The organism is Streptomyces sp. NBC_00286 (genome assembly GCF_036173125.1).
Taxonomy (GTDB): Bacteria; Actinomycetota; Actinomycetes; order Streptomycetales; family Streptomycetaceae; genus Streptomyces.
This window is the reverse complement of the sequence record NZ_CP108054.1, coordinates 5,253,490-5,365,261: the sequence shown is the minus strand read 5'-3', so window position 1 is coordinate 5,365,261 and position 111,772 is coordinate 5,253,490. Positions and strand designations below refer to the sequence as shown.

Annotated in this window: 105 protein-coding genes, 8 tRNA genes, 1 other RNA gene and 8 pseudogenes (2 of these 122 running past the window's edge); 54 read left to right on the top strand and 68 right to left on the bottom strand. The window is 69.1% G+C overall.

What is annotated here, in order from left to right:
• Both OHT21_RS24645 and OHT21_RS24640 read right to left on the bottom strand, forming a co-directional pair.
• Positions 1–917: the 5' portion of a glycoside hydrolase family 19 protein gene (locus tag OHT21_RS24645; RefSeq protein WP_328770507.1), read on the bottom strand. Its footprint begins 271 nt before the window's first position; only the first 917 of its 1,188 coding nucleotides appear in the window; the start codon lies at positions 915–917; its stop codon lies beyond the left edge, outside the window.
• 452 nt (positions 918–1,369) lie between these two features.
• Complete coding sequence (locus OHT21_RS24640) at positions 1,370–2,566, bottom strand: DUF418 domain-containing protein (RefSeq protein ID WP_328770506.1); 1,197 nt, start codon at positions 2,564–2,566, stop codon at positions 1,370–1,372.
• Between the two features lie 1,124 nt (positions 2,567–3,690).
• Here OHT21_RS24640 and OHT21_RS24635 point away from each other — a divergent pair.
• The gene (locus tag OHT21_RS24635; protein WP_328770505.1) at positions 3,691–4,167 is read left to right on the top strand and encodes a hypothetical protein; all 477 of its coding nucleotides are present in this window, start codon (positions 3,691–3,693) and stop codon (positions 4,165–4,167) included.
• 253 nt (positions 4,168–4,420) lie between these two features.
• Here the strand turns inward: OHT21_RS24635 and OHT21_RS24630 are convergent, their stop codons facing one another.
• The 5 genes from OHT21_RS24630 to OHT21_RS24610 form a co-directional block, all read right to left on the bottom strand.
• Complete coding sequence (locus OHT21_RS24630) at positions 4,421–5,962, bottom strand: sulfatase-like hydrolase/transferase (protein ID WP_328770504.1); 1,542 nt, start codon at positions 5,960–5,962, stop codon at positions 4,421–4,423.
• Positions 5,963–6,013: 51 nt separating this feature from the next.
• On the bottom strand, positions 6,014–6,997 hold the full coding sequence (locus OHT21_RS24625; RefSeq protein ID WP_328770503.1) for an aliphatic sulfonate ABC transporter substrate-binding protein: 984 nt from the start codon (positions 6,995–6,997) through the stop codon (positions 6,014–6,016).
• A 70-nt stretch (positions 6,998–7,067) separates the two neighbouring features.
• Positions 7,068–7,847, bottom strand: a complete 780-nt coding sequence (locus OHT21_RS24620) for an ABC transporter ATP-binding protein (RefSeq protein WP_328770502.1) — start codon at positions 7,845–7,847, stop codon at positions 7,068–7,070.
• Positions 7,844–8,662: an ABC transporter permease gene (locus OHT21_RS24615; RefSeq protein ID WP_328770501.1), complete on the bottom strand. Its 819-nt coding sequence runs from the start codon at positions 8,660–8,662 to the stop codon at positions 7,844–7,846. Before OHT21_RS24615 ends, OHT21_RS24620 begins: the two co-directional genes overlap by 4 nt.
• A gap of 19 nt (positions 8,663–8,681) precedes the next feature.
• Positions 8,682–9,953, bottom strand: a complete 1,272-nt coding sequence (locus OHT21_RS24610; protein WP_443050423.1) for an ROK family protein — start codon at positions 9,951–9,953, stop codon at positions 8,682–8,684.
• 141 nt (positions 9,954–10,094) lie between these two features.
• Here OHT21_RS24610 and OHT21_RS24605 point away from each other — a divergent pair, with 141 nt between their 5' ends.
• Both OHT21_RS24605 and OHT21_RS24600 read left to right on the top strand, forming a co-directional pair.
• Positions 10,095–11,438, top strand: a complete 1,344-nt coding sequence (locus OHT21_RS24605) for a family 43 glycosylhydrolase (RefSeq protein WP_328770499.1) — start codon at positions 10,095–10,097, stop codon at positions 11,436–11,438.
• Between the two features lie 2 nt (positions 11,439–11,440).
• Positions 11,441–13,081 carry an alpha-L-arabinofuranosidase C-terminal domain-containing protein gene (locus OHT21_RS24600; RefSeq protein WP_328770498.1) on the top strand — a complete coding sequence of 547 codons (1,641 nt, stop codon included), beginning with the start codon at positions 11,441–11,443 and terminating at the stop codon, positions 13,079–13,081.
• A gap of 85 nt (positions 13,082–13,166) precedes the next feature.
• Here OHT21_RS24600 and OHT21_RS24595 read toward each other — a convergent pair whose 3' ends face one another.
• Entirely contained in the window at positions 13,167–14,543 is a 1,377-nt protein-coding gene (locus OHT21_RS24595) for a sulfatase-like hydrolase/transferase (protein ID WP_328770497.1), read from the bottom strand.
• A 182-nt stretch (positions 14,544–14,725) separates the two neighbouring features.
• Positions 14,726–16,123, bottom strand: coding sequence for an MFS transporter (locus OHT21_RS24590; RefSeq protein WP_328770496.1), 1,398 nt, complete (start codon positions 16,121–16,123; stop codon positions 14,726–14,728).
• Positions 16,124–16,381: 258 nt separating this feature from the next.
• On the opposite strand from OHT21_RS24590, the gene OHT21_RS24585 reads away from it, so the two are divergent.
• From OHT21_RS24585 to OHT21_RS24575, 3 genes are all read left to right on the top strand, one after another.
• Positions 16,382–17,344 carry an ABC transporter ATP-binding protein gene (locus OHT21_RS24585; RefSeq protein ID WP_328770495.1) on the top strand — a complete coding sequence of 321 codons (963 nt, stop codon included), beginning with the start codon at positions 16,382–16,384 and terminating at the stop codon, positions 17,342–17,344.
• Positions 17,341–18,171: an ABC transporter permease gene (locus OHT21_RS24580; protein ID WP_443050422.1), complete on the top strand. Its 831-nt coding sequence runs from the start codon at positions 17,341–17,343 to the stop codon at positions 18,169–18,171. The genes OHT21_RS24585 and OHT21_RS24580 overlap by 4 nt, the downstream gene beginning before the upstream one ends.
• 359 nt (positions 18,172–18,530) lie before the next feature.
• Positions 18,531–19,322, top strand: a complete 792-nt coding sequence (locus OHT21_RS24575) for an SAM-dependent methyltransferase (RefSeq protein WP_328774206.1) — start codon at positions 18,531–18,533, stop codon at positions 19,320–19,322.
• A 22-nt stretch (positions 19,323–19,344) separates the two neighbouring features.
• On the opposite strand, the gene OHT21_RS24570 is transcribed toward OHT21_RS24575, so the two are convergent.
• The 7 genes from OHT21_RS24570 to OHT21_RS24540 all read right to left on the bottom strand — a co-directional run bounded on the left by OHT21_RS24570 (position 19,345) and on the right by OHT21_RS24540 (position 23,618).
• Positions 19,345–19,860 (bottom strand): hypothetical protein, encoded by a 516-nt coding sequence (locus OHT21_RS24570; protein WP_328770494.1) that lies wholly within the window; start codon positions 19,858–19,860, stop codon positions 19,345–19,347.
• Positions 19,844–20,335, bottom strand: a complete 492-nt coding sequence (locus tag OHT21_RS24565; RefSeq protein ID WP_328770493.1) for an RNA polymerase sigma factor — start codon at positions 20,333–20,335, stop codon at positions 19,844–19,846. The genes OHT21_RS24570 and OHT21_RS24565 overlap by 17 nt, the downstream gene beginning before the upstream one ends.
• Before the next feature lie 326 nt (positions 20,336–20,661).
• Positions 20,662–21,285, bottom strand: a complete 624-nt coding sequence (locus OHT21_RS24560) for a class F sortase (protein ID WP_328770492.1) — start codon at positions 21,283–21,285, stop codon at positions 20,662–20,664.
• Complete coding sequence (locus OHT21_RS24555; protein ID WP_328770491.1) at positions 21,282–21,707, bottom strand: sortase-dependent protein; 426 nt, start codon at positions 21,705–21,707, stop codon at positions 21,282–21,284. The genes OHT21_RS24560 and OHT21_RS24555 overlap by 4 nt, the downstream gene beginning before the upstream one ends.
• Positions 21,708–21,846: 139 nt before the next feature.
• Complete coding sequence (locus OHT21_RS24550) at positions 21,847–22,239, bottom strand: hypothetical protein (RefSeq protein ID WP_328770490.1); 393 nt, start codon at positions 22,237–22,239, stop codon at positions 21,847–21,849.
• Positions 22,240–22,369: 130 nt separating this feature from the next.
• Entirely contained in the window at positions 22,370–23,086 is a 717-nt protein-coding gene (locus OHT21_RS24545; RefSeq protein WP_328770489.1) for a response regulator transcription factor, read from the bottom strand.
• 46 nt (positions 23,087–23,132) lie between these two features.
• Positions 23,133–23,618: a MarR family winged helix-turn-helix transcriptional regulator gene (locus OHT21_RS24540; RefSeq protein WP_328770488.1), complete on the bottom strand. Its 486-nt coding sequence runs from the start codon at positions 23,616–23,618 to the stop codon at positions 23,133–23,135.
• A gap of 100 nt (positions 23,619–23,718) precedes the next feature.
• On the opposite strand from OHT21_RS24540, the gene OHT21_RS24535 reads away from it, so the two are divergent.
• The 4 genes from OHT21_RS24535 to OHT21_RS24520 all read left to right on the top strand — a co-directional run bounded on the left by OHT21_RS24535 (position 23,719) and on the right by OHT21_RS24520 (position 25,165).
• Positions 23,719–24,489 carry an SDR family NAD(P)-dependent oxidoreductase gene (locus tag OHT21_RS24535; RefSeq protein ID WP_328770487.1) on the top strand — a complete coding sequence of 257 codons (771 nt, stop codon included), beginning with the start codon at positions 23,719–23,721 and terminating at the stop codon, positions 24,487–24,489.
• 90 nt (positions 24,490–24,579) lie between these two features.
• Positions 24,580–24,888 (top strand): alcohol dehydrogenase catalytic domain-containing protein, encoded by a 309-nt coding sequence (locus OHT21_RS24530; protein WP_328770486.1) that lies wholly within the window; start codon positions 24,580–24,582, stop codon positions 24,886–24,888.
• A 97-nt stretch (positions 24,889–24,985) separates the two neighbouring features.
• Positions 24,986–25,060: transfer RNA gene (locus tag OHT21_RS24525), tRNA-Asp, on the top strand.
• A gap of 28 nt (positions 25,061–25,088) precedes the next feature.
• A tRNA-Phe gene (locus OHT21_RS24520) sits at positions 25,089–25,165 on the top strand.
• Positions 25,166–25,309: 144 nt separating this feature from the next.
• Here the strand turns inward: OHT21_RS24520 and OHT21_RS24515 are convergent.
• Positions 25,310–25,645: pseudogene (locus OHT21_RS24515) on the bottom strand (zinc ribbon domain-containing protein); the annotation flags it as partial.
• A 320-nt stretch (positions 25,646–25,965) separates the two neighbouring features.
• On the opposite strand from OHT21_RS24515, the gene hrpA reads away from it, so the two are divergent.
• The 3 genes from hrpA to OHT21_RS24500 all read left to right on the top strand — a co-directional run bounded on the left by hrpA (position 25,966) and on the right by OHT21_RS24500 (position 30,702).
• The gene (gene hrpA, locus OHT21_RS24510; RefSeq protein WP_328770485.1) at positions 25,966–29,910 is read left to right on the top strand and encodes an ATP-dependent RNA helicase HrpA; all 3,945 of its coding nucleotides are present in this window, start codon (positions 25,966–25,968) and stop codon (positions 29,908–29,910) included.
• Between the two features lie 94 nt (positions 29,911–30,004).
• Positions 30,005–30,079 (top strand) — tRNA-Asp (locus tag OHT21_RS24505).
• A 407-nt stretch (positions 30,080–30,486) separates the two neighbouring features.
• On the top strand, positions 30,487–30,702 hold the full coding sequence (locus tag OHT21_RS24500; protein WP_328770484.1) for a DUF6274 family protein: 216 nt from the start codon (positions 30,487–30,489) through the stop codon (positions 30,700–30,702).
• 437 nt (positions 30,703–31,139) lie between these two features.
• On the opposite strand, the gene bldC is transcribed toward OHT21_RS24500, so the two are convergent.
• Together bldC and OHT21_RS24490 are read right to left on the bottom strand one after the other, a co-directional pair.
• A complete protein-coding gene (gene bldC, locus OHT21_RS24495) occupies positions 31,140–31,346 on the bottom strand; it encodes a developmental transcriptional regulator BldC (protein ID WP_003949541.1) in 207 nt (68 codons plus the stop codon).
• Positions 31,347–31,791: 445 nt separating this feature from the next.
• Complete coding sequence (locus OHT21_RS24490; protein ID WP_328770483.1) at positions 31,792–32,634, bottom strand: hypothetical protein; 843 nt, start codon at positions 32,632–32,634, stop codon at positions 31,792–31,794.
• 233 nt (positions 32,635–32,867) lie between these two features.
• Between OHT21_RS24490 and OHT21_RS24485 the strand changes: the two genes are divergently transcribed.
• Entirely contained in the window at positions 32,868–33,950 is a 1,083-nt protein-coding gene (locus OHT21_RS24485; RefSeq protein ID WP_328770482.1) for a Leu/Phe/Val dehydrogenase, read from the top strand.
• Positions 33,951–34,249: 299 nt separating this feature from the next.
• The gene (locus OHT21_RS24480) at positions 34,250–34,507 is read left to right on the top strand and encodes a DUF3073 domain-containing protein (RefSeq protein ID WP_165342952.1); all 258 of its coding nucleotides are present in this window, start codon (positions 34,250–34,252) and stop codon (positions 34,505–34,507) included.
• Positions 34,508–34,769: 262 nt separating this feature from the next.
• On the opposite strand, the gene purM is transcribed toward OHT21_RS24480, so the two are convergent.
• From purM to purS, 9 genes are all read right to left on the bottom strand, one after another.
• Positions 34,770–35,840, bottom strand: coding sequence for a phosphoribosylformylglycinamidine cyclo-ligase (purM, locus tag OHT21_RS24475; RefSeq protein WP_328770481.1), 1,071 nt, complete (start codon positions 35,838–35,840; stop codon positions 34,770–34,772).
• 46 nt (positions 35,841–35,886) lie between these two features.
• Positions 35,887–37,413 (bottom strand): amidophosphoribosyltransferase, encoded by a 1,527-nt coding sequence (purF, locus tag OHT21_RS24470; protein ID WP_328770480.1) that lies wholly within the window; start codon positions 37,411–37,413, stop codon positions 35,887–35,889.
• Positions 37,414–37,474: 61 nt separating this feature from the next.
• Positions 37,475–38,290 carry an META domain-containing protein gene (locus OHT21_RS24465; protein WP_328770479.1) on the bottom strand — a complete coding sequence of 272 codons (816 nt, stop codon included), beginning with the start codon at positions 38,288–38,290 and terminating at the stop codon, positions 37,475–37,477.
• A 74-nt stretch (positions 38,291–38,364) separates the two neighbouring features.
• On the bottom strand, positions 38,365–39,171 hold the full coding sequence (locus OHT21_RS24460; RefSeq protein ID WP_328770478.1) for a maleylpyruvate isomerase family mycothiol-dependent enzyme: 807 nt from the start codon (positions 39,169–39,171) through the stop codon (positions 38,365–38,367).
• Positions 39,172–39,181: 10 nt separating this feature from the next.
• A complete protein-coding gene (locus tag OHT21_RS24455) occupies positions 39,182–40,021 on the bottom strand; it encodes a M23 family metallopeptidase (RefSeq protein WP_328770477.1) in 840 nt (279 codons plus the stop codon).
• 22 nt (positions 40,022–40,043) lie between these two features.
• Complete coding sequence (locus OHT21_RS24450) at positions 40,044–40,544, bottom strand: ArsR/SmtB family transcription factor (protein ID WP_328770476.1); 501 nt, start codon at positions 40,542–40,544, stop codon at positions 40,044–40,046.
• Between the two features lie 119 nt (positions 40,545–40,663).
• A complete protein-coding gene (purL, locus tag OHT21_RS24445; RefSeq protein ID WP_328770475.1) occupies positions 40,664–42,922 on the bottom strand; it encodes a phosphoribosylformylglycinamidine synthase subunit PurL in 2,259 nt (752 codons plus the stop codon).
• Positions 42,919–43,599 carry a phosphoribosylformylglycinamidine synthase subunit PurQ gene (gene purQ / locus OHT21_RS24440; protein WP_328770474.1) on the bottom strand — a complete coding sequence of 227 codons (681 nt, stop codon included), beginning with the start codon at positions 43,597–43,599 and terminating at the stop codon, positions 42,919–42,921. Before purQ ends, purL begins: the two co-directional genes overlap by 4 nt.
• Positions 43,596–43,862, bottom strand: coding sequence for a phosphoribosylformylglycinamidine synthase subunit PurS (purS, locus tag OHT21_RS24435; RefSeq protein WP_165342945.1), 267 nt, complete (start codon positions 43,860–43,862; stop codon positions 43,596–43,598). The genes purQ and purS overlap by 4 nt, the downstream gene beginning before the upstream one ends.
• Positions 43,863–44,294: 432 nt before the next feature.
• Here purS and OHT21_RS24430 point away from each other — a divergent pair, with 432 nt between their 5' ends.
• The 6 genes from OHT21_RS24430 to OHT21_RS24405 all read left to right on the top strand — a co-directional run bounded on the left by OHT21_RS24430 (position 44,295) and on the right by OHT21_RS24405 (position 47,319).
• On the top strand, positions 44,295–44,612 hold the full coding sequence (locus OHT21_RS24430; protein WP_328770473.1) for a histone-like nucleoid-structuring protein Lsr2: 318 nt from the start codon (positions 44,295–44,297) through the stop codon (positions 44,610–44,612).
• Between the two features lie 133 nt (positions 44,613–44,745).
• Positions 44,746–44,817 (top strand) — tRNA-Gly (locus OHT21_RS24425).
• 79 nt (positions 44,818–44,896) lie between these two features.
• Positions 44,897–44,972, top strand: a tRNA-Gly gene (locus OHT21_RS24420).
• A gap of 219 nt (positions 44,973–45,191) precedes the next feature.
• Positions 45,192–46,607 carry a sensor histidine kinase gene (locus OHT21_RS24415; protein ID WP_328770472.1) on the top strand — a complete coding sequence of 472 codons (1,416 nt, stop codon included), beginning with the start codon at positions 45,192–45,194 and terminating at the stop codon, positions 46,605–46,607.
• Positions 46,604–47,224, top strand: a complete 621-nt coding sequence (locus OHT21_RS24410; RefSeq protein WP_328770471.1) for a response regulator transcription factor — start codon at positions 46,604–46,606, stop codon at positions 47,222–47,224. The genes OHT21_RS24415 and OHT21_RS24410 overlap by 4 nt, the downstream gene beginning before the upstream one ends.
• Positions 47,225–47,246: 22 nt before the next feature.
• Positions 47,247–47,319, top strand: a tRNA-Gly gene (locus tag OHT21_RS24405).
• Between the two features lie 59 nt (positions 47,320–47,378).
• Here OHT21_RS24405 and OHT21_RS24400 read toward each other — a convergent pair.
• The 8 genes from OHT21_RS24400 to OHT21_RS24365 all read right to left on the bottom strand — a co-directional run bounded on the left by OHT21_RS24400 (position 47,379) and on the right by OHT21_RS24365 (position 58,985).
• The gene (locus tag OHT21_RS24400) at positions 47,379–48,278 is read right to left on the bottom strand and encodes a phosphoribosylaminoimidazolesuccinocarboxamide synthase (protein WP_328770470.1); all 900 of its coding nucleotides are present in this window, start codon (positions 48,276–48,278) and stop codon (positions 47,379–47,381) included.
• 109 nt (positions 48,279–48,387) lie between these two features.
• The gene (locus OHT21_RS24395; RefSeq protein WP_328770469.1) at positions 48,388–49,911 is read right to left on the bottom strand and encodes a N,N-dimethylformamidase beta subunit family domain-containing protein; all 1,524 of its coding nucleotides are present in this window, start codon (positions 49,909–49,911) and stop codon (positions 48,388–48,390) included.
• A 900-nt stretch (positions 49,912–50,811) separates the two neighbouring features.
• Positions 50,812–52,770, bottom strand: a complete 1,959-nt coding sequence (locus OHT21_RS24390; RefSeq protein ID WP_328770468.1) for a hypothetical protein — start codon at positions 52,768–52,770, stop codon at positions 50,812–50,814.
• 281 nt (positions 52,771–53,051) lie between these two features.
• Positions 53,052–54,305, bottom strand: coding sequence for a phosphoribosylamine--glycine ligase (purD, locus tag OHT21_RS24385; protein WP_328770467.1), 1,254 nt, complete (start codon positions 54,303–54,305; stop codon positions 53,052–53,054).
• A gap of 119 nt (positions 54,306–54,424) precedes the next feature.
• Positions 54,425–56,881, bottom strand: a complete 2,457-nt coding sequence (locus OHT21_RS24380; RefSeq protein ID WP_328770466.1) for a SpoIIE family protein phosphatase — start codon at positions 56,879–56,881, stop codon at positions 54,425–54,427.
• Positions 56,882–57,100: 219 nt separating this feature from the next.
• On the bottom strand, positions 57,101–57,610 hold the full coding sequence (locus OHT21_RS24375) for a DUF4396 domain-containing protein (RefSeq protein WP_328770465.1): 510 nt from the start codon (positions 57,608–57,610) through the stop codon (positions 57,101–57,103).
• Positions 57,611–57,772: 162 nt separating this feature from the next.
• Positions 57,773–58,432, bottom strand: coding sequence for a DUF305 domain-containing protein (locus tag OHT21_RS24370; protein WP_328774205.1), 660 nt, complete (start codon positions 58,430–58,432; stop codon positions 57,773–57,775).
• Between the two features lie 130 nt (positions 58,433–58,562).
• A complete protein-coding gene (locus OHT21_RS24365; RefSeq protein ID WP_328770464.1) occupies positions 58,563–58,985 on the bottom strand; it encodes a DUF6153 family protein in 423 nt (140 codons plus the stop codon).
• A 449-nt stretch (positions 58,986–59,434) separates the two neighbouring features.
• On the opposite strand from OHT21_RS24365, the gene OHT21_RS24360 reads away from it, so the two are divergent.
• Positions 59,435–59,758, top strand: a complete 324-nt coding sequence (locus OHT21_RS24360; RefSeq protein WP_328770463.1) for a hypothetical protein — start codon at positions 59,435–59,437, stop codon at positions 59,756–59,758.
• Between the two features lie 33 nt (positions 59,759–59,791).
• Positions 59,792–60,421 (top strand): annotated as a pseudogene (locus tag OHT21_RS24355) (lysophospholipid acyltransferase family protein); the annotation flags it as partial.
• A gap of 145 nt (positions 60,422–60,566) precedes the next feature.
• Here the strand turns inward: OHT21_RS24355 and OHT21_RS24350 are convergent.
• From OHT21_RS24350 to OHT21_RS24340, 3 genes and pseudogenes are all read right to left on the bottom strand, one after another.
• A pseudogene (locus OHT21_RS24350) lies at positions 60,567–61,653 on the bottom strand (serine/threonine-protein kinase); the annotation flags it as partial.
• 15 nt (positions 61,654–61,668) lie between these two features.
• Positions 61,669–62,478 (bottom strand): hypothetical protein, encoded by an 810-nt coding sequence (locus OHT21_RS24345; protein WP_328770462.1) that lies wholly within the window; start codon positions 62,476–62,478, stop codon positions 61,669–61,671.
• A gap of 27 nt (positions 62,479–62,505) precedes the next feature.
• Complete coding sequence (locus OHT21_RS24340; RefSeq protein ID WP_328770461.1) at positions 62,506–63,405, bottom strand: phosphorothioated DNA-binding restriction endonuclease; 900 nt, start codon at positions 63,403–63,405, stop codon at positions 62,506–62,508.
• Between the two features lie 116 nt (positions 63,406–63,521).
• On the opposite strand from OHT21_RS24340, the gene OHT21_RS24335 reads away from it, so the two are divergent.
• Positions 63,522–63,803: a type II toxin-antitoxin system Phd/YefM family antitoxin gene (locus OHT21_RS24335; protein ID WP_328770460.1), complete on the top strand. Its 282-nt coding sequence runs from the start codon at positions 63,522–63,524 to the stop codon at positions 63,801–63,803.
• A gap of 4 nt (positions 63,804–63,807) precedes the next feature.
• A complete protein-coding gene (locus OHT21_RS24330; RefSeq protein WP_328770459.1) occupies positions 63,808–64,089 on the top strand; it encodes a type II toxin-antitoxin system RelE family toxin in 282 nt (93 codons plus the stop codon).
• Between the two features lie 207 nt (positions 64,090–64,296).
• Here the strand turns inward: OHT21_RS24330 and OHT21_RS24325 are convergent.
• Positions 64,297–64,485 (bottom strand): annotated as a pseudogene (locus tag OHT21_RS24325) (IS701 family transposase); the annotation flags it as partial.
• Positions 64,486–64,653: 168 nt separating this feature from the next.
• Here OHT21_RS24325 and OHT21_RS24320 point away from each other — a divergent pair.
• Positions 64,654–65,058 (top strand): type II toxin-antitoxin system PemK/MazF family toxin, encoded by a 405-nt coding sequence (locus OHT21_RS24320; protein ID WP_328770458.1) that lies wholly within the window; start codon positions 64,654–64,656, stop codon positions 65,056–65,058.
• Between the two features lie 35 nt (positions 65,059–65,093).
• Positions 65,094–65,460, top strand: a pseudogene (locus OHT21_RS24315) (IS481 family transposase); the annotation flags it as partial.
• A 40-nt stretch (positions 65,461–65,500) separates the two neighbouring features.
• On the opposite strand, the pseudogene OHT21_RS24310 reads toward OHT21_RS24315, so the two are convergent.
• The 4 genes and pseudogenes from OHT21_RS24310 to OHT21_RS24295 form a co-directional block, all read right to left on the bottom strand.
• Positions 65,501–65,927, bottom strand: a pseudogene (locus OHT21_RS24310) (DUF1152 domain-containing protein); the annotation flags it as partial.
• Between the two features lie 29 nt (positions 65,928–65,956).
• Positions 65,957–66,382: a PIN domain-containing protein gene (locus OHT21_RS24305; RefSeq protein WP_328770457.1), complete on the bottom strand. Its 426-nt coding sequence runs from the start codon at positions 66,380–66,382 to the stop codon at positions 65,957–65,959.
• Positions 66,379–66,660, bottom strand: coding sequence for a CopG family transcriptional regulator (locus OHT21_RS24300; RefSeq protein ID WP_328770456.1), 282 nt, complete (start codon positions 66,658–66,660; stop codon positions 66,379–66,381). Before OHT21_RS24300 ends, OHT21_RS24305 begins: the two co-directional genes overlap by 4 nt.
• 342 nt (positions 66,661–67,002) lie before the next feature.
• Positions 67,003–67,254, bottom strand: coding sequence for a hypothetical protein (locus OHT21_RS24295; protein ID WP_328770455.1), 252 nt, complete (start codon positions 67,252–67,254; stop codon positions 67,003–67,005).
• Positions 67,255–67,347: 93 nt separating this feature from the next.
• Here OHT21_RS24295 and OHT21_RS24290 point away from each other — a divergent pair, with 93 nt between their 5' ends.
• Positions 67,348–67,914 (top strand): Uma2 family endonuclease, encoded by a 567-nt coding sequence (locus OHT21_RS24290; RefSeq protein WP_328770454.1) that lies wholly within the window; start codon positions 67,348–67,350, stop codon positions 67,912–67,914.
• Positions 67,915–68,074: 160 nt separating this feature from the next.
• On the opposite strand, the gene OHT21_RS24285 is transcribed toward OHT21_RS24290, so the two are convergent.
• Positions 68,075–68,284: an IS3 family transposase gene (locus OHT21_RS24285; RefSeq protein ID WP_328770453.1), complete on the bottom strand. Its 210-nt coding sequence runs from the start codon at positions 68,282–68,284 to the stop codon at positions 68,075–68,077.
• Here OHT21_RS24285 and OHT21_RS24280 point away from each other — a divergent pair.
• Positions 68,272–68,568 (top strand): hypothetical protein, encoded by a 297-nt coding sequence (locus OHT21_RS24280; RefSeq protein ID WP_328770452.1) that lies wholly within the window; start codon positions 68,272–68,274, stop codon positions 68,566–68,568. The two genes, OHT21_RS24285 and OHT21_RS24280, sit on opposite strands and share 13 nt — an antisense overlap.
• Before the next feature lie 92 nt (positions 68,569–68,660).
• On the opposite strand, the gene OHT21_RS24275 is transcribed toward OHT21_RS24280, so the two are convergent.
• On the bottom strand, positions 68,661–69,233 hold the full coding sequence (locus tag OHT21_RS24275; protein WP_328770451.1) for a hypothetical protein: 573 nt from the start codon (positions 69,231–69,233) through the stop codon (positions 68,661–68,663).
• A gap of 103 nt (positions 69,234–69,336) precedes the next feature.
• A tRNA-Ser gene (locus OHT21_RS24270) sits at positions 69,337–69,424 on the bottom strand.
• Between the two features lie 71 nt (positions 69,425–69,495).
• On the opposite strand from OHT21_RS24270, the gene ffs reads away from it, so the two are divergent.
• From ffs to OHT21_RS24255, 3 genes are all read left to right on the top strand, one after another.
• An RNA gene (ffs, locus tag OHT21_RS24265) (signal recognition particle sRNA small type) lies at positions 69,496–69,594 on the top strand.
• Positions 69,595–69,687: 93 nt separating this feature from the next.
• A complete protein-coding gene (locus OHT21_RS24260) occupies positions 69,688–72,066 on the top strand; it encodes a DNA polymerase III subunit gamma and tau (protein WP_328770450.1) in 2,379 nt (792 codons plus the stop codon).
• 56 nt (positions 72,067–72,122) lie between these two features.
• Positions 72,123–72,641, top strand: coding sequence for a hypothetical protein (locus tag OHT21_RS24255; protein WP_328770449.1), 519 nt, complete (start codon positions 72,123–72,125; stop codon positions 72,639–72,641).
• Here OHT21_RS24255 and grpE read toward each other — a convergent pair.
• The 5 genes and pseudogenes from grpE to OHT21_RS24225 all read right to left on the bottom strand — a co-directional run bounded on the left by grpE (position 72,557) and on the right by OHT21_RS24225 (position 78,532).
• On the bottom strand, positions 72,557–73,030 hold the full coding sequence (grpE, locus tag OHT21_RS24250; protein WP_328770448.1) for a nucleotide exchange factor GrpE: 474 nt from the start codon (positions 73,028–73,030) through the stop codon (positions 72,557–72,559). The genes OHT21_RS24255 and grpE overlap by 85 nt on opposite strands.
• Before the next feature lie 2 nt (positions 73,031–73,032).
• A complete protein-coding gene (gene dnaK, locus OHT21_RS24245) occupies positions 73,033–74,949 on the bottom strand; it encodes a molecular chaperone DnaK (protein ID WP_328770447.1) in 1,917 nt (638 codons plus the stop codon).
• A 246-nt stretch (positions 74,950–75,195) separates the two neighbouring features.
• Positions 75,196–77,118: a copper resistance CopC/CopD family protein gene (locus tag OHT21_RS24240; protein ID WP_443050657.1), complete on the bottom strand. Its 1,923-nt coding sequence runs from the start codon at positions 77,116–77,118 to the stop codon at positions 75,196–75,198.
• Positions 77,119–77,272: 154 nt separating this feature from the next.
• Positions 77,273–78,044 (bottom strand): annotated as a pseudogene (locus OHT21_RS44740) (SDR family oxidoreductase).
• Positions 78,041–78,532 carry a cupin domain-containing protein gene (locus OHT21_RS24225; protein WP_328770445.1) on the bottom strand — a complete coding sequence of 164 codons (492 nt, stop codon included), beginning with the start codon at positions 78,530–78,532 and terminating at the stop codon, positions 78,041–78,043. Before OHT21_RS24225 ends, OHT21_RS44740 begins: the two are co-directional and overlap by 4 nt.
• 196 nt (positions 78,533–78,728) lie before the next feature.
• On the opposite strand from OHT21_RS24225, the gene OHT21_RS24220 reads away from it, so the two are divergent.
• From OHT21_RS24220 to OHT21_RS24205, 4 genes are all read left to right on the top strand, one after another.
• The gene (locus OHT21_RS24220; protein WP_328770444.1) at positions 78,729–79,352 is read left to right on the top strand and encodes an HhH-GPD-type base excision DNA repair protein; all 624 of its coding nucleotides are present in this window, start codon (positions 78,729–78,731) and stop codon (positions 79,350–79,352) included.
• Positions 79,353–79,387: 35 nt separating this feature from the next.
• Complete coding sequence (locus OHT21_RS24215) at positions 79,388–80,221, top strand: maleylpyruvate isomerase family mycothiol-dependent enzyme (RefSeq protein ID WP_328770443.1); 834 nt, start codon at positions 79,388–79,390, stop codon at positions 80,219–80,221.
• 263 nt (positions 80,222–80,484) lie between these two features.
• Positions 80,485–80,781, top strand: a complete 297-nt coding sequence (locus OHT21_RS24210) for a type II toxin-antitoxin system VapB family antitoxin (RefSeq protein WP_003999914.1) — start codon at positions 80,485–80,487, stop codon at positions 80,779–80,781.
• Between the two features lie 102 nt (positions 80,782–80,883).
• Entirely contained in the window at positions 80,884–81,531 is a 648-nt protein-coding gene (locus tag OHT21_RS24205; RefSeq protein WP_328770442.1) for a LytR C-terminal domain-containing protein, read from the top strand.
• Positions 81,532–81,573: 42 nt separating this feature from the next.
• Here OHT21_RS24205 and upp read toward each other — a convergent pair whose 3' ends face one another.
• Positions 81,574–82,209, bottom strand: coding sequence for a uracil phosphoribosyltransferase (gene upp, locus OHT21_RS24200; protein ID WP_165339337.1), 636 nt, complete (start codon positions 82,207–82,209; stop codon positions 81,574–81,576).
• Between the two features lie 540 nt (positions 82,210–82,749).
• Between upp and OHT21_RS24195 the strand changes: the two genes are divergently transcribed.
• The 7 genes from OHT21_RS24195 (at position 82,750) to OHT21_RS24165 (ending at position 87,073) form a co-directional block, all read left to right on the top strand.
• Complete coding sequence (locus OHT21_RS24195) at positions 82,750–82,902, top strand: hypothetical protein (RefSeq protein WP_328770441.1); 153 nt, start codon at positions 82,750–82,752, stop codon at positions 82,900–82,902.
• 330 nt (positions 82,903–83,232) lie between these two features.
• Positions 83,233–83,781 (top strand): tRNA adenosine deaminase-associated protein, encoded by a 549-nt coding sequence (locus OHT21_RS24190; RefSeq protein WP_328774204.1) that lies wholly within the window; start codon positions 83,233–83,235, stop codon positions 83,779–83,781.
• Positions 83,782–83,840: 59 nt separating this feature from the next.
• The gene (tadA, locus tag OHT21_RS24185) at positions 83,841–84,272 is read left to right on the top strand and encodes a tRNA adenosine(34) deaminase TadA (RefSeq protein ID WP_328770440.1); all 432 of its coding nucleotides are present in this window, start codon (positions 83,841–83,843) and stop codon (positions 84,270–84,272) included.
• Between the two features lie 84 nt (positions 84,273–84,356).
• A tRNA-Ser gene (locus tag OHT21_RS24180) sits at positions 84,357–84,441 on the top strand.
• Between the two features lie 185 nt (positions 84,442–84,626).
• Entirely contained in the window at positions 84,627–84,806 is a 180-nt protein-coding gene (locus tag OHT21_RS24175) for a hypothetical protein (RefSeq protein ID WP_328770439.1), read from the top strand.
• A gap of 232 nt (positions 84,807–85,038) precedes the next feature.
• On the top strand, positions 85,039–85,911 hold the full coding sequence (locus tag OHT21_RS24170) for an RNA polymerase sigma factor SigF (protein WP_328770438.1): 873 nt from the start codon (positions 85,039–85,041) through the stop codon (positions 85,909–85,911).
• Between the two features lie 244 nt (positions 85,912–86,155).
• Positions 86,156–87,073 (top strand): RNA polymerase sigma factor SigF, encoded by a 918-nt coding sequence (locus OHT21_RS24165; protein WP_328770437.1) that lies wholly within the window; start codon positions 86,156–86,158, stop codon positions 87,071–87,073.
• 176 nt (positions 87,074–87,249) lie between these two features.
• Here the strand turns inward: OHT21_RS24165 and OHT21_RS24160 are convergent, their stop codons facing one another.
• Positions 87,250–88,152: a S1 family peptidase gene (locus tag OHT21_RS24160; RefSeq protein WP_328770436.1), complete on the bottom strand. Its 903-nt coding sequence runs from the start codon at positions 88,150–88,152 to the stop codon at positions 87,250–87,252.
• A gap of 214 nt (positions 88,153–88,366) precedes the next feature.
• Here OHT21_RS24160 and OHT21_RS24155 point away from each other — a divergent pair, with 214 nt between their 5' ends.
• The gene (locus OHT21_RS24155) at positions 88,367–89,134 is read left to right on the top strand and encodes a hypothetical protein (protein ID WP_328770435.1); all 768 of its coding nucleotides are present in this window, start codon (positions 88,367–88,369) and stop codon (positions 89,132–89,134) included.
• Between the two features lie 60 nt (positions 89,135–89,194).
• Here OHT21_RS24155 and OHT21_RS24150 read toward each other — a convergent pair whose 3' ends face one another.
• Entirely contained in the window at positions 89,195–89,389 is a 195-nt protein-coding gene (locus OHT21_RS24150; protein ID WP_328770434.1) for a hypothetical protein, read from the bottom strand.
• Positions 89,390–89,715: 326 nt separating this feature from the next.
• Here OHT21_RS24150 and OHT21_RS24145 point away from each other — a divergent pair, with 326 nt between their 5' ends.
• Positions 89,716–90,183, top strand: coding sequence for a MarR family winged helix-turn-helix transcriptional regulator (locus OHT21_RS24145; RefSeq protein WP_328770433.1), 468 nt, complete (start codon positions 89,716–89,718; stop codon positions 90,181–90,183).
• 26 nt (positions 90,184–90,209) lie between these two features.
• Positions 90,210–92,708, top strand: a complete 2,499-nt coding sequence (locus OHT21_RS24140) for an MFS transporter (protein WP_328770432.1) — start codon at positions 90,210–90,212, stop codon at positions 92,706–92,708.
• 18 nt (positions 92,709–92,726) lie between these two features.
• On the opposite strand, the gene OHT21_RS24135 is transcribed toward OHT21_RS24140, so the two are convergent.
• On the bottom strand, positions 92,727–93,116 hold the full coding sequence (locus OHT21_RS24135) for a hypothetical protein (protein WP_328770431.1): 390 nt from the start codon (positions 93,114–93,116) through the stop codon (positions 92,727–92,729).
• 69 nt (positions 93,117–93,185) lie between these two features.
• Here OHT21_RS24135 and OHT21_RS24130 point away from each other — a divergent pair, with 69 nt between their 5' ends.
• A complete protein-coding gene (locus tag OHT21_RS24130) occupies positions 93,186–93,656 on the top strand; it encodes a PPOX class F420-dependent oxidoreductase (protein ID WP_328770430.1) in 471 nt (156 codons plus the stop codon).
• A gap of 715 nt (positions 93,657–94,371) precedes the next feature.
• Here OHT21_RS24130 and OHT21_RS24125 read toward each other — a convergent pair.
• Positions 94,372–95,157: a TetR/AcrR family transcriptional regulator gene (locus OHT21_RS24125; protein ID WP_328770429.1), complete on the bottom strand. Its 786-nt coding sequence runs from the start codon at positions 95,155–95,157 to the stop codon at positions 94,372–94,374.
• A gap of 67 nt (positions 95,158–95,224) precedes the next feature.
• Positions 95,225–96,805, bottom strand: coding sequence for an MFS transporter (locus OHT21_RS24120; RefSeq protein WP_328770428.1), 1,581 nt, complete (start codon positions 96,803–96,805; stop codon positions 95,225–95,227).
• On the opposite strand from OHT21_RS24120, the gene OHT21_RS24115 reads away from it, so the two are divergent.
• On the top strand, positions 96,804–96,980 hold the full coding sequence (locus OHT21_RS24115) for a hypothetical protein (protein ID WP_328770427.1): 177 nt from the start codon (positions 96,804–96,806) through the stop codon (positions 96,978–96,980). The genes OHT21_RS24120 and OHT21_RS24115 overlap by 2 nt on opposite strands.
• On the opposite strand, the gene OHT21_RS24110 is transcribed toward OHT21_RS24115, so the two are convergent.
• The 6 genes from OHT21_RS24110 to OHT21_RS24085 form a co-directional block, all read right to left on the bottom strand.
• Complete coding sequence (locus OHT21_RS24110) at positions 96,953–99,157, bottom strand: ArnT family glycosyltransferase (RefSeq protein WP_328770426.1); 2,205 nt, start codon at positions 99,155–99,157, stop codon at positions 96,953–96,955. The genes OHT21_RS24115 and OHT21_RS24110 overlap by 28 nt on opposite strands.
• Positions 99,154–100,656 (bottom strand): glycosyltransferase, encoded by a 1,503-nt coding sequence (locus OHT21_RS24105; protein WP_328770425.1) that lies wholly within the window; start codon positions 100,654–100,656, stop codon positions 99,154–99,156. Before OHT21_RS24105 ends, OHT21_RS24110 begins: the two co-directional genes overlap by 4 nt.
• Positions 100,657–100,682: 26 nt before the next feature.
• Entirely contained in the window at positions 100,683–102,296 is a 1,614-nt protein-coding gene (locus OHT21_RS24100) for a sensor histidine kinase (RefSeq protein WP_328770424.1), read from the bottom strand.
• Positions 102,293–103,033 (bottom strand): response regulator transcription factor, encoded by a 741-nt coding sequence (locus tag OHT21_RS24095; protein ID WP_328770423.1) that lies wholly within the window; start codon positions 103,031–103,033, stop codon positions 102,293–102,295. The genes OHT21_RS24100 and OHT21_RS24095 overlap by 4 nt, the downstream gene beginning before the upstream one ends.
• A 407-nt stretch (positions 103,034–103,440) precedes the next feature.
• Complete coding sequence (locus OHT21_RS24090; protein ID WP_328770422.1) at positions 103,441–104,334, bottom strand: DUF2797 domain-containing protein; 894 nt, start codon at positions 104,332–104,334, stop codon at positions 103,441–103,443.
• Between the two features lie 99 nt (positions 104,335–104,433).
• Complete coding sequence (locus OHT21_RS24085) at positions 104,434–104,766, bottom strand: GYD domain-containing protein (RefSeq protein ID WP_328770421.1); 333 nt, start codon at positions 104,764–104,766, stop codon at positions 104,434–104,436.
• Between the two features lie 162 nt (positions 104,767–104,928).
• Here OHT21_RS24085 and OHT21_RS24080 point away from each other — a divergent pair, with 162 nt between their 5' ends.
• The 4 genes and pseudogenes from OHT21_RS24080 (at position 104,929) to OHT21_RS24070 (ending at position 107,739) form a co-directional block, all read left to right on the top strand.
• Complete coding sequence (locus OHT21_RS24080; protein ID WP_328770420.1) at positions 104,929–105,351, top strand: hypothetical protein; 423 nt, start codon at positions 104,929–104,931, stop codon at positions 105,349–105,351.
• A 171-nt stretch (positions 105,352–105,522) separates the two neighbouring features.
• Positions 105,523–105,789: pseudogene (locus OHT21_RS44735) on the top strand (helix-turn-helix domain-containing protein); the annotation flags it as partial.
• A 411-nt stretch (positions 105,790–106,200) separates the two neighbouring features.
• Positions 106,201–106,935 (top strand): DUF4352 domain-containing protein, encoded by a 735-nt coding sequence (locus tag OHT21_RS24075; protein ID WP_328770419.1) that lies wholly within the window; start codon positions 106,201–106,203, stop codon positions 106,933–106,935.
• Between the two features lie 543 nt (positions 106,936–107,478).
• Positions 107,479–107,739 carry a hypothetical protein gene (locus OHT21_RS24070; protein ID WP_328770418.1) on the top strand — a complete coding sequence of 87 codons (261 nt, stop codon included), beginning with the start codon at positions 107,479–107,481 and terminating at the stop codon, positions 107,737–107,739.
• 64 nt (positions 107,740–107,803) lie between these two features.
• Here the strand turns inward: OHT21_RS24070 and OHT21_RS24065 are convergent, their stop codons facing one another.
• Both OHT21_RS24065 and OHT21_RS24060 read right to left on the bottom strand, forming a co-directional pair.
• Positions 107,804–108,031, bottom strand: a complete 228-nt coding sequence (locus OHT21_RS24065; RefSeq protein ID WP_245685417.1) for a hypothetical protein — start codon at positions 108,029–108,031, stop codon at positions 107,804–107,806.
• A gap of 159 nt (positions 108,032–108,190) precedes the next feature.
• A complete protein-coding gene (locus OHT21_RS24060) occupies positions 108,191–108,508 on the bottom strand; it encodes a DeoR family transcriptional regulator (protein ID WP_328770417.1) in 318 nt (105 codons plus the stop codon).
• Positions 108,509–108,567: 59 nt separating this feature from the next.
• Between OHT21_RS24060 and OHT21_RS24055 the strand changes: the two genes are divergently transcribed.
• Positions 108,568–108,990, top strand: coding sequence for a site-specific integrase (locus OHT21_RS24055; RefSeq protein ID WP_328774203.1), 423 nt, complete (start codon positions 108,568–108,570; stop codon positions 108,988–108,990).
• Positions 108,991–109,055: 65 nt separating this feature from the next.
• Here OHT21_RS24055 and OHT21_RS24050 read toward each other — a convergent pair whose 3' ends face one another.
• Together OHT21_RS24050 and OHT21_RS24045 are read right to left on the bottom strand one after the other, a co-directional pair.
• Positions 109,056–109,871: a hypothetical protein gene (locus OHT21_RS24050; protein WP_328770416.1), complete on the bottom strand. Its 816-nt coding sequence runs from the start codon at positions 109,869–109,871 to the stop codon at positions 109,056–109,058.
• A 455-nt stretch (positions 109,872–110,326) separates the two neighbouring features.
• Positions 110,327–111,148 (bottom strand): class I SAM-dependent methyltransferase, encoded by an 822-nt coding sequence (locus OHT21_RS24045; protein WP_328770415.1) that lies wholly within the window; start codon positions 111,146–111,148, stop codon positions 110,327–110,329.
• A 56-nt stretch (positions 111,149–111,204) separates the two neighbouring features.
• Here OHT21_RS24045 and OHT21_RS24040 point away from each other — a divergent pair, with 56 nt between their 5' ends.
• Positions 111,205–111,772: the 5' portion of a GntR family transcriptional regulator gene (locus OHT21_RS24040; RefSeq protein WP_328770414.1), read on the top strand. The gene runs 149 nt beyond the window's last position; the window shows 568 of its 717 coding nt (coding positions 1–568); it begins with the start codon at positions 111,205–111,207; its stop codon lies beyond the right edge, outside the window.

The window sequence follows — 111,772 nt, the reverse complement described above, 5'->3', positions numbered from 1 at the left end:
TCGATCCCCAACGCGTCGCCCGCCGCCTTGTAGTTGTAATTCCAACTGAGCTGGATCGGGCCACGGCCGTAATAGGCGTCCTGCCCGGCAGGGCAGCCGTAGGACTGGTTGGGGTCGCAATAGTGCGGGTAGTTGGCGGTGTTCTGCTCGACAATGTGCTGCAAGCCGCCGGTCTCGTGGCCTGCATTGGCGAGGAAGGCGGCGGCCTCCTGCTTCCTGACGGTGTCGCTGCCGGTGGCGGCGAAGCCGGGGTGAGCGCTCAACGCCGTGACCAGCCCGCTGTAGGTGTAGAAAGAATTCCGATTCGGGAACATCTGGCTGAACTGTGCCTCACTCACGACGAAGCCCGCGCTCCCCGGGACACGGCTGGCCAGTCGCGCCCCGGGCTTCGCGGTGGTCCACTTCTGATTCGCGGCACCCGTGCAGGTCCAGATCTGGAGGCGCGCGCCGTTGGAGCCGTTGCTGTCCCGCACGTCCAAGCACTTGTCCGCGGCCGGGTTGACGATGTCATGGGCCTCGTTGACCACCCACTGCTGGTTGGGGCCGCCGTGGCAGTCCCACAGGTGGACCGCCGTCCCGTCGGCGGTCCCGAAGTCGCGAGCGTCCAGGCACTTGCCGAACACCCGCAGGGTTCCGTCAGCTCGTCTCGACACGAGTTGCGCGTCGGTGCTGTTGCAGTCGAAGAGCTGAACGGCGGTGCCGTTGGCGCTGTTTCCCTCCGCCACGTCGATGCATTTGCCCGCCAATCCGACAATCGGTCCCTCCGACGATGACGATTCGGCCGCCAGGCCCAGCTTCTCCGGTGCGGCGGCGAACAACGTGGCTGCAATGGCGGCCAGGATGGTGCTCGCTGCGAAGCCGACGCGAACAAGTCTTCCGGAAGTGCGCCCCCCTAAGCGGGGTGTGGTGGACCTCATGGATGTCACTCCTTGGTTCTGTCGTGAAGGTGGGGGGCGGATTCGCCGCTGCATCCAGCGAGCCGACACTGCTCCCGAAGTCGTCGATGCCGACACCGTCCGCTGACTGACGCAGGCATCACGGCCAGGAGCAGCAGACGGTTCATTCGCGGCGCCGCGGGGAAACTCAGAACAGGCCCTGGAGCCGACCGCCGACCCGAGCTGGACGTGCGGTGTCGAGGCTCAGGGTCAGGTGTCCTGGTAGGTACGGGCTTATGTGCCCGCCTGGTTGACGAGCCGTCAGACTGCCTTGGGATCCGGTGTGACTCTCGGTCCCGTGTCGCATATGTCTCCCATCGCCCTGTCGTGGTTTGGCGCTGCGGGTGCCGATGAGAAGGGCAGGTGGGAGCGGGAGGGGGTGTCGTTGCGGAAGCCTTAGGAGGAGCAGGCCCGGCGGGCTGCGCTTGGCGGCTTCACGGCCTGCGCGCCAAGGTAGCCGTGCGCAACAGCCATTCGGCCGGCCCGTACGGTACGTGGCGCAACAGGTGGCTGCTCAGGGTCAGTTGTGCCGCGTACAGGGCGAAGCAGCCAAGTAGCAGCACGGTCATCCCGAAGCGGCCGTACCACGCCAGACCGTATCCGGTGAAGACCAGGGCCATCACCAACGACTGCGTGAGGTAGTTGGTCAAGGCCATCCGGCCGGCCGGGGCCAGGGCACATCCGACCCGCCGGCCGAGGCCGGTGCGTAACAGGAGCAGCAGGCCGCAGACGTACACAACGGACAGGAACGGAGCGGTCAGCACGCCGACAGCCGAACCGACGTCGTACCAGCGCGCATCGAGCGGCCCGTTGCGGCAGATGGCCATGAAGACACTCCCGGCCAGCCCGATCGGCAGGCAGCAGATGACGATCTGTGTCAGCCACGCGCGGTACCGGAAGCTGTCGGCGAGGATCCGACGTCGGCCCGCGGCGAGTCCGAGCAGGAGGGCCGCCAGCATGTCGGCCGAGTAGACGACGTTCCAGCCCAGCGTGTCATGCAGCACCCGCAGATGGGCCCCGACGACCGAGCCGGGATCGCCCCGCCAGGCCGCCACGCTCGCGTTCACCGTGGACGAGATGTCCTGCGGCCCCAGCGGCTCTGCGAATCGGACCGTGGACATTCCCCAGGCCAGCAGGCATGCCGAGGCACCGACTATGAGCCAGATCGCAGCCCGCACCAGCGTGCGTGCCGCGGAGTCCCGGACCCAGAACAGTACGAGACTCAGCACCGCGTAAACCATCAGGACGTCGCCTGAGAACAGCAACACGCCGTGAGCGAGGCCGAGCAGGAACAGACAGATCAGACGGCGTAGATGCCGAGGTGCGAAGGGTGCACCCGCGCGCTCGGCCGAGGCTCGCTGCAGAGTGAAGCTGTACCCGAACAGGAACGAGAACATCAGGTAGAACTTGGCGGAGATCAGGGCTGTGACCAGCCACTCGACCACCTTGTCCGACTGTGACACGACCAGTTCGCCCTCCGGACCCACCTGCTGCCCAGCCATGATCTGGACGTTGACCAGGAGGATGCCCAGCAGCGCGAACCCGCGCAGTACGTCGACTTCCCAGACGCGGCTCCGCCCCGGTACCGACGTGGCGTCGGAAAGTGTTTGTGTACGGCGCGAGGTATGCAAGGGGTTCTCCGGGACTGGTCCAATAACCGGCGCATTCGGCTCAGAGGGCCACCACGGGCCACTTTTGGTAATGGTTCACTCGGCTTCACAGGACCGCGCGACATCCCCGTGGGGAAGCCGCTGTCCCCCGGTACCTACGTGGAGTGCGGTGACGCCCAATCCGAGTCCGTACCCGCGCCGTCGGTGTCAGGCCATGGGCAGACCGAGAGCACTGCATGCCGCCGCCTTGTCGACCGTTGTCTCCCGGGACTGCTCTACGTGCCACTGAGCTGCGCAGTTCACTGCTCAAGTGGGACCGCGATCTGTACGCGCTGCCCGCTCTGGTCGGAGCGGGCTCGACGGCTGCTCTCCACGTTGCCGGCGTACTCAACGTCGGTACGGCCGTCGGTACGGCGGTGTTTGCCCTCCTCCTGCGCGTGCTCGCTCTGCGCTACCGTTGGCGCACTCCGCGGTCACACTTCTGGCGTGACCCGTTCTCGGGGATGCGCCACCAGCCGACGACTACGGAATCGACTCCACAGAAAGCGCGGTCCGCCCTGGAGGCCGACACCGTCACCCTGAGCCATGTCGAGGTCCAGACGGTCCAGCTCCGTCGGGACAACCAGTCGTACGGCGGTGTTCGCCCCGTCCCCGACCCGCGGTTCGTATGGAGCGAGCGAGGACGGGCAAATCGTGCTCGCCCGATGAGTCACCATGGTGATTCCACGGGGCACGAGCAGACAGCCGCCGGAAGCTCCTGATTCTCGGCAAGGGTGAAACGAGGGCCACGTACGGCGGATGAAAAGTGAGCCACCAGACCTGCCGCACGGCGGGGGAATCCCGGCGACTCCAGCCGGGCGCTCCCAGTTCCGGACAACTGGTGAACGGGTCAGGGGGTGAACCGATCTGGTTGTGTCCGCGTTGCAGGGGCGGAGGTGCTCCTGTCTGCGGGCCGCGCAATCTCAGCGAAGGCGGCCGCCGCCCTGAGGGGCAGCCGGGCATCGCCCACTTGGGGCCCACGCCTGCGGACGAGGACGTCGTCCTGCGGATCTGGCCCGAGCCCGGCGAGCCTCACGACCCGGACGGCCCGCCGTTCTGACATCTCCCCGCCCCGACCCCGCGACACCCCAAGGAGGCCGAACGAAATGTCGGTGAACGACGACTGCGGAGTACCCGATCCCACGGGGGCGCTGCTGTGCGCGAGGGTGCCCGCGCACGACGGCGACCACCGTGCAGACGGGCGGAACTGGGCCCGGAGCGAGTGCTGGACCATGCCGCCGGAGCTTGCGACGCCGTGTGTCCTCGACCGCGAACACGACGGACGCCACGTGGCCACCGCCTGGCGCGGAACCGGGGAAGGGCACCCCGTGGCGGTGAGGGTGGAGTGGGACGAGCGCGGCGTCACCTGGCTGCCCGACGCGCCGCTGCCGCGTCCGGCCTGGACACCCAACCCGGCCGCCGTATGGGGAGATGAGGGCGAAAGCATCGTCTCCTGCCTGGGGTACCCGGACTGCACGCACTGCACCAAGGAGTCTCCGGGACCAGTCGGCATCCCGGTCCTCCCCGGCAAACTTCCTGGTGAGCAGTTCCTTGCCGAGATGGCTGCCCACGCGAACTGGTGAGGAAGGACGAGGGTCCTCCCCGGCCAACGGGACTTGAGGGAGATCCAGCCCGACTTGAGAGCACTGGGCGTTTTCTGATGCGCTGATCCAGCGACGTTGGGCAGCTACAGCGTTTTGATCAGTCACTCGGGGACACTCCGCGGTGGCGACGCTGCAGCTCAACGTTCGTGGAAAGTGCTAGTTCCCGTCGGGTTTGTTGTGCCGTGGCTGTCCGAATCCCGTTGGGGGCACCAGCTACTCTGCGTCACCACACTCACGCCTTCTCCCTCTCCTCCGTCTCGAACGACGACAGCGTCGTGTCGTGGTCCGTCGGCACGTCGTACATGGGTGTCATCCAGTGGAAGAAGTTGTCGCCGCGGTCCCGTAGCAGGCGGTACATGCGGTGCATCAACTGGGTGCGTACGTCCCGGAGCTCCGGGTGGTCGTAGCGGTTGAGGAGCTCGTGCGGGTCGGTCTGCAGGTCGTACAGCTCGTTGTGTGACTCGGGGTTGACGACCAGCTTGTGCCGGCGGGTGCGGAGCATGCGCTGCGGGTACGGGAAGTGGTGGCCGTGGTACTCGGCCAGGTGGTGCTCGTCCCAGGCCGGTCGTTCGCCGCGGGCGAGGGGCAGCAGGCTGCGGCTGTCGACGGCCGGGGCGGGGTCGCTGCCGGCGAGTTCCAGGATGGTCGCCGTGTAGTCGGTGAGGGAGACGAACTCCTCGCGCACCTGGCCGGGTACGGCGCCCGGCACCCGCAGCAGCCCGGGGATGCGGTAGATGTCCTCGTACATGGCGGGGCCCTTGTCGTGCAGCCGGTGGGCGCCGGTGAACTCGCCGTGGTCGGCGGTGAAGCACACCGCGGTGCGCTCGTCCAGGCCCAACTCCCGTACGGCGTCGAGGATGCGGCCGATCTGCTCGTCGATGAGGGTGACGTAGCCCCAGTAGACGGCGATGAGTTTGCGGCTGTCCTCGATCGGCATGGTGTCGAACGCCCACAGCTTGCTGTAGTTGCTCTGCACCGGTGGCTTGCCCGCGAAGGTCTCGCCGATGGAGGCGGGCAGCTCCACCGAGCTCGGGTCGTACAGGTCGAAGTACGCGTCGGGGAGGATGTACGGCAGGTGCGGGCCGAAGAAGTGGGTGGCGAGGAAGAACGGGGCGCCCTCCCCGGCCCGCTCGTCCGCGGCGAAGCGGTGGAGCATCTCGATGGTGCGGGTCGCCAGGTAGTACTCGAAGGTGGCCTCGACGGGCTGGTGCAGCCGGGCCGCGAGGAGGTTGCCGGGGCTGCCGTTGGGGGTCGTGCCGCGCATCCGGTCGCTGATGGCGTACCCGGGCATGCCGTTCTGCTTGAGGTAGGCCAGGTAGTCGGGGTGATCGACGGGGTTGTGCCAGCCGGCGAGGTCCGGGCCCTGGAAGCCGTAGTCGGCGGCGGTGCGCCGGACGCCGCCGTGCCACTTGCCGAGGAGGCCCAGGTTGTAGCCCTCGCCGCGCAGTTGCTCGGCGAAGGTGAACTGGTCGTCGGCCAGGTCCTCCAAGTACCCCACATTGCGCTCGTAGTTGGCGAGCAGCTTGTGCCTGAAGGGTGCCGCGCCGGTCAGCAGGCTGGCCCGGGCCGGAGTGCAGATGGCGGTCGGCGTGTAGCAGCTGTCGAAGCGGGTGCCCTGCGCGGCGAGGCGGTCCAGGTGGGGGGTGCGCACGTGCGGGTTGCCGTAGGCGCCGAGGGTGTCGACGCGATGCTGGTCGGTCATCAGGAAGAGCAAGTTGTGGCGCACGGCGGTGCCTTTCGAGTCGTACGGACGTGACGAACGGACGGGGCGCATTGCCTGGCGGGCCGTAAGGACGCGGCCCGTCCCGGAGGACGCTTCCGTCCGCTATTCGCCCTGCGCCTGCTCGTAGAGGTCGCCCGCGTAGTAGTCGCCGGGATCGGGGTTCTCGTCCAGCTGCTTGTTGCGTACGAAGAAGTCGCCGAGTGTCTTCAGCCAGTCGTCCACTTCGCCGCTCTTCGACTTGGCGGCCAGGTCCGCGGTGGAGAGGGTCTGGACGTGGGAGGCGTCGGCCTTCGTCTGGGCCTCGGAGACCTCCAGCAGCTTCGCGGTGAGCGCGATGGTCTCCTCGGGGTGTGCCTGGCGCCAGTCGTTGGCCTGCTGCAGCACCTTGACCACCTTGCTGTTCTTGTCTTCCGGCACCTTGTTGCCGGCGACGAAGGCGGTGGGGAAGGAATCCCCCGTGTCCTTGGTGCTGGCGACCTCCACCAGGTCCGGCACCTTCTGCTTGATGGTCTCGATGGCCGGATAGAAGAAGCCGGCGGCGTCGATCTTCCCGGAGGAGAAGGCGGAGACGATCGTGGACGGATCCATGTTGACCTTGTTGATGTCCTTGTCGGTCATCCCGGCCTCCTCCAGCGCGATGTTGAGGATCATGTCGCCGGAGGTGCCCTCGGGCACGCCGATCCGCTTGCCCTTGAGGTCCTTCATGGAGTCCATCCCGGGCTGGCCTATGACGCGGTCCGCGTACGTGAGCGTATTGATGGCGATGATCTTGGACTGGCCGGACGCGGGCAGCCACATCGCGCCCGGGCCGATGTATCCGTAGTCGAGGTCACCTGCGCCGAGCGCCTGGATCTGCACCGGGCCGTTGTTGAACGACTTCACCTCCGCGGTCAGCCCGGCCTTCTTCCACAGCTGCTGCTTCTCGGCGATCGCCAGCAGACTGGCCCCGTTGTAGTCGCCGATGTAGCCGAACCTGACCGTGGAGTCGTCGCCGGAGCCGCTCCCGGAACACGCGCTCACGGACAGCGACAGCATGAATACGGCGGGCAGTGTCATCAGGGCGTGCCTGAGCGTGCTTCGGGGCATGGTGGATGGATCCTCTCGGTGCGGTGCGGTGCGGTGCGAGGGTGCGTAACAGAAGGCCGCCGTCAGGCGGTTACGCGGCCGAGGCGGCTTCGTCCTGGTGGTACACGGACGTCCAGACCTCGTTGCGGATGCGGCGGAACTCCGGGGACAGCCGGATCTCCTCCGTACGCGGATAGGGCAGGTCCACGTCGATGACGCGGTGGATGCGCCCGGGGCCCGCCGCCATGATGACGACACGGTTGGCCAGGTAGACGGCCTCGTCAACGTCATGGGTGATGAACAGTACGGTCCGCTTCTCCTGGCTCCAGGTCCCCAGGAGCTGGTCCTGCAACTGCACCCGGGTGAGCGCGTCGAGAGCGCCGAACGGCTCGTCCATCAGCAGAACTTGAGGGTCCACCGCGTACGCGCGGGCGATGGCGCAGCGCTGCTTCATGCCCCCGGACAGCGTCTTGGGCAGGGCGTCGGCGAACTCACCGAGTCCGACGAGGCCGATGGCCGCGTCCGCGCGCCGCCTGCGCTCCTCGGCGGGTACGGCGGCGAGTTTGAGCCCGAACTCCACGTTCTGCCGCACGGTCAGCCAGGGGAACAGGGCGTACTGCTGGAAGATCACACCCCGGTCGGGGCCGGGACCCGACACCGGCTTCCCGTCGACCAGGACGCTGCCCGAGTCGGGCTCCTGCAGTCCCGCGGCCATGCTCATCAGCGTGGACTTGCCGCAGCCGGACGGACCCACGACGGTGACGAACTCCCGGTCCGCGATGTCCAGGTCCACCCCGTCGAGTGCCGTGAAGGTGGCAGCCTTCAGCGGGAAGGTCTTCACCACACCCCGGAAACTGATCTTGCTGTTCATCGTCGCTCCTGCCAGCCGGTGAGACGTCGTTCGGCCAGCAGCAGCAGCCGGTCCATGACGAGCCCGAGTACTCCGATGGTGATCAGCGATACGAAGATCGCGTCCATGTCGAACCAGGTGGCCGCCTTCTGCATCCGGTAGCCCAACCCCTCCTGCGCACCGATGAGTTCGGCGGCGACCACGGTGGCCCAGGACGCGCCGAGGCCGATCCGCATGCCGACGAGGATGAACGGCGTGGACGCCGGCACGACCACCTTGGCGAAGATGACGCGGTCCGAGGCGCCCAGCACCCTGGCTGCGTTGATCAGGGTCTTGTCCACGTCGACGACGCCCTGGAAGGAGGCCACGACGCAGGCCATGAACGAGGCCAGGTAGATCACGGCGATCTTCGGCACCTCGCCGATACCGAGAAGCACCACGGCGAGCGGGATCAGCGCGAGCGGCGGGATGGTGCGGAAGAACTGGATGTACGGCTCGACCACGGCGCGCACCGCCGGATACCAGCCCATGAGAAAGCCGACCGGGACGGCCACGACCACGCCGAGTGCGTAGCCTATGAAGACCCGGCGCAGGCTGGCGGCCGTATCGGAGGCCAGCGTGCCGTCGGCGATCATGGTGCCCGCCTTGCTGGCCACGGCCGCCGGTGTGGGCAGGTTCTCGACCAGTCCGAGGGCGGCCACAACAGCCCAGACGGCGATACCCGCCACGAGTGCCAGGCCGCCCAGGACCAGCGGCCGGACGGTACGACGCGTTTGCTGCTGCCGCTGCTGCTGTTCAGGGGCGGATGTCTTGTCGAGAGGGGTGATCACAGCCATGGGTTCCTCACTGGTGGACTCATGCGTTCTCCTCGGCGACGGGCTGCGGGTAGTGGGTGAGCAGGGGGGTTTCATGGAGTACGAGGGCGATGCCGCCCAGGGCGCTGCCGGCCTCGCCGAGCGTGGCGCGCCGTACGTCAACGTGGTGCCGGGCGAGCGGCATCAGGTGCTGCCGCAGGGCCTGTTCGACCGGTGCGAGCAGGGCGTCGCCGGCCTGGGCCAGTTCACCGCCGACGACGATCACGCCGGGGCCGACGGCGTGACAGACCGCGGCGAGGACTTGGCCGACCTCGCCGCCGACGCGATCCAGCACTTCCAGTGCGGGCCGGTCGGCCGCCGTCGCTGAGGCCAGGAAGTCCGCGGGACTGTCCGCCCGGCCGCCCGCCTCCCGGTACCGGCGCAGGACCGCATCGAGCGAGGCGCGCGTTTCCAGGCAGCCGGTCTTGCCGCACTCGCAGCGCTCGCCGGCCGGGTCCACTGTGATGTGCCCGAACTCGCCGGACAGTCCGTACCTGCCCCGGTGCAGCGCGCCGCCCACGACCAGGCCGCCGCCCACACCGTGCGACAGCCGCAGGTAGAGCACGTCGCCGCTGTCCGCCGCCGCGCCCCACACCGCTTCGGCGAGCGCGGCGAGGCGGGTGTTGTTGTCGAGCAGCACCGGCACCCCGAACCGCTTGCGCAGCAGGTCCGGCAGGCCGTCGATGCCCTGCGCGTGGGCGCTCTCGCTGCCGGGGTCGGTGGTCGGGCCGACCACGCCGACGCCGATCGCGCGGAGCGCGCCGAGATGGACGGCCTGGGCCCGCCCTGAGCCGCCGTCCCCGGCCCCGTCCCCGGCCCCGGCCGGCGCACGGGTCGTCAGCGAGTCGAGCAGCCGTACGGCGATGTCCACCCGCTCCGGCCAGGACAGGTCACCGGCATGCCCCTCGCTGGCCGAACCGACCACCTCATGGGCGAGGTTGACCGCGGCGACATGCACGGCACGACGCGCGAAGTCGATGCCCACCGCCTCCCCGGCGGCCGGGTTGAGGCTGAGCTTCTCCACCGGACGCCCCCGCTTGCGCGCCTCGACGTACGGCGTGCCGGCGACCACCGCACCGCTGGTCACCAGCCCGGCGACGATGTCGTAGAGCGTGGTGCGGGAGAGCCCGCTGCGGGTGCCCAACTCGGCACGGCTCAGCGGACCGTACTTGCGGAGCAGCTCGAGAACGGATTGCTCGTGGCTGCGGCGGAGCCGCGTCAGCGGGCCGTCGTGTGGATGCATGGGATGCATGGGCTGCATGCCGGACAGCATGTGAGCGCCGAATTTTTTCGTCAATGAGTCGGAACAAAATCGCCGGAATATTTTTCCGGACTGTTGACGAAATACCGCGGCCGTTCGCATCCTGGGCGTCATGCCGTCCCCCGGGCGGCCCGACGAGGGAGGACTTGGCTGATGACCGACAACATGAACCGGCCGCCCATCGGCCGTAGGACCCTGCTGGCAGGCGCCGGCACCCTGGGAGTGGCGGCGGCCCTGCCCACCATCTCCGCGACGGCGGACCCGGCGACGCGACGCTTACAAGGCGGGCCCTACCCGGAGAACTGGCCCGACCTCGAGCCGTACGGCCTCGCCGACACCCGCCCCGACCTCTGGCCGCGCGACGACAACTCCTTCATCCTGCCGCTCGAACTGCGCCCCCGGGACGAGGAGCGCGGCCGGGTCTGGATGCGCGACACCTACGTCAACTGTTTCGTCGTGGACGGCAGTCCGCTCTACGTCGCCACGGGCACCACCCGGGCACCGGGACCCGACCCGTCCGCTTCGTGGAACGACGGCATCTTCGTGTGGGTGTCCCGGTCGCTGCGCGGGCCGTGGCGCCTCGCCGACACGACCGGCATCCGTCCCGGCGCCGACAAGGGCAAGGTGTGGTCGCCCGAGTTCGCGGGCGAGAACCGGCCCGGGCGCACGGTCGTCGCCCCTTGGCAGCAGTACTGGCACGACGACGAGTTCGGCAAGCGCGGCAACGTGTGGGCGCCGGAGGTGCACCACGTCCGCGGCCGCTGGTACATCGTCGCGTGCATGGGTGACCATTCGCGCAAGGTCGGCTCGTTCCTGCTGGTCAGTGAGGGCGGGGTCGCGGGTCCGTACCGGCTCGCCGAGGGCAACCTCGACAAGCCGTTCGGCGAACCCGTCGCCGGCGGGCCGCCGTTCATCGAGCCCGGCGCGTACCACCACATCGACGGCAGCATCTACGCCGAGGGCGACGACGCGTGGCTCGTGCTGCACAACGACCTGTACGCCAAGTTCCGAGACGACATGGAGGACATCGTCCCGACGACGGACCTCCCGAAGTTCCGGCAGTCGCCCTACCCCGAGGAGCCGTACCTCGAAGGCGCGTACGTCTTCAAGCACGGCGGCAAGTACTACCTCCTGCACGCCGCCTGGAACCGCTCGTCCGACGCCGACGACGGCACCACGCGCTACGCCTACGACCGGCCGGGCACCGGCCGCACGCAATACCAGTACGACGCGGTCGTCGCCGTCGCCGACCGCTTCGAAGGCCCGTACTCGCGGAGGTGGACGGCGGGCGTCGGCGCGGGCCACAACAACTTCTTCAGCGACCACGAGGGCGGGCTCTGGGCCACGTTCTTCCGCAATCCGAAGGCCGGGTACTGGTCCCACCCGTCCCGCGTCGCGGACGCCGCCGTCCCCGGTGTCGTACGCCTGGAATGGACGGGGCCCGAGGGCAACCGGCTCTACGTCCGCCGCAGGCAGAACCGACCGGCCGGCGACTGACCGTGCAGGCACTGATCGACATCGACACCAAGCACCCCTGTGGCCGCATCGAGCGCGACATCTACGGCCACTTCCTGGAGTCGGCGTTCTTCGGCAACATCGAGGGCGGAGTCCTCGACGAGGGCTCACCGCTGTCCGAGCCGGGCCCCGGCGTACGGGTCGGCTTCCGCAAGGACGTGCTCGCGCTGTGCCGCGAGCTCGGCATCCCCAACGTCCGCTGGCCCGGCGGCAACTTCACCTCCCCGTACCACTGGGAGGACGGCATCGGGGAGCGCTCCGCGCGCCCGCGGCGGCTCGAACTCGCCTGGGGCAGCGAGGAGTCGAACCGCTTCGGCACCGACGAGTTCCTGGCCTGGTGCGCGGACGTCGGGGCCGCGCCGTTCCTGGTGCACGGCTGCCGCAGCGTGGACGACGCGGTGCGCTGGGTGGAGTACACCAACTACGCGGGCGACACCGCCTACACCCGCCGCCGCAAGGAAAACGGCCACCCGCAGCCGTACGGCGTGCGCTACTGGGGCATCGGCAACGAGCCCTACGGACCGTGGCAGATGGGCCACCGCCCGGCGGCCGAGTACGCCGCCGCGGCCCGCGAGCACGCCCGCTTCATGCGCCTGGTCGATCCCGGGATCAGGCTGATCGCCTGCGGCAGCCCCTGGCAGCAGGAGGAATGGACGCGGCCCGTGCTCCAGCGGGCGGGCTCGCTGATCGACTACCTCTCGCTGCACCTCTACGGAGCCACCACGCACCCGTACACCGCCAGGGCCGGCGACGACGACTACGAGGCCGTCGTCGCCCAGCCGCTGTACTTCGAGCAGCGCATCCAGGACTACGCCCACCTGGTGGCCGAACTCTCCGCCGAGGCAGGTCTGGAGCGCCCGCCGGCACTCGCGCTCGACGAGTGGAACATCCGCCATCTGGAGCCTGCCGACTGGCCAGAGCCGGCGCCCGGCGCCGACGGCGGCAGCGCGCCGCGGGAGCTGCCGGACGGCTCGGGCGAGCCGCCGCCGCGGCGGCTGCGGGTCGACCGCTACAGCTCCCGCACCTTGGCCGACGCGCTGTTCTACGCGGGCGTCTTCCACACCCTGCATCGGACGGTCTCCCTGCAGACGCCGGTGACGATGGCCAACACGGTCAATCTGGTCAACGCCAACGGGCTGCTCGAAGTCCGCCCGGCCGGAGTCGTGAAGTCGGCCTCGTACCACGTGTGGGACCTGTACCAGAACCACACCGGACCGGTGGCGCTGCCGACCGCGGTCGAGGGCCCGGCCCGTACCGCGGCCGTACGTCAGGGCGACAACCGGGAGGGCGGCGGCGCGTTCGCGACCCGACCCGGCGTCGTGCCGTACCTCGACGCGAGTGCCACGCTCTCGGCCGACGGCCGCCGCCTCCACCTGGCCGTCGTCAACCGCCGCCGGGACACGGCGATTCGCACCCGCATCGTGCGGGACGGCCGTACCGGCGCCCTCCCGGCGGTGGCCGAGGTGCGCGATCTGGGCGCGGACGTGGACGACATGCTCGCCGCCAACAGCCTGAGTGCTCCGGACGTCGTCGCCGTCCGCCATCGCCCGGTCGTGGAGACGCCGGACGGTTGCTACGACTTCCCGGCACACTCCGTCACCGTGCTGGCCTTCGACCTGACGTGAGACTCGGGTGGCACTGCCACCCGAGGTCGCCGGCACCTCGCGGGAGGGCTCCGGCCGCCGTATCAGCCGCAGCAGTTCGCCGCCCCTACGCGCCGCCGGGCTCACCCGCTGTGATCACCGGACGCGGTTCGCCGCTCTCGACGATGCGTTGTACGAGTCGCTGCCTCAGCTCCGCTCGTACCTCGGCGTATGCCGGGTCGGCCGCGAGGTTGGTCAGTTCGTGGGGGTCGGAGTGCAGGTCGTAGAGGTAGGCGTCCTGGTAGTGGTCGGCGCGTGGGTCGTTCCAGGGGTCGGCGTTCGGGGCGGTTGCGGCGTACTTCCAGCGGTTCGTGCGCAGGGCTCGGGCGACTTCCGATTCGCTGATCTGGATCAGGACCTCCTGCGGCCAGTCGGGGGCTGAGTCGTGCAGTAGCGGCAGCAGGGAGCGGCCTTGCATCTGTGGGGGTACGGGCAGGCCCGCCGCCTGCAGCAGGGTGGGCGGCAGGTCGACGTGGGCGACCAGGTCCGGCAGGCGTACGCCGCCCCGGAGGCCGCCCGGTCCGCGGAGCACCGTGGGCACACGTACGGAGGCGTCGTGGACGCTGCGTTTGTACTCGCTGTTGCGGGTCTTGAAGTGGCAGCCGTGGTCGGAGGTGAAGAGGATGACGGTGTCGTCCAGTTCCCCGCGCCGCTCAAGGACGGAGACGACGCGGTCGAGCACCTCGTCCAGTCGGCGCACCATTCCGTAGTAACCGGGCAGGTTCTGCGCCCAGTTGCCGCCGCCGAGGGCCGCGAGGTCGGGGGGCACCCAGGGGTCGTCGTAGCGGTCGCTGTAGCCGGTGGGAGCGGGATAGTCGTCGCGGGAGTTCTGGTGATGCGGCTCCAGGAACGACAGGAAGAGGAAGAACGGCCGGTAGCGGTCTCGGCCCCCGTCCCGCTCGCGCTCTATGAAGTCGATGGCCGCCGTGCCGAGCGCGTCCGCGCGGTAGCCGTCGAAGTGGTGCGAGGTGCCGTCGCCGTCGTACAGCGTGGTCTCGTACGCGTCCGAGGTGAACTCCAGCAGGTTGGCCGCGAGCCAGTACTCGTATCCGGCCCGGTCCTCCTCCGGCACCGGGCCGGCCGTACGGCCCCCGGCGAGGTGCCACTTGCCGATGTAGCCGGTCGCGTAGCCCGCGTCCCGGAACGCGCGGGCCAGGGTCGGGGTGTCCCGCGGGAGGCGGAGGCCGTTGCGGAAGACCCCGGTGGTGGTCGGGTACTGCCCGGTCTGGAGGCTGGCGCGCGAGGGCGCGCAGACGGGCTGACAGGTGAAGGAACGGTCCACGCTCACGCCGTCCGCGGCGAGCCGGTCGAGGGCGGGGGTGAGGCCCATGGGGTTCCCGTGCAGGCCGGTGGTGTCCCAGCGCTGCTGGTCGGTGAAGAAGACGAGGACGTTCGGACGGCGCGTGGGAGCGGCGGGCCCGTAGGGGAAATCGCGAAGGGGCATGGTGCGTGGTCCGTTTCGGTGTGACGTCGGTGGCGAAGTAGTCCGGTGGTGAAGCAGTCCGGTGATGAATGGGGCCCTTCGTTCATGACGTACCCCGGCCGATCACGAGGTGGTCCGGTCGCTCATGACGCGCCCCGGCCGATCACGAGTAAATCCGGCCGTTCGTGAGGCGCCCCCACCGATCACGAAGTGGCCCCGCCCTTCCGGCCCTTCATCAGCGGACCTGGATCACCCGCAGGCTCCCCCTCCGCCCCACCCCGCGTCTCCGACAACAGCCACGCCGATACGAACGAAATCGCGCCCACAACGGCCAACAGCACCCCCACCGGCCAACTCCCCCCAGCCCCCGCGACCAGGGCCGTCGCGATGGCCGGAACGAAACCGGCCACCATCGCCGAACCCTGCGTGGCGATCCCGAGCGCCGAGTACCGCACACGCGCCCCGAACAGCTCCGCGAAGTACGCGCCCTGGATGCTGGACATGCACACCGCACCGCCAAGTCCCGCCAGGGCCATCGCACTCCACGCGGCAGCGGTCGATCCCTCGTCGACCAGGGCGAGATATGGAAAGCCCGAGGCGGCGACGAACGCGGCGCCGGTCAGATACAGCGGCTTACGGCCGATCCGGTCCGAGACGGCGCCCGCCACGGGCATCAGCAGCAGCCCGAGCACGTTGTAGAGGACCACGCCGACGAGCGCGACGTACTGCGGATAGCCACGGGTGGTGGTGGCGTACGCGATGATGAACGGCTGGTAGACCTGCGAACTGCAGGCCTCGCCCAGTCGCGCACCGAAGGCCAGCGCGGTCGTACGCGGGTACTTCCGCAGCGTCGCGGCAAGGGGCGCCCTCTCCCGCGCACCGGCGGACTTGACCCGCTCGAAGTCCGGGGTCTCCTGGATGGTCCGGCGTACGAGCAGGCCCGCGACCATCAGCACGATGCTCAGCAGGAACGGCACCCGCCAGCCCCAGCTCAGGAACTCGTCCTCCGGCAGCAGGGCGAACAGGCTCACGAGGCCGATGGCCATCAGGTACCCCACGGGGCCGCCGGCCTGCGGAATGCTGCCCCAGAATCCGCGCCGGTGACGCGGGGCGTGCTCGACGGCGAGCAGCGAGGCGCCGGCCCATTCGCCGCCCAGGCCGAGGCCCTGGGCCATGCGCAGCGTGACCAGCAGCACCGGCGCCCAGATGCCGATGGCGTGGTAGTCGGGCAGCAGACCGATCAGGAAGGTGCACGTCCCGATGATGAGCATGGTCGCCACCAGGGACTTCTTACGGCCGACGCGGTCACCGAGGTGCCCGAAGAGCAGCGCGCCCACCGGTCGCAGGACGAAGCCCACACCGAAGGTGGCCAGTGAGGCGAGGGTGCCGAGCACGGGGCTGACGTCGGGGAAGAAGAGCTTGTTGAAGACGAGGGCTGCGGAGAGCCCGTACAGGTTGAAGTCGTACCACTCCAGTGCGGCGCCGGAGAGGCTGGCGGCGATCACCTGGCGCATGGGCTGCGCGGGTGGTGCGTCGCGGTCTCCGGCTAAGTCTGCGTCCCCGGCGGGTGCGGCATCCGCGGGGACATGGTCGTCAGCCATGGCGGTGCGCTCCGATCGGCGTTGATGCGAGCGGTTGCGGGCGCGAACCTTTCCAGCGGAACGATCAGGCTTCCAGCCGGTGCGCGCCAGGGTCAAGACCGCGTACGGGACGCCACAGCGCGACCGCAGGTCCCCGGCCACGACCCCACCGCCCCATGGCCCCAACTCCGCGACCGCCACCCGTACATGACAGATGTCACGAGGGCCCATGACAGACCGCACTCCCAACTGCCCCCGCTGGCCGGGAGCCTGGAGTGCATGGACGCAGTCATCGAAACCGCCGGTCTGCGGCGGCGCTATCAGGGCTTCGAGGCCGTACGGGGCGTCGACCTCACGGTCGCCCAGGGCGAGCTCTTCGCTCTCCTCGGGACCAACGGGGCCGGCAAGACCTCCACGCTGGAACTCCTGGAGGGCCAGGCCGCCCCCGCCGCCGGAACCGTCCGCGTGCTCGGCCGCGACCCGTACCGCGAACGCGCCGACGTCCGGCCCCGTATCGGAGTGATGCTCCAAGAGGGCGGCTTCCCCACGGAGTTGACGGTCATGGAGACCGTACGCATGTGGGCGGGCTGCACCAGCGGGGCCCGGCCGGCGGCGGAGGCGCTGGAGCTGACGGGCCTGTCCGAGCGGGGGGCGGTACGGGTCAAGCAGCTCTCCGGCGGCGAGCGGCGCCGGCTCGATCTCACGCTGGCGCTGCTGGGGCGGCCGGAGGTGCTCTTCCTCGACGAGCCGACGACCGGCCTGGACGCACAGTCCCGCCGCGACACCTGGGACCTGGTCCGCGAGCTGAAAGAACAGGGCACGACGGTGCTGCTCACCACGCACTATCTGGAGGAGGTGGAGTTGCTGGCCGACCGGCTGGCGATCATGCACGGGGGGATGATCGCCACGTCCGGCACGGTGGCCGACGTGGTCGCCGAACGGCCCTCCCGGATCAGCTTCGAGCTGCCCCTCGACCGCTTCCTGGGCGATCTGCCGCCGCTCGCCGCGCTGGGCGTGACTGCGCACCAGCAGTCCGGCCGGACGGTCCGGCTGGAGACCGGCGATCTGCAACGGACCGCCACCGCACTGCTGGTGTGGGCCCGCGACGAGGGCGTGGAACTGCGCGGCCTCGACGCCCGGTCGGCGACGCTGGAGGAGGCGTTCATGGAGATCGCCAAGGGTCTGGAGAACGGCACGGGTCTCGCGGGAGCGGACCCGGAGCGCGAGGGGACGCGACGATGACACCAACAGCCCGTACCGCACAAGGACCCTCGGCCACGTCCACGGCCACGACCCCACAGACCACCACCACCGCCGCGGCCCGCATGATCGCCCTCGGCCGCGCCGAGCTGACCCTGCTGCTGCGCAGCAAGGCGTCCCTGGTCAACGCGGTGATCCTGCCCAGCGCGGTGGCCTTCGCGATGCGCGGCGCGGTCGAAGGGATGGAACTCGAAGGCACCGGCCTGTCGGTGGCCACCGTCATGCTGCCCGCCGCCCTGGCCAACGCGCTGTTCTTCGCCGTCTATACGAACCTGGTCGGGGTGTACGTCGTACGCCGCGAAGGCCTCGTACTGAAGCGGCTGCGCACCGGCGAACTGCGCGACTGGGAAATCCTCACCGGCGGCGCACTCCCGGCACTCCTGCTGGTGCTCGTGCAATCCGTACTGCTCGGGGCCGGGATGACCGTGTTCCTGGACGCGGAAGCACCGGCCGCCTGGCACCTTGTGGTGGCCGGCCTGCTCATCGGCGTGGCGATGCTGGTCGCAGCGGCGGCACTGACCGCGGCGTTCACCCGGACCGCGGAGAGCGCACAACTGACGTTCCTGCCCTTCCTGTTGGTGACCATGTCCGCCTCCGGGGTCTTCGCCCCCCGCGAGGTGCTGCCGGACGCGGCGGCCGACATCGCCGCCTGGCTGCCGTTCTCCCCGGTGATGGACCTGCTCCGTGGCGGCTGGACAGGAGACCTGGGCGCGACGGAACAACTCCGGGCGGCGCTGGTCGCCTTGGCGTGGACGGCCGTCGCCGTGTACGGCGTGCACCGGCGCTTCCGCTGGGAACCGCGCCACTGAGCGACGCCTGTAGCCAAACCGCCAGGCCTACGGCCCGACCGGCACATGCCCGCGAAGGCATGCACCGCTCGGGCCGAAAGCCGTTCCCGCAGCGGCAGTTGAAGGTCCGCTCCCGAGACGCGCACCCCGGTCGGCATCGTCCGCAAACCGGCATCCTCCACAAACGTACGACGCCCGGGGCGGCAGAATGACGCCCACCGGCAGGCCGTACCACGCCCGTGACCAACTGCCCGGCGCCATCCGGCCCTTGGGCGTACGAGGCGTACGAGGCGTACGAGGCGTACGAGACTTACGCGGCGGACGAAGCGTCCAAGGACGTTCGAGGAGAGGACGACGTGAGCGAGAACCAGCCCGACGGCATGGAGACCCCACGCATCGACACGACGACGGCGCACAACGCCCGCGTATGGAACTACTGGCAGGGCGGCAAGGACAACTACCCCGTCGACGAGCAGGTGGGTGACCATGTCGCCGGGATGATCCCCGTCATCCGCGACATCGCCCGCGCCGACCGGGCGTTCCTGAGCCGTGCGGTGCGTTTCCTGGCCGAGGAGCGCGGGATACGCCAGTTCCTCGACATCGGCACCGGGCTGCCCGCGCTGGAGAACACCCATGAGATAGCCCAGCGGATCGCCCCCGAGTCGCGGATCGTGTACGTCGACAACGACCCCATCGTCCTCTCACACGCCCGCGCCCTGCTGACCAGCACCGCCGAAGGCGCCACCGACTACATCGACGCCGACGTCCACGACCCGGACGCCATCCTGCGCATCGCGTCCGACACCCTCGACTTCACCAAGCCCGTCGCCCTGATGCTGCTCGGCATCCTCAACTTCGTCCTCGACGACACCGAGGCCCGCTCCATCGCACACCGCCTCGTAGCGGCCCTCGCCCCCGGCAGCTTCCTGGTCCTGACCCACCCCACCACGGAGCCCGAACTCGGCGGCGACCTCCAACTGGAGGCGATGGCCTTCTGGAACGCCAACGCGAAGCCGCCGGTCACCGCCCGCAGCAAGGACGAGGTCGCCACGTACTTCGACGGCCTTACGCTGCTGGACCCGGGCCTCGTCTCCTGCTCACGCTGGCGCCTGGAACCCGGAACGGAAACCGGGCTCGTTCCGCAACTGGGAGCCGTGGCGGAGAAGGCCTGAGCTCAGGGCGTTCCGGTTTCCGTCAGTCCGAAGTCGGCGCCGACGACGGGGCGAGGGTGGGAATGGGACTTGAGCCGGACCCGGAACCGGAGCCGGAGGTGGGCGGAGGCCACGAGGCGGCAGGGCCGCCCGGAGGGGTCGCGTCGGTTGGCTCGGGGGTGAAGGGCTCGGGGCTGGAGGGCTCCGCGGGCGTCGGTACCGGCGGAGCGGACGGGGCGGACGGGTCCGCGGAGTTGGGCGGAGTGGACCGGTCGGGCGGGGCAGTGGGGCTGGTCGCGGGAGGCGGGGCCAGCGGGGGCGCAGGCGACTCGGGCCCGCCGGAGGACCGCAGCAGCGGCACGGCGACGAGAACGGCGACCGCGCACGTGAGACCGGCCCCGGCCGCGGCACGGAGGAGCCGTCGGCGAGCCGCACGGCGGCGGATCGCCTCGTAACGGCCGGATGGCGGGGCAAGGTGCTCGGAGGGCGGCCGGAGGATCACCGCGAGAGGGTCCTCGCCGTCGAACTCCGGGCTGCCATCGTCAAAGCGTGTGGTCAAAGCTTCTCCTAAGATGGGCACGGAGCAGTTCGCGAGCGGCATGAAGATCGGCCTTGACGGTTCCTTCCTTTCGCCCGGTCACCAGGGCCACCTCCCGGACCGGCATATCGGCGTAGTAGTGCAACAGGATCGGTACGCGCAGCCGCTCCGGCAACGACTGCACCAGTAACCGAACCGTGGGGTCAGCCTGCTCGACCGGCCCCCGAACGGCAGCCTCCGAGGTAGCCCGGCGCACAGCTCTCCGCTCACGCTCCATTTTGCGCCAGTGGTCCCGCACAAGATTGGCCGCGGTGACGTAAAGAAACCCCCGCGGCTCCTCGACGGAGGCCCACCGCCCCCACAACCGAGTAAACGCCTCAGAGGCGACCTCATGAGCCGTCTCATCATCATCAACAAGCCGCCGACACCAGCCGGCAAGCCGCGGATAGAGGGCAGCAAAGAGCTCGGAGGCTGCCGCGTCACGGGACCGTTTCAACGCTCTCCAGGTTCGTTCGGAACACTCGAAGGGAAGGAGCCTGATTCGGTGGCATACGTTCCACCGGCCAGGTATCCGCGCCCTGTTGGGGGGCCGCAGGCCCCTTAAGGGGCGCGGGGCTGTGTCAATTTGCGGCTCCGCCGCGTGGGCGCGACCAGCCACGACGAACCCGCAGCCGCGCCGCGACATGTCACCCCACCCCGGTAGGCGCCCCACCCACCCCACGACCCACCCACCCGAGGTAGGCGCCCCCCACCCGCCGGAGGCAGGGGGCCTGGGGGCGCAGCCCCCCCGTTTCGGGAAGGGGCGGGGCTGGGGTCAACCACTCACGCCCGCAACACCGCGAAAGCGATCACGTTGTCGCGATACCAGTCCCCCCGCCGCGGCCCCCCGCACGTAATGAGCCGCAGCTCCGGCCGACCAACGTCCCCATAAACGTCATCCGCCGGAAACTCCGCCTTGGCAACCGTCCGCACCTCGGTAACCCCGAACTCCGCAGCGCTGCCGTTCTCCAGCCGCACCACAATCCCGTCCCCCCGACGCAACCGCCCCAGGTCCCGGAACACCCCATCCCCATACGACCCGACCGTGACATGCCCAAGAATCACCGAGGGCCCAACCTGCCCGGGCGTAGGCGAATGCCGATACCACCCGGCCCGGTCATCCGCCGTAAGCGGAGGCACCTCCACGCTCCCGTCCCGGGCCAACCCCAGCTGCATAACCGGGGTCTCGACCTCGATAGCCGGAATCCGCAGAGCAACCGGCTCCGAACGCCCAAGCGGCCGCGCCGACTTCACCTTCGAGGCAGACGGCGAAGGCGAGGGCGAGCCCCCGGCCCGAGCACTCGCACCCCCACCACCCTCACCGCCACCACCGCCACCACCGCCGCACCCGACGAGCAACGCCCCCAGCCCCGCCGTGACGACCGCACGCCTGGACGGCGCCGTCATACCTCCGTCGCCCTCCGCCGACGTACGAGATAGACCACCGCACCACCCCCGACGAGCACCGCGGCACCGCCCCCGATCAGCGCGCCATTACCCCCGGACTCCTCTGACCCCGACGTCACGCCGGTGTCAGGCGCCCCGCTAGGCACGACGGAGACCTGCCCGTCCGACGGCAGGGCGGTCGGCACGCCGCTCGGCGCCACAGAGGTCGGTGCTTCAGTCGGAGCCGGAGTGTCAGAGCCGCCCGGAGCGGTGGTGGCGCTCGGCGTCGGCGCCGCGGTGGGCGGCTCCGACGGGGGCAGAGTGGCGCTCGCCGGGGCGGACGGAGCCGCCGTCGGGCTCCCCCCATCGGCAGCCGCGGGCACCGCACCCCCCAGCACAGCCGTACCCACAAGTGCCAAGCCCGCAAGGACAGTTCGACGCATCAGTCGCTCTCTTTCGTCGCTCCGCCCACCCACCGATTCAGTGGGCGAGTCACAGATCGAGCAGAGAGACGAGACAGCGAGGAACCGCGTTGTAAAGAACAGGCAAAGACACCGGAGGCCGTACGGGCGGGCCTAAAACTCAGGCCTCCTGAAGCCGCCGGCTCTCCAGCCGCACATGCAACTCCTCCTCCTGGTCCCCCGACGCCGTACTGACCTCATGCACGGAGAACAGCGAATCCAAGGTGGCCCGGAACCGGTCGATCGCCCAGTACCCGCCCTGCACATCGGCCGTGACGGACGCCGCGAGACGAGCCGGACGGTCAGGCCGGGCACCCTCACGCGGATCGGCGACATCGAACGTGCCGAGCCACACCGTAGGCCGCGTAGCCGACAGCTCCTGCGGTACGTCCTCAGCGCACCGATCGGAGCTGAAGCAGGCGCACAACGTGTCGAACACGACGCGGGCGTCTTCCTTGCTGCACCCGCTGAGCTCCACGGAGACGGTTTCCGGATGCGGTCGTGCCTTGTCCATCGTGATCGCTCCTCTCGTCACCGCGCCGCGGTACCGCGAGACGGCCCGGCCAAACCACGCCCCACCCCCAGAAAACCACCATCTCCGGCGATGAGCACCCCGCCGGGAGACCCCGTAAGGGCGCGGGCCGTCAACGGCTCGAGCCCCCCAGCCAGTACCCAAAACCCCGCCGGGTATGGATCAGCGCGGGCTCCTCCTGATCCACCTTGCGCCGAAGCCGCGAGACCAGCTGCTCGATCGCATTACGGGCCCGGAACTCACCCCACACATGCCGGCTGATCTGCTCCTTCGACAGCACTCGCTCCGGATTGACCAGCAGATGCCGTAACAGCCGGTACTCGGCAGGCGTGAGATCGAAAACCCTCTCCCCGCGCCGCGCCTGGCACGTCGCATCGTCCAGCACCAGATCCCGATAACAAGGCGCCCCACCCGCCCGTACGGGATTCCGCCCACGCAGTAAAACCCGCGCCCTGGCCAGCACTTCAGCGATACGAAACGGCTTGGTGACGTAATCCTGCTCCCCCGGCCCGATCTCGGGCACCAGACAGTCCAGCGACTCACACGCGGTCAGAAAAAGCGTCGGCGGCCGGTCCAGCGCGGCAACGCGCCGCCCCCGCGTCAGCCCGCCCAGATCCGGCACCGTGGCATCGAGCACCACAAGATCGAACCGGTACTCCGCGACCAGCAACGCGGCCTCGGCCCCCGTACCCGCCGTACCGACCCGATAGCCCGCCAACTCCAAAGTGGTCGTGAGGAGTTCAGAGGTACCGGGATCATCGACGACGACCAGCACATGCTGCCCGTCCCCACGAGCCGGCGACGGCTTCTCGCTGAGACTCCCGTACATGGCAGGACCATCCGTGTAGGTCGTGTACTCCGGAGGCGGCGGCACCTTAAAGTCCCGCCTCCGCCCGCCCCATGAAGTCGTCGACCATCCGATGCACGAGCGAGGCGAGCTGCCGCAACTCCTCGGACGACCAACCGGCGAGAGCCATCTGCATCCCCCGGGCGCCGGCCTCCCGTATGCGAGCGAACGCATCCTCACCGGCCGGCGTGAGCCGAACCCGCTGCGCCCGGCGATCATCCGGGTCGCGGACCCGGCTCGCGTAACCGCCCCTCTCCAGATGCTGCACTTGGCGGGTGACATGCGAGGCCTCCACCGACAACCGGACCGCCAGCTCCCCGAGCCGAAGCGGCTCGCTCTCGGCGAGCTGCCGCAGCACCGCGACGGCAGCACGGTCCAGCGGCAGCCCCGAGAGCGCCATGAGGCGCTCATGCTGCCGGGCTCTGCCGGAGAGATACGCAGCGCGGGTGAGAGCGCGCTCGATCATGAGCACGTCTGGGGAGACGTCACCTGCTGCAGGGGGCGGTGTGGACATGCTCTGCACTTTAACAGCGAGAATTTGCTTGACTCAAGTAATCCCACATGCTTGCCTAACTCAAATAAGCCCTTCGCCAACAACCTTAGGGAGCACACCCATGACCAGCACGGGCCTTCAAGGACGCGGCGTCATCGTCACCGGAGCGGGCTCCGGCATCGGCCAGGCCACAGCCGTGAAGTTCGCCAAGGAAGGCGCGAGCGTCCTGGTCGCGGACGTCAACCAGGAAGGCGCCGAACAGACCGTCAAGACCATCGAAGAAGCGGGCGGCACAGCCAAGGCGGTCATCGGCGACCTCCGCGACCAGAAGGTCATCGACGAGATCGTCGACACCGCCGTACAGGCCTTCGGCGCCCTGAACGTCCTCGTCAACAACGCCGGAATCATGGACCACATGTCGGCCCTCGGCGAGACCGAGGACGACGAGTGGGACAGCGTCATCGGGGTCAACCTCACCGCACCCTTCCGCCTCACCCGGGCCGCCCTGCCGCACCTGCTCGCCGCGGGCAACGCCGCGATCGTCTTCACCGCCTCCGAAGCCGCCCTCCGCGGCAGCGCCGCCGGAGCCGCCTACACCGCCTCCAAGCACGGCATCGTCGGCCTCACCAAATCCCTCGCCGTGATGTACCGCAAGAACGGCATCAGGACCAACGCCATCGCCCCCGGCGGCACCGCCACCAACCTCCGCCCCGCCGTACACCCCGACGCCCACGGCCCCGCCGTCCTCGGCCCCCACCTCGGTCTCGGCGTAGGCGACAAGCTCGCCACCGCCGAGGAACAAGCCGCCGCCATCGCCTTCCTCGCCTCCGACGCCGCGAGCTACATCAACGGCGCCGTCCTCCCCGTCGACAACGGCTGGTCGGCCACCTGACGTGACAGGGCTCGTACGAACCCGGGCGCGACCGGTGTCGTACGAGCCCCGCCACCCCAGTACTCCACTACTCGAGCAAGCGAGCCCTCCATGACCTCCACCACATCCATCACCTCCACGATGAAATCCGTACAGACAGGCCCTTCAGGCTCCATCGACGTGGTGACCATCGACCGCCCCGTCCCCGGCCCCAGAGACGTACTCCTGCGCGTGCGCGCCTGCGGCATCTGCGGAACCGACGCCGCCTTCCTCCACATGGGCGGCATGCCACTGGGCCCGGGCGGAGAGATGATCCCGATACCGCTCGGCCACGAGCCGACCACGCGTGAACGCCGAACCGGGAAGCCGTGGCCCCGCAGGTCAGAGGTGCGGGCCACGGCCCCCGGTCTGATACGCTGATCCAGCGACATTTCGCCGCCACAGCGTGAACCCCCGGTCACAAATCCCGTTGGGAGCACGCCACCCCGTGTGCGACACTGTTCGCACGCAACAGCTTGGTCCTGTGGAGCAGTTTGGAGTGCTCGCCACCCTGTCAAGGTGGAGGCCGCGGGTTCAAATCCCGTCAGGACCGCTGAGGTTTCGTTGCGAAATCTCTTGACGGCTGGGTAGCTCAGTTGGTACGAGCGATCGCCTGAAAAGCGATAGGTCGCCGGTTCGACCCCGGCCCCAGCCACCACCAAGGCCCCGATCTCCGGATCGGGGCCTTCTCATGTGTCCCATCCCTCGCTGTACGAGCGTCCGCGTCCGCTACCCGGGATTCACTCCCCGGCTTGCAGCTCGGCCCACCGATGGCTTCGGCAGAAACCGGCGCATCCTGTCCTCAGGCCACGAGCCTGAGGACAGGGACCTGTGACTCGGCCCCGCAGACCCACATCCACCAGCCGCGTTGGGCGATGGTGTGGGACGCATTCAGATCCGCGTGCTCAACGAAGCCGCAGGATCTGCACGTGAACACGGCCTGGCGAGGCCGGTTGCGCTTGTCGATGTGGTGGCACTGCGAGCATTCCTGGCTGGTGTACGCCGGGTTGACGTGCACCACGGGCACTCCGGCCTTACGTGCCTTGTAGGCGATGAAGGAGCCGAGTTGCCCGAAGGCCCAGGAGTTCAGCGTGACGCGTTGGGGCTTCTTCAGCCGTGCTCGTTCGCGGATGCCGGTTGTGAAGGCGCAGCGGGACGCGTGATTGGCTGCTTCGTTGCAGGCGTGCAGGGTGGCCTGTAGCGCCGATGCCTGTTGGGGCGTCGGCAGCAGCTTCACGCGGATGACGAGCTTCACGAACAGGAATCTAGATCTCGTCGCCGGATTCGATCTGGGAATCGAAGATCGACCACTCGACTGAGTGATGTATCGCACGGACGACCGGAACCGTTCTGGTGCTGGGGTGTCGCCTGCGGCGGCGGCCTCCTGACATGGACGGTCTGGGCGGAACGCAAATCCATTCGCCACCTCTTTTCCCGAGGTGCGATCCTGGACCCCGTATGTCTACGTACTCTGCCCCCGCCCTCGGTGATCTCGCCCCTCGTCTGGCTGAGCTGTCTCTGCGCGATGCGCATCGGCTTGGGCGCAGGCTGGAGGGGGCGCGTCGGATTCGTAAGGATGAGGCTCGGGCTGCCGTGCTCGCCGAGATCGAGGCGGAGGTGGCCAGGGCCGAGGCGCGTATGTCGGAGCGGCAGGCGCGGGTGCCGGCCGTTTCGTATCCCGAGCAGTTGCCGGTCAGCCAGAAGAAGGATGAGATCGCGGCGGCCATCCGTGATCACCAGGTGGTGATCGTCGCCGGTGAGACGGGGTCTGGTAAGACAACGCAGATTCCGAAGATCTGTGTCGAGCTGGGGCGCGGGGTTCGAGGCATGATCGGGCATACGCAGCCCCGTCGTATCGCGGCTCGTACCGTCGCCGAGCGGGTCGCCGAGGAACTCGACACTCCCCTCGGTGAGGCCGTGGGCTGGAAGGTGCGGTTCACCGATCAGGTGAATCCGGACGCCACCTTCATCAAGCTCATGACGGACGGCATTCTGCTCGCGGAGATCCAGACGGACCGTGAGCTGCGCGCGTACGACACGATCATCATCGATGAGGCGCACGAGCGGTCGCTGAACATCGACTTCCTGCTTGGCTATCTCGCGCAGTTGCTGCCGAAGCGGCCGGATCTGAAGGTCGTCATCACTTCGGCGACCATCGATCCGGAGCGGTTCTCCCGGCATTTCGGGGATGCCCCGATCGTCGAGGTCAGTGGGCGGACCTATCCCGTCGAGGTGCGATATCGGCCCCTCCTCGAAGAGGACAGCGAAGACGTCGACCGGGACCAGATCACCGCGATCTGCGACGCCGTGGAGGAGCTTCAAGGGGAGGGGAAGGGCGACATCCTTGTTTTCCTCTCGGGAGAGCGGGAGATCCGGGACACCGCCGATGCCCTCACCAAGAAGAACTACCGGTTCACGGAAGTACTCCCCCTCTACGCCCGGCTCTCGCACGCCGAGCAGCACCGCGTCTTTCAGCCGCATACGGGCCGCAGGATCGTGCTGGCGACCAACGTCGCGGAGACGTCGCTGACGGTTCCGGGGATCAAGTACGTCATTGATCCGGGTACCGCCCGCATTTCCAGATACAGCCACCGTACGAAGGTCCAGCGCCTCCCCATCGAGGCGATCTCGCAGGCCAGTGCCAATCAGCGCAAGGGCCGCTGCGGGCGCACCAGTGACGGCATCTGTATCCGCCTGTACAGCGAAGAAGACTTCAACGCCCGGCCGGAGTTCACGGACGCCGAGATCCTCCGTACGAACCTGGCTTCCGTCATTCTCCAGATGACCGCCGCGGGTCTCGGGGACATAGAGAAGTTTCCGTTCATCGATCCGCCGGATCACCGCAACATCCGTGACGGTGTCCAACTCCTCCAGGAGCTGGGCGCGTTGGACCCCAAGCAGAAGGACGTACGACAGCGTCTCACCGAGACCGGGCGCAAGCTGGCGCAGCTGCCCGTCGACCCCCGGCTGGCGCGGATGGTGCTGGAGGCCGACAAGAACGGCTGTGTGCGCGAGGTGATGGTGATCGCGGCCGCGCTGTCCATTCAGGATCCGCGTGAGCGTCCGGCCGACAAGCAGACGCAGGCGGATCAGCAGCACGCCCGCTTCAAGGACGAGACGAGCGATTTCCTCGCCTTTCTCAATCTCTGGCGGTATATCCGGGAGCAGCAGAAGGAGCGGGGTTCGTCGTCGTTCCGGCGGATGTGCAAGCAGGAGTATCTGAACTTCCTGCGGATCCGGGAGTGGCAGGACATCTACTCCCAGCTTCGTACGGTCGCCAAGCAGATGGGCATCCATCTGAATGAAGAGGACGCGGGCGACCAGAGCGTCCATGTCTCGCTCCTCGCCGGGCTGCTGTCCCACGTCGGTATGAAGGACGTGAAGGAGGGCGCGAAGAACGAGTATCTGGGCGCCCGGAACGCCAAGTTCGCGATCTTCCCGGGTTCGGCGCTCTTCAAGAAGCCTCCGCGTTTTGTGATGTCCGCCGAGCTTGTCGAGACGTCACGTCTCTGGGCGCGCGTGAACGCGAAGATCGAGCCCGAGTGGGTCGAGCCTCTTGCCGGGCATCTGCTGAAGCGCACGTACAGCGAACCGCACTGGGAAAAGGACCAGGCGGCGGTGATGGCGTACGAGAAGGTCACGCTGTACGGCGTACCGATCATCGCGCAGCGCAAGGTCAACTACGGACGGATCGACCCGGAGACGTCCCGCGAACTTTTCATTCGCAACGCGCTCGTCGAGGGCGACTGGCGTACGCACCACAAGTTCTTCGCCGACAACCGCAAACTCCTCACCGAGGTCGAGGAGTTGGAGCACCGCGCCCGCCGCCGCGACATCCTCGTCGACGACGACACACTCTTCGATTTCTACGACCAGCGGGTGCCCGAACATGTCGTATCGGGCGCGCATTTCGACTCCTGGTGGAAGCACAAGCGCCGCGAGGAGCCCGAACTGCTCGATTTCGAGCGGTCGATGCTCATCAATGAGCGCGCCGGCGATGTCAGCAAGGACGACTATCCGGACGCGTGGCGTCAGGGGCGGCTCAAGTTCCGTGTGACGTACCAGTTCGAGCCGGGTGCCGACGCGGACGGCGTGACCGTGCACATCCCGCTCCAGGTCCTCAACCAGGTCACGGACGAGGGCTTCGACTGGCAGATCCCGGGACTGAGGGAGCAGGTCGTCACGGAGCTGATCCGGTCGCTGCCGAAGCCGATCCGGCGGAATTACGTCCCTGCCCCCGACTTCGCGCAGAAGTTCCTGGAGCGGGCGGTTCCCCTCCAGGAGCCGGTGACGACGACGATGGCGCGCGAACTGAAGCGCATGGTCGGCGTGCCGCTCACCCCCGACGACTTCGACTGGACGAAGGTCCCTGACCATCTCCGCATCACCTTCCGGATCGTCGACGAGCGGCGCCGCAAGCTGGCCGAGGACAAGGATCTGGAGGCGCTGAAGCTGCGCCTGAAGCCGAAGGCGCGGCAGGCGATCTCGCAGGCGGCAGCGGCCACGGCCGAGCGGACGGGTGGGGAGGCCCTGGAGCGCAAGGGGCTCACGGACTGGACGATCGGCTCGCTCACGCGCATCTTCGAGACGCGTCGCGCCGGCCAGCCGGTGAAGGCGTTCCCGGCGCTCGTCGACGACGGCGACACCGTCTCCGTACGGCTCTTCGACACCGAGGCCGAGCAGCAGCAGGCGATGTGGAAGGGGACGCGGCGGCTGATCCTGCTGGGGATTCCGGTGAACCCGGCGAAGTTCGCGTCGCAGAAGCTCACCAACCCGCAGAAGCTGGCGCTGTCGGCGAACCCGCACGGATCGATCCAGGCGCTGTTCGACGACTGCGCGATGGCTGCCGCCGACAAGCTGATCGGGGACTTCGGCGGGCCGGCCTGGGACGAGGAGTCGTATCGAAAGCTGTACGACAAGGTGCGGGCCGAGATCGTGGACACGACGGTTCGTACGGTCGACCAGGTCCAGCAGGTGCTCGCCGCCTGGCAGGCGTGTGAGCGGCGTCTGAAGTCCGTACGGAGTCCTGCGTTGCTCGCGAACCTTGCGGACGCACGGGGGCAGCTGGACGGGCTTGTGAAGCCGGGGTTCGTTACGGAGGCGGGGATTCGTCGGCTGCCGGATCTGATGCGGTATCTGGTGGCGGTGGATCGGCGGTTGCAGCAGATGCCTACGAATGTTCAGCGGGATACGACTCGTATGGCGAAGGTGCATGAGATGCGGGACGAGTACGCGTGGCTGCTTGAGCAGCTGCCTGCGGGGCGGCCTGTGCCTCAGCAGGTGCTGGAGATTCGGTGGATGATCGAGGAGTTGCGGGTCAGCTACTTCGCCCACGCGTTGGGCACGGCGTACCCCGTCTCCGACAAACGCATCGTGAAGGCGATCGACGCGGCCGTCCCGTAACTGCGCCTGTACGTTGGGTGAGTTCGCCCCTCGGCCGTCCCCTCCTGTACAGTCTCTTCTCGCAGCGCAACGCGACAATCGCCCTGCGAAACCAGGTCCTGTGGAGCAGTTTGGAGTGCTCGCCACCCTGTCAAGGTGGAGGCCGCGGGTTCAAATCCCGTCAGGACCGCCTAGGTGAAGGGCCCGCATCCGGTAAGGGTGCGGGTCCTTTTGCGTGGGGTTCTTTTTCCCCAGCCCCGCCCCTTTCCGAAACTGGGGGGGCTGGGCCCCAGGCCCCCTCCTGCCTCCGGCGGGGTGGGTGGGCGCCTCACGCGGGGTGGTGGGGTTCGCGCCCAACGGGGTGGGGTGTTGGGTTCGTGGGCGGCTGCCGGTCCGTTGTGGCTGATCGCGCCCACGTGGCGGAGCCGCAAATCGACACAGCCCCGCGCCCCTTCAGGGACGCTTCCCGAGCCGTCTGCTACCAGGCCGCCCCCAACCGCGCGACCGCCAACCACTCAACCGCTCGCCCAACCGCCCTCCGCCGCCGCCCATTGACGGCGTCACATTCCGCGGGTACTCAAACACCAAGGGCTACCGATGCCTTGGAGGTGGCGTATGGCCGTGTTCGTTCGGCATGAGACTCGGGCTTTGCTTCGGGCTCATCTGCAGGCTGCCTCGGGGTACCGGCATCTGACTCGGCACTGTCCGATCTGTCACCGGCTACAGAACCTGGCCATGGCGATGGAGGTCGCTTCGGACGACGCGGACTGCCCGGAGGGCTTGGCGGAGGACGAAAGCCCCGCATCGGCATGAGCTGCCCCCTCTACCGGAGGTAACACCGCCTCACAAGGGTTCTACTGTGTGACGGGTGTCACTGCATAGGTTTCCGAAACGGCGGTACTCACACCCCACTCACAACGGGTCAATTTAATATGTGCAATTGCACCCCGCCCTGAGGGCCCACCTCAAACCGGACTCAAAGAGCACTCCAGATCGCTCACAGAGCACCCGCACACCCCAGGAACGCTCACACCCCGTCAGGTCCCGACAGGCTCCGTCGACCCCCCGCGCACAAAAAAGATCGCGCTGGACCCGGCGGAGTCCAGCGCGATCGACGACGCACCCTTGTTGCTTGAGGTTCTGGCTCGGGCGTGGGCTCTGTTGGGGCAGAACCCGCGTCGCTTGGAGCTTTGGTTCGAGCAGTTCGGCACGTTGGGGGAACCTGCCGAAATGCCCTGTTATGCAGTTGTTCAGGCTTCGCTACGCTGCTGCGGGATGCCCGCGAGCAACGCGCGGACCTCAGCTTCGCGGTAGCGGCGATGCCCGCCGAGCGTACGGATCGACGTGAGCTTGCCGGCCTTCGCCCACCGCGTGACCGTCTTCGGGTCAACGCGGAACATCGTGGCGACCTCAGCGGGGGTCAGCAGCGGCTCGGCATCAGGGGTGCGAGCGGTCATGAGCGGCCTCCTCGGGGGAACCGAACGTTCTCGGTTCATTCCTCTAAATTCTGCACCTTGACCCGCGTTGCCCGAAATGGCGGACGCGGGTCGAGTCGGTTATAGGACGAACGGCTTGTCCTCGGCACTACAACTACACCATCTGTCCAGCCGCGTCGGCCAAACCGATGGAATTGCCCTCTCAGGTGTTCATCAGCGACGGAAGCCGATGGACCATGCCATAGCGGACAGTCACGCCCCTGTGACGATCAGTCACAGGGGTGATCGGGAGTCACGAGACCCCCCATAGCGTGCAATGCTGAGATTCCACCCATACGTGGGCAGATGGAGCCCTCCCCGGACTCCTTGTCCTATTTTGACACGAGGAGGGGTGTCTGGGGCAAGGTCCGCGTTAGTGCTGTCCATCACCCTTACCCGCAAAGTCCTGATGGCGACTTACGTCCCGTCAGTTCGCCGAACGGCGATCCCGGACCGCCCGCCAGCGTTCGACCAGCCGACCGTACGCCTCCCCGGCCCCGACCCCGTCGCCCGTACGCAGCGCCTCGATCCCCTCGGCCACATCCGCCGCCGAGTGATCGCCGTCGAGTTGTTCGGCGGGCAGGACGTGCACCAGGCCGCCGTAGTCCAGCTCCACGAGCGAGCGCGGATGGAACTCCTCCAGCCAGCGCCCCACATCGACAAGCCCGTCGATCAGCGGCCCCTCGTCGATGGCGTCCTTGAGCGCCTTCAGTCCCCGCGCCACCCGCCGCCGCGCCTGCACCATGGGCGTCCGGTAGCGCAGTACGGGCGAGTCCTTCTCCGACCCTTTGTCGTACTCCCGCTCCTCGTCGCCGACCAGCACGAACCAGTTCAGCGGTACGTGCCAGGTCGAGGTGCGGATCCAGGGGCGGGCGTCGGGGTTGCGGCTGAGCCAGCGCTCGTAGTCCTGGGCGGCCTGGCGGCGTACGACCGGGGGCAGCACCGCGTCCAGGACCGGCGCCGGCAGCTCCTCGGCCAGCTCGCCCAGGGCCTGCCAGCCGCGCAGCCGGGTGCGCCAGGGGCAGACGCACAGCACGCCGTCCACGTCCGCGACGAAGGCGTCGCCGCTCTCGTGCACGGGCACCGGGATCGGGGGCGTGGGCAGCAAGTCGGCCAGGGAACGGCGCAGTTCGTCCTGGTACGAGGGCCGGTCGGGGCGCCGCGCGTACCGCGCCCAGCGGCCGCGTTCCGGTTCCGGGAAGGCGGCCAGCGGTTCGTACACGCGCAGATACGACGCGTAGGGGACGATCACCGAGGACACCTTGGGCACGCTTGCTCCCTCCCCCGCGGACCTGACGGAAAACCCTGGAAACCCCCGCGCGGGGACACGGGGACACACTGCTCGACGTCCGATGCCACAACGTGACCGTACTCCGGGAGAAGGTGATCCTGAGCACCGCGCCAGTGGCGGGTACGCGGAGGCTCTAATCTCGTGTCACGGAACCCGCCACCCTTACGGGCCCCGCCCTCAGAACCGCCGCTACTTACCCAGGAGTCACCACCGTGACCTACGTAACCGACGGCGTCCTGCACACCCTGTTCCACTCGGATCAGGGGGGTCATGAGCAAGTCGTGCTCTGCCAGGACCGCGCCAGTGGCCTCAAGGCCGTCATCGCCATCCACTCGACCGCCCTGGGCCCCGCCCTCGGCGGCACGCGCTTCTACCCGTACGCGAGCGAGGAAGAGGCCGTCGCCGACGCGCTGAACCTCGCGCGCGGGATGTCGTACAAGAACGCCATGGCCGGGCTGGACCACGGCGGCGGCAAGGCCGTGATCATCGGGGACCCCGAGAAGATCAAGACCGAGCAGCTGCTGCTCGCGTACGGCCGGTTCGTGGCCTCGCTCGGCGGCCGTTACGTCACGGCGTGCGACGTCGGCACGTATGTGGCCGACATGGACGTCGTGGCCCGGGAGTGCCGCTGGACCACCGGCCGCTCGCCGGAGAAGGGCGGGGCCGGCGACTCCTCCGTGCTGACCGCGTACGGCGTCTATCAGGGCATGCGGGCCTCCGCCCAGCACCTGTGGGGCGATCCGTCGCTGCGCGGCCGCCGGATCGGCATCGCGGGCGTCGGCAAGGTGGGCCGCCACCTGGTGGAACACCTCGTGGCGGAGCGCGCCGAGGTCTTCGTCACGGACGTACGCGATGAGGCCGTACGGCGGATCACCCAGCAGCACCGGGACGTAGTGGCCGTCAAGGACACCGAGGAACTGATCCGCGTCGACGGCCTCGACATCTACGCCCCCTGCGCGCTGGGCGGGGCGCTCGACGACGACTCCGTGCCGGCCCTCACCGCGCGGATCGTGTGCGGGGCCGCCAACAACCAGCTCGCGCACCCGGGCGTCGAGAAGGACCTCGCCGACCGCGGGATCCTGTACGCCCCGGACTACGTGGTGAACGCCGGCGGGGTCATCCAGGTGGCCGACGAGCTCCATGGCTTCGACTTCGAGCGGTGCAAGGCGAAGGCCGCGAAGATCTACGACACCACGTTGGCGATCTTCGCACGTGCGAAGGAAGACGGGATTCCGCCGGCCGCGGCGGCCGACCGGATCGCCGAGCAGCGGATGGCCGAGGCGCGGTCCCGCTGAGGGTCGCGCGCGGTACCGGACTCCGCGGGGTACCCGCCGGCGGGTCGTGGAGATTACTCTCACGTTCGTCGGCGGGTCGTGCGTCCAGAAGAGGTTAAAATCGCGGTTGACCAGCGGGGACAGGGCTCCCCGAGGGTCCTGGGCGGCGGCACGTCCTGCGGGCGACGTACCGTATGGGCGCGGGCTCAGGTACCGTGGAAGCCCTACGGACCGGTCTCTCCACGGAGAGCCCGTTCTAGATCATGAACGCGTGTCAAGACTCTGGGGCCGTCGAGCCCCGTCACCGAGGGGGTCGAGCCATGGGGCGCGGCCGGGCCAAGGCCAAGCAGACGAAGGTCGCCCGCCAGCTGAAGTACAACAGCGGCGGGACTGACCTGTCGCGTCTGGCCAGTGAGCTGGGCGCTTCGACTTCGAGCCAACCGCCGAACGGCGAGCCGTTCGAGGATGACGAAGACGATGACCCGTACGCCCAGTACGCGGATCTGTACAACGACGACGATGAGGACGAGGACGACGAGTCCGGTCCGTCGTCGCAGCAGCAGCGTCGCGGCGCTTGACTGTCTTAGTTGCGCTTCACCCGGTCCGGAGCGGTTGATATCGCGCCGGGCCGGGTTTTGCGCTGCGCGCGGCGTCGCTCCGCTGGGTTCGCCGTTTGAACCTGCGGTTCGTTGCGATCTGCGGGTGCGTCGTGGCTGGTCGCGCCCACGCGGCGGAGCCGCAAATTGATACAGCCCCGCGCCCCTAACGGCAAGGCCGCGTCGTTAGGCGCTTGCCCCTAACGGGCCGCGGTTACCCTGCACCGGACTTCAGCAAGTACGGCTACGCGGCGTAATCCCCGGTCAGCTCCGCGCCCGTCTCTTGGTCGTCTCTGGCCGTGATCTCGCCTGCAACCCAGGCGTCCACTCCGCGGTCCGCCAGTGTGGACAGTGCTACGTCCGCTGAGTCCTCGGGGACGATCGCGATCATGCCTACGCCCATGTTCAGGGTCTTCTCGAGTTCCAGGCGGTCTACCTTGCCCGTCGTGCCTACCAGGTCGAAGACCGGGGACGGGGTCCACGTGGCGCGGTCGACCCTGGCGTGGAGGGCGTCGGGGATCACTCGGGCCAGGTTGGCCGCCAGGCCGCCGCCTGTGATGTGGGAGAAGGCGTGTACCTCGGTGGTGCGGGTGAGGGCCAGGCAGTCCAGAGAATAGATCTTGGTGGGCTCGAGGAGTTCCTCGCCTAGCGTGCGGCCGAAGTCCTCGATGTGCTGGTCGAGGCTCAGGTGCGCGCGGTCGAAGAGGACGTGGCGGACGAGCGAGTACCCGTTCGAGTGAAGGCCGGAGGACGCCATGGCGATGACCGCATCACCCTTACGGATGCGATCGGCGCCCAGGAGCCGGTCGGCTTCGACCACTCCGGTGCCGGCGCCGGCGACGTCGAAGTCGTCCGGGCCGAGGAGCCCGGGGTGCTCGGCGGTCTCGCCGCCGACCAGGGCGCAGCCCGCGAGCACACAGCCCTCGGCGATGCCCTTCACGATGGCGGCGACGCGCTCGGGGTGGACCTTGCCGACGCAGATGTAGTCGGTCATGAAGAGCGGCTCGGCGCCGCACACCACGATGTCGTCCATGACCATCGCGACCAGGTCGTGGCCGATGCTGTCGTACACACCGAGCTGCCGGGCGAGGTCGACCTTCGTACCGACGCCGTCCGTGGCGGAGGCCAGCAGCGGGCGCTCGTAGCGCTTGAGGGCGGAGGCGTCGAAGAGGCCGGCGAAGCCGCCGAGGCCGCCGAGGACCTCGGGGCGGCGCGTCTTCTTCACCCACTCCTTCATGAGCTCCACGGCGCGGTCGCCCGCTTCGATGTCGACGCCGGCAGCCGCGTAGCTGGCACCTGAGGTCTCAGTAGTCATGACTTTGAGAGCTTTCGTGTCGTACCGCTGGGTGTGCTGCGGTGTCTTACGGGCGACGGATCGCGTCGGCCGCGGCCGTGGCCGCCGGGCCCGCGGCCAGCTCGGTCTCCAGGAGCTGCTTGCCGAGCAGTTCGGGGTCCGGGAGGTCCATCGGGTACTCGCCATCGAAGCAGGCGCGGCACAGGTTCGGCTTGGCGATGGTGGTCGCGTCGATCATGCCGTCGATGGAGATGTACGCCAGGGAGTCGGCGCCCAGGGACTTGCCGATCTCCTCGACCGTCATGCCGTTGGCGATCAGCTCGGCGCGGGTGGCGAAGTCGATGCCGAAGAAGCAGGGCCACTTCACGGGCGGCGAAGAGATCCGGATGTGGACCTCGGCCGCGCCCGCCTCGCGCAGCATCCGCACGAGCGCGCGCTGGGTGTTGCCGCGCACGATCGAGTCGTCCACGACGATCAGGCGCTTGCCCTTGATGACTTCCTTGAGGGGATTCAGTTTCAGTCGGATGCCCAGCTGGCGGATGGTCTGTGAAGGCTGGATGAAGGTGCGGCCGACGTACGCGTTCTTCACCAGACCGGCACCGAAGGGGATGCCGGAGGCCTCCGCGTAACCGATCGCGGCGGGCGTGCCGGACTCCGGGGTCGCTATGACGAGGTCCGCCTCGACCGGGGCTTCCTTGGCGAGCCTGCGGCCCATCTCGACGCGCGAGAGGTATACGTTCCGGCCGGCTATGTCGGTGTCCGGGCGGGCCAGATACACGTACTCGAAGACGCAGCCCTTGGGCTTCGCTTCCGCGAATCGCGACGAGCGCAGGCCGTTCTCGTCGATGGCGACGAACTCGCCCGGCTCGATCTCGCGTACGAAGCTGGCGCCGCAGATGTCGAGGGCGGCGGACTCGGAGGCGACGACCCAGCCGCGCTCCAGGCGGCCCAGGACCAGCGGGCGGATGCCCTGCGGGTCGCGGGCGGCGTACAGCGTGTGCTCGTCCATGAAGGTGAGGCTGAAGGCGCCCTTGACCTGGGGGAGGATCTTGGCGCAGGCCTCCTCGATGGTCAGCGGCTTGCCGTCCTCGTCGACCTGGGCGGCGAGGAGCGCCGTCAGCAGGTCGGTGTCGTTGGTGGCCGCCACGCGCGGGGTGCGGCCCTCCTGCTTGGGCAGGTCGGCGACCATCTCGGCGAGCTGGGCCGTGTTGACCAGGTTGCCGTTGTGGCCGAGCGCGATCGAGCCGTGCGCGGTCGCACGGAACGTGGGCTGGGCGTTCTCCCACACGGAGGCGCCGGTGGTCGAGTAGCGGGCGTGACCGACCGCGATATGACCCTGGAGCGATCCGAGTGAGGCCTCGTCGAAGACCTGGGACACCAGGCCCATGTCCTTGAAGACGAGGATCTTGGAGCCGTTGCTGACCGCGATTCCCGCGGATTCCTGGCCCCGATGCTGGAGGGCGTAGAGCCCGAAGTAAGTGAGCTTGGCGACCTCTTCGCCGGGAGCCCAGACTCCGAAGACGCCGCAAGCGTCCTGGGGTCCTTTCTCGCCGGGGAGCAGATCATGACTGAGTCGACCGTCACCACGTGGCACGCCACCGAGTGTAGGCGAGTTCGGCCACTGGTCCGAATGGGGGATTCGGGCTCGTTGTGGATCACTTGGCGGCTACGGCTTCGAAGCCGCTGCCGTTTTCGCTGGTCAGGGTGAGGGTGCGCTGCTTGATCTCGTAGGTGGCCTTGCCGTTGAACAGCTTCAGGAGGGCCTTTTCGGTCTCCATGAGTGAGGGGGAGCACATCATGCGGGTGGTGCCAGGGGACCCGAGAGTGATCTGGCCGTCGCTGACGGTCGCCTTCGCCGTCACCTTGTTGCAGCCGAGCTGACCGTGGACGTTGCCCTTGCCGTCGAAGGTGAGGTGCACCTTGCCCTCGGCCTCGGAGGCCAGCGCGGTGACCGTGCCGCCCTTGTTGGTGCTGCCGGTGACGCTCCACTTCGTGCCCTCGAGCTTGGCCGGCTTCTCCGCGGTGAGCTTCACCGTGTCCCCGTCCTTGGTGGTGAGCGTCAGCTTGTCGCCGTCGACCTTGGCCGTGATCGTGCTGTCGGAGATCGTCTCGGCCATCTTGGCCTCGAACTCCATCAGCTTCTCGCCGCAGGCCATCTTGGTCTGCAGGGTGTCGGAGCCGACCTTGATCGTTTCGCCCTGTATCTCGGCGGTGGCCCCGAAGTGGTTGCAGCCGTAGTTGCCGCCCACCTTGCCGTCCTCGCCGAACTCGATGTGGGCGTCGGCCGGGGCCTTGTATGTGGTGCCCCCGACGTCCATGCTGTCCACTTTCCACTGTTTGCCGGTGATTTTCGTCTGCTGTCCGGCGCCGACGGACGCGGACCCGCCGTCACTTTTCTCCGTGCCACAGGCCGCGGTGGCGAGCAGGCCGGTGACCGCCAGGACGCTGAGAGTAAGCCGTTGCGTTCGCATGTCGCTGTGACGGGACGGGTGGGGTGGTTGGTTCCCTTCCATTTTCGCTCAACTTCCCGTCCGCCCCCGGCGTCTCAGCCCATCAGCGGAAGCAGCCCGCCCAGATCGGCCCGCTCGCCGCTGGCGCTGACCTGGGCATCGGCGAGAGCCGTATGCCATTCCGTACGCCCGGTCGCGAGCCGTATCCAGGTCAGCGGGTCCGTCTCCACGACGTTCGGCGGGGTTCCGCGCGTGTGCCGCGGGCCCTCGACGCACTGCACGACCGCGAACGGCGGAACGCGGACCTCCGTGGAGGCGCCGGGCGCCTTCACGGCGAGGGCGTCGGCGAGCAGGCGGGTGCAGGCGGCGAGGGCCTGACGGTCGTACGGGATGTCGAGGCCGGGCACGGCGGCGTTCAGGTCGTCGGTGTGGACGACGAGTTCAACGGTGCGGGTGACCAGGTAGTCGGCGAGAGTCATGGAGCCGGGCCGGGTGGCGAGCAGCCGCTCGCCCGGAGTGACGGCCAGCCGCTCGGCCAGCCGCTGCTCGGTGCGGGCGTACAGCGCGTCGAGGTCCTGGTGCTCGCGCGCGAGTTCACGGGTCCGGTCGGCGTTGGCGGCGGCAAGCACGGGGTCGACGGTCGCGGACGGCCACTCCAGCAGGGCGAGTTCGGCCTTCGCCGGCGGCTCCAGGTCGATGGTCCCGCTGACGCTCTCGACGGCGGCCGCGGCGATATGCACGGCCAGCTCTCGTACGGTCCACTCGCCGAGCCGGGTGGGTAGCGCGAGCTGCTCGGGGGTGAGGGTGCGGACGGCTGCCCGTACGTTCCCGAACTGGGCCAGGACGGCGGCGCGGATCTTGGCGGGGTCGTAGCTGCGGGGGCGCTTCTTGGCCGGGGGCATGAGCGCGACATTAGTCGGCGGCACTGACAGCCGGGCAGGTCACCTCGAACACCTGCTGATTGCGCGGCACTCCGATGCCGCGCCAGCGGAAGGGCACACCACGGGCGGTGTCCGGGTCCGGGCCGTCCATCAGCTGGAAGTGGAGGTGGGGCTCAGTGGAGTTGCCGGAGTTGCCGCAGCGGGCGATGAGCTGTCCGGCCTGCACCCGGTCGCCTTCGCGGACGGCGAGAGAGCCGCGCTGCAGGTGGGCGTACGCGGCGTATGTGCCCTCGCCGAGGTCGAGGACGAGGTGGTTGCCGAGGATGCGGTGGACTCCGAACAGCTCGCGTATCGAGCCTTCGACAAGCATCAGGTACAGCAGTGCCGGCCACGACGTACGGCTCAGGTGGTCGCGCTGCCGGTCGTGCGTCCGTACAACCGTGGCGTCGGCGACCGCCAGGATCGGTGCGCCGAACGCCGGGAAGTCCGTGGCGCGGCGGGTCAGCGGCCACAGGGCGCGGAAGCTGGGGCGGGCGCCCGGCTCGGGCTCGGCGACGACGTCGATGGCGAACGTCTGGCCGTAGGCGTGGAGTCCATGGCTCGGGGTGCGGTCGGCGGGGCTGTTCAGGGCGGACCAGCGGCCGGTGACGGGAGGGGCGACCTCTACGGCCTCCCGTATCACGCGCTTGTCGTCCGGGGCGCCGCCGCCCAACCGGTTCAACACCATGATGAGGACGTACGCCAGGGCCAGCACCAGGAGGTTCCACAGGATCGGATACCCGAAGTCGAACCAGATGTGGGCGATCACCAGGACGATGAAGCCCAGCTGGAGGCCTCGGAATGCCGTCATGGCGAGCTTGCGTGCGGACATTGTTCCCCCATGATCGTCGGTTTTACGGGCGGGCCGTCGCCAGTGCCACCAGCAGCGGTACGACCCGCGGCGGCGGCACCTCGTACCGTCCCCGCCCGGTGGTGTGCAGCCAGCCCGCGCCGGTCAGTTGGCGCAGGTGGTGGTAGATCTGGCCGGTCGTGCCGACCTCGTCCAGCTCGGCGAGTTCGGCGGCGGTGCGCCGACCGCCGAGGATTTCGCGGAGCAGCCGCAGCCGGACGCGGTGGCCGAGGGCTGCGAACGCCTCGGCGGCCGTCGTCCAGTCGTCCTCCAGCAGGCCCTCGGTGAGGAAGCCCACCTGCCAGACGTACTCCCCGCCCGTTGGCAGGCGTACAGAGCCGGTGTAGAGGACGCCTCCGTCGGCGGCCCCCACCTCGGCCAGCTGCTCCTTCAGCCCGTTCAGGGCCCAGAATTCGCTGCCGTCGGGGTCAGGTGCGCCGCGCTGAGCGCCTTCCAGTGCCGCGAGCCGACGTTCGAGGTCGGCGACGCGTTCTTCCAGTGCCACTCCTCCGACATTACGGAACTACGTAATTACGTGCAAGGCCATCTGATCCGAGACCGAAGAAGGCCCCACCCTCCGGACTCGAGCTCGGGAGGGTGGGGCCTTCAGGGACGTACTAAATGTCAGGCCAGGATCGCCGGAATCGTCCCCTCATGCGCCTCGCGCAGCTCGTCCAGCGTGAGCGTGAATTCCCCCTGGACCTCGACCACATCACCGTCCACGACACCGATACGGGTAGCCGGCAGCCCCCGCGCCCCGCACATGTCGTTGAAGCGGAGCTCCTCGGAGCGCGGGATCGCGACGACCGCACGGCCCGCCGACTCCGAGAGGAGGAAGGTGAAGGCGTCGAGCCCGTCCGGAACGATCAGGCGTGCGCCCTTCCCACCCAGCAGCGCCGACTCGACGACCGCCTGGATCAGACCGCCGTCGGACAGGTCGTGCGCGGAGTCGATCATTCCGTCGCGGGAGGCGGAGATCAGGATCTCGGCCAGCAGCCGCTCGCGCTCGAGGTCGACCTGGGGCGGGAGGCCGCCGAGGTGGTCGTGGACCACCTGCGACCAGGCCGAACCGCCGAACTCCTCACGCGTGTCGCCGAGGAGGTACAGCAGCTGGCCCTCCTCCTGGAAGGCGACCGGCGTACGGCGGGCCACGTCGTCGATCACGCCGAGTACGGCCACGACCGGGGTCGGGTGGATGGCCGCCTCGCCGGTCTGGTTGTAGAGCGAGACGTTGCCGCCGGTCACCGGGGTGCCCAACTGCTGGCAGGCGTCGGCCAGTCCGCGGATGGCCTCCGCGAACTGCCACATCACCGCCGGGTCCTCGGGCGAGCCGAAGTTCAGGCAGTCGGAGACGGCGAGCGGCTGGGCTCCGGTGGTGGCGACATTGCGGTACGCCTCCGCGAGCGCCAACTGCGCGCCCGTGTACGGGTCGAGCTTCGCGTACCGCCCGTTGCCGTCCGTGGCGATCGCGACGCCCAGACCCGACGCCTCGTCGATACGGATCATGCCCGAGTCCTCGGGCTGCGCCAGCACCGTGTTGCCCTGCACGAAGTGGTCGTACTGGGAGGTGATCCAGGACTTGGAGGCCTGGTTCGGGGAGGCCACCAGCTTGAGGACCTGGTCCTTCAGCTCGTCCGAACCGGCCGGTCGTGGAAGCTTGTTGGCGTCGTCCGCCTGGAGGGCGTCCTGCCAGGACGGACGGGCGTACGGACGCTCGTAGACCGGACCGTCGTGCGCGACCGTGCGCGGGTCGACGTCGACGATCTTGCCGCCGTGCCAGTAGATCTCGAGCCGGTCGCCGTCCGTCACCTCACCGATGACGGTCGCGATGACATCCCACTTGTCGCAGATCTCCAGGAACCGGTCGACCTTCTCCGGCTCCACGACCGCACACATGCGTTCCTGCGACTCGCTCATGAGGATTTCCTCGGGCGAGAGGGTCGAGTCACGCAGCGGTACGTCATCCAGGGTCACGCGCATACCGCCGGAGCCGTTGGACGCCAGCTCGGACGTCGCGCAGGACAGGCCCGCCGCCCCCAGGTCCTGGATGCCGACGACCAGCTTCTCGGCGAAGGCTTCCAAGGTGCACTCGATGAGGAGCTTCTCCTGGAAGGGGTCACCGACCTGGACGGCGGGGCGCTTCGAAGGCTTGGCGTCATCGAAGGTCTCGCTCGCCAGGATCGAGGCGCCGCCGATGCCGTCACCGCCCGTACGAGCCCCGTACAGGATGACCTTGTTGCCCGCGCCGGACGCCTTCGCGAGGTGGATGTCCTCGTGCCGCATGACGCCGATGGCACCGGCGTTGACCAGCGGGTTTCCCTGGTAGCAGGCGTCGAAGACGACCTCGCCGCCGATGTTGGGCAGGCCCAGGCAGTTGCCGTAACCGCCGATGCCGGCGACGACACCGGGGAGTACGCGCTTGGTGTCGGGGTGATCCGCCGCACCGAACCGCAGCGGATCGACGACGGCGACCGGCCGCGCACCCATCGCGATGATGTCGCGCACGATGCCGCCGACGCCCGTGGCCGCGCCCTGATAGGGCTCGACGTACGAGGGGTGATTGTGCGACTCGACCTTGAAGGTGACCGCGTAACCCTGACCGACGTCCACGACGCCCGCGTTCTCACCGATGCCGACGAGCAGCGCGTCGGACTGCGGCGCCTTCTCGCCGAACTGGCGCAGGTGCACCTTGCTGCTCTTGTACGAGCAGTGCTCGGACCACATGACCGAGTACATGGCGAGCTCGGCACCGGTGGGCCGGCGGCCGAGGATCTCCACGACGCGCTGGTACTCGTCCTTCTTCAGGCCGAGTTCGGCCCAGGGCAGCTCGACGTCCGGGGTCGCGGCCGCGTGCTCGACCGTGTCCAGAGGAGTGCGGCTCATACGTTGACCAGCTTCTTGAGGATCGAGGTGAAGAAGGGGAGGCCGTCGGTGCGGCCGGTCCCGATGAGGGGCTCCACGGCGTGCTCCGGGTGGGGCATCAGGCCTACGACGTTGCCGGCCTCGTTGCTGATACCGGCGATGTCGCGCATCGAGCCGTTGGGGTTGAAGTCGAGATAGCGGAAGGCGACGCGCCCCTCCGCCTCCAGCATGTCGAGGGTGCGCTCGTCGGCGACGTACCGCCCGTCCATGTTCTTCAGCGGGATGTTGATCTCCTGGCCCGCTTCATAGTCGACGGTCCAGGCCGTTTCCGCGTTCTCCACCCGCAACTTCTGGTCGCGGCAGATGAAGTGGAGGTGATCATTTCCGAGCATCCCGCCGGGGAGAAGGTGGGCCTCGGTGAGGATCTGGAAACCGTTGCAGATGCCGAGCACCGGCATTTCCGATTTCGCCTGCTCGATGACGGTCTCCATCACCGGCGAGAAGCGCGCGATGGCACCGGCGCGCAGATAGTCGCCATACGAGAAACCGCCGCACAACACCACGGCGTCGACCTGCTTGAGGTCCTTGTCCTTGTGCCACAGCGCCACGGGCTCGGCACCCGCGAGCCGGATCGCACGCTGTGTGTCCCGGTCGTCGAGGCTGCCGGGAAATGTGACGACGCCAATACGAGCGGTCACTTTCCTGCCTCCGCCTTCACTTCCTCCACCTTGACGGCGAAGTCCTCGATCACGGTGTTGGCGAGGAAGGATTCGGCGAGTTCATGGATGCGGGCGAGCACGGTGTCGTCGACCGGCCCGTCCACCTCGAGCTCGAAGCGCTTTCCCTGACGTACGTCGGAGATGCCCTGGAAACCGAGGCGCGGCAGTGCACGCTGCACCGCCTGGCCCTGGGGGTCGAGGATCTCCGGCTTGAGCATGACGTCGACTACGACGCGTGCCACTGGCACTCCCGGTGTGTGGTGCTGAGCAGGTTCCTTCAGACTACCCGGCCCAGATTTCTACGCGAGTAGATTGGTAGGAATCTACGTGACGGCCATCACGATTCCGCATCAACAGGCTTCCTTCACGGAAAATCCAGGGAAAGATCCGGATCAACATCTGGAACCCTATTGCGGTCGGACACCGATACCGATTAAGTCATGCTTCACATTGCATTGAGCGAGGGCTGCACAACGGAAGCGGTACAGCAGACGCTGTACAACAGAAGCTGTACAGCGGAATTGGCAATAGGCGATACTTTGCCCGTTCGCTCGATCCATGAGTCCGCGCACTTCACGGACCCCATACCCCTCAATAAATCAGCCAACAGTCGGCATCCGTGCACGTCATCGCAACGTCGCCGCCAGAGATGCCGCACGAAGGGACCGATATTCGTGGCGCAGCGTGTCGTAGTCACTCTCTTCGACGACATCGACGGCTCGGAAGCGGCGGAAACGATCGTCTTCGGTCTGGACGGCAAGTCGTACGAGATCGACCTCAACCAAACGAACGCCAAGGAACTGCGCAAGGCGCTCGCGCCCTACGTGGAGGCCGGCCGCAAGCGCTCACGCTCCGGCAAGGCCTACCGGCAGACGGCGGTGGCTCCCGACCCGGCGGCCGTACGGGCCTGGGCCCAGTCCAACAAGATGGACGTACCGGCGCGGGGACGGATCCCGAAGAAGGTCTACGAGGCGTTCACCGCGGCTCAGTGAGGGGCACCTCAGGGCCCGCCGGATACGTCAGCGGGCCCTGGGGACAACCGACTTGCGCTGCACCCAGTCCGATCAGCTAGAGTCTGAAGCACGCCGAAGGGCCGGGCCGAAAGGCCACAGCTCACGGAGTTACGCGGGTGTAGTTCAGTAGTAGAACATCCCCCTTCCAGGGGGAAGGCGCAGTGTGCAATTCCTGTCACCCGCTCTGCATCTCTTACCGGGCATCCTTTTGGATCAGGTAAGGTGGTGCTCGCGCCGATCGGTGAGAGCCGGTCGGATGCAATGCGGACGTAGCTCAGTTGGTAGAGCGCAACCTTGCCAAGGTTGAGGTCGCGAGTTCGAACCTCGTCGTCCGCTCCAGGTCAGAAGTTCAGAGATAAAGCCCCGGTCACAGCGACCGGGGCCTTTTCGTGTGCGCGCTGGCTCACTTGCTCGCTTCTGGTTCGTGCATCGGCTCTTGGGTGGATGACATTTGTCATGGGCAGTGATGACAGCGTGCACTGCTCCCGCTGGTCTGCTGTGCGACGGTGGTTGCGGGGAAATCGCGGCGGTGACGGCTTACGTACAGGGGGCAAGGAGATGCGCGGGGCCGGGAGTTGGTGGCGGGGGAAGAGCACTCCGGCGAAGGTGGAGACGTATACGCGCTGGTCGTTCCACTTCCTCGCGCTCGTGGAGGTCGGCACCTTCGGGCTGCCGGTCTTGGGGGCGATGCCCCCGTCCCTGTCCTGGGTGCTGTTCCTGATGGTCGTCGGGCATGCGGCGCTCAGCGCGGTGTTCGCGTCGCGGGCCCTGGACTGGATCCGTGGCACCCGGGCGCGGCCGGTGCGGCTGCTGTGGGTAGTCGCGGTCGCCACCGCCGTGGTCGCCATGATGGCCATCGCCGTTGCGACACGTGGTCCCGCGGATGGCGACAAGGCCGGGGCAGCGGTGGCGATGTTCACCGGTGTCCTGGGCTGGGGGACCGGCATACTCGCGTTGGCGGTACGTGAGACGCGGCGCACGGTATACACGGCCTTCGGCTTCGCCCTGGGCACCGGCGCCTACTCCTGGGCGCTGGGCGTCCCCGCGCTCGCGGCACTCGTCACGGTCGGGGCGGTGCTGCTCGCCGTCGGGTTCTACACGTTCGTCTGCGCGTTCTCCGTCTGGCTGCTCAACTCCGTCTACGCACTCGACGCGGCCCGTGAGACCAAGACCCGGCTCGCTGTTGCCGAGGAGCGGCTGCGGTTCGGGCGGGATCTGCACGATGTGATGGGACGGAATCTGGCCGTGATAGCCCTCAAGAGCGAGCTCGCCGTGCAGCTCGCGCGGCGTGAGCGGCCGGAAGCCGTGGAGCAGATGATCGAGGTGCAGCGGATAGCGCAGGAGTCGCAGAAGGAAGTACGGGAGGTCGTACGCGGCTACCGCGAGGCCGAGCTCGGTGCCGAACTCGCCGGTGCACAGGGGGTGTTGAACGCGGCCGGGGTCAACTGCACGGTGACCGGCTCTCCTGCTGGGCTGCCCCCGGCCGTCCAGTCGGCGCTCGGCTGGGTCGTGCGGGAGGCGACCACGAATGTGCTGCGGCATGGGAACGCCGAGCGGTGTGATGTGTCGCTGCGGGTGGCGGACGGTTTCGTCGTACTGACCGTGGAGAACGATGGGGCGCCGTCGGATTCGCGCGGCGGGAGCGGGACCGGCACCGGTTCCGGGCTGGCCGGGTTGCGGGAGCGGCTATCTGTGGTTGACGGGACGCTGGAGGCGGGGCCTGCGGAGGGCGGGGTGTTTCGGGTGGTGGCTCGGGTGCCGTTGTCTTCGTCGGCGTTGCCGCCTCCGGCGTCTTCGGCGGATTCATCGGATGCGTCTGCACCGGCTTTCCCTCCGGCAAGTTCGTCTTCGGCAGGTTGGTCTGCCCCGGCCTCGTCTTCGGCGGCTTCGTCTTCGGCGTCCCTGTCGCCATCCGGTCCACGGTCGGTGCGTAAGGCGATGGGTGACGGGATCAGCGGGGGATTTGCCTCATGACGGCCGTACAGCGGGTTCGGCTGTTGCTTGCCGATGATGAGCATTTGATTCGGGGGGCGATGGCCGCGCTGCTCGGGCTGGAGGACGATCTGCTTGTGGTGGCGGAGGCGGCTTCGGGGCCCGAGGCCTTGGCCATGGCTCGGGCTCATGCGCCCGATGTGGCCGTACTGGATCTTCAGATGCCCGGTGCGGACGGTGTGAAGGTGGCCACATCGCTGCGGGCCGAGCTGCCTGCGTGCCGGGTGCTGATCGTGACGAGTCATGGGCGGCCGGGGCATCTGAAGCGGGCTCTCGGGGCGGGGGTGCGGGGCTTCGTGCCGAAGACCGTCAGCGCGCAGAAGCTCGCGGAGATCATCCGTACCGTGCATGCCGGGAACCGTTATGTGGACCCGGAGTTGGCGGCCGACGCGATCTCCGCCGGCGATTCGCCGCTGACCGAGCGCGAGGCCGAGGTGCTGGAGCTCTCGGCCGAGGGGGCGCCCGTCGCCGAGATCGCGGAACGGGCGGCGCTGTCGCAGGGCACCGTACGCAACTATCTGTCGTCGGCCGCGTCCAAACTGGGGGCCGAGAATCGGCATACGGCGGCGCGGCTCGCGCGGGAGCGAGGTTGGGTATAGTGGCTTTCGCGCAACGCGCAGCGCGGACGTAGCTCAGCTGGTAGAGCGCAACCTTGCCAAGGTTGAGGTCGCGAGTTCGAACCTCGTCGTCCGCTCAGGAAGAGGAAGCCCCCGGTCATCGGCCGGGGGCTTTCTCGTTGTCTACGACCGGGCTTTACGACCAGCTGGTGCCGGTCAGGCGCTCGTACGCCTCGACGTACTTGGCGCGGGTCGCGGAGACGACCTGCTCGGGCAGGGGCGGCGGGGGCTGCTCGCTCGCCCGGTCCCAGCCGGAGTCGGGGGAGGTCAGCCAGTCGCGTACGTACTGCTTGTCGTACGAGGGCTGCGGGCGGCCCGGCTGCCACTGGTCGGCGGGCCAGAAGCGGGAGGAGTCGGGGGTCAGCACCTCGTCGGCGATGACGAGGCGTTCGCCGTCGTAGCCGAACTCGAACTTCGTGTCCGCGAGGATGATCCCGCGGTCGCGGGCGATGTCACGGCCACGGCTGTAGACGGCGAGCGTGGCCTGGCGCAGCTGCGCGGCGGTCTCTGCTCCGACCTGCCGGGCGACTTCCTCGTACGAGACGTTCTCGTCGTGCTCGCCGACTTCCGCCTTCGTCGCGGGCGTGAAGATCGGGGCGGGCAGCTCCGAGCCGTCGGACAGGCCCTCGGGGAGGGCGAGGCCGCAGACGGTGCGGGTCTCCTGGTACTCGGCGAGGCCGGAGCCGGTGAGATAGCCGCGGGCGACGCACTCGACGGGGATCATCCGCAGGGACTTGCAGACGACGGTACGGCCCTCCCAGTCGGCGGGGGCGCCGGGCGGCAGGTCGATGCTCAGTACGTGGTGGGGGACCAGGTCGGCGATCTGGTCGAACCACCACAGGGAGAGCTGCGTCAGTACGCGACCCTTGTCGGGGATCTCGGTGGGGAGCACCCAGTCGTATGCGGAGATGCGGTCAGTGGCGACCATCACGAGGTCGCCGGCCTCGTTCTGGTACAGCTCGCGCACCTTGCCGGTGTGCAGATGCACCAGGCCCGGGACCTCGATCGGCTCGGGCTTGTCGACGAATCCGGACACGGTTCCTCCCCGCGGTGACGTGCTGGTGGGGTCGATTCTCCCGTATGCGGGGGGTGCATTTCGCGTTGGGGCTCGTCGGGAGGGGGTGCCGGGGCTTGGTCGTCGTCGATCAGTCGCGCTTGCAGATGCGGTCCAGGAGGTTGGCCGTGGCTCGCTGGATGCGTTCGTCGACGTGGCCGGGTCGGTCCAGGGCCGGGGACCAGGCGAAGGTGCCGGAGGCGAAGACCAGGGCGCCGGAGGGGGCGCGGTACAGGGACGTCTCCTGGTGGCGGAGGGCGCCCTCGGCGTCGCGGTACGGGGAGTGGGCCAGGAGGATACGGCCCTGGTGCTCGGGGAGCGGGGTGCGCGGGAAGTAGCGGTCGGCCTCGCCTGCGACCAGGCCCTTCAGTTCGTCGCCCTCGTGTGCGCCGGTGGACTCCCACAGCCAGTGCTCGGCGTTGCGGACGACCAGGGGGTGCGGTTCGGGGACCCGGCCCGCGTACTGGATGCCCAGGAGTTCCTGCTCCGGGCGGTCGATGTCGCGCCAGAGGGCGGGTTTTCCGGGGCCGCGGCGTTTTCGGCAGGTGAGGAGGCGGTCGGGGACGCCTGAGGGGGAGGGGCTCAGCTCCGCCTGCCAGTACATGGTGTTGGCGGAGAGGAAGACGAGCGAGGTGCCGTGTTCGCGGGCGAGTTCGGTGGTGCGGCGCATGGGCACCGACCAGTACTCGTCGTGGCCGGGGAAGACGAGGCCGCGGTAGCGGGTGGGGTCGACGCGGCCTGCGTGCAGGTCGCGGGCGTCGGCGTAGGCGAGGTCGTAGCCGTAGCGCTCGGCCCAGCGGATGAAGTCGTAGGCGTGGCCGACGTGGAGGGGCAGGCCCGCGCCTGCGTACGGTCGGTCGAACGAGACCGTCGTCGCGGCGTCCGCCTCGCCGAGCAGCCGGCCCTTCTCGTCCCAGGCGTGGTAGAGGCTCGCGCCGGTGCGGCCGTCCTCCGGATACAGGTTGTACGCCTGCCAGGTGACGTCCGGGAGGAGAAGCAGCAGGTCGGCGGGGTGGGAGTCGCGGACGGTGAAGGGGACGTGGGAGCGGTAGCCGTCGACGGTGGTGAGGACGGCGACGTATGCGCCGATACTCCAGTAACTCGGGATCTGGAGGCGCCAGGAGAGCCACCAGTGGTGGCAGGAGATCGTGCGGTCGGCGGTGAGCGGGGGTGGTTGCACGATGCCGGGGAGGCGGGGGCTGGTGGTGATCTTGCTGGCGCCTTCGCCGGCGTAGTGGCCGATGCGGTAGATGTCCACGCTGAACTGTTGGGGCGGGTCGACGGTGATGTGGAAGTCGATGGCCTCGCCGGGGGCTGCCGCGCCGGTGGAGGTGAAGCCCTTGATCTGGCGGTGGACGTCGTCGGCCGAGCGGGGGCCTCCGGCGGAGCGGGGGGTGGGGATCTTGGGGGTGCGGGTGGCTGTGCGGGTTGTGTGGGGGGCCGTGGGGGTGGTGGGGTCCGCGTCTACGTCCACGTACCAGGGGACTACCTGGCCGGTGTCGTCGAAGTAGTGTTCGCTGCCTCGTAGCCAGGGGACTGGGCCCTGGCCGAAGGGGTCCGTCACGGCGTGGGCCAGTGCGCCCGATTCCCAGCGGCGGATGTACTCCGAGGCCATGCGTTGTCCCCTCCCTCGTGCCCCCGTAAGCCCTTGCTGCGCTAATGACGCGGTATCAGCACATCACATAAAGGAGGCGGGTGGTTACGTTTTGTTGTTATCGCCTGCCCTTGGCTCCGCGTGTGCCTGTGCGGTGCCGCGTTCGTGGGCGGGGCGTTTCTTTCCCCAGCCCCGCCCCTTCCCGAAACTGGGGGCTGCGCCCCCAGGCCCCGCTGCCTCCGGCGGGGTGGGTGGGGCGCCTTCGGCGGGTGGGTGGGTTCGTGGGGTGGGTGGGTGCCTACCGCGGGCGGGCTCGCTCGTGGGGCGGGTGGGTGCCTACCGCGGGCGGGGGTGACAGTTGTGTCGCGGGTGCGGGTGCGTCGTGGCTGGTCGCGCCCACGCGGCGGAGCTGCATATTGTTACAGCCCCGCGCCCCTGAAGGGGCGCCCCTGGAGCCGTCCACTATCAGGCTCACCAGCCATCACCCTCACCAGGCACCACGCTCGCCGGCCACGATGCGCCTGCACCCCCGACTACTCGCAGCTTCCCGCCGGCGGGAGGGGACGTGGGCCGGTGCGTCCTATGCCCGTCGCTTAGCTTCGGTCTGGGCACAGCTACGCCCTGTGGAAGCACGGAGTCGTATGCCCTGTTGGCGACGGGCTGACGCACCGGCCCACGGCCCCGCACCCACCACGAACCCAGGGGCGCGGGGAACTGCGCGAGCAACCACAACGCACCCGCACCCGCCCAACCGCCGGAGGCACCCCGCGGGGCGGTGTCAATTTGCGGCTCCGCCGCGATGGGGGTCCCCCCGCTCGAGCGAATTCGAGAGTGGGGGAGCGACCAGCCACAACGGCGCCGCAGACAAAAACGAACCCCCTGCTCAACCGCCGGAGGCAACCCGCACCCGAACAACGAACCTCAGACCAGTCGGACTGGCTTCTCCGCGCGGATGCCTATGCGGAGGAGCCAGTCCCGTAGGGGGCAGGGATCGCCGGCCTCTATCAGGGCGAGGACTCGCGGCGTGAGGTCGGCGGAGCGTTCGCCGTTTATGAGGAGGGACGGGCCGTCTAGCCAGTCGAGGCCCGGCACCGCACCTGCCGTGTCCATCGCGGCGCAGCAGACCATCGCCGTGACGTGATCGGTGAGGAGTTCGCGCGCCGTCCGCGGCTGCTGAAGCGGAAAGAGCGGCAGCGTTCCGTCGTCCCAGAGGGCGGCGTCCGGGCCGCCCTGGCCGAGGGGACCGGCGGCCGGCGGCGACGCCGAACGTATCGCCGGCGCCGCAGCCTCCTCTCGGGCGAGCTCCGCGCTGAGGCCGGCCGCCAGCGCAGCGGTCCGCGCATTGGCGACGCCGCCTCCGTCGTCGTCCTCGGCATCGGCATCGGCAGCCGCAACACCGTACGCATCGGCGTCGCGCGCAGCGGCCGGTTCGGCGGGGGCCGTCTCCCGAGGGACCCGCGCCGTATCACCCCCCGCCGAACGGTCACCGCCCCCGGAACCCTCGCCGCCCGCCGAACCGTCACCGCCCCCGGAACGGTCACCACCTCCGGAACCGTCCCGGCCCGCCGTACCATCACCCGCCGAACCGCCGGAGGCCCCCGCGCCGGTCAGGTGGTCCATCACCCGAGCCAGTGTCGGGCCGCCCGGCGCCAAGGCCGTCGGGTCGGAGGAGCGGCTGACGCCCTGCGCGTCCAGTACCCGGTGGAGCCGCGCCGCGTCCGTGCGCCATTTGCGGTCGACGACCTCGTCGGGGTAGTCGTCCCAGTCCACGGGAGACCAGTCGGGGCCCGGTTCGGCGGGGCCGCCGTGGAAGAGGCGGGCGGCGAGTAGGGAGGCGGCTTCGTCGATCATGCCGGGCTCTTCGAGGAGGTCGCAGGCCGGGCGCTCGCCGAGGCGGGAGGCGAAACCCTCGGCGAGACGGTCGCGGCGGGAGAGTTCGGTGAGGGCCGCGACGACGCCCGCGTCCAGGCGGGACGGCCAGCGGCCCATGCGCCACGCAGGCAGCGCGACGCGGGTCAGCAGCCGGTCCCAGCCCGCATACGCGAGCCCCACCTGCTCCTGCGCGACGATCCGCAGGCCGTAGTCCACAGCCTGTGCACGATCGGCTGCCGCCGCCGCCACGCCCCGCTCCATCTCCGCCGCATGGCCGCGACAGCTGCGCAGGAGCAGACGCGCGACCCAGCCGACACCCGCGAGGGCCACATGCGGGACGGGTCCGCGCGTGGGGGCGGCCGTCACCGCCACCGCCGCGTCGAGGCCCCGTACAAAACGGCGGGCCGCTGCTATGTCGGGATGCGCCGACGGTCCCGTACCCGCGACGACCGGTGCGAGGACGGCGCGCAGCTCGCCGACCCGCATCCACCACAGGAAGGGAGAGCCGATGACGAGGACGGGCGCGGCTGGCGTACGGGTCTGGAGGCCGCGTATGCCTGCTATCTCGTCCGGGGACTGGGGCCGGGGTGGGCCGTGGGCCCGGTGGGTGCGGTCCTCCAGCCAGCTGTCGCAGTCCGGGGTGAGCGCTATCGCGGAGGGTGCGGGCACCTCGAGGCGGTCGGCCAGGTCACGCACCATGCGGTACAGATCGGGCGCGGACTCTTCCGGGATCGGGATCGTGGGGCTCACGGCCGGCCGGGAGCGGGCGACGACCAGGGCGATGCCCACGGCGGCGAGGAGTGCCAGGAACGCGACGGCCGCCAGGATCCAGGTCGCGAGCCGCCAGCCCACACCCTCCACATGGTCCATGGCTCCGGCGACGAGCAGGACGACGGCGAAGGCCGTGGGCAGCAGGGCGACGGCCAGCGCCCTGCTGCGGATACGCAGCACGGCGAGAGCCCGGGATCGCGCGCTCTGCGCGCTCACCTCCACACCCGTACCGGACACGACCGGTGTCACCCCCTCTTGCCGCCCGGCGCGTGCATACCCAGCCACTGCCGGCGGTCGTCCATGGCGTTGCTCACTCCCCCACTGTGGCACCCAGGACTGACATCGCAATGCCGGTGGGCCAAGTGCCGGACCCGCTTGCGCCGCACCCTAGTTGGGGCTCCGGCCCACGTCAGCCGGATAGGGGATCAGTCACTCGATGGAATGGCTTTGGGGAGAGGTGGCTGACGGGAGGGGTGAGAAAGGCCTGATGGGAAGGGTGAGAAGAGTGAGATGGGGGGCTACGATCCGGCCGCCGCCTTGGCCGCGATGTCCGTGCGGTGATGCGAGCCGTCGAGGCGGATGCGGTCGACGGCCGCGTATGCGCGTTCGCGGGCCCGGGCCAGGTCCGTACCGCTCGCCGTGACGGAGAGCACACGGCCGCCCGCGCTGACGATCGCGCCGCCTTCGCGCCGGGTGCCGGCATGCAGGACGTACGCGTGCGGGGCGTCCTGTGCGGCTACCTCGTCGAGGCCTTCGATGGGGTCGCCGGTGCGCGGGGTGGCGGGGTAGTTGTGGGAGGCGATGACCACGGTGACGGCCGCGTCCTCGCTCCAGCGCAGGTCCGGGAAGTCGGCGAGGGTGCCCTGCGCGGCGCCCATGAGGACGCCCGCGAGCGGGGTCTTGAGGCGGGCCAGGACGACCTGGGTCTCGGGGTCGCCGAAGCGGGCGTTGAACTCGATGACCCGTACGCCCCTGCTGGTGATCGCCAAACCCGCATAGAGGAGGCCGGAGAAGGGGGTGCCGCGGCGGCGCAGCTCGTCGACGGTCGGCTGGAGGACGGTGTTCATGACCTCCTCGACGAGGTCGGCCTCCGCCCACGGGAGGGGGGAGTACGCGCCCATGCCGCCGGTGTTGGGGCCCTCGTCGCCGTCCAGGGCGCGCTTGAAGTCCTGGGCGGGCTGCAGCGGGACGACGGTCTCGCCGTCGGTGATCGCGAAGAGCGAGACTTCGGGGCCGTCGAGGAACTCCTCGATGACCACACGGTCGCAGGCGTTGGCGTGCGCCCTGGCCTGCTCTAGGTCGGCGGTCACGACGACGCCCTTGCCGGCCGCGAGGCCGTCGTCCTTCACGACGTACGGAGCGCCGAAGGCGTCGAGCGCCACCTCGACCTCGTCGGGCGTGGTGCAGACGTAGGAGCGGGCGGTCGGGACGCCCGCGGCCGCCATCACCTCCTTGGCGAAGGCCTTGGAGCCCTCGAGCTGGGCGGCCTCCTTGGAGGGGCCGAACGCCGGGATGCCCGCCTCGCGCACGGCGTCGGCGACCCCTGCGACGAGCGGTGCCTCCGGGCCCACGACGACCAGATCGGCGTCGAGTTCCGTGGCCAGCGCGGCCACGGCCTTGCCGTCGAGGGCGTCGACCCGGTGCAGCTCGGCCACCTCGGCGATGCCCGCGTTGCCGGGGGCGCAGTGCAGGGCGGTGACGGCGGGATCGAGGGAGAGGGAGCGGCACAGGGCGTGTTCGCGGGCACCGCTGCCGATGACGAGGAGCTTCACGGGGTCAGCCTAACGGGCTGCTCCGGCGGGTGGGCGGGGTGCTTACGGGGGTGGTGGGCTGGGGTGCCGTTCGGCGGATGCGGGTTGTGTGTGGCTGATCGCGCTGCCGCAGGCGGGCATCAGCCGTACTCGAGACTCTGTTCCGCCCAGATCGTCTTGCCCTTGGTGGTGTGGCGGGTGCCCCAGCGCCGGGTCAGCTGAGCGACCAGGAGCAGGCCTCGGCCGCCCTCGTCGTAGGTGCGGGCTCGGCGCATGTGGGGTGCCGTACTACTGGCGTCCGAGACCTCGCAGATGAGACTCCGGTCGTGGATGAGACGCAGCTGGATGGGCGGCTCGGCGTGCCGTATGGCGTTGGTGACCAGTTCGCTGACGATCAGCTCGGTCACGAAGGCCGCATCAGCCAGGCCCCATTCCGCCAGCTGACCGACGGCGTTCTTGCGGGCGTCGGCGACGGTGGCGGGATCCGGGGCCACCTCCCAGGTCGCGACCCGGTCGGCCTTGAGCGCCCGGGTGCGGGCGACGAGGAGGGCCACGTCGTCGGCGGGCCGACCGGGAAGCAAGGTGGCGAGCACTGTGTCGCACAGCACGTCCAGGGAGGCCGCGGGAATGGCGAGGGCCCGCTGCAGCAGGGAGACGCCGTCGTCGATGTCGTGGTCGCGGGAACTGATGAGGCCGTCGGTGTAGAGGGTGAGCAGGCTGCCCTCCGGCAGTTCCGTCTCCATCGCCTCGAAGGGCAGTCCGCCCAGGCCCAGCGGGGGTCCCGCCGGAACGGCGAGCAGTTCCGCGGTGCCGTCCGGGCTCACCACGACCGGGAGCGGATGCCCGGCCCGGGCCAGTGTGCAACGGCGGGAGACGGGGTCGTACACAGCGTAGAGACAGGTCGCCCCGACGTCTCCCGTCGTCTCTCCTTCTTCGGCGTTCCCGGCGGTCCGCTCCGCGCCCTCCGCCTCCAAAGCCAGACGGCCGACCAGGTCGTCGAGGTGAGTGAGCAGTTCGTCCGGGGGCAGATCGATGTCGGCGAGGGTCCGTACGGCCGTACGCAGCCGTCCCATGGTCGCGGAGGCATGGATGCCGTGGCCCACCACATCGCCCACCACCAGCGCCACCCTGGCTCCGGACAACGGGATCACGTCGAACCAGTCTCCGCCCACCCCGGCCCGGGCACCGGCCGGAAGGTAGCGGAAGGCGACCTCCATTGCGGCCTGCTCGGGCAGCCGCTGCGGCAGCAGGCTGCGCTGCAGGGTTACCGCCGTGCTGCGTTCGCGGGTATAGCGGCGGGCGTTGTCGATGCAGACCGCCGCCCGGGCCGCCAGTTCCTCGGCCAGCACCAGGTCGTCCTCCTGGAACGGGTCGGGGTGCCGGTGACGAGCGAAGACGACGACGCCCAGCGTGGCTCCGCGTGCCGTCAGAGGCACGGTCATCACCGAATGGAAGCCGAACTCGCGGATCCGGGAGGACCGGAGCGGATCCTCGGCCACCCAGTCGGCGATCGCCGGCTCGGTCACCTGGTACAGCACGGCACGTCCCGACCGCAGACTCTCCGCCGGAGGGGAGCCCTCCGGGTACTCGTCCACCTCGCCCGGCGCGATGACCGCCTCGGGGCTTCCCGGATACACGGATCGGTGGGCGATGCGCCGCAGCACGAGGCGGCCGCCCGCCGTCAGCGCTTCCGGAGGCTGCTCGGGCAGGTCGTCGAGGGACGCCAGGAGATCGACACTGATGAAGTCGGCGAGTCCCGGAACCGCCACGTCCGCCAGCTCCTGCGCAGTCCGCGTCACGTCGAGCGTGCTGCCGATACGGCTACTGGCCTCGGCGATCAGCTGGAGGCGCGTGCGGGCCCAGTACTGCTCGGTCATGTCGTGCCCGGTGGACGCCACGCCCAGGACGCGGCCGTCCGGGTCCTCCAGGCGGTAGAGGTGAACCGACCATGCGTGCTCACGGGCCTCGCCGGGGGCGCGCGCGTGGTTCTCCATGTACTGCGTCTCGCCGGTTTCCAGGGCCCGCACCATCAGCCGCTCCACGACCTCCGCGATCGGTTCGGGGAGCACGTCGCTCAGCCGCAGCCCACGCATGTCGTCGTCGCTCAGGCCCAGTGAGGCCTGCCCGGACCGGTTGGACCGGCGGAAGCGCAGGTCCGTGTCGTACACCGAGGTCGCGCAGCACGGGGAGTCGAGCAAACCCCGCCGCACCAGCGCCTCGTCGTCACGACGGGGCTGCGCTCCGGTCACGGCGGAGACCAGGAGCCAGTCGCGGGTCCCGTCGTCCGGCGTCCTGTGATGCGCCAGGACCCTCGCCTCCAGGCGGTGGCCGTCGCGGTGCCGGAGACCGAGCGTGCCGTGCCACCTCGGCAGTTCCGAGAAGGCAGGGAGGTCGCTCGTCGTGGGCTCCTCGGCGAGGAGTGAGGCCGCCGGCCGGCCCAGAATCTGCGCCGACGTGTACCCGAGCAGGTGCTCGGCACCCTCGCTCCACCCGGTCACGGTGCCGTGTTCGTCGATGTTGGCGCGCGCGGTGAGCGCCTCGCCCACGATGTCCCCGACGGAACGCGCTTCCCAGTCGTCGACGGCGCGCTGCTCCATGGTCGCTCATCTCGCTCTCGTCGCGTTCTCGACCGCGCTGAGATCCTCACAGCTCAGGGCATGTGTCGCCGCGGCACTCGAGAGCGCACCACACACACTGGCATTCGATCCATTTTGGTACTTACCCGCCAGATCGTCATCATCACGCACGAAATACCGAACGCCCAGATCAGCGACCTGGGTTGTCGCGGCATGGTCGGGACCACTCGATGCGGGTGCTCAGTGGTGGGCATGTACGACGGCGTGGCCCTTGCCGCGGCCGATCATCCACTTGTTGACCGGGGTGGTGACCAGGAAGGCGACCCCGAACCCGCCCAGCAGAGCCGACCAGAACAGCCCGTCGGAAAGGTGCGCGTCCATCGCGCCCGGCGTGAGGGCGATGATGGCGTTGTCGACGAACTCCATCACCGCGATCGAGACGGTGTCGGCGGCCAGCGCGACCTTGATCGCGGACCTGAGGTTCAGCCCCGCCCGGAGAACCGCGAACAGCGTGAACGAGTAGCCGAAGAGGAACGCCAGCGCGATCGCCAGGACCATGGTCGGCAGGTTGCCCCACAGCAATGCGGTGCCGATGACCATGCCGAGGATCTCGCCGATGGCGCATCCGGTCAGGCAGTGCAGGGTCGCCTTCACTGCCATGGACCAGGAGGCTCCCGCGTGGGTGCCGGTATGCGTCGCCGTGTGGTCGTGGCCGTGCGTGGTGTCGGTGTGATGAGTGCTGTGGTCCATGACCTTCATTCGCCTCATTCCCGTCGCAGGGCGGCCTGTTGCGGGACTCTCACAGTCCCGAACGTATACCCGTATGGGGTATATGGCAACGCCAGGGGCTCCGGCCTGCGATGCCGCAGGCCGGAGCCCCAGCCGGTGTTCGTCAGCCCCCGTCGGTCACCGTCAGTCCTTGCCGAGGAGCTTGTTCATCTCCTCGATCTCGGCTTTCTGAGCGGTGATGATGTCGTCCGCCATCTTCGTGGCCGGCCCGTACTGGCCCTTCCCCTTCTCGGTGGTGGCCATCTCCACGGCGCCCTCGTGATGCTCGACCATCAAGGTCAGGAACTTCGTGTCGAAGTCCTTGCCGGACGCTTTCATCAGCTCGTCCATGTCCTCCTTGCCCATCATCCCGGGCATGCCGGAGTCGGAGGAGTGGCCGGAGTGGTCCATGCCGGGCATGGCGGAGGGCATGTCCTCGCCCCAGGACTCCAGCCAGCCGGTCATCGTCTTGATCTCCGGGTCCTGGGCCTTCTCGATACGGGATGCCAGGTCCTTGACCTCGGCGGAGGACGCCTGGTCGGCGGCCATCCCGGCCATCTCAATGGCCTGCTGGTGGTGAGGGATCATGCCCTGCGCAAACGACACGTCCTGGTCGTTGTGGGCGCCGGCGGTGTCTTCGGCGCTCGCCGAGGCCGACGGCTGCGCGCCAGAGCCAGCGGCAGAGCCGGATTCGGCGCCGGTGTCCGAGCCGTCGTCGCTGCCGCAGGCGGCGAGGACGAAGGCGGCGGATACGGCCGTCGCGGCGAGCGCGGCTCGACGGACGAGGGAACGGGTTTGGGTCATGCCTTTGGACATGCGTGAACTCCTGCGGTGTCGCGAGGAAGAGTGCGCCGTCGGCGCGGGACATGGCTGAGGGCCGTACGCCTGTCGGCCGCGACGCATGCGGCAGCGGCGGGTACGGCCTGGCCTTGTCCTAGATCCGCAGAAGTTGCAGTTCGGCGAGTGAGGGAGGCGCACGGCCGCCCTCTGGTTCGGCAGCCACGGTCCGGTGGCCACCGAGCGGGGCCCCGGCCTGACCGGCCGGGTCGGGCATCAGCACGGGAAGGGCTGGGCCCGCGCCGACGGCGCCCGAGGCACACGCCGGATCGGCATGCTGCGTATGACCGCCGCCGTCACCGTGGCCATGGCAGACGGATTCGGTGCTCACGGGCGCCATGTCCGCATTCGCCATGTGCGCATGCGCGGCGGCGCCGGAGTGATGGCCGCCGACGACGGACGCCCCGCCCGGCGCGAGCCCATGCATCCCGAACAGCCCGGCCAGCAGCCCCAGCACCAACAGCGTCAGCCACCACGGCAGTGGCGGCTGCTCGCGGTGGAGCGGTGCACGGGCTGTCACGGCGCTCATGCTACGAGAACGGGCCTGAACTCCTGCCGGAGGGGCGCTGGGCGGAGGTGAACGTCACCAGTCGAGGTCCTTGTCCCCCTCCGTCGGCACGCCCACAGCCGTGAAGATGTCCAACGCCTGCTGCTGCTCGCGAGTTCAGCGGCAGAGCCGTCGGTCTTCTGCAGGGCGCGGGCGTGTGCCACGAGGGTTGCGTGCCGACCGCCCAGGGCACCGACCCGTCCGGTGGGGCCCGGAGCCTCTGGGACCTCTGGGACCTCTGGTTACGCAAGTTACTCAATGGGTACTTGCTGGACGAGTAGAGACATCCGGACCTTCGCGCTGTGGATTGACATTTTGTTGAACCCGCGCGGTGTAGCGGCCGTCCGCCCTGCCCCTCGTGGTTGCGCAACCACCCCTTCTGTGCGGCCATGCTGTGACGCCCGAGGCGCATCACAGTGGCCATGACCATGGGTGCCGCTCTGGCCCAGGGCGCCACCACCGCCGATGACCCGGCCTCGTCCGCCCCGTCGCGAGACCGCTCCGGCCAGGTCCGTATACGGGCCTTGTCCGACGACCTCGACAAGAAGACGCTGGACGGCGTTTTCGTCGGCAACATGTCCGCCCTCGCCGTCGACCGGGGCGGCCGGATCACCGCGGTGTCGGACGAGTCGTACCTCTACTCGCTCAAGGTGCGTGAGAAGGGGCGCGCCCTGAGCGCCGAGGCGGTGGCCGTGGCCCCGAGTACGGCGACTCAGGCCGGACGGACGCTCCGCCTTCGACGATGAAGGTCAACGTCGTCGAGACCGGGAGACCGCTCCATGCTCAGCCGCATAGCCGACCTCCTGGTGCCCGCCTTCGGCCGCTTGACCGTGACCACCGACCCTGGCGCCGACCTGCCGCCGGGCAGCATCATCGCCCCGAACCACACCTCGCTCGCCGACCCCGCTGTCGTGATCGCCGCGCTGCACCGCCTCGGCGTCGAACCGGTCATCATGGCCACCGCCGGTCTGTGGCGCGTGCCCGTACTCGGTCGCTCCCTCACCCGCGAAGGACATATCCCCGTACACCGCGGCGACCCACGGGCCTCGGCCGCACTCGACCTGGCCGCCCAGGCCCTTGAGCAGGGCAGGTACCTGCTCATCTACGCCGAGGGCGGCCTGCCCGGCCGCAAGGACGCCGCAGAGGCGCCCCCCGGCGACTTCCGCACCGGCCTGGCCCGCCTCGCCGAACGTACCGGCGCCCCCATCGTGCCCGTCGGCCAGGCCGGTTCCCGCCGCGTCACCTCGGGCAGCACGATCAAGCAGATCGCCGGCCTCGCCACAGCCCCACTGCGCCGACCCAGCCTCCACGTCCACGTGGGCGCCCCGATCGTGCTGAACGGCGACAGCTCCGCAGGCACGGCGCGGGCCCGAGCGGCGGTGACCACCGCGTGGCGTACGGCGGCCACATTCGCCCATGACCTCGGCGGAGTCCCCTCGCCTGGCGCGACCGCGGGGGCACGCCTACCGGTCGACGTCCGCCCCCAGCACCTGGTCGTGGCGCCCCAGAAAGCGGAACCTGCCGTTGCGGACCTGGTAGAGGAAGCGGGTTCGGTCCGGTTCCCGAGGCGGCGACCACGGCCGCCGCCGAGCCACCGATGGCCAGCACCCGGCGCCGGGACAGCCCCCGCTTTGCGCCCCCGGGATCCGGCGAGGCCGGAGGCTCCAGCCGCGGCGGCGGATTGAGGGCGCCCGCCGAACGGTCCGCCACCAGCCGCAGCACCTCGGGCGGCAGCCAGCCACCCGGCCCGTCGTGTCCCCCGGCACGACCGACCGCGCTGTACTCCCCCACCGCACCGCCCGTACGACCGGACACCGCCTCCAACACGGTCCGGAGCCCGGCGGCCGTGGGCCTGCGCCACGGTTCCTTGGCGAGGCAGCCGATGATCGCCTCGTACGCCCGTGGCGGCAGGAGGCGGTCGAGGCCAGCAGTGTCGGGATCCTCGTACACCGTGCGGTACAGGACCGCCGCCGCGTCGCCGGAGCCGAACGGCCGCCGCCCGGTGGCCGCATACGCCAGCACGCAGCCGAGGGAGAAGACATCGCTGGGCGGGCCGACCTCGCCCGTCCGCGCCTGGGCCTGTTCCGGGGAGAGGTAGCCGGGGCTGCCGATCACCGTGTCGGCGGCCGTCAGCGCGGTCGCGCCGGTGCCCTGGGCGATGCCGAAGTCGATCAGCCTGGGCCCGTCGAGGGCGAGGAGGATGTTGCCGGGCTTGACGTCCCGGTGCACCAGTCCCGCCGTGTGCACCTCGGCCAGCACCTCGGCCAGCGCTTCGGCCAGCCGGGCGCCGAGTGCTGTCACGGTGTGCGCGGGTACCGGTCCGTAGCCGTCGACCGCCTCCACGAGCGACGGACCGGGCACGAACTCCGTCGCCAGCCACGGCTCGCGCGCGTCCGGGTCGGCGGCCGTCACCGGCACCACCCACCGCCCCCGCGAGCCCGGTGGCCAGCCGCACCTCGCGGCGGAACCGGGCCCGGAAGGCGGGATCGGCGGCGTACTCGGCGCGGATCACCTTCAGCGCGGCAAGCGAACCGTCCGTCGTCCGGGCGAGATACACCATGCCCATGCCGCCCGAGCCGAGCCGGGTGAGCAGCCGGTGCCCGCCCAGCGACTCGGGATCCTCGGCCCGCAGCGCACGCACAGCCCGTCCCCGCCGTCAGGCCTGGCCCACCGCACCGACGTACGCGAACTTCCCGTCCTCGACCCGGTACTGATGAACCTTCAGCGGCTTGAGCTGGCCGGCCTCGTCGAACTCGTAGGTCATGGTCAGCCCCTTGAACCGGGCCTTGGAGACGGCCTTCGTGAGCTGCGCACGGCTGGGCCGCCGCCCGTTCGGTCCGGCGAGGTCGGTGAGCCGGTCGATGACCGGTCGAGTGGTGTCGTACGTCTCCGCCGCCCAGGTGCCCGGCGCGCTGCCGTACCGCTCGCGGAAGGCGGTGGCGAAGCCGAGTGGTGCGCTGTCCGGATCGCTGTACGAGGTCACGGTCCGCCAGCCCTCGGCCGCACCGCCCGCCGCGGCCGTGAACGACGCGGTCGCGGACGGCGCGGTCGCGGACGGCGCGTCCAGGAACCGCGGCCCCGAGAAGCCCTCTCCGTCCAGGGCGCGGGCGACCGTGGCGGCGCGCTCGGGCGTACCGGTGTAGATGAAGCCGTCGATGCCGGCCGCGAGCATGTCGGCGACCACCGTCGACGCGTTCCGCGCCTCGGGTACGACCCTTGCGTACAGGTCGAGTTGGCGGGTGCGGGCCACGGACTGGACGAGGTTCACCAACTCGATGCCGGCGATTCCTCCTGCCCGGTCGACCAGCAGGCCCGGCCGGCGCGAGCCCTGGTTGGCCAGCGCGTCAGCGGTGAACCAGACGGCGATCAAGAGGTCGTTCCACCGGGCCGGGTCGTTCCAGGAGTCATCCAGCAGCATGATCACGGCAACAAGCCCCGCCGTCACCGGCTCCAGCGGCAGCAGCACCGAGAGCAGGCGCGGCCGCCGGCCGGGTCAGGCGGCCGTGGCGGGACGTGGGCTGCCGTGGAAGACCTGGTCGGTGTGCCAGGCACGGTGGGCGGCCGCGATGGGGTCGACGCCCGGTTGTGGCCCGATGAGCGGGCGGCCGGCGAGCGCTATGACGTGCTCGCGGGCGGCGGAACTATGCCCCACGAAGCGCTGTGAGACCAGGATGCGGTGACCGTCACCGATACCCAGGACGCCCTTGTCGAAGAGTTTGTGGTGCAGGGAGCACAGACACACGCCGTTGTCGACGACGTCCGGCCCGTCGAACGCCCACCACCGCACATGCGCGGCCTCCAACCCGACCGGCACCGCCCCGATCCTGCCGTCGTAGCCGCAGAAGGCGCACTGGTACTCGTACGCCGTCAGCACCAGCTCCCGCAACCGCGGATCCCGCTGCTTCCTCCGCACGGCCGACAGATGCTCGGTCTCCGCGGGTTCCAGCTCCAGCCCCGCGGATTCGCACAGGTCACCGTGGAGCGAGGGCGGAAAGTGCAGATCGAGCAGGACCCGAGCCATCCGTCCGAGCAACGCCGGCTCACGCCGCAACGCCGCCCGCAACTCCGGCGCCAACCGCCCCGCGGCCCCCGCCGCCCGCAACTCCCGCACCCCACTGCCCGGACTGCCCGGCCCGCGATCGGTACGCACCTCCCACACCCCATCGCTCACCAGGTGATGAAACGGATAGGCAGGAGTAGTCCTGTTAGGCGGCCCGTACTCATCCAACAGCCTCTTGAGGTCCCCTTCCACGGCGCTGTACCGCAGCTCACCATCCCCATCCCGCTGAAACCGCCCAAGCGCGTACAGCAACAGCAAAGGCTTATGCGGAGCCCGAGCCCCACTCCTGCTGCTCCACTGCCTCAGCTTCGCGACGCGCTCCAGCCAGTCCATGACGGGCGATCGTAGTGGCGCCTCGGAGCGCGTTGGTGGGCGCGGGAGATCGCCGTACTGGACCACATACTGCGCCGCATCGTCCCAGCTTCATGTACATCTGTTACATTCATGACATGAGTGATCCGGTGATTGAGTCCATGGCCGAGGTTCGCAGCCACCTTGCCGACGTCATCGACCGTGCTCGCAGGGAGGAAACCCCCACGATCATCACTCGGCGTGGCAGGCAGGAAGCCGTCGTGATCGACATCCAGGAGTACCAGCGCTTGCGTGAGATCGCGGAGAACGCCGAAGAGGCATGGCTCAACCGGCTGGCCGACGAAGCCGAGTCCGAGGGCATGGAGGGGTCGGCCTCACTGGAAGAGATGGCCGCCCTGCTACGCGCTCATCAGGGCTGACCTCGTGGGGTACGTCACGCGCTTCACGCCGCACGCTCAACGGGACATGCTCAAAGTCCCGCGCCCGGACGCCCTGCGCATCCTGCACCGCCTCGCCGAGCTCCAGAAGGCGATGGACGCGGGGGACACCGCCGCGTTCGACATCAAAGTGCTTCAGGGGCACAGTGCCCGGTGGCGGCTCCGGATCGGCGACTACCGTGCCGTCTACACCGTCGAGGACGGTCAGCTGATCGTTTGGGTCCTGACTGTCGGCAATCGCCGCGACATCTACCGCCAAGTTCCGTAGGCCCTGCGCAGGGGAGGTCGGCGCCGACTGCCCGCCGAGAGTCGCGGGGCGTGCGCCTGCCTGTTGAGGACGGCTCCGGGTCTCGCCTGAACGACCGTGAGGGCGCTCAATGAGACGGAAACTGAGGCGGACCACGTTCGCGGTCGAACATGCGGACACCCCGGGAATGACGCTCGTGGTCACCACCGACCAGCCGCATCCGAGCAACTGGACCCGGTCGGCGTCCCACTTGGCCCGCCCCAGCAGATGCTGCATGCCGTCCGGGGTCCTCTCCGCGGCCCATTCGGCGATGGTCCAGCAGTTCTTGCGCGGCAGGTCCGACAGCAGTCCGAGCACCAACTGCCGTGCCCGGAACCGGGGTTCGACCCGTGTGAACCGTCCCGCTATCCGGCTCATCAGGCCCTCGAACGCCTCCTGCCAGCGGGCAGGGTCTACGCTGTGACCTGCGGCCACCGCGTGATCGTTTGTCTTCACACACCGATGATCAACGGGTGGGCCGCACCCGTCTCCACAGCGCGTCGGGGTCGCGCAGCGTCCGCCCGCCGTCCTGTGTCAGGAGGACATGTGCAACGTGGCGAAGTCTGGTGGGTGGAGTTCGACGAGCGGCGGCCGGTCGTGCTGCTGTCGGGAGACGACGCGTCCGGGATCCGGGTGATGCAGGTCGTCGCTCGGGCGGGTGTCGACATCACCGGTCTGGGCGTCGAAGTGGCAGTAGGCGCCGTGGAAGGACTGCCCTTTGAAGGCGTGCTTCGGTTCGCGTTCCCGCGTCCGGGCTTTACCCCTTGCACGTGGCTGACCACCGTGTCCCGGGACGACCTGATCGAGCGGGCGGGCGCCCTGTCCTCCGCGAAACTGAGCGAGATTGAGAACGCCCTCCGTCTCGGTGAGCAGGCGACGGAGTGGACCCCGGCGACGACCGCGAAGCTCAGCGAGATAAGGAACGCCCTCCGTCTCGGTGGACCCGGGTAGGCGGAGAAGGAATCGAACGCCCGCGACGGCGTGGTCGGTCTCGTGTGCTGCATGTCCTCGACGAGCAGGGGGTCCTCAAAGGCCACCCTGCCCAGTCCGCTGTCGGCCTCCGCCTGCGGACGTCTGCAATGCGGCCGTCCGGCCGGACCCCCACCGCTGCTGCCTCCGCCCGCCGCGCAGATCGCCGAGCGGACCGTCAGCAGCTCCGGCGGCCTCATGGTCGCCGGACAGCGCATCCAGCTCGGCCGCGGCTATGCCAGCCAGGTCGTCACCGCCCATCTAGACGAGACCAGCATCCGCATCTTCCAGGGAACCGAGCTGATCATCACCGTTCCCCGGGTCACCAGGAAGGAGGTAGTCGTCCGCAAGTCCGGCGAACACAACCGCCGGAAGATCGTCTAGGGCAGACGTCAAGCCTCACCCGGCGCCACCCCGTCAACCATCAACTGAGACTCGACACCTCCGCTGGGATGTGCCACAGCGGCGGCGTGTACTGCTCCGGGCGGCTGCTGATGAGCAGTTGGGGCAGGTCCTCGCGCAGGGAGCCGTTGAGGTTCAGCGCGTCGGTGATGCGGCGAAACGTCGTGTGGGTGACTCCGCGGCTTCGGGCTCGAACTGGGCGAGTTGGGACGGCACGGTTTCAGGGTCGAGCTTCGCCGGTGGTTGTTCCTTGAGCCATGCGGCCTTGTTGCGTTCGCAGTCGATCTCCGAGTAGCCGCAGACTTCGCGGCTGTGCGCCTCCACCTCGTCCAGGGTGGTGGCCGCCATGACGGCGCGGGCTAGCTGGTTGCAGCTCACGCGTCGTCCACGTCGGCCTCGTGGATCGTGGGGCCTTCGTCGGTGAGCGGGACGGGGAGTCCGGCGTCCCGCCTGCGAAAACCGAGAACAGAGCGTGGGCTTACACCTTCTTGACGACGATCGAGTCCGGGACCAGTTGCTCCAGGTCGTCCACGTCCGAGGTGAAGACGGTGACCTGCCCTTTCTGCTGTCGCGCGATGACGGCGAGCACGGCGTCGATCGCGTACTTGTGGCCGTGCAGCTTGGCATCAGCCAGAAGCCGGCGGGCCTGGCGGGCCTCGTCCTTTCCGATCTCGGCGACCTTGAGCCGCGAGAGCACCCAGTCCCAGCGCTGCTCGGTGGTCCTGCCGTCGTACGCCTCGACCAGCGTCATCGGAGACGTCACCACCTCGGCTTCGCCTCGAGCTGCGAGGTCGATCCAGGCGATCATCTTGCGGTCGCCTCGCACGGCCAGGGACAGCGCTTCGCAGTCGAGTACGAAGACGCGCAGTGGCCGCTGCCTGTGCTCACCGGCCCGCTTCTTCACGGGGCCTCTCCGGCGTCGCGCTTGCCGACTGCGCGGCGGCGCTCGTGCTCGGCGTCGAGATCCTCCAGTTCCTCGAACGCTGCCGTGCGCTCCTCCTCGTTGAGCGGGCCGTGTTCCTCCTGCAGCCAGTCGGACAGTTCCCGCAGCCGGTCGCGGTCGCGCTTGAAGCGAAGCGCCTCGGCGACGTACGCCGACAGGCCCCGCTCCGCCGCCTCCCCGCGGATCTCGTCCAGGAGATCCGCGGGGATCGTCACCGTCACCTTCTTGGTAGTCGCCATACAACAGACCATACTCTTGGTGTTGCCACCCTTACCAGGGCCCGACGACGAACTGAGGACGACCGACTGAGACGGAACCCGAGACGGACAACGTCGAAGGGCCCCACCGCGAACAGTGGGGCCCTTCGACATCGTGCCCGGTGAGGCACTGGCGGAGGATACGAGATTCGAACTCGTGAGGGGTTGCCCCCAACACGCTTTCCAAATGTTCGTCTGGGGGTTCGGCAACGCTCGGGGCGTCCTGACCTGCGGCGAGGCGTGGGGCTGGATGGTGCGCGGACGGCCCTGGACGGAGGTGAAAGCAACCAGAACTGCAACCAGCGGACAGCGGGTTCCCACTGGTCAGAGAGCTTGTGGCGTCGTCAGCACGATCGCGAGCCGGGAGCCACGCGACCTGCTGGGCGCCGAGGTGCACTTCGGAGCCGACCTGGCCGTATTCGTCACGACCACGCGCTTCAGCGGCCCCTCCGAGAGGTTGTGCTGCGGAACGGAATCCTCGCCGGGCACCGAGGTCACCTCGGACTGTGGAACAACGGGACCGCCCTGCCGTCCCTGAGCGAGGTGAACGGCCGTGGACAGGGCGACTTCCGTCACGTAGCAGGCTGGAAGCGGGCACCTGGGAAGACCGGTGGCTCGTTGCGTCCGGCCCGTACGATGGCGGTACCCCGTGATGGGCGTGGAGGCGCGATGAGCACGATGTATCCGGAGTACGCGCAGTGGTTGAGCCAGGTGCGACGTTCGATGAAGTTGCCCAAGGCGGTCAAGCTGCTGTTCGATCAGGGGCGCCTGTACATGTCGCCGGTGACGGAGGCGCACAGTGAGGCGGACGATTCGATTCGCTCCCAGCTGGCGGAGCAGCTGGGCGGGGAGTCCGGTCTGCACGTCACGCGTGACAAGGGAGTACTGCCAGAGCTGGACGGGTACACGCCCGAGCCCGATGTGCTGGTGGTGGACGCGGGCGCGCTCGGCCCGGGAGATGCGTTCGTCGATCAGAAGCATGTGCATTTCGTCGCGGAGAGCGTGTCCCGTTCGACGGTCGGGCAGGACTACGGGCGCAAGCTCAACCAGTACGCGGCGCGCGGGATTTCGACGTATCTGATCGTGGACGTGCTGACTGGGGAGTGCGTGCTCTACCAAGTGCCGAAAGGCGACGAATACACCTCGGCCGTGCCTTACCGCTTCGGTGAGGAGATCGGGTTCAGCCTGGCCGGGGTCGAGGTCACGGTGCGCACTGACTTCAAGAAGATCCGCTGAGGCTGCTCCCTCGGCCTTGGCAGCACGGCTCCGTGGCCCTGCCCGTGGTTCCGTATGCCCACCGGGACTGGCTACATCGCGGCGCACACCCATGAGTACGGCACGGGCAGGCACCCGATCTGTCAATCCCCTGGTTTCGTAGAGACCTCTCATATGCGGCCTAGCGCTTCTGGGCGCTCTTCTTGCGTGCTTCGGTGATGACCCGTTCGAACTCTTCCGGTGGCATCCCGCCGGCCGCGCTGAGCCTCCGTCTCGGGTTGTAGAACCCGGTGATCCAGGTCGCGATCTTCAACCGGGCCTCGGTCCGGGTGGCGAACCGGTGCCGGTGGATGTACTCGACCTTGATCTGCCGCGCCCGTGAAGGCAGCAACGCCCAAGCCGGGCGCCGCCAAGAAGGCCGCGAGCGAGACGCCCGCCCCTGTCGAGACCGCGCCTGCCGAGCCTGAGAAGACCGAGACGGCTCCCGTCGAGATCACACCTGAGACGTGGCGCGGCCACAAGGAGACCCCGGCTCAGGTGTGCGTGAAGGGCGTGGAGCAGCCGTTCGCCGCTCAGGCCGTGACGGGCTGCAGCATCAAGTTCCTCCAGTTCACTGACACGGAGGGCGAGCGCCAACGCATCCCCGCGAGCACGGTTGAGCGCGTCACCGTCTGACGTTCCACACCCAGCAGAGAGGGCGCCTCATCGAGGCGCCCTCTCGCATGGCTGGCCCTGCGCGCCGGCATTCGCTGACCAGCCAGGACGTCTCACGACAGCAACTCGTCCGAGCGCAGGCCCTCGGTGGGCACGCGGAGGATCGCGTGATCGCGGACAGTGTGGAAGTCCTTGCGCCCCGGTCCCCATGCGGTGATCGCCAGGGTGTCGTTCACGAACTCCTCGGACAGCGTCTTTGGCTTGCCCATCGGAGGCGTGGCGTAGCGCTGCAAGCGCGGGTCAAGGTACGGGTCCTCAGTCTCGTACTCCTCGGCCAGGTACGCGAACAGTGCGCGGAGGTTGCGCTGCACCGTGTTAGTGCCGTCGGTGTACCCGCCTTTGCCGTCCTGGCTCTTGGGTACGTCGTGCTCCTGGTAGTACCAGCGGAAGAAGCGGTTGAGCGTGGCGGTGTCGACCTCGGTGAAGCTGGTTACTTCCACACCCACCGCGTTGATCTGCGGCGATGACGTGAGCCAGTGGTGGAGCTGGACAGCCGCGTACTTGTAGGCGTTGATCGTCCGGCGCTGGAACGGACGGCCTTGCTTGTTCGTGGTCGTGCTGAGATGCAACTCAAGCTCTGCGATCAGCGACGTGCGTACGTCCTCAGCGCTCCTGACGCTGCGCATAGGCGCCAGGACAGTGAGCCGCAGCACGAGCCAGCACCGAGCAAAGAAGCCCCGATCCGCGTAATCGCAGATCAGGGCTACCTTGTCGTGCCCGGTGAGGCACTGGCGGAGGATACGAGATTCGAACTCGTGAGGGGTTGCCCCCAACACGCTTTCCAAGCGTGCGCCCTAGGCCTCTAGGCGAATCCTCCGCCGGAAACATTACAGGACTCCGGGGAGTGGTCGCGAACTCGTTCGTGCCGGTCAGATCCTGTACCCTGTGCGGAGCCCCTCACGCGGCGCTATCTGACTGAACTCCCCCAGGGCCGGAAGGCAGCAAGGGTAGGTTGGCTCTGGCGGGTGCGTGGGGGGCGCTTGCGTTCCGGGGGGAATCCAGAGGGTCCGTACGGGGCTGGCGACGGGGTTGTTCCGCGGGCGGTCCGGGTTGTCAGTGGGCGCCTATAACCTCGTATGCGTGTCGTCTCTCGCGCTGTACCGCCGTTATCGCCCGGAGTCGTTCGCCGAGGTCATCGGGCAGGAGCATGTCACCGACCCGTTGCAGCAGGCGCTGCGGAACAACCGGGTCAATCACGCGTACCTGTTCAGCGGGCCGCGCGGCTGCGGAAAGACGACCAGTGCGCGCATCCTGGCCCGCTGTCTGAACTGCGAGCAGGGGCCGACGCCCACGCCCTGCGGGGAGTGCCAGTCCTGCCAGGACCTGGCCAGGAACGGGCCGGGGTCCATCGACGTCATCGAGATCGACGCCGCCTCGCACGGCGGTGTGGACGATGCCCGTGACCTGCGGGAAAAGGCCTTCTTCGGGCCGGCCAGCAGCCGGTACAAGATCTACATCATCGACGAGGCGCACATGGTCACCTCGGCGGGCTTCAACGCCCTGCTGAAGGTGGTCGAGGAGCCGCCGGAGCACCTCAAGTTCATCTTCGCCACGACCGAGCCCGAGAAGGTCATCGGGACCATCCGGTCGCGGACGCATCACTACCCGTTCCGGCTCGTGCCGCCGGGGACCCTGAGGGAGTATCTGGCCGAGGTCTGCGGGCGTGAGGGCGTTTCCGTCGAGGACGGGGTCCTTCCGCTTGTCGTGCGGGCCGGGGCCGGGTCCGTACGTGACTCCATGTCCGTCATGGATCAGCTGCTGGCCGCGGTCGGTGCGGACGGTGTGACGTATGCCATGGCGACCTCGCTGCTGGGGTATACGGACGGGTCCTTGCTGGACTCCGTCGTCGAGGCCTTCGCGGCGGGGGATGGGGCCGCTGCCTTCGAGGTCGTGGACCAGATCATCGAAGGGGGCAACGATCCGCGGCGGTTCGTCGCCGATCTGCTGGAGCGGCTCAGGGACCTGGTGATTCTGGCGGCGGTGCCCGATGCCGCGGAGAAGGGGCTCATCGATGCTCCCTCCGATGTGGTGGAGCGGATGCAGGCCCAGGCCGGGGTTTTCGGTGCGGCCGAGCTGAGCCGGGCCGCCGACATCGTCAATGACGGGCTTACGGAGATGAGGGGGGCCACCGCGCCCCGGCTTCAGCTCGAGTTGATCTGTGCACGGGTGCTGCTGCCCGCGGCGTACGGCGATGAGCGGTCCGTCATGGCTCGGCTCGACCGGTTGGAGCGGGGGGTCAACTTCACGGGGGCGGGGGCCGGGCCTGCCATGGGGTACGTGCCTGGGCCCGACGTGCATGGGGGTGCGGTTCACGGGAGTGCGCAGGGCGGCTCGGCGGCGGTGCCAGCTGGTGCGCAGGGGAGCGGGCCGGAGGCGGCTCGGGCGGCGGTGCGGGGGACGGGGGCTTCGGGATCCGGGGCCGGTGCGGGTGCGGTTGCCGGTGCAGGTCGGGCGGCTGGAAGGGCGCAGGAAGCGGGGGCCGGGTCGGCGGCTCAGGGCGGCGCCGCCGCCCAGCCTCCAGCCGCGCCCGCAGCTCCGTCCCCTCAGAAACCGCCCGCTCAAGCACCGCCCGCTCAGGCACCGACGGGCGCTCCCCCGGGCGCATCCCCGGGCGCTTCCTCCACCGGGCAAGCGCCCGGTGCCTGGCCCACCGCGACGGCCGCGGGCAGCGGTCGGCGTCCCGGTGGGTGGCCGACGGCGGCGCCCGCGGGCGGGGGGCAGGCTCCGGCCGCGTCGTCGCAGACCCCCACGGCTCCGCCGTCTACGGGTCGGCCCGCGCCATCCGCCCCTGCGGGCCCATCCGGTCCTTCCGCCCCTTCCGCACCGGCGGCTTCCGTGAGCGGCGGGCCCGACCCCCGCATGCTGTGGCCGAACATCCTTGAGGCGGTGAAGAACCGGCGCCGTTTCACGTGGATCCTGCTCAGTCAGAACGCGCAGGTCGCGGGCTTCGACGGTACGACGCTCCAGCTCGGCTTCGTCAACGCGGGGGCGCGCGACAACTTCCTGAGCAGCGGCAGTGAGGAGGTGTTGCGCCAGGCGTTGGCCGAGCAGTTCCAGGTGCAGTGGAAGGTCGAGGCGATCGTCGATGCGTCGGGGGGTTCAGCGGCAGCACCTCCGACTGCCGGGCCCGGCACCGGCGGGGGCTACGCGTCTGCCGGGGGCTACGGCTCCTCAGGCCCCGCCAATCCACCCGCGTCCAGGCCCTCCGCACCACAGCAACCCGCTGCCCCGACGCCCGGGCCGAACGCAGCTCAGGCTCCGGCCACACCCGCTCCGGCCCCCGCCGCATCGACGACGCCTCCGCCGCGCCCCTCGGCTCCGGAGCCGCCACCTGTCTCCCCGGAGGACGACACCCCGGAGGACGACGATCCCGACCTCGACGAGTCGGCGTTGTCGGGGCATGAGTTGATCGTTCGGGAGCTGGGAGCGACGGTGGTGGAGGAGTTCTCGAACGAGTAGCGAGTAGCCAGGAGCGAGTAGTAGGCAGGCGCAAGCTGTCGGAGGAGGTGACTTCGATGGCTCGGCTGGTTGTCGCCGGTGAGGACGTCGTGGTTCGCCCGACCGGGCTGGAGAGGCTTCTTGGCCTGCGCCAAGAGGTCCGGATACCGCTGGCGGCCGTCAACGACGTACGGATCGAGCGGGACTGGTGGCGCGCGCTGCGTGGCCGGCGGCGCCACGGCCGGTCGAGTCCCGGCCGCTACTGCCTGGGCGAGTGGCAGCACACGCAGGGCCGGGACTACGTCGCGGTACGCGCGAACAGTCCTGCGGTCCTCGTCGACCTGCGGCCCTCCGCGCCCTACGCCCGCCTCGCCGTCTCCGTACCCGACCCCGAGCCTGTCGCCGAGGCGATCCGACAGCGCCGGGACGAGCACGCCAGGAACCAGCCGGGGGCGGCCCCGACAGCGCAATCACCGGGCCAGGCACCACCGGCGCAACCGCACACCCGAGGTCACCGTTCAGGATTCCCCGGCCCCACGACAGGTCCCGTCACCTCCACAAAGGCGGGCCGCAGCAGGCGGTCGCCGACGCGGTAGCCGGGCCGGAGGATCTCCGTGCAGGTCAGGTCGGCCGCGTCCGGGGAGACGTGGTGCCGGGCCGCTTCGTGGCGCGTGGGGTCGAAGGGTTCGCCCTCCTCCCCGAAGGACTCCAGGCCCAGCGAACCGAGTTGGGTCTCCAGCGTTTCGGCGATGTCCTTCAGGCCGGGTGTCAGGGGCTCGTACTTGCGCGTGCGGTCGACGGCGTCCAGTACGGGCAGGAGGGCACGCAGGACGTTGGCCGCCGCGATCTGACGTACGGCCAACCGGTCCCTGCGTACCCGCTTGCGGTAGTTGTCGTACTCGGCCTTCACTCGCTGGAGGTCGGCGGTGCGCTCCTCCAGCAGGCGCTCCAGTTCCTCCTGCGTCCGCGGCCGGGTTCGGTTCATCGTCAGCCTGCCCGTGAACTGTCGCCTGCCCGTGAGCTGTCGCCCGTCCGTGAGCTGTCGCCCGTCCGTGAGCTGTCGTCGTCGACGATCTCGGCGTCCACCACCTCGTCGTCCCCGCCGGCACCGGACTGCCCAGCCTGGCCCGCCTGTTCGCTGCCCGCGCGCGACTGCTCGTACATCGCGGTGCCGATCTTCTGGGCGGCCGTCGCCGCCTTCTCCATCGACTGCCGGATGGCCGCGGTGTCCTCGCCCTTGAGCTGCTCCTTCAGGTCCGCGAGCGCGGCCTCGGTCTCGCTCCGCGCGTCGGCCGGGATCTTCACGTCGCTGTCTTCGTGATCCTTGATGAGCCGCTCTGTCTGGTAGACGAGCTGCTCCGCCTGGTTACGGGTCTCGGCGGCCTCGCGGCGCCTGCGGTCCTCCTCCGCGTGCCGTTCGGCCTCGCGGACCATGCGGTCGATGTCGTCCTTCGGAAGCGCGGAGCCACCGGTGACGGTCATCTTCTGCTCCTTGCCCGTACCGAGGTCCTTCGCGGAGACGTGCATGATGCCGTTGGCATCGATGTCGAAGGCGACCTCGATCTGCGGCACACCACGCGGCGCGGGCGCGATGCCCATCAGCTCGAACATGCCGAGCTTCTTGTTGTACGCCGCGATCTCCCGCTCGCCCTGGAAGACCTGCACGGTCACGGACGGCTGGTTGTCCTCCGCCGTCGTGAAGATCTCCGAACGACGCGTCGGGATCGTCGTGTTGCGCTCGATGAGCTTGGTCATGATGCCGCCCTTGGTCTCGATGCCGAGGGACAGCGGTGTGACATCCAGCAGCAGTACGTCCTTGACCTCGCCCTTGAGCACACCGGCCTGGAGTGAGGCACCGACGGCCACGACCTCGTCCGGGTTGACGCCCTTGTGCGGCTCCTTGCCGGTCAGCTCCTTGACCAGCGAGGTCACCGCGGGCATCCGGGTCGAACCGCCCACCAGGATCACGTGGTCGATGTCGGACAGCTTGATCCCGGCGTCCTTGACCGCCTGGTGGAAGGGACCCTTGCAGCGGTCGAGCAGATCACTGGTCAGCTGCTCGAACTGGGCGCGCGTCAGCTTCTCGTCAAGGTGCAGGGGGCCCTCCGCGGAGGCCGTGATGTACGGCAGGTTGATGTTGGTCTCCGACGAGCTGGACAGCTCGATCTTCGCCTTCTCCGCCGCCTCGCGCAGCCGCTGCACGGCCATCTTGTCCTTGGACAGGTCCACGCCGTACGCGTTCTTGAACTGCTTGACCAGGTGGTCGACGATCCGCTGGTCCCAGTCGTCACCGCCGAGATGCGTGTCACCGTTCGTGGCCTTCACCTCGATGACGCCCTCGCCCATCTCAAGGAGCGACACGTCGAAAGTTCCGCCCCCGAGGTCGAAGACCAGGACCGTCTGGTCGTTCTCCTTGTCCAGTCCGTACGCGAGGGCCGCGGCCGTCGGCTCGTTGATGATCCGCAGGACGTTGAGACCGGCGATCTCACCGGCTTCCTTGGTCGCCTGGCGCTGGGTGTCGTCGAAGTACGCGGGTACGGTGATCACCGCGTCCGTCACGTCCTCGCCCAGGTACGCCTCGGCGTCGCGCTTGAGCTTCTGCAGGACACGTGCGGAGATCTCCTGCGGGGTGTAGCGCTTCCCGTCGATGCTCCCCTTGTCGGGGAAACGCCACGCATGGTCCCCCATGTGCCGCTTGACGGACCGCGCGGTGCGCTCGACGTTCGTCACCGCCTGGCGCTTGGCGATCTCGCCGACCAGCACCTCGTTGCTCTTGGCGAACGCCACGACCGACGGGGTCGTCCTGGCGCCCTCCGTGTTCGTGATGACGGTGGGCTCGCCGCCCTCGAGGACCGAGACCACCGAGTTCGTCGTCCCAAGGTCGATACCAACCGAACGCGCCATCTCTCCCTCCTCTTTGCCCTGCAAATGGCGCTTGCATGCCTCACCTGCTGTGATAAAACTTGAGCTTCCTCTTGTCAAGGTGAGGGACGCACTCGGCGGACACTGCAGGTGCGTTGTGGCTGGTCGCTCCCCCACTCTCGGCTTCGCTCGAGCGGGGCCCCCATCGCGGTGGAGCCGCATATGTCACAGCCCCGCGCCCCTGAGCGGCCTGCGGCCTCCTCGCGGAACCACCGAACTTCGGCAGGCTCAGGGCGAGATCTGTACCTTCTTCGACACCGTCACCTGGTCGATGTCCGACGTGCGGATCGTGGCCTTCATGGTCCAGGTGCCGGGGAGGGGGAGGTTGAGGGAGTTGGTGGCCCAGTAGCCGCCCTGGTCGGTGAGTTCGGCGTCGATGGGGCCGATCTTCTCGGTGGGCAGGGTGAAGGTGAGGCGGAGTTCGGGGACCGTGGCGATGACTCCGTCGGAGCGGATGACCACCGCTTGGACCGTGTTCTCGTTGACGCGACCCGGCTCCAGAACGATCTGGACCTTGCCCTTGCCGTTCGGAGTGCCGACGTCGAAGGGGATCAGGGTCATCGAGGTCGTGGGCTGACCGGCCGGCGCCGTAGACGTGGCCGGGGTCTCGGTCGCGGCCCGGCCCGGCTGGGTGCCGGTGAGAACCGTCGTGAGCAGCAACACCACGACGCCTACGACGACTTCGGCCAGCACGGAACGGCGCAGGGCCTGGTGCGGGGGCGGGGTCGCGGCGTGTTCGCCGCCTTCGCCGATGTCGACGGATTTGCCGGGCTCATCGCGGCCGTCGTGCTCCTCAAGCCCCTCGGCCTTGCCGGTCTCGTCACCCGCGCCCCCACCCCCTGTACTCGTACTCGCCGCCCCCACCGTCTCCAACTCCCGCACCCGCACCGGCTCTTGAGCCGCGACCAGCCCCGCCGTCCAGCGCCGCGAGTACGCCGCCGCCCCCAGCAGCAGCACCACCGCAACCACCTTTGCGGCCAGGATCCGCCCGTACGACGTACCGGTGAGCGCTTCCCACGAACCGAGCCCCCGCCACGATTGGTAGACACCCGTGATCACCAGGACCACCACGGACGCGAAAGCGAGCCGCGAGAAACGGGCCACCGACGCCGCCGAAGGCAGGGTCTCGTCCCGGCGCAGCGTGGTGAGCAGCGCCGCGAGGCCGCCCATCCACACCGCCATCGCGAGCAGATGCAGTACGGAGGAGACGATCGCCACGGGAACCTGGATCCCCGCGGACGCGTGCTCGGCGGCAGCCCAGGTGACCGCCAGCGCCACGGCGAGCACCCCGCCCGAGACGACGACGGCGAGCTTCGGCCGCTCGTCCACAAGCACGTCCGTCCGATCGTCCGCCCGCTCGGCCGTCCGCACGTCCGCCCGTGACGCATCACGCGCACCCCCCAGTCGTACGAGAAAGACCCCCGCCAACCCCACCAGCACCAGCCTCGCCAGCAGCGCCCACCCCGGCCTGCCACTCAGCGTGTCCTTGAGGAGGGAGAGGTCGAGGAGGGTCGCGGGGCCGGTTCCGCGGGCGTACGGGCCGCGGAGGAACAACAGCGCGACGGTGGACAGGAGCAGGGTCCACCAGGCGAGGCGGAAGAGTTTCCGGAGGGGGCGTACGGCGGGCGGGCGGCAAGCGAGGACGAAGGTGGCCGCGCCGATGAGCAGCGCGCCGGCGGTGTACGCGGCGTATCGGGCCAGGTCGTAGAGCAGACCGGAGGCGGGGTCCACGGCGGGCTCGGCGGAGGCGTTCGCGGTGGTCGCCGAGGGTGCGCCGACCGAGAACGTGAACGCGCCCGAGATCGGGTGGCTGTCCGCCGAGACCACCCGCCAGGCCACGGTGAACGTGCCCTCAGGCAGATCGTTCTGGAGCCGTACTCGCACGGTGTCGGAGCCGCCGGCGTGCTCGGTGGCGCCCGCGTTCATGCGCACGTTGTCGGGGCTGAGGACCCGGATCGAGTCGTCGGCGATACCGACCGACTCGGTGAAGGTCATGGTGACGTGTTTCGGGGCGGTCTTGAGGACGGTTCCCTCGCGTGGATTGGTGTCACGCACGTAGGCGTGCGCGGACGCGGTTCCGGCACCGCCCAGCAGGAGCAGGGTGCCCAGCATCAGGACGAGGGCCACCGCCCGTCGCGGCGCCGCCACCATCCGCGGTATTCGGCCCACGTTGCCTCTTCCTCTCCCTGTACCCGCTGCGTATCAGCCCCCGGATGGGGATACGAATGTACGCAGCACCGTGCTCACCTCCGAGCCCCGCGCGCCCCCGGCTGTCCTCACGGCACCCGCGCGCCCCCGCCCGACCTCACCACGTAGGTCGCGCCGACACCCCGCCATCCACGACCAGATCGTGGCCCGTGATCCACGAGGCCATCGGGGAGGCCAGGAACACGCAGGCGTCGCCGACGTCCTCCGGGCGGCCCAACCGGCCGGTGGGGACGGCCTGTTGCCAGCGCCGTACGCCGTCCGGCCAGGCCTCCGCAGGACCTTCGCGGTCGATCAAGCGTCTCTGGAACTCTAAGGATCCTGGGTCATCGCGTGGCCCCGAGGGGTGGAAGCGGCGACGAGCACGGACTGATCCGGGCCGATCCTTGGGCAGAGCCCGCATGCGGCGTCACTGGCGGTGACGCATCGCCGACATCTGGACTGTGGCCGACCCGCTCGGGCCGGACACACCCTGGGATTGCCGCCCCGCCGGACGCTGGACCGGTCACCACGGCGAAGCCGCAGTGCCGGTGGCGGGGACCGCGCGCATGTCGAGCACGCGGCGGGTATGCCAGGTGCAACCACGGGCGGCTCATGAGGTTACGACCAGATCATCACGCCGCCTCCCGCACCAGACGGTGGCACCCGGCCTCGACGGTCAGCTCGGCATGCAGGGCGACCGCGCTGCCGCCCGCGTCCTCGATGAGCCCGACGACCTCGCGGGCCCCTTCCGCGTCCGTACGGTAGTGAACGGCCACCGCCGCCCCCGCCTCGGCGAACCGCAACGCGATCCCCCGCCCGATGCCGCCGGAAGCCCCGGTCACCAGCGCAACCTGCCCGTCAAGCAGCCCGCTCCCAGCCGACCCACTCACGGCCGGCTCAGCGCGGAGATCCGCGCCGCCTCCGCCGGGTACCGCGCGGTCAACTCGGCCGCGTCCCCGTGCTCGTAACCTCCATAGGTGAACCCGGGCGCCATCGTGCACCCGAAGAACGACCAGGCGCCGCCCGCCACGACCCGCGCGCCCATCCAGGTCCCCGCGGGCACCGTGAACTGCACGTACTGCCCACCGAGCACATCGGGACCGAGGACGACGGTGCGGGACGTACCGTCCGGGTCGAGCAGCAGCATCTCCAGCGGATCACCGAGATAGAAGTGCCACACCTCATCGGTGGGAAGCCGGTGCATCGCCGAGAAATCCCCAGGCTCCGAGGTCAGCAGCACAACGATCGAGGTCCCCTCGGGCCGCCCGTCCGCCCGCTCGGGCCCGGCCCAGAGCTCCCGGAACCGCCCGCCTTCCTTGGGGATCGGCTCCAACTGATAGTGATCGACGAGGTCTTCGGGAGTGATATCACTGGCCATCCTCCGACCCTAAGGGGCCGCAGGCACCGCAGCACCCAACGACCGAACGCCCGGTCCACGTCGGCGACTTGGCGAGCCCGGAGCAGCGGTTGCACGCCCTGGGGTACTGGCGGGACCGGTGAGCGTGGTGTTCAGCGAGTGTGGAGGGCTGGCCGCCGGGCGGGCGTGAAGAGGTGCATGGGGCGATGCTCGAAGTATGGACGTGACCCTTCACCTCGCTCAGCAGCCCGAAGCCGACGAACTCCTCGGGCGCAGTCCGCTGGCCGCGCTGGTCGGCATGCTGCTGGACCAGCAGATTCCGATGGAGTGGGCGTTCGCGGGCCCGTACACCATCGCCCAGCGGATGGGCGCGGACGACCTCGACGCACACGAGATCGCGGCGTACGACCCCGAGGCCTTCGCCGCCCTCCTCGCCACGAAACCGGCGGTGCACCGCTACCCCGGCTCGATGGCCAAGCGCATCCAACAGTTGTGCCAGTACCTGGTGGAGCACTACGACGGCGACGCCGCCGCGCTCTGGAAGGACGTGGCCAGCGGCGTGGAACTCCTCAACCGCCTGAACTCCCTCCCCGGCTTCGGCACCCAGAAGTCCCAGATCTTCCTGGCCCTCCTGGGCAAACAACTCGGCGTACGCCCAGACGGCTGGCGCGAGGCCGCCGGCGCATACGGCGCCCCAGAGTCGTTCCGCTCGGTCGCGGACATCACGGGCCCCGAGTCCCTGGCGAAGGTCCGGGCCCATAAGCAGGAGCTGAAGGCGGCGGCCAAGGCGGCGAAGGGGTCGGGTTCGGGCAAGGCCTCGGGCAAGTCCCCCGATAAGTAGGGGACTTCCGGTGGCGTGGCGCCTAGCGTCGCCGTATGACGACGTTATTCGGGCCCGCCATCGACACCCGTCCACTGTTCGTGCGTGAGCGCCGGGCGCTGCTCGACCTGCTGGGCTCGTTGGAGGTCGGGGACTGGGGGCGGCCGACGGTCTGCCCGGGGTGGGATGTGCACGATGTGGTCGGCCATGTCCTCAACGACTACATGCGCCGCCTCTCGGGTCTCCGGGACGGGTGGCGCGATGCCGTGTTCGCGGACGACGAGACGCTGCCCGCGTACTTGGCGCGGGTGAACGGGCTCTTCGTCGAGGCCACGCGCCAGTGCAGCCCGCGCCTGATGGTCGAACTGCTCGCGCACCTCGGCCCGCAGCTCGACGAGGTCTGGGCCGGTGTCCGGCTCGACGCCCCCGCCCCCGTCGATGTGTCGTGGGCCTCCACGGACGAGCCGAGTCCCGCCTGGCTGGACGTCGCCCGCGAGTACACGGAGTTCTGGGTGCACCAGCAGCAGATCCGCGACGCCGTCGAACGCCCCGGTGCCGACGAGCCGGAGCTGCTCGGCCCGGTGATCGACACGTTCCTGCGCGCCCTGCCGCACACGCTTCGCACCGTGGACCGGCCGCGGGGAACGACCGTGCGTTTCGACGTCACCGGCCCCGCGGGCGGCACCTGGTGGGCCATCCGGGACGCCGACCGCTGGCTTCCCGGCACGCCCGGCGGGGAGGCCGCGGCACACGTGACGATGGACCAGGACACCCTGTGGCGGCTGGCCACCCGGGGCATCCTCCCCGAAGAGGCCCGCAGCCGTTCCGTACTGACGGGGGACGAGCCTCTGACCACGACCGCTACCACGCTGCTCGCGGTGGTGGCATGAGCGGAGTTGCCGAAGTACGGGCGCGCTACCGCGCTCGAGGGGCGGCAAGCCTCCAAGGGGGCGCGGGGCTGTATCGATTTGCGGCTCCGCCGCGTGGGCGCGACCAGCGCCCCTTCAGGGGCGCGGGGACCTGCGCGACCAGCCACAACGGACCCGCAGTTTTCGAACTGCCCAACCAGCGGAGCGCTCACGCGGCGTGATTTCCGGGGGCCACTACGGCGCCTTGGCTGCGCCCGGAAGGTCATGACCGGTAGGCTTTCCGTGTGATCTTCAAGCGCATCGGAAACGGCCGGCCGTACCCCGACCACGGCCGGGAAAGCACCCGGCAGTGGGCGGATGTCGCGCCGCGCCCGGTCCGCCTCGATCAGCTGGTGACGACCAAGGGCCAGCTCGACCTGGAAACACTGCTCGCCGAGGACTCGACGTTCTACGGCGACCTCTTCGCGCATGTCGTGAAGTGGCAGGGCGACCTGTACCTGGAGGACGGCCTCCACAGAGCCGTCCGCGCCGCGCTCCAGCAGCGCCAGGTGCTGCACGCCAGGGTCCTCGAGCTCGACTGAGCGCGCCCCCTTCGTGCGCCCGTTGGGCCTTTCGGGTTGGACTGGACGCCGGGCAATGATCGTCTAGTAGGCATAGCCACCCAGGCGCACTACGCTGCGCCCATGAGCATGCTGACTCCCCCTGGGATGGGCGGCCAGTACAAGATCACGGGGGACAAGTACCCGCGGATGCGCCGCAACCGCGGGCGCCGCAGGCTCGCGTTCGCGGCCGTCGGCTCCGCCGCCGCGCTCGGTCTGCTCGGCTGGGGGACGCTGCAGCTCATCGACGTGTTCACCGGCAGCGGCGACAAGGCCGGAGCGGTGGGCGCGGCACCGGACTGCACGCCCTCGCCGTCACCGTCCGCCTCGCAGTCGCCGGTCAAGGCCCTCCCGAAGCCCGGCCAGATCACCGTGAACGTCCTCAACGCCACACCCCGCAGCGGCCTCGCCAAGAGCACCGCGGACGAACTCAAGAAGCGCGGCTTCAAGATCGGCGAGGTGGGCAACGCGACGAAGGAGTACGACAAGAAGGTCAAGGGCACCGGGATACTGCTCGGCTCCGCGGCGGCCACCGACAGCGCGCTCCCCGTACTCCGCACCCAACTGGCCGACGCCCAGCTGAAGACCGACACCCGTACGAAGCCCGCCGAGGTCGACCTCGTCATCGGCAACGGCTTCAAGGCGCTGACGCCGAAGGCGGCCGCCGACAAGGCCCTGACCACGCTGGCCGACCCGAAGCCGACGCCGTCACCGACGAAGCAGGGTTGTTAGCCGGTCGGCGGGTCAAACGGGCCTTCGGCCCGGTTCGGCCGGCTACTCCGCAGACCCGTACATCCGGTCCCCCGCGTCTCCGAGCCCCGGCACGATGTAGCCGTGCTCGTTCAGCCGCTCGTCGACCGACGCCGTCACGACGGTCACCGGCGTGCCGGCCAGCTCGCGTTCCATGACCTCGACGCCCTCGGGGGCGGCCAGGAGCACCACAGCGGTCACGTCGTCGGCGCCGCGCTTGATCAGCTCCGTGATGGCCGCGACGAGGGTGCCGCCCGTGGCGAGCATGGGGTCGAGTACGTACACCTGGCGGCCGGAGAGGTCCTCCGGCATGCGGTTCGCGTACGTGGACGCCTGGAGCGTCTCCTCGTTGCGGATCATGCCCAGGAAGCCCACCTCGGCGGTCGGCAGCAGGCGCACCATGCCGTCCAGCATGCCGAGGCCGGCCCGCAGGATCGGTACGACCAGGGGGCGCGGGTGGGACAGCTTGACGCCGGTGGTCCCGGCCACCGGCGTCACGATGTCGACCTGCTCGGTACGCACGTCACGGGTGGCCTCGTAGGCGAGCAGGGTGACCAGTTCGTCGGCCAGCCGCCGGAAGGTCGGGGAGTCGGTGCGCTGGTCGCGCAGCGTGGTGAGCTTATGGGCGACCAGAGGGTGGTCGACGACGTGAAGACGCATGCGGCCAGGGTATCCGGGCCCCACCGCCGCGCCCCCGCAAACCCGAACCCGCATCAAACGGCCCATCCGGGGGAAGGTGGCAGGGACGGACTGGGGTGGTGACCTATGCGGAACGGGGAACAGAACCAGGCGACCTCCGGCCGGCCCGGGGAGTCCACGAACAGCTCCGCGCCACGGGGGACGTCCCGTCGGGGAGCCGGCGGAGAGCTGGCGCGCGGCGCCACGCCCGCCCAGCGAAAGCCTGCCGGGCCGGCACGACGAAAGGCCCCCGGGCCCGCACCGCGAGATGCTGCCGGGCCCGCACAGCGCAAGGCTGCCGCGCCCGCGCCGCGAAAGGCTCCCGGGGCGTCCGCCGCCGCGCCGGGGAGGACCGGCCGCGCAAGCCCTCCGCAGGCTGAGGCCCCGCGGGAAACCGCCCGGCAGTCCGGCCCGCCCGAAACCGCCGCCGGAAGCCCGCCACGCCCGGGCGCCGCCACAGGCGCCGGAAGCGCTGAAGGCCCCGAAAGCGCCGGCGACACGAGCGGCGCAACAGACCTCGGCGTGGCCGAAAGTGATGCCGAGCGGCGTCGGCGGCGGGCTCAGTTCTTGCGGGACCTCGCCGAGGCGCGGGAGTTGCGGGATCGGGTGCAGCCCCGGCGGGTCAAGACCGCGCGGTTGCGGCACGCCATGCGGATGCGCACGTTCCGCTGGTAGGCGAGGGCCCACGGCAGACACGTACAGGCCCGTACACAGCACAACGGAGCGCCACTGGTGGGGCGTACGGGTCGGCACCGGACAGCCGTTGCCTCACGGAGCTCTCCTCGGCGTACGATCCCGCTGACGGCGGGCGCCGAGCGCCCAGGTGAGGGGCCACGCGTACGGCCGGGACGACGCGACCGGGACACAGCGAGCCGAAGACCTCTCCTGAACGCTCAGTTTCTGCCACGATTCCGAGTGGGCGGGGCTCGGCGCAGCACTCCCCGTCCGCAACCTCCGCCGGGGGGATCCCCAACCGGCACGCCTATGACCAGTGGGAGAGTCACGGTGTACTTCGCCGCACTGCTCGCGCGCACCGAAGACGGGTGGGAAGCGAGCGACACAGAGCTCGACGATGTGGAGACCCTGTCCGACCTGGCCGACCTGGCCCGTGAAGCCTCGACCGAAGACGACACGGTGCTCGTACTCATCGAGCAGGAGGACGCGTGGTTCGGCGTCGTCCGCGTGGACGGCGAGGACGACCCTCGTATCTACGTCTCGGACGCCGCCGCCGCGGCCCGCAGCTCGTACGGCGAGATCCTGCTCACGGACGAACTGCTCGGAAGGGAGCCGGGCGACGACGTCCCGGACCTGGACTCCCTCGACCTCGACGGCACGGAGGACGGTGAACCCGAGAACGACTCCGACGACGACGATGACGTCGTCGGCGGGGCCGCTTCGGGCGAGGCCGTGCTGTCCGGACCCATCGGAGACCGCGAGATCCTCGCCGACCTCGGCGTGGACGAGAAGGAACTGCTCATCCTGGACAGCAATGACGCGCTGAACGAGATCGCCGAGGTGCTCGGCGCCGCGGAGGTCCTGGAGACCGTCCGCTGAACGCTCAGGACGCGCACGAACCCCTAAGCGACCCCGTACGCGACCGCTGGCGGGCCGCGATGCGGCTCGCCCTGGACGAGGCTCGACTGGCCGTCCGGGGCGGGGACGTCCCCGTCGGCGCCGTCGTGCTGTCCGCGGACGGTACGACGGTGCTCGCCACCGGACACAACGAACGCGAAGCCACCGGCGATCCCACGGCACACGCCGAGGTCCTCGCCATCCGCCGCGCCGCCGCCGGACTGGGACAGTGGCGGCTGACGGACTGCACGCTCGTCGTGACCCTCGAACCCTGCACGATGTGCGCGGGCGCGATCGTGCAGTCCCGCGTGGACCGCCTCGTCTACGGCGCCCGCGACGCGAAGGCCGGCGCGACCGGCTCCCTCTGGGACGTCGTACGCGACCGGCGCCTCAACCACCGCCCCGAAGTGATCGGCGGCGTACTCGACGAGGAGTGCGCCCGCCTGCTCACCGACTTCTTCAGCACCCGCTGACCCGCCCCGCTGACCCGCCCGCTCCCGAACCGGCCCGCAAAACGGATTTCGGCGCACACCCCAACGTGGGCTAGGATCTCTCCCGGTAGCGTGTCCGAGCGGCCGAAGGAGCTCGCCTCGAAAGCGAGTGTGGCGCAAGTCACCGAGGGTTCAAATCCCTCCGCTACCGCTTTGGAAGGGCCCCGTCGAGAGACGGGGCCCTTCGCGTGTGCGGAGTGGGTGCGGGGTGTGTGGGGAAACCTGCCGAAGACAGAATCGGTGGTAGTACAGGTGCCCGAGTTACACTCACCGCCGGCGAACACGGGCCCTGGCGGGGCAAACAGGTCGACAAGCAGGTCAACAGGGGAGGCCGCGGTGGCGGTGAATTCGAAGAAGATCGCCGTCTACGCGCTCGCGGTCTTCGTGCTGTACGTGATCATCACCGACCCGGGCAAGGCCGCCGACTATGTGCAAATTGGGTTCGAGGGCATATCGAACGCCGCTCAGGCCGTCGGCGACTTCATGACATGGCTCGCCAACGGGGCCAACGACTGACGACCGAGACGACTGACGACTGAGACGACTGGCGACTGACGCGTACGGCCACATTCGCCTCGTACGACTCCCAGCCCCCGGCCCCACCCCCAGCCCCTATCGGAATGATGCGGGGCTGAAACGCGCCTGTTCTCCCCACTCGGGAATCAACACCACTCTTTGCGGTGCTTGCACACAGTGGACTGTCTTGTGATGCTATGACCGCTTTTGACGGATGAGTTGCACGGTTTGCATGGGTTGTTTGCAAGGGCTGAAGGACAAAGAGGTGGCGTTGACCGTGTCGGCCAGTACTGCGCCGCCCCAGGAAGAGGCCCCGGCGCCTGCTCCTGCCCCCGAGAAACGTCGCAGCGCCGACACCCGGGCGCTCACACAGGTGCTCTTCGGGGAGCTGAAGCAGCTGCGGCCGGGTACGCCCGAGCACCATCGCGTACGCAGCGCGCTGATCGAGGCCAATCTGCCGCTCGTGCGCTACGCCGCCGCCCGCTTCCGGAGCCGTAACGAGCCCATGGAAGACGTCGTCCAGGTCGGCACGATCGGGCTGATCAACGCGATCGACCGCTTCGACCCGGACCGGGGCGTGCAGTTCCCGACCTTCGCGATGCCGACGGTCGTCGGCGAGATCAAGCGGTACTTCCGGGACAACGTCCGCACCGTGCACGTACCGCGTCGGCTGCACGAACTGTGGGTGCAGGTGAACAGCGCGACCGAGGACCTCACGACGGCGTTCGGGCGCTCGCCCACCACCGCCGAGATCGCCGAGCGGCTGCGGATCGCCGAGGAGGAGGTACTGGCCTGCCTCGAGGCCGGACGCTCGTACCACGCCACCTCCCTGGAAGCGGCCCAGGAGGGCGACGGGCTGCCGGGCCTGCTCGACCGGCTCGGCTACGAGGACCCGGCCCTGGACGGAGTCGAGCACCGTGATCTCGTACGGCACCTCCTGGTCCAACTCCCGGAACGGGAACAGCGAATTCTGCTGCTGCGCTACTACAGCAATCTCACCCAGTCGCAGATCAGTGCCGAACTGGGCGTCTCCCAGATGCATGTGTCAAGGCTGCTCGCCCGCAGCTTCGCCAGGCTGAGGTCCGCAAACAGGATCGAGTCATAGCTCGCGGGTGCGAATCGCCCGCACGTCACTTTCCCGGCAGTTCTGTGATGAAAAACGGCCATACCCCATTTATCCAGGGCCGATTGACCACCTTAGTGTCGACAAGTCACTACAGCGTGTTGCCGACATGTGACATTCTTCCGGAAGCGCGTTTGCCGCAGCTCTGCCTCCGGTATTCAGGTGGAGGCTGCGTTCCTTCGACGGGAGCGTCCGCCGCGACCGTCCGCGACCCAAAGGGGGTGGCATGTCCGCAGATCAGGGCAGCTCGAAGGTGCTTGAGCTCGCGCAGAGCGAGTCCGCGCCCGACGTGCTTCACAGTGTCGATGCACCGGTTGCCGGTGCGCTTGGCGACGGCCCGGTCCTCCCGGCCCTTCCGGCCCCGCCCCCCTCGACGACGGAAGCCATCGACACCCGCACCCTGTCCCGCTCCCTGTTCCTGCGGCTAGCCGCACTCGACGAGAACAGCCCGGAGCGCGCCTACGTCCGAGACACCCTCATCGAGCTCAACCTCCCGCTCGTGCGCTACGCGGCAGCCCGCTTCCGCAGCCGTAACGAGCCCATGGAGGACATCGTCCAGGTCGGCACCATCGGCCTGATCAAGGCGATCGACCGCTTCGACTGCGAACGGGGCGTGGAGTTCCCGACGTTCGCGATGCCGACGGTCGTGGGCGAGATCAAGCGCTTCTTCCGCGACACCTCGTGGTCGGTCCGCGTTCCGCGCCGGCTCCAGGAGCTGCGGCTCGCGCTGACGAAGGCGAGCGACGAGCTCTCCCAGAAGCTGGACCGTTCGCCGACGGTGCCCGAACTCGCCGCCGTACTGGGCGTGTCCGAGGAGGACGTGGTCGACGGCCTGGCGGTCGGCAACGCGTACACCGCGTCTTCGCTCGACTCCCCGGCCCCCGAGGACGACGGCGGCGAGGGCTCGCTCGCGGACCGGCTCGGCTACGAGGACACGGCGCTGGAGGGCGTCGAGTACCGCGAGTCCCTCAAGCCGCTGCTCGCCAAACTGCCGCCTCGCGAGCGCCAGATCATCATGCTGCGCTTCTTCGCGAACATGACGCAGTCGCAGATCGGCGAGGAGGTCGGCATCTCGCAGATGCATGTCTCGCGGTTGCTTACGCGGACGTTGGCGCAGTTGCGGGAAGGGCTGATCTCGGACTAGTCGCTCCGCGCTCCTCGCTCCGTTGGGTGGGCCAGTTCGACACTGCGGGTTCGTTGTGGCTGGTCGCGCCCCGCGGCGGAGCCGCAATATGTCACCGCCCCGCGCCCCTGAAGGGGCGCGATGCCTGAGCCCCGTACGTACGAGGCTCAGGCATCGCGCGTCGAAATGAGCCGCGCTTATTTGCCCAGCTTGTTCAGCGCCCGCTTACCAGCCGCAGACTCCTCCATCGTGTCCCACAGCTTCGCGGAGCCGGTGTACGTGTACACGCCGGGGGCGCCCTGTGCCGCGCAGCCGTCGCCGTACGACGTGATGCCGACCTGGAAGACGCCCTTGCGGCCCTGCAGCTTGCGGAAGATCGGGCCGCCGCTGTCGCCCTGGCAGGAGTCCTTGCCCTCGACCCCGGCGCACATGTTGACCTTCGTGTCGTACTGCGGATACGACGCCTTGCACTCGATGTGCGACACGATCGGCACGTCCACCCCGCGCAGGCGGTCCGGATAGTTCGTCACCTCGGTATCGGTGTTGCCCCAGCCGATGACGGTGGCCTTGGCGCCCGGACGGATCAGCGCGTCCGTGCCCGCGGTCGGCAGGTTGACCGGGGCGATGCCCTCGACGGGCTCGTCCAGCATCAGCAGCGCCAGGTCGTACGCCCCCTCGCCCTCGGCGTAGCGGGGGTGGACGACTATCTCGGCGATGTCGCGCAGCTGGCCCTGGTTCTTCTTGGACAGCACGGTCCGGCCGACGACGGTCTCGATGTCCTTGGGCTTCGTGCCCTCGACGCAGTGCGCGGCCGTCATCACGACATCGGGCGCCAGCAGGCTGCCGCCGCAGAACTGCCGGTCGTGGGCGTTGCCGGCACCCTTCTGCAGCAGCGCCGCCATGAACGGGTGCTTGCCGTCGGGCTGTTCGGTGCCGCCGATGATGCGGGTGCCCGGCCGGCCGCGGTCCGCCGAATCCGCGGCGTGGGCCGTACCGACGGACGCGGCGGCGAGCCCGAGGGCCGCACCGGCCGCGAGCACGCCGGTGGTGATCCGCCGGACCGCTGTTCTGTGAGTGGGGGAATTGGAGGAAAGACGCATGTGGGGGTGTCTCCCGACGTTCTGAACTCTGAACTGACCACCCCGGCGGGACGCCCCCTCGCGTCCCAACTTGCCCGAACCGCAAGGGAGTCACCCGACAGAAGTGGCATGGCTCTCTGTCAGACGGGATACGAGGTGCGGAGGTTCACTCGCGGGAACACTCAATGCACTTCCATCCCTTTCTATCTGACGTAGCGTCAGCCACACTGGCGCGATGCGTCAGGTGACTTGGATACGTGGCCGCCGGGGCGCCGTGGCCGGTGCCTCGGCGGCGGTAGTGGTGTGTTTGGGCGGGGTGCTCGCCATGAGCGCGGGCAGCGGGAGCGATGACGACGGGTACGTCGCGGTGGGGGCGGCCGGTGGTTCCCCTCCGGCGTCCGGGGCGACTCCTACGGGCGAGGTGTCGCTGGTGCCGCTGGAGGGGGCGACGGGCGGCGAGGAAGATCGCGGTTCGGATGGTGCGCCCGATGGCGGTGGTTCTGGTGGAGCCCGGGAGCCGGGTGCGGAACCGCTGCCTGGCCCTTCCGCCTCCGCGGGTCAGGGCGCACCAGAGGGCGAGGGCGGTTCCGGTCGTGCGGAGGGGCGCGGAGAGGGGCGTACGGAAGAGAACCCGGCGCCTTCGTCGTCCGCGGGCGACGGCGGCAGCGACAACGGCGGCGGTACGGCGCCCAATGCGCCCGCCGCGTTGAAAGTGAGCGAACCCGAGCGCAAACCCACCGACCAGCGCTGGTGCGAGAAGGTCACCCTCGACTTCCACAACACCGGGGGCAACGCGGTGCGTTCGGGCACGGTGACCTTCGAGACGCACATCATCGACTCGCTCGGCATCGACTGGGCCACGATCAAGTCGGCCGAGAAGTTGCCCGTACCGGTCAACGCCGGGGCACGCAAGGAGAAGACCTGGACAGTGTGCGTCGACGCGTGGCGTGTGCCGCTGGGCATGCACATCGAGACGCAGGACGTGTCCGTGCGGTGGGAGTAGGGCTCCGGCGTATGGGAGTTACGGGGCTTACGGCGTACGCGAGTTGTCGCCGTACCCGGGTTACATGAACGCGAGCCAGGCCACGCCGGCCACGATCGCGACCGCCGCGATCACGCCCACGATCACGCCGATACGGGGGCCTGCCGAGGCGGCCTGCTGGCGGCGGCCCTGCGGGGCCTCGTCGACGAAGGCGCGGAACATCTGGGTGCTGCCCGCGGGGTCGTTGTTGCCCTGGGGGCCCTGGGTGTTTGCCATGGCCCTGGACCCTAGCGAATGCCTCCGGCTTGCCCAAGTGCTGGGGTGCCGTCTGCTTGTGCTGGTCGCCCTGACTCGGTGTCGCCGTCACGGTGGCTCCGCCCCCGGGCCCCGTTGTCGGCCTGAACGGCATCGTCCTCAAGCTCCCCCAGCTACCGCTGGGAGGTGCCCCCAGACGGGCTGATTTGCGGCTGGGCCTCGCTGAAAAGCGCGGGCGGACGGGCTCGTGGTGCTTTGCCAAGGTTTTAGGGCTACCCCTCCCCCTCCCATTTGCCTGTAGCAACCAAACATCTTATGGTTGCCTAGAGCAACAAAGGAGGGGTGTGATGGCCGCCGCTCGCGACCAGTACCAAGAACTCGCCCGCCAGCTCAGTGCCATCGGAGCTGTGAAGCGCGGGCTCGGGCGAGTGTTGCCGCACGAGTGCCCGGCAGGGGCCGCTGCCGTGCTCACGCTCCTTGAGCGGCACGGGGAGATGCGGATGAGCCGGCTCGCGGAGCTGCTTGCCATCGATATGTCGGTGACCAGTCGGCATGTGGCCCATGTCGCGGAGCGCGGGTGGATCGACCGGTCCCCCGACCCCTCCGACAAACGGTCGCGCATCCTGCGGCTCACGCCCGCGGGGCGAGACAAGCTCGCCGAGATCGCCGAGCGGTACACACACGCGCTCGCCCACTACTTGGGGGACTGGTCCGACGACGAGGTCGAAGAGCTCAATCACCTCCTCGGACGGCTGCGCGCCAGTTTCGACGTCTGCCGACCGGCGGCGTCCACCCCCGCACCTGACGTGACATGACGGAACGTAAGAAAAGAAGGAAACCCATGGCCACGACCGCACCGACCGGTGTGCGGGCCTCACACTCCCCCACTCTCGGCTCCGCTCGAGCGGGGGGACCCCCACCGCACTCAGTAGGCGCATCCGGCGACGCTCCGATGACGCACCGGCAGATCATGGAGGCGCTGACCGGGCTGCTGCTCGGCATGTTCGTCGCGATTCTGTCGTCGACGATCGTCTCCAACGCCCTGCCCAGGATCATCGGCGACCTCGGCGGCGGTCAGAGCGCCTACACCTGGGTGGTGACCGCGTCGCTGCTGACGATGACGGCATCCACCCCACTGTGGGGCAAGCTCGCCGACCTCTTCTCCAAGAAGCTGCTGATCCAACTCGCCCTCGTCATCTTCGTGCTGGGCTCGGCGGCGGCCGGGCTGTCGCAGAACCCCGGCACGCTCATCGCGTTCCGCGCGGTGCAGGGCATCGGCATGGGCGGGCTGTCCGCGCTGGCCCAGATCATCATGGCGGCGATGATCGCCCCGCGGGAGCGCGGCCGGTACAACGGCTACCTCGGCGCCACCTTCGCCACCGCCATGGTCGGCGGCCCGCTGGTCGGCGGTGTCATCACCGACACCAGCTGGCTGGGCTGGCGCTGGTGCTTCTACGTCGGCGTGCCGTTCGCCGTCATCGCCCTGATCGTGCTCCAGCGCACCCTGCACCTCCCGGTCGTCAGGCGGAAGGTCAAGGTCGACTGGGCCGGTGCCTTCCTCATCTCCGCCGCGGTCTGCCTGCTGCTGGTCTGGGTGACCTTCGCCGGTGACAAGTACGCGTGGCTGTCCTGGCAGACGTACGCGATGGTCGGTGGCTCCGTCGTCCTCGGGCTGCTCTTCGTGCTCGTGGAGGCGAAGGCGAGCGAGCCGATCATCCCGCTGCGGCTCTTCCGCAACCGCACCATCACGCTGGCCTCCCTGTCCTCGCTGTTCGTCGGTGTCGCGATGTTCTCGGGGACCGTGTTCTTCAGCCAGTACTTCCAGCTGGCCCGGGACAAGTCGCCGACCATGTCCGGCGTCATGACCATCCCGATGATCGGCGGTCTGTTCGTCGCCTCGACGGTCTCCGGGCAGGTCATCACCCGTACCGGACGCTGGAAGGGCTGGCTGATCGGCGGCGGGGTGCTGGTGACCGCGGGTCTCGGCCTGCTGGGCACGATGCGGTACGACACCCCGTACTGGCACATCGCGATCTTCATGGCCCTGCTGGGCCTCGGCGTCGGCATGATGATGCAGAACCTGGTGCTCTGCACGCAGAACCAGGTGGACCCCACCGACCTGGGCGCCGCCAGCTCCACGGTCACCTTCTTCCGTTCGCTCGGCGGCGCCATGGGCGTCTCGGCGCTGGGCGCGGTCCTGGCCCACCGGATCACCGACTACGTCAAGGACGGCCTGGCGGGCCTCGGTTCGGGTGCCGCGTCCTTCGGGCACGCAGGCACGGGCGACGGCAGCATCCCGGACCTCGACGCGCTGCCCGTGCCGGTCCGCACGGTGGTGGAGAGCGCGTACGGGCACGGGGTGGCGGACGTGTTCCTGTACTCCGCGCCGCTGGCACTGCTCGCCCTCCTCATGGCCCTGTTCATCAAGGAGGTCCCGTTGAGGACGCGGGGCGGGATGGCGCAGGCTGCCGAGGCCGCATCTACGGCTCCGACTGCGGCTCCGGTCGAGCAGGAGAGCCCTGTTGCCGACCCTGTTGCCGCGACTGTCGATGACGCCGCGGAATCCGATCGTGCGAGTGGTGGCATTCCCGTACGCGGCTATGTACGCGGTGCCGGGAACGCGCCCATCGCCCGGGCCGCCGTCACGCTGATCTCCCTCGGGGGACGGCAGTTGGGCCGCTCGGTCACGCACGCGGACGGTGGTTATGCGCTGGACGCGCCGGGGGCGGGGTCGTACGTACTGATCGCATCAGCCGACGGGTTCCAGCCGCAGGCTTCGACGATCGTCGTGAACGACGAGCCGGTCTCGTACGACATCCTCGTGAGCGGTACGAGCGGGATCGGCGGTGTGGTGCGGGACGCCGCGAGCGGTACGCCCGTCAAGGACGCCATGGTCGTCGTCACGGACGTACGCGGTGATGTGCTGGCCACCGGAAACACCGGCGAGCAGGGCGAGTTCGACTTCGCCGAACTGGTCCCCGGCACCGTGACCGTCGCCGTGAACGCGGCGGGGCACCGGCCGGCCGCCCTGCCGGTCGAGGTCGGCGCCGCGGGAGTGACCCGAGTCGAGGTCGACCTCACGGCGGGCGCCCGGCTGCGGGGGATCGTACGGGCGCCGCACGGGCCCCTCGCCGATGCCCGGGTCACGCTCGTCGACGCTGCGGGCAATGTGGTCGGCACCGCTACGACCGGGGAGGACGGGGCGTACGCCTTCGCCGATCTGGACAGCGGGGAGTACACCGTGATCGCGACGGGTTACCCGCCGGTGGCGACGGCGCTGACCGTGAACGGGCTCGGTGTCGACGACCATGACATCGAACTCGGCCATCCCGGCGAGTAGTTCGAGGCCAAGGGCCCGCTACATCAAGCCGACCATGCGGGGTGGGGCGAACAGGTGGCGGGCCCGGTGTTCCTCGGCCACCATTTCCGTCCCGGCGCGCATCTCGGGCGAGCGGTCCGTTCTGGCCAGGGCCCGCTGGTGGCCCGTGCAGGTCGCGCAGGCCGGGTCCCAGTCGGGCAGTTCCTGAGGGTGGGCGTCGGCGAGGTGGCGGCTGAGGCTGATCTGCGTGCCCACGACGCTGTCCGTGAAGTCCCAGTCGACGTCGTAGCCCTCGGTCGCGTGCAGTCCGGCGATGACCGCCTGTACGTGCTTCATCGCCTCGTACAGCCGGACGCACTCGGCGCAGTCCCACATCCAGGCGGGTGGCAGCGGCCACTGCTCGTCGGGGCTGAGGTCGTCGGCGGCCATGTCCGTCAGGGTAGGGGCTGCCGTCGTACGCGTCAGGCGTTCGGCGGGCGTTCACCCTAGGCTGCCTCCATGGCACCGAACATCGCTACGAACACGTCCGTGTCCCTCGACGAGCTGCTGGATTTTGTACGTCCTCGCCATCGCGCCGTGCTGCTTACTCGGCGGGCCGATGGGAGTCCGCAGGGGTCGCCGCTGACCTGTGGGGTCGATGACGCGGGGCGGATTGTCGTCTCGACGTATCCCGAGCGGGCCAAGACGCGTAACGCGAAGCGGGACTCGCAGGTCAGTGTCATCGTTCTGAGCGATGACTGGAACGGGCCGTGGGTTCAGATCGACGGCACGGCCGAGGTCATCGATCCGCCGGAGTCGGTCGAGCCGCTTGTGGAGTACTACCGGAATATCGCGGGTGAGCACCCTGACTGGGACGAGTACCGGTCGGCGATGCTCAAGCAGGGCAAGTCGATCATCCGGATCACTCCGGTGCGGTGGGGGCCGGTCGCGACCGGGGGCTTCCCTGCGCGGCTTGCTCCGCAGGAGTAGGGGGTTTCTTTCCCCAGCCCCGCCCCTTCCCGGCTGTAACAATTTGCGGCTCCGCCGCGTGGGGGGCTGCGCCCCAGGCCCCCGCCTTCGGCGGGTGGGTGGGGTGCCTTCGGCGGGTGGGTGGATTCTTGGGGTGGGCCGGGGGGCCTGTCGCGGGTGGGTGGGGTGCCTACCGGGGTGGTGGGTGACAGTCGTGTCGCGGCTGCGGGTGCGTTGTGGCTGGTCGCGCAGTTCCCCGCGCCCCTAAAGGCAAAAGCCTGCGACTGCCCGCGCCCCGACAAGCAAGCGAACCGGAAAAGCCCGGCCCCGGAAGGCGCCCGCACCCGGGCAGCCCGTGCCCGGAAGGCGCCCGCGCCCGAGCAAGCCCGCGGCCCGGAAAGCCCGCCGGGAGGGAGCCCGCGCCCCGAGCAAGCCCGCGGCCCGGAAGGCGCCCGCGCCCCGAGCATGCCCGTGGTCCGGAAAGGCCGCCGGGAGGGAGCCCGCACCCCCACGGCCCCGCAGCCGCCCACGGCGGCAAGGGGACGGGGCGGGGGTGTGCGCCCGCAGCGGCCGGCGCGCCAACACCGGCACCCCCTACCAGCCAACAGCAACGCGCGCCGGTCCGAGGACGGACACCCCCGACGCGGCCCCGCACCCACCACCCACCCAAGGGGCGCGGGGCTGTGACATATGCGGCTCCGCCGCGTGGGCGCGAGCAACCACAACGCACCCGCAGCTATGAACGGCCCTCCCAGCGGAGCGTCATCGTCTCGATCCCCGCCACCAGCAACTCCAGCGCAAACCCAAAGTCCCGCTCCCGCATCTCCTCCACCGTGTCCCCACCCCGCGCTTCCATCAGCTCCGTGGCCTGCTCGAAGTCCTTGGCGAACTCCGGCTGCGAACGGATCGTGTTCATGGCCCGGTGGAAGTACTCGTCCTGCGACAGCCCCGCGGCAGCGCACCGCTGCACGAAGTGCCCCTCGATCGTGCCGAAGCCGTACACGAACTGGTAGACGGCCGCGATCGCGCCCGTCTGACCGTGCGCCGGCAGGCCGGTGTTACGCATCACCTGCTGCACGCACAGCGAGAACGCCATCGAATGCGGGCCGATGTTGAGGAAGCTGCCGATCAGCGGCGACACCCAGGGGTGGCGCACCAGCAGCGCCCGGTACCCACCCGCCAGCGCGCGCAGCTGATCGCGCCAGTCCTCGCCCGACTCCGGATCGGGCAGCTCGAGTTCGGCGAAGACCGAGTCGAGGGCGAGTTCGAGCAGGTCGTCCTTGGTGTCCACGTACCAGTAGACCGACATCGCCGTCACGTTCAGCTCGGCGGCCAGCCGGCGCATAGAGAACTTGGCCGGCCCCTCGGCATCGAGCAGCCGCACCGCCGCCCGGGTGATCCGCTCCCGGTCGAGCCCGGAGGGCTGACCACCCCGAGCCGCCCGCGGCCGCCCCTCCAGCCAGACACTCGTCCGCGCCGGGCCTTTGGCCCGGTCCCGGTCCCGGTCGCCCGCCCTCACCATGGCGCACCTTCCTCGGAGCTCGATACACAACGCGGCCTGATGCCATGCGTGCCTCTACGAGACATCGTTACGCAGACTCCGCCGAGTCCACGGACTCCTCGGCCTCCACCGATTCCGCGGAACCCACAGAACCCGCGGAATCCGCCCGCTCAGCCCGCCGCAACAACTCCGCCGCCAGCAGCCCTCCAACGAGCACCGCAGCGGCCCCCACCAGCTGACTGGTCTCAAGACCGGAGGAGAACGCATCCATGATCCGCGCCCGCTCCCCAGCCGACTCCGCCGAGGCGAGCGCGGCCGGCAGCGAGGCCGCAGCGACCGGGAGGATCAGCGCGGCGAAACGGGCGTTGAGGACGGCGCCGAGGACCGCGACACCGAGGCCGTTGCCGAACTCGGCGAGCGTGCCGTTGATGCCCGCGCCCACGCCCGCCTTCTCCGGCGGGATGGCGCTCATGATCGCGTTCGCCATGGCGGGCATGGCGAACGCGATGCCCGCGCCCATGATGACGAGTCCCGCCAGCATGCCGCCGTAGTTGTCGCCGCCGAGCAGCGCGATCACCGCGAGGCCGGAGGCGAGCATGCTCATACCGGCCGCGATGGTCGCGGGCGTGCCGAGCACCGCATGCACCTTCGCACCGACGCCCGTGAGGTTCAGCGCCACGACGGTCACCGCGAGCGGTGCCAGCCGCAGGCCCGCCTCCAACGGCCCGTAACCGAGGACGAATTGGAGATGCTGGGTGAGCAAGAAGAGGGAACCGCCCATGCCGAAGGCGACCAGGATCGCGCCCGCCACGGCGCCGATGAAGCGCTGGTTGCGGAAGAAGTGCATGTCCAGCATCGGGTACGGGACGTGCAGCTCCCAGAGCGTGAACGCTCCGAGGACCAGTACGCCGACGGCCGCGGCCACCAGGACCTGCGCCGACGTCCACCCATGCTCGGGGCCGGAGATGATCGCGTAGACCACCGAGGCCATACCGATCGTCGAGAGCAGCGCGCCCAGCAGGTCGGGGCGGTCGCCCTGCGGGTTCTTGGACTCGGGCACCAGCTTGATGACGGCGGCGAGGCCGATGAGCGCGACGGGGATGTTGATCAGGAAGAGCGAGCCCCACCAGAAGTGGTTCAGCATGAAACCGCCGAGCAGCGGACCGGCCGCGAAACCGAGGGAGTTGACGGTCGACCAGATACCGATCGCCTTCACACGCTCGGTGTCGTCGAAGATCTGCACGACGACGGCGAGCGTCGTGGTGATCAGCAGCGCTCCGCCGACGCCCATGCCCGCGCGGGCGGCGATGAGCTGTGTGGACGACTGCGCGAAGGCCGCCCAGAGCGAGCCCGCGCCGAAGAGCACGAGGCCCGCGGCCAGCATCTTCCTGCGGCCGTAACGGTCGGCCGCGCTGCCCGCCGTGAGCAGCAGCCCCGACTGCACGAGCGAGTACGCGTTGATCATCCACTGGATGTCCGCGGTGCTCGCGCCCAACTCGTCCGTGAGGGACGGGATCGCGACGTTCAGAACGGTGTTGTCGAGGAGCACGGTGAGCTGCGCGAGCATGATCACACCGAGGATCAGCCAGCGCTGGGGGTGGCCCTGGGGCTGCGCCTGCCCTTGCTCCTGGGCTTGTTCCTTGGCTTGTTCCTGGGGAGACGTGGTCATGCTGTACACCGTAGAACAGTTCCTATACGGCGTACAACGCGGTTTCCGGCTGTACGACAAAGGCGTCGCGCTCACCGGCGTCGTACGACAACGGCGGTGGCCCGAGGCGCGTACGCACCCCGGGCCACCGCCCGCCAGCAGAAACCGTCAGCTCGTCGACTGCGTCAGGTCGTAGAACGTGGACGAACCCACCGTCACCTCCTTGAAGTTCTCCTGCACCCACTCGCTGATCTGGGACGCGGTGCCGGAGCTGTCGTTGCCGCCGCCGCCCATGCCGCCGCCCGCGATGAAGTAGTGGATCTTGCCGTCCGCCACGTACTGCTTGAACTCGGCCAGTGTCGGCGACGGGTCGCTGCCGTTGAAGCCGCCGATCGCCATCACCGGGTCGCCGGTGGCGAGCTGGTAACTCGCGGCGTTCTGGGCGCCGATGGCCGCCGCGACCCAGGTGTAGTCACCGGAGTTCGCCTCCAGCAGCTCCTTGGCCTCGTCGCCGACGGTCGCACCGTTGAGCAGACCGCCCATGCGGCCACCGCCGGCGCCCGTACCTCGGCCGTCGCCCTGGGCGCCGGGCGTGACACCCTGCTGCTGGCCCTGGGTGTTGCCGTTCTGCTGCCCCTGCTGGTTCTGGCCGCCGCCGGGCACAGCGCCGGCCGGAGGCTGGCCCGTCCGCCCATTTCCGTTCTGCTGTGTCTGCCCATTGCCGTTCTGCTGTGTCTGCCCGTTGCCGTTCTGCTGGTTCTGGCCGGGCATCCCGCCGGGACCGCCACCCGTGCCACCGGGACCGCCACCCATACCGCCACCGCCACCGGGGCCGCCACGGCCACCCGCGACCGCCGGACCGGCCGTGACGATCGAGCCGGTGTGGGCCTCGTTCAGCGTGGCGAGCGTATACGCCGTCGGACCGGCCAGCGCGGTGACGAAGCTCAACCCGACCACCCCCATGGCCAGTCGACGACCGAGCTTGTTCACGAAGATCAGACCGAGCGCGGCGGCCAAGCCCCCGACCAGGACCAGCCACTTCAGCCACGGCAGGTAATCGGAGGAACGGTTGAGGAGGACGTACCCCCACACCGCCGTCGCCGTCATCACGCCCGCCAGGGTGAGCGAGGCCCACATCCGGCCCCGCTCCTCCCAGAGCACGACCGCGCCCATACCGATCAACGGCGCGATGTAGGGGGCCAGGGCGACGGTGTAGTACTCGTGGAAGATGCCCTGCATGAAGCTGAAGATCACCATGGTGATCAGCAGCGAGCCGCCCCAGGCGAGGAACGCGGCACGGGCCGTGTCCGTACGCCCTGCCCTGCGCAGCAGAAACACCGCCGCGACGCACAAGATCAGCGCCGCCGGGATCAGCCAGGAGATCTGACCGCCGATGTTCGAACTGAACATGCGGTCCCAGCCGGTCTCGCCCCAGCCACCACTCCTGCCACCGCCGCCGACGCTGCCGGTCTCCTCGCCGTTGATGCGGCCGAGTCCGTTGTAGCCGAAGGTCAGTTCAAGGAAGGAGTTGTTCTGCGAGCCGCCGATGTACGGGCGCGAGGAGGCCGGCCACAGCTCGACGATCGCGACCCACCAGCCGCCCGCGACGACCATCGAAAGCCCCGCGAGAAGGACCTGGCCGATGCGCCTGCGCAGGGTCGTCGGCGCGAAGAGTACGTAGATCAGCGCGAGCGGCGGGAGGATCAGGAAGGCCTGGAGGGTCTTCACCAGGAAGGCGAGGCCGACCGCGGCACCCGCCCACACCAGCCACTTCGTCTGAGCCTTCTCCATGGCGCGCAGCACGCAGTAGACCGTGACGGCCATCAGCAGCGCGAGCATCGCGTCCGGGTTGTTGAAGCGGAACATCAGCGCGGCGACGGGCGTGAGCGCGAAGACCGCCATGGTGATCAAGCCGGCCGCGGCGTTGAACCGCCGGCGCACGGCCCCGTACAGCACACCCGCCGTGGCGACGGCCATGAGCACCTGCGGGAACAGGATCGCGAAGGAATTCAGACCGAGCAGCCGCACCGACAGCGCCATCGGCCACAGGGAGGCCGGGGGCTTGTCGACGGTGATGGCGTTCGCCGAGTCGAGCGAGCCGAAGAAGAACGCCTTCCACGACTGGCTGCCCGCCTGAACGGCCGCGGAGTAGAAGGAGTTGGCGTACCCGGAGGCCGTGAGGTTCCAGGTGTAGAGCGCGCCGATCAGCAGCAGCGTACCGAGGAACGCGGGCCGTACCCAGCGGTGGTCCTCGGGCCGCCCGCGCCACAGGCGGCGTACGAAGGGCTGCTTGGGGCTGCCGTCCTCGGGGGCCGCGATGGGCTCCGCTGGAACAACCGTCTCCTGGACGGCAGTTGGCTGAGTAGTCGTCATCGTGCGTCCCTCGGATCGTGATCGTTCGGGCGCACCGGCTGCATCTGCATGGTCGCGTCCCCCCAGGTTCGGTTGTCGTACGGAGCGCTGCCGTACGGAGAGTTGTCGTACGGAGAGTTGTCGTACGGAGAGTTGTCGTACGGAGAGTTGTCGTACGGAGAGTTGTCGTACGGAGAGTTGTCGTACGGAGAGTGAGTCGCCGTCGCGTAGACGGGCGGGGCCGGGTTGTGCGAGGCCACGACCGTTGACGCCGAGTCGTCGCCCCGGTCCGGGAACACCCACGCCCGGAAGAGCAGGAACCGCAGCACCGTCGCCGCGAGGTTGGCGGCGATCAGCACCGCCAGTTCGGTGGAGTGCGCGGGGTCGGTCGTCGCCGCGTTCAGGGCGGCGAGCGAGCCACTGGTCAGGGCGAGGCCGATGCCGAAGACGACCAGGCCCTGCGCCTGGTGCTGCATCGCCCGCTCGCGGCCGCGGACGCCGAAGGTGAGGCGCCGGTTGGCCGCCGTGTTGGCGACCGCCGAGACCAGCAGGGCCAGCGCGTTGGCGAACTGCGACCCCGTGAACGTACGGAAGCCGCTGTAGAGCAGCAGATAGAACAGTGTGGACAGAGCACCCACGACGCAGAACCCGACGAGTTGCCGGGCGAGTCCCGTGGGTACGCCGGTCAGTTCGCGGTCGCGCGGATCGTCACCGAACGGCCGGGCGAGCCGGTCGAGCGGCAGCGATCCGGTGGCGAGGGCGCGACCCACGCGCCACACGCCCAACAGATCGTCGGTCGCGGTCTTCACGAGGTGCACGGTCGAATCGGGGTCGTCGACCCAGTCGACCGGCACCTCGTGGATGCGCAGTCCGGCCCGTTCGGCCAGGACCAGCATCTCGGTGTCGAAGAACCAGCCGGTGTCCTCGACAAGCGGCAGCAGCACGTGAGCCACTTCCCGCCGGATCGCCTTGAAGCCGCACTGGGCGTCGGAGAAGCGGGCCTGCAGCGAGCCCCGCAGGATCAGGTTGTACGTACGGGATATGAACTCCCGCTTGGCACCGCGCACCACCCGCGAGGAGCGGGCCAGGCGCGAGCCGATCGCGAGGTCGGAGTGGCCCGAGATCAGCGGGGCCACCAGCGGGAGCAGTGCGTTGAGGTCGGTGGAGAGGTCGACGTCCATATAGGCGAGGACGGGGGCGTCCGAGGCGGACCACACGGTCCGCAGGGCCCGGCCGCGGCCCTTCTGCTCCAGGCGGAAGGACCTGACCTCCCCGATCTCCGCCTCCAGCCGCGCCGCCACCAGCGGGGTGGCGTCCGTCGAGGCGTTGTCCGCGATGGTGATGCGGAACGAGTACGGGAAGGTGCGCGCGAGATGCTCGTGCAGTCGGCGCACGCACGGCTGGAGGTCCTTCTCCTCGTTGTAGACGGGGATCACTACGTCCAGGACAGGCGTTCCGGCATTCCCGGCCGGGAGGTGCTCCCGCGCCGGCAGGGAGCCGGGAGAAGGTTCGGTTCGCATGACGACGACTGTCGTCAAGTGCCCTGTTACACCCGTGTGGTGGTGCTGTGGTGTGCCTGTGAGTACGTTTGCGAGCTTGTTTCCGAAATGAAGGCCTCATGAGAAGAGGCCAATTCCGGTGCCACCGCGGGCAGATGCACGGTAAAGACGGTCCGCCCGGGCACGCTGTCGACCGTCACCGCACCGTCGTGCGCGGCCACGACGGCCTGCACGATGGCGAGCCCGAGACCCGTGGACCCGGAGGCACGCGAGCGCGACGAGTCGCCCCGCGCGAACCGTTCGAAGACACGCGGCAGCAAATCCGGTGGAATGCCGGGCCCGTCGTCCTGCACGTCCAGACACACCCAGGAGCCCCGCCGGTGCACGCGTGCCGTCACCGTGGTGCCGGGCGGGGTGTGCGTACGGGCGTTCGCGAACAGGTTCACCATGACCTGCTGGATACGGGCGGCGTCGGCCTGCACGAGCGCGGGTTCGTCCGGCAGCTCGAGCCGCCAGTTGTGCTCGCGCCCGGCCGCGCGCGCATCGCTCACGGCGTCCACGACCAGCGGGGACAGGTCGGTGTGCTCGTAGGAGAGGGGGCGCCCGGCGTCGAGCCGCGCGAGCAGCAGCAGGTCCTCGACGAGCCCGGTCATCCGCCCGGCCTCGGACTCGATCCGGCCGAGCGCGTGCCGGGTGTCGGGCCCGGTCTCTTCCCTTCCGCGCCGGGTGAGTTCGGCGTATCCACGGATGGACGCGAGGGGCGTACGCAGCTCATGGCTGGCGTCCGCGACGAACTGCCGTACGCGTGTCTCGCTCTCCTGGCGCGCGTGCAGCGCGCCGTGGACGTGGTCGAGCATGCGGTTGAGGGCGGCGCCGACCTGTCCGACCTCCGTATGGGGGTCGGTCTCGGACTCGGGGACGCGCTCGTTGAGGGTCACCTCGCCGCTGTGGAGGGGGAGTTCGGAGACTCGGGTGGCGGTGGCGGCTACTCGGCGGAGGGGGCGGAGGGCGACGCTCACGATGGTGGCGCCGGCCAGGGAGGCGGCGACCAGGCCGGCGGCGGTGACGCTGAGCTCGACGATGATGAGGGTGTTGAGGGTCTCTGAGACGTCCTTGGTGGACAGGCCCACGTAGAAGTCGCCGTCCACACCACTCTGGTACCGGACGCGGTATTCGCCGAGGCCCGGAAGGTCAACGGTGTGCGGCTCGTCATCCCGCGGCACATCCTCGAGGGCGGCCTGCTGCGCCGCGGTGAGCGACTTGGGGCTGACGTCGGTCACCCCGTTCTCGCCCTCGGTCTTCTTGCCGGCCTTGGCTTCGGTGATGCTGCCGTCCTCGAGCTTCGCGGCGACAGTGCCACCGCCGCTGGGCTGCGGGCCTTCCCGCTGGACGAACTCCGACAGCGTCGGCTTCGGCTTGCCGATGTCGTCGGGGTCGAGCCGGTCGGCGACCTCCTTCGGAGGGCCGGCCGCCCGCATGGCTGACTCTTTCAGCGAGCCGTCGAGCTGCTCGTACAGATGGGAGCTGAGCGCGATGGTGGTCACCGTCCCGATCACCGCACACACCACCGCGATCAGCGCCACAGACGCGACGACAAGCCGCGTCCGCAGCGTCCGAGGCTGTCGGCCCCGCTGCTGCCGCAGCTGTCGTCGTCCGCTCATGACGCCGCGGGCTTGATCAGGTAACCGGCTCCGCGCCGCGTGTGGATCATCGGCTCCCGCCCGGCGTCTATCTTCCGGCGCAGGTAGGAGATGTACAGCTCGACGACGTTGGCCTGGCCGCCGAAGTCGTACGACCACACACGGTCGAGGATCTGCGCCTTGCTGAGCACCCGACGCGGGTTGCGCATGAGGAAACGCAGCAGCTCGAACTCGGTGGCGGTGAGGTGGATGTTGTCCCCGGCCCGCGACACCTCATGGCTGTCCTCGTCCAGCATGAGATCGCCGACGACGAGCGTGGAGTCGGAGCGCCGGTCGGCGGCACCGGAGCGGCGGATCAGCCCGCGCAGCCGCGCGACGACTTCCTCCAGGCTGAACGGCTTGGTGACGTAGTCGTCGCCACCCGCGGTCAGCCCGGCGATACGGTCCTCGACGGCGTCCTTCGCCGTCAGAAAGAGGACGGGAACGTCGGGCAGCTCACGGCGCAGGCGGCCCAGCACAGCCAGCCCGTCCATGTCGGGCAGCATCATGTCGAGCACCACGGCATCGGGCCGGAACTCCCGGGCGGTCTGCACCGCCCCGGTGCCGTCACCCGCGCTGCGGATCTGCCAGCCTTCGTAACGCAGGGCCATGGACAACAGCTCGGTGATCGACTGCTCGTCGTCCACCACAAGCACGCGGACGGGGCTCCCGTCCGGCCTCAGCAGTTCGGTGCGCCCCTGGGGCGAGGTCGTGGTCATAGCCGACACATTGCTGGGCGGCTCTGAGAACACCCTTGCGGGAACCTGTGAATTACCTGAGAAACACACAGGAGCCACTCAGGGAACGCCTGGGAAGCCCTTGTCCGGCGCCGGGCCGTCGGGCTGTCGGGCACGAAGCGAGGCTCACAGCCCGAAGAGCCGCGCCCCGTTCCCGTAACAGAGCGCCCTCAGCCAGTCGTCCCCGAGCCCGAGTCCTCCGCTCGGCCGTCTCGCCCTACCCGTTGTTCGCCCCCGTGCGCACGGAGGTGAACACGGCGGCGTAGTACGACGGTTCGTGCGCGCCGACAGCTGCATGCGCGACGACAGGCGCACCGGATTGATCGCTCATCTCCCCCACTTTCGGCGCGCACTTCGCACCACGTCCAGCACCGTTCCTCCAGCGGCTGTCAGAAGAGCCCGTCCTGCAGACCGTTCCGCTGACCCCCGAACTCCCGCACAGGCACCGTCACCGCACCGGCCGGTTCACCCTCACCGGCGGCACCGGCGGCACTCAGCTCCCACCCCTTCATCAGCCGCGTATCCAGGACGACGACCCCACGCTCGCCGGCCAGATGCAGATCGGGCCCGGCAGCAGCCACCAGCTCCCCTCTCACGACACCTCCCGCCACGAGTTCACTCACCACGCCCACAGCCGGCGGCAACCCGTCGAGCCCGAACGCCCCGGCATGATCGACGGCCACGAACGGCATCCGCTCCAGAGCCTCCGGCCACCCACCGAGCCCCACGGCCTTCGCATGCAGCGCCTCGACCTCGCCCGCCCGCACCGCCGCCTCCGGCAGCACACTGCGTACGGCCCGCTTGGCGTCGTACGCGATCCGATCCGGCACCCCCAAAGCCGTACGCAACAACTCCTCACTCCGCCGGGCGGCCATCAGGGGCCCCCGCCCGAGCCAGCTGAAGACAACGGCCCCTTGCTCCAGCAGCCTCGCCTCTCCCCGCTCGACAGCAGTGATCCCGACCTTGACCATCCCGCTCCCGAACCACGCGAGATACACGTGATACGGCCGCGGATCATCGGCGACGGTATCGGCGGCAACGGAGTGCGCCCGCTCCAGCCGCGCACACTCCTCACACTGCGCCCCGACACTCCGCCCGGACACGACAGCCCGCACCGGGCAGCTGTTCCCCCGCGCCCCCACACACGTCCGCACACTCCCGTCGACCACCGCGAACGCCACCCGCTTCCCCCACGCCAACGCACTGCTCCGCCCCTCACCCCACCCGAGCACGGGCCCGCCGACACCCCACCGCAGCCCCGTACATCTCCACACCCGTGCCATCACCAAAAGCGTAAAGGCCACCACTGACAACGAGGGGTCCCCGGCGATTCACCGGGGACCCCCACCTGTGTGTGCCGTCGTCGCGGCCAGGGCTGCCGTCTATGTGGACGCGCCAGGAGCCCGGTACTGGATTTGCCCGGCAGCGCGCAGGGCCTCCAGCGTTTCGTCGACGGTCAGCAGGACAGTCGTCTCGAACGAGCTGAGCGCACCCCCTCCGCTGATCGCCAGCGCCACCGCGGCCATGGACACGTTGTCCGGGGCCTCCCACAGGTTGTAGCCGTCGTGCGTGCCGAAGGCGTACCAGAAACCGTGGAGCTTCCCGCCGACGGACTCGATGTACTGCTGAGCGGCCTGCGCGCGGTCCTCCGGGTGACCGATCAGCCTCGCCCAGGTCTCCGGCGTGTAGCTGAACCTCGTTAGATAGAGCGGCATCACATCTCCCTTTCGTCCCCTCAAGAGATGCCACCGCGGGGAGAGATCCCGCCGCAGGCGCCCCGCGCATCCCACGATCGGCCGCGGACGCGCCGAAGTACTCAGTCCAAGCTGAGTACTCACGCTCTGTCCGGTGACGGCGTCAGCCGAAACGCTTGGGACATGAGCCAAGGACCACGGAAACCCGTTCTCCATCTGCTGTCGATCCTCGCGACGGCCGGGGCCTCGATGGCCATGTGGGCTGCCTGGCTGGGCTGGGACCAGCAGTACGACGTGCAGCCTGACGGCACGATGACCGGCCCGTACGAGGCCTGGCAGGTAATCGGTCTGGTGCTGACTCTGCTGGTGCCGGTGTACTGGGCGGCGTCCCGGCGCTACTTCGTCGGCGCTGTGCTCGGCCCCACGGCCGGCCTGACCACAGCCGCCTTCTACGACTGGTCGGACGACACCAGCGGCCTCTTCGCGGTCGGCGTCGGATTGATCATGATGGGCACCCTCGCCGCAACCGCCGTCGTTTCCGCCGTCACAGCCGCCATCACTGATCACCGGCAGAGCCCACCTGCGGCTCACTACCTGCCCAGCTGACGCCTGACATCAGCCCGTTGCTCTACTTCGCTGCCGCACGGCCCGAAAACGCCAGAGGCCCCGGATTACTCCGGGGCCTTTGACCTGTGTGCACTCGGCAGTGTCCTCGCTCAGGACATCGGAATGGGATGTCTCAAGACATCGGCATGACCTCGGGGCCATGGTCTGGCGATGTCGAAGAGGCGTCTGGTGATCACTGCTGTCGTCGTAGAAGGCCGCACTCAGGGCGAGCTCGCGCGGGCCTACGGGGTGTCACAGGGCTGGATCAGCCGTCTGGTGGCCCGCTACCGAGCCGAAGGCGAGGCGGCGTTCGAGCCGCGCTCGAGGCGCCCCAAAACCTCACCGACCGCGCTCGATCCGGACACGGTCGACCTGATCGTCCGCATCCGCAAGGAGCTGACCGAACAGGGCCTGGATGCCGGGCCGGAAACCATCGCCTGGCATCTGCAGCAGCATCACCACCTGCGCGTGTCACGGGCGACGATCAGCCGCCATCTCACCGCCCACGGCTTGGCTGACGGGGTGTCGGTGGCCGCGTTCCGGCTTGCTCAGAGGCGCATCAGGGGCCGCGGGACCTCGGGTGGTCGGCGCAGCGTCGGCGGCAGGGCTGACCCCGCGCTGAGGCGCAGTGCACGTGAGGCGCGCCGGGCTGCGCCTTCGGGACTGACCACTCGGCGCGCGACGAGGGCTGACCCGCCACGGCACGCAGAGCCCGCCCCGTGGACCCACCACCCGGACAGGCCTTCACCATTTGCACTCGGACTGATAACAGAAACAACCCACCTCTTCACGTATCGCCTACATCGGATAACGTCCCCCATCTCACGAAACACAGCACAAGGGGGGCACATGAGCCAGCAATACCCACAGGACCCCGGATACGGGCCACCGCAACAGCCGGGCTGGGGAACACCGCAACAGCAGCCAGCCCAGTGGGGCGCGCCGCAACAGCAGCCAGCCCAGTGGGGCGCGCCGCAGCAGCAGCCGCAGCCGGGCTGGGGCGCACCACCGCCGCCGCAGCCCCCGAAAAAGAGCAGCACCGGAAAGATCGTCGGCCTCGGATGCGCCGGGATCATCGCGCTCTTCGTCATCATCGGCATCTTCAGCGCCGCCCTCGGCGGCGGCTCCGACGACAGCAGCAGCAAGGGCAGCACGGTCAGCGCCGAGCCCACCGCCACGGACGACGGCGCCGGGGAGGACACCGCGGCCGATGCCGAGGCAGAGAAGGAGGAGCCCACCGAGGAGCCGGCCCCGGAGTCGCCCGTGAAGGTCACCGCGACGAAGACGGCATTCGCCCCGAGCATCCTGGCCGAGGGCAGTAACTACACCAGCGTGAAGGTGACGATCAAGAACGACAGCGACGACACGATCAGCGTCAACCCGCTGTACTTCGCGATCACCGACAGCAAGGGCACAAAGCACTCCCACGAGTTGGCGGCCGACGAGAACCAGCTCGAAGCCGTGGACCTGGCCCCCGGCGAGAACATCAGCGGAGTCGTCACCGGCAAAGGCAAGTTCACTGCCAAGTACGTGACCTACACCGATGGGTTCCTCGGCGACTCGCTACGCGCCGACGTGTCCTGACGGGGGATCTGGCACCCCGTTGCATCACTGACGGGCCCGGCTGGCTCGAGCCCTGATCGTGAAGGCCATCGATGCTCTGCGCTGAACCCAGAGCATGACGAAAACCCCCACCACGGCTAGAGCGCTACCGTCCGACCATCCGCCGCACCCTCGGAGACACTCATGAAGTCGGCGCCCTGGACCGTCCTGACCTTCGCATTCGGCCTTGTCACCTCGGTGCGATAGGTGCAGGGATACAGGCCTGGCAGAACGCGGATATCGAAGGCGCCCGAAGCAGCTTCGCCATCAGCAGCGGTATCGCTGATGCCCTGCTACGGGTCGCCGTCATCGTCCTACTCGCCTTTGCCACGCGAGCCTGCTACCGCCTAGCCGTCCGTGCCCGCAGCGCAGGCGAGCCCTCGAATGCCGAGGAGCCTCGCCGCCCGTGGGAGCGCTGAGACATGACGAAGCGCCCCGCCCACTGCAGTTGCCTTCGAATCGCGGCGAGGAGTACCGTCCGGCGTCCTCAGAGAACGGCCTGTTACGACCCCTAGGAGGTCAGTTATGGCTGACGAGACAGTGGAGTGCGTGTACGCGCCCGAGCCGATCGAGCTCCCCGACGGCCGCAAAATCCGCATCCGTGCCTACTCAGACGGCAGCGTTCGTTTCCGTCTTGACGGCACGCCGTACGTCCTCACCGAGGCGTACCTCAGTGGCAAGCCTGAAGACCACGCGATCCTCAAGCTGTCGCCCGGCAAGCAGGGCAGCGCCGCGGCCTACAACTGGATGGACGAGAAACTGAAGGCCAAGGCATCACAGCCGTAGGCCGAACGACGAGAAGCCCCCTGCACGGCCCGTGGGTCACGCAGGGGGCTTCAGCTTGCGGCAGTCACGCCAGCCGATAGACGGCCTGGCCCGGGTCCGGTCTCACGATGACACCGTCGTCGGCGAGTTCGCGCAGCTTGCCACGGGCTTCCTTGCCCGCGGCCTCTTCGCTCGCCGGCTCATACCCGGCGACGCGCAGAGCCAGTACGGCGCGCTGCGTGTCCCACGTACCGCCCAGAGCCTGAATCACCGCGGCGAGCGCCTGCTTGTGCGTCAACGGCGTATCTGCCATTGCATCCTCCCCATCCGGAAACCGCCACAGCATGGCACGACGCCCCCTGCACGGCCGTCATGACCGTGCAGGGGACGCCGTGGTGTCTGGGCCGGACGGCCGTTGCGCGGGCTGTCGGCCATCCGAAGGAGAGACGGGGCCTCATAGCGCGGATGGTGCCTAGCGTGCAGCTCGTTGTTCAGTTCGGGTCGCTCGCAGTGGAATGAAGCTACGCAACTGCTCCAGCGCGGGCTGTACGCCCGTCCTGGTCCTAGTGATGAGGCCCAACTGCTCAAGAGCGTTGAGGTCGCGGGAGATGGTCTTGGCGGTCAGGCCAGCGTAAGCCTCGGCGATCTTCGGTGACAGGTGCCTGATCTCAGCCGCCGGTGTCCAGTCCTCCGGGCCGAGTGCCAGGGCCACCAGCTTGCGGCGCCGAGCGGTCTCGCCGGTGCTGTGGCGGAACCGCTCGTGGATGAAGTTGCGCCAGGTGATGGACATGTGCTGGTTGCGAATCTTGTCGATCTGCGCGCCAGGCTCTACAGCGGGTCGGCGGCGAACTGCTGATCGTCGCGCCGAAAACGCAGCGCTCGGCTCGCCGCGTGGCCCTGCCGGCCGAGTACGTGACCGCGCTCCGTGCCCAGCGCGCGCAGCAGATCGCCGACCGGAAGGCGGCCGGTGCCAACTGGAAGGGGACGAGGCAGGGCCTCGTCTTCACCACGAAGAACGGGACCCCCATCGAGCCGCGCAACCTGAACCGTTCCTTCGAGACGCTGTGCGCCCGCGCGGGAGTCCGTAAGGTCCGCTTTCATGACCTGCGCCGCACCTGCGCGTCCCTGCTCCACGAACAGGGATCCGACGCCAGAATGATCATGGAAGTTCTGGGCCATGGCTCCATCCGCGTGACCATGGACATCTACACGTTCGTGCGGCTGGGCTCCCAGCGCTTGGCGTTCGACCGCGTCGGGGACGCCCTGAAATGAGCCGGAGGTCTCACTCCGCCTATGAGGGCCCGAGCCAAAGCAACACTGGCGCGTGCCCTTGTGCCCTATCTGCAGCCCCCGGGCGGACACGGGTTGTAGCAACCGCCAGGCGGGCATCCACCCTTATCACCGGGGTAGTAGTCCTCCTCGCTGCTACCGCTGTCCCCACTGCTGCCGTCGTCTTCAGACCATCCGTCGTCGGGGTCGACATAATCGGGGTCGACGTAGTCCGGATCGTTCGTGGGGTCCTTGTAAAGCCCCTTCGATGACGGACACGCCTCGCCGTTCTCCACGGCGTGCAGGGTGACATCTGGTTCATACGGCAGGGCAGTCCCCGCCTTGACGCTCTGGAAGCACACATTCCAATTCGCGTAGTCACCATCGTCGTTGTTCGTGTCGTAGGCCGCCTCATCCGCGTAGGCGGCCTCGATGGCTACCTCACCGACGGCATCCCCCAACTTCTCCACTGCCTTGGCGTACGTCGTGCCCTTCACGTTCGGCATCTTGGGCCAGGGAATGCGTTGACCGTCCTTCTTCGGGCACGGTGCCCCGTCTGGCACGGCAGCGAACGCGACCTTGCTCAAGGTCGCCTTCTCGAAGCACACCGTCCACTCTCCGCCTGGAGCCTCGTCCCGGTTACTGGCGTCGTGGACCGCAACGCTCAGCCCGGTCTGCCGTGCTCGTTCCAAGGCGCTGTCGACGCTCTTCCCGACCTGGCTCCCAGCCGGGCTCGGAGTGGCCGTGACAGTGACCGTCGCACTCGGCGTCGACGCCACGTCCTCACAGTCGTCGCCACAAGAGCTGAGTAGCAGTAGGAGCAACACCACGGCCAAAGCGCTTACGCCAACGAACCATCCCTTTTCACCCCTAGTCATTGCCATGCGGTGATACCCCCCTGGTTCACACGATCGATCCCCGGGAGCCCCACCGGGGGTGCGGGGACTGCCGTCCAGCCGAGGCATCCACCAGAAGGACGGCGTGCGCACGTCACCTTCAGCAGCGGCCAGGGCGTGATGATCCGCGCGTATCGGGTTCTATCGGAATGAGTGCGGTGATGGCAACAGATGGGACGAAAGACGACGATCTGCACGCTTGCCCTGCCACCGCGCGATCCACGGTTGCCGTCAAACACTGCCGTCAACGCAAAAGCCAGAGGCCCCGTGGATTCCTCCACGGGGCCTCTGGCCTGCTGTGCACTCGGCAGGATTCGAACCTGCAACCTTCTGATCCGTAGGCGGGTGCGCGAACGATGTGTGCCCTCTCCCGCGTACTTACAGCGGCGCGGACGGCAGACGGAACGGCTGCCTCTGTCCGTCAGTGTTCGCCACCGTTGATGTCAGGCGTTGATGTCAGCGGGAGCCCTGCCCATGGCCAGGAGATGCGAACTGGCAGCGAGCAACTCCGGGTACGGCTCTGCCATGCGCGCCGCCTCCATGGCGGAGGCAATCAGCTCGTCTGTGGGCCCCTCGCCCGGCTGCTGCTCGGCCGCCTTCACGAGCGACCATGCGGGCCCCTCGATGCCGAAAACCTGCACGTCCGTCAACCCGGAGGCCACCAACTCCGCCACAAGCTCTTCAGCACGGTGGAAGTAGGACAAGGTGAACCCTCGTACACCGTCATAGACGGCCGTCTCAAGGATCTTGGAAACGGAGTCACGAATCCGTTCGCGGTGCAGGTGGGCGTATGTGACGTGCTCGAAGAGCGACGCGTAACGGTTGATTGCAGCCGCCGCAACCAATCCGCCCGGCTTCACCACGCGGCGGGCTTCCGCCAACGCCCTACGCCGATCATCGAGGTCGGGCAGGTGGTACAGCGGGCCAAGGAGCTGCACAACGTCGAAGCTGTCGTCCGGCTCACGCAGATCGCGAGCGTCTCCCACGATCGCCGAGCACACGGCCGCCGCGCTCTCGACATGACGGGGCACGGGGTCCACGAGCGTGACCTCGTAGCCGTCCTTCACAAGCCATTCAGCGTGAACCCCGGTCCCCCCTCCCACGTCGAGCACGCGCGCCGGCGCGGGGGGCAAGAAGCGTCGGAGAAGCTCTTGAGTCCTGACCAACTCCATACGTCCGTCTGCCGAGCTGCGCAGGCGGCTGTCCTCGTTCACTGTCTCGCCGTAGAACCGCATCACGGAGGGAGCCAATTCGAGATTCGACATGGCCGAAGTATCCTGTGTACCGGTGGACCAGTCCAGCGCGCGGAGTAGGGGAAGCCATGGCCGTTCTGAAGTACGAAGAGATCGCTGAGTCTCTGCGCGCCCGCATCGCCGCTGGTGAGTTCGCCCCTGGTGCCACCATCCCGTCCGGCCGCGACCTGGCCGAGCAGTGGGACGTATCACGGGCCACCGCCATCAAGGCCGTGGACGTGCTGCGCAACGACGGCGTGGTGGTGGCCAAGCAGGGCACCGGTTTCGTCGTCACGGAGACACCCGTGGCGCGCCCCGCTGGCGCCCGCCGAGCCGGGTCGGCGCGCATCTTGGGCGGAATGCCGTTCCTGCGGATCGGTACGCCCGACTGGGCAGAACCCCCCACCCGCGTGGCCAACACGCTTGGGATCTCCCCCGGAGTGTCAGCACTCCGACGCATTCGCGTCCTCCAGCTCCCAGACGGAACCCCGAATAGCTGCGTGGAAGCGTGGTTCCCCCCAGAGATCGCGGAGGCAGCACCTCGCCTCGCCGACACTGCCCCCATCGCCGAGGGCACGACACGCTACGTCCGTCGGCAGACGGGTCGGTTCCCGGTCGAGGGAGTGGACATCACCACCGTTCGCCTCGCTACGGACA

Coding starts and splice junctions, on each gene's coding strand:
- OHT21_RS24595 (WP_328770497.1), bottom strand. CDS start 14,543: ATGCCCCTTCGCGATTTCCCCTACGGGCCCGCCGCTCCCACGCGCCGT.
- OHT21_RS24255 (WP_328770449.1), top strand. CDS start 72,123: ATGGCTCGGCTGGTTGTCGCCGGTGAGGACGTCGTGGTTCGCCCGACC.
- OHT21_RS24165 (WP_328770437.1), top strand. CDS start 86,156: ATGTCCGCAGATCAGGGCAGCTCGAAGGTGCTTGAGCTCGCGCAGAGC.
- OHT21_RS24225 (WP_328770445.1), bottom strand. CDS start 78,532: ATGGCCAGTGATATCACTCCCGAAGACCTCGTCGATCACTATCAGTTG.
- OHT21_RS24340 (WP_328770461.1), bottom strand. CDS start 63,405: ATGGACTGGCTGGAGCGCGTCGCGAAGCTGAGGCAGTGGAGCAGCAGG.
- grpE (WP_328770448.1), bottom strand. CDS start 73,030: ATGAACCGAACCCGGCCGCGGACGCAGGAGGAACTGGAGCGCCTGCTG.
- OHT21_RS24395 (WP_328770469.1), bottom strand. CDS start 49,911: ATGGCCTCGGAGTACATCCGCCGCTGGGAATCGGGCGCACTGGCCCAC.
- OHT21_RS24635 (WP_328770505.1), top strand. CDS start 3,691: ATGTCGGTGAACGACGACTGCGGAGTACCCGATCCCACGGGGGCGCTG.
- OHT21_RS24070 (WP_328770418.1), top strand. CDS start 107,479: ATGGCTGACGAGACAGTGGAGTGCGTGTACGCGCCCGAGCCGATCGAG.
- OHT21_RS24455 (WP_328770477.1), bottom strand. CDS start 40,021: ATGTCCGCACGCAAGCTCGCCATGACGGCATTCCGAGGCCTCCAGCTG.
- OHT21_RS24240 (WP_443050657.1), bottom strand. CDS start 77,118: ATGGTGGCGGCGCCGCGACGGGCGGTGGCCCTCGTCCTGATGCTGGGC.
- OHT21_RS24170 (WP_328770438.1), top strand. CDS start 85,039: ATGGGTTGTTTGCAAGGGCTGAAGGACAAAGAGGTGGCGTTGACCGTG.
- OHT21_RS24095 (WP_328770423.1), bottom strand. CDS start 103,033: ATGACCACGACCTCGCCCCAGGGGCGCACCGAACTGCTGAGGCCGGAC.
- OHT21_RS24050 (WP_328770416.1), bottom strand. CDS start 109,871: ATGGCAATGACTAGGGGTGAAAAGGGATGGTTCGTTGGCGTAAGCGCT.
- OHT21_RS24465 (WP_328770479.1), bottom strand. CDS start 38,290: ATGCGAACGCAACGGCTTACTCTCAGCGTCCTGGCGGTCACCGGCCTG.
- OHT21_RS24530 (WP_328770486.1), top strand. CDS start 24,580: ATGACCTCCACCACATCCATCACCTCCACGATGAAATCCGTACAGACA.
- OHT21_RS24415 (WP_328770472.1), top strand. CDS start 45,192: ATGCGCGGGGCCGGGAGTTGGTGGCGGGGGAAGAGCACTCCGGCGAAG.
- OHT21_RS24580 (WP_443050422.1), top strand. CDS start 17,341: ATGACACCAACAGCCCGTACCGCACAAGGACCCTCGGCCACGTCCACG.
- OHT21_RS24160 (WP_328770436.1), bottom strand. CDS start 88,152: ATGCGTCTTTCCTCCAATTCCCCCACTCACAGAACAGCGGTCCGGCGG.
- OHT21_RS24480 (WP_165342952.1), top strand. CDS start 34,250: ATGGGGCGCGGCCGGGCCAAGGCCAAGCAGACGAAGGTCGCCCGCCAG.
- tadA (WP_328770440.1), top strand. CDS start 83,841: ATGCGGCTCGCCCTGGACGAGGCTCGACTGGCCGTCCGGGGCGGGGAC.
- OHT21_RS24605 (WP_328770499.1), top strand. CDS start 10,095: ATGACCGACAACATGAACCGGCCGCCCATCGGCCGTAGGACCCTGCTG.
- dnaK (WP_328770447.1), bottom strand. CDS start 74,949: ATGGCGCGTTCGGTTGGTATCGACCTTGGGACGACGAACTCGGTGGTC.
- OHT21_RS24545 (WP_328770489.1), bottom strand. CDS start 23,086: ATGTACGGGAGTCTCAGCGAGAAGCCGTCGCCGGCTCGTGGGGACGGG.
- upp (WP_165339337.1), bottom strand. CDS start 82,209: ATGCGTCTTCACGTCGTCGACCACCCTCTGGTCGCCCATAAGCTCACC.
- OHT21_RS24370 (WP_328774205.1), bottom strand. CDS start 58,432: ATGACCCAAACCCGTTCCCTCGTCCGTCGAGCCGCGCTCGCCGCGACG.
- OHT21_RS24125 (WP_328770429.1), bottom strand. CDS start 95,157: ATGGTGAGGGCGGGCGACCGGGACCGGGACCGGGCCAAAGGCCCGGCG.
- OHT21_RS24205 (WP_328770442.1), top strand. CDS start 80,884: ATGAGCATGCTGACTCCCCCTGGGATGGGCGGCCAGTACAAGATCACG.
- OHT21_RS24360 (WP_328770463.1), top strand. CDS start 59,435: ATGACCATGGGTGCCGCTCTGGCCCAGGGCGCCACCACCGCCGATGAC.
- OHT21_RS24585 (WP_328770495.1), top strand. CDS start 16,382: ATGGACGCAGTCATCGAAACCGCCGGTCTGCGGCGGCGCTATCAGGGC.
- hrpA (WP_328770485.1), top strand. CDS start 25,966: ATGTCTACGTACTCTGCCCCCGCCCTCGGTGATCTCGCCCCTCGTCTG.
- OHT21_RS24075 (WP_328770419.1), top strand. CDS start 106,201: ATGAGCCAGCAATACCCACAGGACCCCGGATACGGGCCACCGCAACAG.
- OHT21_RS24120 (WP_328770428.1), bottom strand. CDS start 96,805: ATGACCACGTCTCCCCAGGAACAAGCCAAGGAACAAGCCCAGGAGCAA.
- OHT21_RS24620 (WP_328770502.1), bottom strand. CDS start 7,847: ATGAACAGCAAGATCAGTTTCCGGGGTGTGGTGAAGACCTTCCCGCTG.
- purM (WP_328770481.1), bottom strand. CDS start 35,840: ATGACTACTGAGACCTCAGGTGCCAGCTACGCGGCTGCCGGCGTCGAC.
- OHT21_RS24630 (WP_328770504.1), bottom strand. CDS start 5,962: ATGCGCCCCGTCCGTTCGTCACGTCCGTACGACTCGAAAGGCACCGCC.
- OHT21_RS24625 (WP_328770503.1), bottom strand. CDS start 6,997: ATGCCCCGAAGCACGCTCAGGCACGCCCTGATGACACTGCCCGCCGTA.
- OHT21_RS24460 (WP_328770478.1), bottom strand. CDS start 39,171: ATGCCCCCGGCCAAGAAGCGCCCCCGCAGCTACGACCCCGCCAAGATC.
- OHT21_RS24560 (WP_328770492.1), bottom strand. CDS start 21,285: ATGACGGCGCCGTCCAGGCGTGCGGTCGTCACGGCGGGGCTGGGGGCG.
- OHT21_RS24300 (WP_328770456.1), bottom strand. CDS start 66,660: ATGGCGACTACCAAGAAGGTGACGGTGACGATCCCCGCGGATCTCCTG.
- OHT21_RS24105 (WP_328770425.1), bottom strand. CDS start 100,656: ATGCGAACCGAACCTTCTCCCGGCTCCCTGCCGGCGCGGGAGCACCTC.
- OHT21_RS24060 (WP_328770417.1), bottom strand. CDS start 108,508: ATGTCCATCACCTGGCGCAACTTCATCCACGAGCGGTTCCGCCACAGC.
- OHT21_RS24130 (WP_328770430.1), top strand. CDS start 93,186: ATGGCACCGAACATCGCTACGAACACGTCCGTGTCCCTCGACGAGCTG.
- OHT21_RS24150 (WP_328770434.1), bottom strand. CDS start 89,389: ATGGCAAACACCCAGGGCCCCCAGGGCAACAACGACCCCGCGGGCAGC.
- OHT21_RS24140 (WP_328770432.1), top strand. CDS start 90,210: ATGGCCACGACCGCACCGACCGGTGTGCGGGCCTCACACTCCCCCACT.
- OHT21_RS24045 (WP_328770415.1), bottom strand. CDS start 111,148: ATGTCGAATCTCGAATTGGCTCCCTCCGTGATGCGGTTCTACGGCGAG.
- OHT21_RS24555 (WP_328770491.1), bottom strand. CDS start 21,707: ATGCGTCGAACTGTCCTTGCGGGCTTGGCACTTGTGGGTACGGCTGTG.
- OHT21_RS24275 (WP_328770451.1), bottom strand. CDS start 69,233: ATGCGCAGCGTCAGGAGCGCTGAGGACGTACGCACGTCGCTGATCGCA.
- OHT21_RS24080 (WP_328770420.1), top strand. CDS start 104,929: ATGAGCCAAGGACCACGGAAACCCGTTCTCCATCTGCTGTCGATCCTC.
- OHT21_RS24085 (WP_328770421.1), bottom strand. CDS start 104,766: ATGCCGCTCTATCTAACGAGGTTCAGCTACACGCCGGAGACCTGGGCG.
- OHT21_RS24145 (WP_328770433.1), top strand. CDS start 89,716: ATGGCCGCCGCTCGCGACCAGTACCAAGAACTCGCCCGCCAGCTCAGT.
- OHT21_RS24090 (WP_328770422.1), bottom strand. CDS start 104,334: ATGGCACGGGTGTGGAGATGTACGGGGCTGCGGTGGGGTGTCGGCGGG.
- OHT21_RS24550 (WP_328770490.1), bottom strand. CDS start 22,239: ATGGACAAGGCACGACCGCATCCGGAAACCGTCTCCGTGGAGCTCAGC.
- OHT21_RS24610 (WP_443050423.1), bottom strand. CDS start 9,953: ATGCTGTCCGGCATGCAGCCCATGCATCCCATGCATCCACACGACGGC.
- OHT21_RS24380 (WP_328770466.1), bottom strand. CDS start 56,881: ATGGAGCAGCGCGCCGTCGACGACTGGGAAGCGCGTTCCGTCGGGGAC.
- OHT21_RS24155 (WP_328770435.1), top strand. CDS start 88,367: ATGCGTCAGGTGACTTGGATACGTGGCCGCCGGGGCGCCGTGGCCGGT.
- OHT21_RS24220 (WP_328770444.1), top strand. CDS start 78,729: ATGGACGTGACCCTTCACCTCGCTCAGCAGCCCGAAGCCGACGAACTC.
- OHT21_RS24335 (WP_328770460.1), top strand. CDS start 63,522: ATGAGTGATCCGGTGATTGAGTCCATGGCCGAGGTTCGCAGCCACCTT.
- OHT21_RS24575 (WP_328774206.1), top strand. CDS start 18,531: ATGGAGACCCCACGCATCGACACGACGACGGCGCACAACGCCCGCGTA.
- OHT21_RS24500 (WP_328770484.1), top strand. CDS start 30,487: ATGCCTTGGAGGTGGCGTATGGCCGTGTTCGTTCGGCATGAGACTCGG.
- OHT21_RS24615 (WP_328770501.1), bottom strand. CDS start 8,662: ATGGCTGTGATCACCCCTCTCGACAAGACATCCGCCCCTGAACAGCAG.
- purL (WP_328770475.1), bottom strand. CDS start 42,922: ATGAGCCGCACTCCTCTGGACACGGTCGAGCACGCGGCCGCGACCCCG.
- OHT21_RS24215 (WP_328770443.1), top strand. CDS start 79,388: ATGACGACGTTATTCGGGCCCGCCATCGACACCCGTCCACTGTTCGTG.
- OHT21_RS24290 (WP_328770454.1), top strand. CDS start 67,348: ATGAGCACGATGTATCCGGAGTACGCGCAGTGGTTGAGCCAGGTGCGA.
- OHT21_RS24110 (WP_328770426.1), bottom strand. CDS start 99,157: ATGACGACTACTCAGCCAACTGCCGTCCAGGAGACGGTTGTTCCAGCG.
- OHT21_RS24375 (WP_328770465.1), bottom strand. CDS start 57,610: ATGGACCACAGCACTCATCACACCGACACCACGCACGGCCACGACCAC.
- OHT21_RS24540 (WP_328770488.1), bottom strand. CDS start 23,618: ATGTCCACACCGCCCCCTGCAGCAGGTGACGTCTCCCCAGACGTGCTC.
- OHT21_RS24135 (WP_328770431.1), bottom strand. CDS start 93,116: ATGGCCGCCGACGACCTCAGCCCCGACGAGCAGTGGCCGCTGCCACCC.
- OHT21_RS24590 (WP_328770496.1), bottom strand. CDS start 16,123: ATGGCTGACGACCATGTCCCCGCGGATGCCGCACCCGCCGGGGACGCA.
- OHT21_RS24410 (WP_328770471.1), top strand. CDS start 46,604: ATGACGGCCGTACAGCGGGTTCGGCTGTTGCTTGCCGATGATGAGCAT.
- OHT21_RS24115 (WP_328770427.1), top strand. CDS start 96,804: ATGCTGTACACCGTAGAACAGTTCCTATACGGCGTACAACGCGGTTTC.
- OHT21_RS24065 (WP_245685417.1), bottom strand. CDS start 108,031: ATGGCAGATACGCCGTTGACGCACAAGCAGGCGCTCGCCGCGGTGATT.
- OHT21_RS24535 (WP_328770487.1), top strand. CDS start 23,719: ATGACCAGCACGGGCCTTCAAGGACGCGGCGTCATCGTCACCGGAGCG.
- bldC (WP_003949541.1), bottom strand. CDS start 31,346: ATGACCGCTCGCACCCCTGATGCCGAGCCGCTGCTGACCCCCGCTGAG.
- OHT21_RS24100 (WP_328770424.1), bottom strand. CDS start 102,296: ATGAGCGGACGACGACAGCTGCGGCAGCAGCGGGGCCGACAGCCTCGG.